Here is a 114,036-nt window from a genome sequence, read left to right as displayed (position 1 = left end):
CGATGGTGCGGGAATCCTGATCATCATGCGCAGCCCATGACTGCTGCCGCAGTCGGGCACTCTCTTGTCGGCGGACCGGCTTCGGCCAGGGGCCGCGGTCCAAAGAAAAACGGGGTGCACAGAGGCACCCCGAAACGCTTGCGTTGTGATGCGCCGTCTCGGGTGAACCGTTCCGACGGCGCAATCCCGGGGGCGCGCGACGCTATTCTTCCTGGAACGCCTCTTCGCGCTTGGCCTTGATCGACGGCAGGGCCACCACCGCCACCAGTGCGGCAGCCGCGATCAGCAGGCCGACCGACAGCGGACGTGTCACGAACACGGTGAAGTCGCCACGGGACAGCAGCAGCGAGCGGCGGAAGTTCTCTTCCATCATCGGCCCGAGCACGAAGCCGAGCAGCAGCGGCGCGGGCTCGCACTTCAACTTCAGGAACAGGTAGCCGATGATGCCGAAGCCGGCAGCCATGAACACGTCGAAGGTCTGGTTGTTGACCGAGTAGACGCCGATGCAGCAGAACGTCAGGATGGCCGGGTACAGGAAGCGATACGGCACGGTCAGCAGCTTCACCCAGATACCGATCATCGGCAGGTTCAGGATGATCAGCATCAGGTTGCCGATCCACATCGAGGCGATCAGGCCCCAGAACAGCGCCGGGTTGCTGGTCATCACCTGCGGGCCGGGCTGGATGTTGTGGATGGTCATCGCACCCACCATCAGCGCCATCACCGCGTTGGGCGGAATGCCCAGCGTCAGCAGCGGGATGAAGGAGGTCTGCGCCGCGGCGTTGTTGGCCGATTCCGGACCCGCCACGCCCTCGATCGCGCCCTTGCCGAACTCGTGCGCAAACTTGGAGGTCTTCTTCTCCAGCGAGTAGGCCGCGAACGATGCCAGTGCCGCCCCGCCGCCCGGCAGGATACCCAGCGCCGAACCCAGCGCCGTGCCGCGCAGCACCGCGGGGATCATGCGCTTGAAGTCTTCCCTGGTCGGGAACAGGTTGGTGACCTTGTTGGTAAAGGTCTCACGGGCTTCCTTCTGCTCCAGGTTGGCGATGATTTCCGCGAAGCCGAACATACCCATGGCCAGTGCCACGAAGTCGATACCGTCGGTCAGTTCCGGCACGTCGAACGAGAAACGCGCCGCGCCCGAATTCACGTCAGTACCGATCAGGCCCAGCAGCAGGCCCAGCACGATCATCGAGATCGCCTTCGGCAGCGAGCCGGAGGCCAGCACCACGGCACCGATCAGGCCCAGCACCATCAGCGAGAAGTACTCGGCCGGGCCGAACTTGAACGCGATCTCCGACAGCGGCGTGGCAAATGCGGCCAGGATCAGCGTGGCCACGCACCCGGCGAAGAACGAGCCCAGGCCGGCGGTGGCCAGCGCCACCCCCGCTCGCCCTCGCCTTGCCATCTGGTAGCCGTCGATGGTCGTCACCACCGACGACGATTCACCCGGCAGGTTCACCAGGATGGCGGTGGTCGAACCGCCGTACTGGGCGCCGTAGTAGATGCCGGCCAGCATGATCAGCGCGGCCACCGGCGGCAGCGTATAGGTGATCGGCAGCAGCATGGCGATGGTAGCCAGCGGCCCCAGGCCCGGCAGCACGCCGATCAGCGTACCCAGCACGCAGCCCAGGAAGGCATAGGCCAGGTTCTGCAGCGACAGGGCTGTGGAAAAGCCCAGCGCAAGATGGTCAAACAATTCCATGGTGTGCGACTCCTTAGCCGGTAATGAAGGCCGGCCACACCGGCATCTGCAGGTTGATGCCGTAGACGAAGGCGCCCAGGCTGATCAGCACCAGCACCACACCGTTGAGCAGCGCGCCCTTCCAGCTGAATTCATGGCTCGCCATCGACGACACCAGGACCAGCACGAACACGGACAGCACCATGCCGAGCGGCTTGAGCAGCAACCCGAACAGCACGACCGAACCCAGGATCCACAGAAGGGTCTTCAGGTCCCAGCGGGCGAGATGGTCTTCCTCACCCTTGGACGAGAGCGAGCCCAGCAGCACCACCGCGCCCAGCACGGCGAGCACCAGGCCCAACAGGAAGGGGAAATATCCGGGCCCCATCTTCGCCGCCGTTCCCATGGAATAGCCGCGTGCGACCCAGGAAAAGCCCAGACCGACCAGGATAAACATCAGGCCGGAGGCAAAGTCCTTTTGGCTGCGTATGCGCAAAACGATTCTCCTCGAAGTTCATGAAAAGCAAGGCCGGGACGTGCGCCGGCTCTGGCGCAACGCGGCATGCGAAAGGCATGGTTCCCGACGGTTGGATCGAACCTTAAAGAGGTGATCTTTCAGGTGCCTTTCATTTGTCTTGGTTTAGGGGTATTTACCGATACGCCTTGAAACAAGGGGTTTTTTGATAGCTGCGCGTGAGTTAATACATCACTCTGTGATGTATTTGTTCGCATTGCTTCTGCTGTGGAAGGGCTCGTCGGCGCAGGCAGAACTGAGGGGATTTTGGCCTGGCGAATAAGACGGCGCGCGCGCTTGCGTCAGGGCAAGGCGCGGCCGTTAAGACGCGCTTGCATGTACAGGCGCGTGTGCTGGGAGGGAGTACCAGCGGTGGCAGGATGACAGGTTGATCTTTCGAATGGCTTTCAGTTTTGGATGCCTGATTGTTCCTGGGGGCTTTGAGCAGATCTCAAGCGCAGCGAGAACAAATCAAACTCACCGAACCTGCTCCACCCCCACATCCTCACAAGGCGTCCCCATACTCGTATCAGGCGCCTGCCCCACCGCCTCCCCAGGATGCCCGCCAGCCGGCAGGATATGACTACGCCGCCAGTCCCCAAACTGGTAATACGCAGCGGCAAGCCCCAACGACACCACCGACCCCAGCGGAAAACTCCACCAGATCGCATCCGCCCCGATGCGCTCACCAAGCAGCCACGCAAAAGGCAACCTGATTACCCACATCGACAAGAACAAAATCACCAGCGGCGCCATCACCGCCCCAGTAGCGCGTACCGTACCAAAAATAACAATAGTGAAGCCAAACAAGATAAACGACCAAAGCACCACCACGTTGATATGCTGCGCGATGCCAATGGCAACGCTGTCGCCACCAAGAAAGATGCCGAGCGAATGCCGATTGAACAGGTAGATCAGGCCAACCAACGCCCCAGTCATGGCCACATTGAACACCAACCCCACACGCGTGATGCGCGAAACCCGCTGCCACAGCCCGGCCCCAACATTCTGCGCGACCATCGACGACACGCTGGCACCAACCGCCAGCGCCGGCATCTGCACATACGTCCACAGTTGCGACGCCACGCCATAAGCCGCCGTCGTCTGCGAGCCATAAGCGTTGACCAGCGCCATCATCACGATCGCCGACGACGAGATCACGACCATCTGCAACCCCATCGGCAACCCCTTCGGCACCAGCGCACGCAGGATCGCCGGGGCCGGGCGCAGTAGCGAAAGCTGGCCACGATGCAGCAGCAGGAAATGCCGGCGGCGATAAAGCAGCACCATCATCGCCGCCAGGCTGACCAGTTGCGCGATCAGCGTCGCCAGCGCCGAGCCTGCGATACCCATGGCAGGCAGCGGCCCGACGCCGAAGATCAGCACTGGGTTGAGCGCCACGTCCAGCACCACCGACAACAGCATGAACCAGAACGGCGTGCGTGAATCGCCCGCGCCGCGCAGCGTCATCATCACGAAGTTGTAGAAGTACATGAACGGCAGCGCCAGGAAGATGATGCGCAGGTAGCTCACCGCCAGCGGCGCGGCGTCTTCCGGCGTACGCATCGCCGCCAGGATGTCGGGCGTATAGACAAAGCCGAGCACCGACGCCAGCACCGACAGCGCGACAAAGAACGTGGTGCTGGTGCCGACCACACGCCGCGCCTCGTCCAGGTCGCGGGCACCCACTGCCTGCCCGATCATGATGGTGTTGGCCATGCTGATGCCGAACACCACGCCAAGCAGGAAGAACAGGATGATATTGGCGTTGGAGGTCGCCGTCAGCGCGGCTTCGCCAAGAAAGCGCCCGACCCAGACCGAATTGATCGAGGCGTTCAGCGATTGCAGGATGTTGCTGCCGAGCACCGGCAACGAGAACAGCAGCAGCGTGCGGCCGATCGGGCCGGTGGTCAGTCTGGCGTCTGGCTTCATCGGAGGCATGGCGCGGAGCTGCGGCGGCCGGCGCCGCGCCCCGGCGCCCAGGGTGCGTTGGATGGCATCGGGAAATCCGGCCAGTCTATCGCTGCGAAGCTGCCGTCACAAGCGTGGGCCGCGCGGCTTTGCCCCGCATTTTTTTACCTGAATGAGTTATTCCGGGCCAATGCTGCCCCACGCATACTCGGTGCGGGGCGGCGCCTGGCAGAGGCGGTGCGCCAAACCGGCACGCCACGGACCGGCCCGCAGAGGCCGCTTGCCGTTTCCACATCACGCATCACGCATTCCCACGAAGTTCCGGCAGCAAGCGCAGCGTATCGTACGCGCGCGCCCTTCAGTCGCGGTTCCTGTCGCGGTTCGTTCGAGGAGGTGGGGTCATGTTTGTCGGTTTCCAGCCTGTTCCCGGCACCGTGGTGCCGTACGCCTATGACTGGCCCATGGTGGCCCTGTCGTTCCTGATCTCGGTTTGCGGTGCCTACGTGGGGCTGCGCTGGTCGCGGCGCATACGGCTGCCAGACGGGCGGCTGGACGTTGACCGGCTGCTGTGCGCCAGCGTGGCACTGGGCGGCGGCGCGGTCTGGTCAATGCATTTCATCGGCATGGTGGCGTACCAGACGCCGACCCACCGCGAGTTCGGGCTGTTCATGACGCTGGCATCGCTGCTCGTCGTCATGGTGCTCGCCGGCACCGGACTGGCCATCGCCTCGCGTCCGCGCGGCAGCCGCTCCGACAACGTGGTGAAGGGCGGCGTGCTGACCGGGCTGGGCGTGGTGGCGATGCACTACACCGGCATGGAGGCAATCCGCTCCAATACCCGCTTTGACTGGGACCTGGGCGTGATCGCGCTGTCGGCGGTGATTGCCGTGGTGGTATCGGTGGTGGCGCTGTGGCTGGCCACCACGGTGACGACGCGCGGCAAGCAGCTGGCCGCGGCGGTGGTGATGGGCGTGGCGGTCTGCGGCATGCACTACACGGGCATGTCCGCCGGCACCATGGTCTGCACCACCCCCACCTATGCGCCGAGCCTGTTCGCCATCGAGGGCGACAGCATCGGCTATGCCGTGTTCGGCCTGACGCTGATCACGCTGCTGGTGATCCTGGTGGTGGAAGCCACCCGCACCGGCGCCGCCACCGCCGCCACCGCCGCCGCCCGGCCGCGCGACCTGGCCTGAGCGCCACGGGCCCGGGCCCGGCCAGGCGCGCATCCGCCCCGACCCGGCGGGACCGCTGCCGCACTTTCCACCTTGCCTGCGCCCGGCCGGGGAGCAGCGCCCACTGCATGATCGCCGCAGTCGGGGTAAGCTTGCGTTTTCGCTGATGGCCGCGGCCGCGGGGTTGCCCGCCGCCGCGGCCTTGCCCTTCGCCCATCGAACGCCACCAAGGAGAACACGCATGTACCAGGATCTCGCCCTCTATATCGACGGTGAATTCATCAAGGGAGGCGACAGGCGCGAGCAGGACGTCATCAATCCGGCCACCGAGGAAGTGCTCGGCAAGCTGCCGCACGCAACCCGCGCCGACCTGGACCGCGCGCTCGCCGCCGCGCAGCGCGCGTTCGAGAGCTGGAAGAAGTCCTCGCCGCTGGAGCGCGGCAAGATCCTGCGCCGCGTAGGCGAGCTGGCCCGCGAGCGCGCCAAGGACATCGGCCGCAATATCACGCTGGACCAGGGCAAGCCGCTGGCCGAAGCCATCGGCGAAATCATGGTCTGCGCCGAGCATGCCGACTGGCACGCCGAGGAATGCCGACGCATCTACGGCCGCGTGATCCCGCCGCGCCAGCCCAATGTGCGCCAGATCGTGGTGCGCGAGCCGATCGGCGTCTGCGCCGCGTTCACGCCGTGGAACTTCCCGTTCAACCAGGCGATCCGCAAGATCGTGGCCGCGGTGGGCGCGGGCTGCACGCTGATCCTGAAGGGGCCGGAGGACTCGCCCAGCGCGGTGGTGGCGCTGGCCCAGCTGTTCCATGACGCCGGCCTGCCCCCGGGCGTGCTGAACATCGTCTGGGGCGTGCCCGGCGAAGTCTCGACCTACCTGATCGAATCGCCGATCGTGCGCAAGATCTCGTTCACCGGCTCGGTGCCGGTAGGCAAGCAGCTGGCCGCGCTGGCCGGCGCGCACATGAAGCGCGTGACCATGGAGCTGGGTGGGCATTCGCCGGTGCTGGTGTTCGACGACGCCGACATCGAGCCCGCCGCCGAAATGCTGGCGCGCTTCAAGCTGCGCAATGCCGGCCAGGTGTGCGTGTCGCCGACGCGCTTCTACGTCCAGGAAAAGGCGTACGACAAGTTCCTGGCGCGCTTTACCGAGGTGATCGGCTCGATCAAGGTCGGCAATGGCCTGGACGACGGCACCCAGATGGGCCCGCTGGCGCATGAGCGCCGCGTGCTGTCGATGGAGCAGTTCCTGGACGACGCCAGCCAGCGCGGCGGCAAGGTGGTGGCCGGCGGCTCGCGCATCAGCGCGCTCGGCAACGACAAGGGCTATTTCTTCGCGCCGACCGTGGTGACCGACCTGCCCGACGATTCGCGCCTGATGACCGACGAGCCGTTCGGTCCCGTGGCACCGGTCACGCGCTTCAAGGACACCGCCGAAGTGCTGCGCCGCGCCAACAGCCTGCCCTTCGGCCTGGCCTCGTATGTGTTCACCAACTCGCTGAAGACCGCGACGGAAGTGTCCAACGGGCTGGAAGCGGGCATGGTCAACATCAACCACTTCGGCATGGCCCTGGCCGAGACACCGTTCGGCGGCATCAAGGATTCGGGCATTGGCAGCGAGGGTGGCCTGGAGACGTTCGATGGCTACCTGGTGACCAAGTTCATCACCCAGGTCTGAAGCCAACAGCCAGTCAGAGGCGGCCTGCCGCCGGCTTCCTCCCGGAGCCGGCGGCGCCCTCCCCGTCAGCGGAAGAAGATGCCGCGCGTCAGGAACGTATAGTTCGCTTCTTCCGCCATCAGCCAGACCAGCACCAGCAGGCACAACGGCGGGACCAGGATGGCGCAGATCAGCGCCATGCGTTCCCAGGCCATGTGCATGAACACCGCCACGATCAGCCCCGCCTTCAGCGCCATGAACACCAGGATCAGCGTCCAGCGCAGGTATCCGGTGACATGGAAATAGTCGACCATGTAGGACAGCGTCGACAGCACGAACAGCAACAGCCAGATCTTCAGGTACAGCCCGATGGGATGCTGCTGGCCGCTGTGCGCCCCGGCATGTTCGGGCTCGTGCGCGGCCGGCTGCGCAGGCGGCGGGGGGGATGCGGGGGATGTGGGAGTCGATGCCATGGCCGCCCTCACCAGAGATAGAACAACGCGAAGATGAATACCCAGACCAGGTCAACGAAGTGCCAGTACAGGCCGGCGATCTCGACGATCTGGTAGTTGCCGGTGGCTTCGTAGCGCCCGCGCAGCACGCGCGTGGCCACCACCAGCAGGTAGATCACGCCGCACGACACGTGCAGCCCGTGGAAGCCTGTGATCATGAAGAAGGTCGAGCCGAACTGCGCGGCGCCCATCGGATTGCTCCACGGGCGCACGCCCTCGTCGACGATCAGCTTGGTCCATTCGAACGCCTGCATGCCGACAAAGAGCATGCCGAACACTGCCGTCGCCAGCATCAGCATGGCGCACTGGCGGCGTTCGCGCCGGTAGGCGAAGTTGACCGCCATCGCCATGGTGCCGCTGCTGGTGATCAGCACGAAGGTCATGATGGCGATCAGCAGCAGCGGGATATCGGCGCCTCCCACGTGCAGCGCGAACACCTCGCTGGGATTCGGCCATGGCACCGTGGTCGCCATGCGCACCGACATATAGCCGGTCAGGAAGCAGCTGAAGACAAAGGTGTCGGACAGCAGGAAGATCCACATCATGGTCTTGCCCCACGACACCTTGAAGGCCTGCTGGTCCGACGACCAGTCGGCCAGCAGGCCGCGCACGCCACCCAGCGGCGCGCCCGCGGCGGGCGTGGCCGATGACGAAGACAGTTGCGTTGACATGCCGCTCTCCCTCAAAGCCGCTGCGCGCACCGGCTAGTCCGTGCCGCAGATAAAGCGCACCAGCTCGGGCGTGAGCCAGCCCAGCGCCGCCAGCAGCACCACCCATACCGCCAGCAGGAAATGCCAGTAGCGTGCGCACAGCCGCATGCGCAGCACGGCAACGTCGCCGCTGCCACGCGCGGCAACCGCGAAGCCCCAACCCGCCAGCCCGCCCAGCACGTGCAGGCCGTGCATGGCCGTCAGCAGGTAGAAGAAGCTGCCCGCGGGATTGCCGGCCGGCATGACCTGCATCGCACCCAGCGCGTGCCATGCCCACAGCTGCGAAGCCACGAACGCAGCCGCACCCAGCCCGCCCAGGCGCAGCGCCAGCCGCGCCACGCCCATGTGGCCGCGCCGCGCGGCCCGCGACGCCACCTCCATCGCTACGCTGCCCGCGGCCAGCAGCGCCGTCGACAGCCACACCTGCCACGGCAGCGCGATGCGGTGCCAGTCCGGGCTGTCCATGCGCAGCGCATACGCGGTCAGGAACAGCGCGAACAGCGAAGTGACCACGCCCATGAACACCCACAGGCCGATGCTGGCCGGCGCGCGCCGGTGCGGGCGCCTGTGTGCGGCATTTTCGCCGGAGGGATTGCCGCCGAAGTCGTCGCGGCTGACCTTGTAGACGGCGTCGGCGTTCATGCTACGGCTCCGCGGCTGGCATGCGGTTCAGGCTCGGCCCCGCCCGCTTCGGGCGGCGCGTTCTGCGCGATGAAGTCCTCGGGCGCGCCTGGCACGCTGTACGCATAGGCCCAGCGGTATGCCACCGGCAGGTGCGGGCCCCAGTTGCCGTGCACGGGCGGCGTCTGCGGCGTCTGCCATTCCAGCGATGCCGCGCGCCAGGGGTTGCCGTCGGCCTTGCGGCCATGGCGCAGGCTCCAGGCCAGGTTGAACACGAACAGCAGCTGCGCCGCGGCCACGACAAAGGCCGCCACCGAGATGTACATGTTCATCACATGCGCCGACTCCGGGATGAAGGCGTAGTTCTCCCACGCGTAATACCGGCGCGGCATGCCCAGCACGCCCAGGTAGTGCATCGGGAAGAAGATGGCGTAGGTGCCGATGAAGGTGATCCAGAAATGCACGCGCCCCATGGTGTCGTCGAGCATGCGCCCGGTGACCTTGGGATACCAGTGGTAAATGCCGCCAAACACCACCAGGATCGGCGACACGCCCATCACCATATGGAAGTGCGCCACCACGAAATACGTGTTCGACAGCGGGATATCCACGCTGACGTTGCCCAGGAACAGCCCGGTCAGCCCGCCGATGACAAAGGTGCTGATGAACGCGATCGCGAACAGCATCGGCACCGAGAAATGGATATCGCCGCGCCACAGCGTGATGACCCAGTTGTAGACCTTGATCGCCGTGGGCACGGCGATGATCAGCGTGGTGGTGGCAAAGAAGAAACCGAAATACGGGTTCATGCCGCTGACGAACATATGGTGCGCCCACACCACCACCGACAGCACGCCGATCGCCAGGATCGCCCACACCATGGTGCGATAGCCGAAGATGCTCTTGCGCGCATGCACGCTGACCAGGTCCGAGACGATGCCGAAGGCCGGCAGCGCCACGATATACACCTCGGGGTGGCCGAAGAACCAGAACAGGTGCTGGAACAAGAGCGGGCTGCCGCCCTTGTACTGCAGCTGCTGCCCCATCGACACCATCGCCGGCATGAAGAAGCTGGTGCCGAGCGTCTTGTCGAGCAGCATCATCACCGCGGAAACGAACAGCGCCGGGAACGCCAGCAGCGCCAGGATGGTCGCCATGAAGATGCCCCACACCGACAGCGGCATGCGCAGCAGCGTCATGCCCTCGGTGCGCGCCTGCAGCACGGTCGTGACGTAGTTGAGGCCGCCCATGGTCGCCGCGACGATGAAGATCCCCAGCGACACCAGCATCAGGATGATGCCCCAGTCATGGCCTGGCGTCCCGGGCAGGATCGCCTGCGGCGGATACAGGGTCCAGCCGGCACCGGTCGGCCCGCCCGGCACGAAGAAGCTTGCCAGCAGCACGATCACCGACAGCAGGTAGACCCAGAAGCTGAGCATGTTGAGGAAGGGGAACACCATGTCGCGCGCCCCCACCATCAGCGGGATCAGGTAATTGCCGAAGCCGCCGAGAAACAGCGCCGTCAGCAGGTAGATCACCATGATCATGCCGTGCATGGTGACGTACTGGTAATAGCGGTTGGCGTCGATGAACTCGAAGCGCCCGGGAAAACCGAGCTGCATCCGCATCAGGTTGGACAGCACCACGCCCACCAGGCCCACCACGATCGCCACGATGGTGTACTGCACCGCGATCACCTTGTGGTCCTGGCTCCAGACGTAGCGCGTCCAGAAGCTCTGTGGCGCGTGATGGGCGGCATCGTCGGCGTAAGCCATGCGGGTCTCCTCACTTCCGGGCCGGCGCGGGCGCCGCGGAAGGCGGCACGGCCACGGCGGTCGAAGTCGTATAGGTACCAGAGGCGGCGCCCGGCGTCGGCACGGGTGCGGCCGTGCCGGCGGCGGCGGTAGTGGCGGCGCTGGTGGCGGCAGCCGGTGCGCCCGGCGCCACGGCCTCCGGCGCGGCGGCGCCGGTGCCTGCCGACTTGATGTATGCGGTCAGCGCCGCGACCTCGTCCTCGCTCATCGGCAGCTTGGGCATCACCGGACCAAAGCCTTTCACCAGGCGCGCGTGCGGGTCCACGATCTCCTTGTGCAGGAAGGCGTCATCGACCGCCGCGCTGCTGCCGTCGGCGAAGGTCTCGGTCTTGCCGTACAGGCCCTTCCACGTCGGGCCTACGCTCGGGTTGCCGTCGATGCTGTGGCACGCGGTGCAGCCCTTGCCCTGCGCCAGCGCGCGGCCCTTTTCCACCATGCCGGCGTCGCCGGCGGCGCCCGGCGCTGCGGCGGCCATGGCCGCCGGCGGTGCCGCCGCCTTCGCCAGCGCCATGGCAAAGGTCTGCTGCTTCGCCAGCCAGGCCTCGTACACGGCGGGTTCGTCCACCACCACGATGCCTCGCATGTTGTAGTGCCCCACGCCGCACAGCTGCGCGCACAGGACTTCAAAGCGTCCCGTTTGCGTCGGCGTGAACCAGAACGACGTCACCATGCCCGGCACCATGTTCATGCGCGCGCGGAACTGCGGCACGTAGAAGTCATGCAGCACGTCCTTGGAGCGCAGCAGCACCTTCACCGGCTTGTTCAGCGGCAGGTGTACCTCGGGCCCCACGATGATGACGTTGTCCTGCCCGCGCGGATCCTCCGGGTCCAGGCCCAGCGGATTGGAACCGGTGATGAAGCGCGGGTCGGAGGCACCCAGCTGGCCGCTCTTGCCGGGAATGCGGAACGCCCACGACCACTGCTGGCCGACCACCTCCAGCACCATCGCTTCGCGCGGCGGGCGCACGTAATCGGCATAGACAAACAGGCCCGGCGCCAGCAAGGCCACCACGCCAAGCGTGGTGCCGCCGATCAGCCACCACTCGAGCTTGCGGTTCTCCGGCTGGTAGGCGGCGCGGTGACCGGTGCCGCCATTGGGGTGCGGCGCATTGTGCCGGTAGCGCCAGACGATATAGCCGACGAAGAGGTTGATGACGACGAAGAAGATGCCGGTGATGACGAGGGTAATCGTCAGCGTGTCGTCCATCTGTTTCCAGTTGGACGCCAGCGGGGTCGCCCACCACGGGCTCAGGAAATGGAAGAGCACCGAACCGACGACCATGACGACGAGTGCGATGGCCAACGCCATTACCACCCTCCTCCTCGCGCGCGGCGAGGGATGTGGAAGTCACGCAAAGTTGAGATAAGACTAGTGCATGCCGTCAGGTCACTGCAAGGCGACATGGCGGACCTATGCGTCCCGCAATGCACAAGCGTTTCGCGCAGAAAAAGCGGCGGCAGGAACCCCTGGCTCCATGCCGCCGCCGTGGTCGCGCGCGGGCCCGTGTAGTGTGGCCAAAGCGCGCTGTAAACGTGCAACACGTCTTGCCGTGCCCATCGGGCACGATCCCCGGGTTAAAAAAATCTCAGTCCAACGCTCAGTGTCGCCTCTCAGTGCGACACATCCTTGCTTTCCAGCTTCCAGTAGCATGCCGCCGCCGCCACGCCGAAGATCACATGGCCGATGAACGTATGCCAGCCACGCACCTCGATAAACCACGAGAACGCGCGCGTCATCACAAAGAAGTTGAAGAAGTAGACGACCAGCCCGAACACGGCGCCGGCCAGCATCGCCATGCCGAGGCTCGAGTCCAGCGTGAACGGCGCGATGATCGCCGCCAGGATCATGCCGAGCACCGCCCCCAGCACGAAGTGGATCACCAATGCCGCGGCCACGGTGCCGATGCTGAACAGCGACGTCTGCAACTCGTCCGGGCCCATCACGATCGCCGCGATCATGCGCGTGGCCACCCACGGATTGACGCCCGACACCATCGACGACCAGAACAATTCCAGCACCAGCAGCAGCGCGCCCGCAGCCAGCCCCGACACCGCTGCCGCGGTCCAGTCGGGCTGGCGTCGCACATAATGGTGCGATCGCATGTGAAGTTCCATAGCCACCTCCGTCTCTCTCGAATCGGCGGGGCGTTCGACATGGATGGGACCGGGCCCCGCGTCTCTGATCAGCATAGGACACGCGTTTCCGATAAGGCTGCCGGCACGGCGAAAAACTCGCCCGGTGCGTACGCCGCGCAACGCCTGGTGCGCGGGATGTGCCGGTGCCGATACCTGCGGCGCTCGCCCGCTGTGCACGCTACGGGACAATCCCGATGCACGCTGCCTTGCGCACGGCACACACTACCTATACTGGAATCACAAAAGAGAAAGACAGGAGACCACCATGCACTTCAACGCGCATGATCTTGTATTCCTGATTCCGATGGCGCTGGTGGGCGTGATCGTCATGGGGTCGATCCCGGTGACCGCCAAGTACCTGCGTATCAGTTGCCGGACCATGGGGGCGCTGATCGGCGCGCTGGTCGCGGTGCTGGTGCTGGAAGCGATACCGATGCTGATCTGATTCCGGCCCGGGAGGCCGGGCCGGCAGTTCCCGCACGATCCGCATGATCCGTGAAGGGGAGGGCCGCCATGTCGATCGGCCTGCTTGCCGCCATCATGGCGGCGTTGCTGTTTCTTACCGTGTTGCGGGCTCTCTGGCGCTGCAGCCACCCATACCGCACCCGCTACCGGCGCTGCGCCGCGCAACGGCAGCGCGCCGGGCTGAACCGGCCGCCATTGCGGCGGCATGGCTAGTCAGGCGCACTCTGGCTGCTGCTGCAAAGCGCCGCTTGCGTTACAGCTCGATCATCGCGAAATCGCCCTTGCCGACGTCGCATTCCGGGCAGCGCCAGTCGTCCGGGATGTCTTCCCAGCGCGTGCCGGGGGCGATGCCGTCTTCGGGCCAGCCTTGTTCTTCGTCGTACACCCAGCCACAGATCACACACACCCAGGTCTTGTAGGCGACGGCGGCTTCAAGTTGATCCTGCTGCAAAACACACTCCTGATTCGGTCATGACGGATAGTCCGGGCCGAATCATACCGTCTTTTGCCGGCGGCCCCATGGCGGGCGCCGCCGGCGGCCCGGCTACTGGCGGATCGCGAAGTCCACCCGGTTCGGCGCCCCCTTGTCCTTGATGCCCTCCGCCGTGAGCTTGGGCGCGGTCAGGAACAGCCGGCTCTCGGGCACCTTGCCTTCGCGCTCCAGCGACTGCTTGACCACCAGAGCGCGCTGGTCGGCAAGACGCGTGAGGTCGGCTTCGTTGACGGTGGCATTGGCCATCAGCAGCCTCTCCATTTCCTCGGGCGGCAGCGACTTGGCAAAGCCGACGAAGTTGCGTGGCTTCTTCATCGAGGTGCGCTTGTAGACCTCTTCCAGGTATTTCGGATATTCCTGCTTCGACACCTTGATCTCGGCGCCCTGCTCGCCCGACTCGTCATCGCCGGCCTCGGTGCCGGCCTGCGCGCTGTTGCGCTGGTCGCGTCGCTTTTGCTCGGCAACGCGCGCATCCAGCCACGCGCGGCGCGCGCCGGCCTCGTCGGTGGCCGGGTCGATGCGGCCGCTGATTTCCAGGCGCAGCGAAGGCCGGTCGTTGAGCGCCTGGCCGAGCTTGCCGATCTTCTCTTTCGCCGCCGGCGTCAGCGTCGACGTGCCGGGCGCGAATTCGACATACCCGAGTTCGTCGCCGCCGCCGCCGCCGAAAGCCGAGGCGATCAGCGAGAACGGCGAAGTGATCGCCTTGGTCAGCAGGTTGACGATCACGCGCACGATCACGCCGCCGATGCTGAATTCCGGGTCCGACAGCGAACCGGAAACCGGCAGGTTCACATCGATCACGCCATTGCGGTCCTTCAGCAAGGACACCGCCAGCAGCACCGGCAGCTTGGTCGCGTCCGGGCTGTCGACGCGCTCGCCAAAGGTGAGCTGGTCAAGGAACAGGTGGTTGCGCGCATCCAGCTTGCCGTTCTCGATCTTGTAGGCGACGTCGACGGTCAGCTTGCCCTTGGTGATCGGGTAACCGGCGTACTTGGCCGCGTATGGCGTCAGCCGCGTCAACTCCACCCCCGAAGCCTTGGCGGCGATGTCCAGGAACAGTTGCTCGCCCAGCGGGTTGATCTTGCCGTTGATGGTTACCGGCGCATCGTCGTCGATGCGGCCATCGAGCACCAGGTCGGCAGGCGCGGGATCGCCCGAGGACACCTTGGACACCGAGCCTTTCATCCCGGTCAGGTTGGCGGTGTAGTTCGGCCTGACGAAGAAGTCCGAGAAATTGATGTTGCCCTGGCTCACCGACACGCCGCCGATGCGGATCTGCGGCTTGGGCCCGCCCGGCTTCTGCTCGACCTGCGCGGTGCGCGTGTCGCCAGCCTGCACCGGCGGCGTTGCCGGCGCCGAGGCCGGGTTGGCCTGCGTCAGGCTGGTCGACGGCGCCGCCTCGCCCTTGGCCGCGCCACCGGCCATCACGTCCTGCAGGTTCAGGCGGCCGTTGGCGTTCAGGATCACGCGCGCGTAGAAGTCAGACAGCGCGACATTGCCCAGGCTGACGCGCATCGGCCCCTTGCTCTCGTCCATCGCGAAGTCGATGCCCGACACCGCGAGCGAGCGCCAGCGCAGGAAATCATCGCCGCTTACGCGGTCGACCGTGCGGACGTTGCCGGCCAGCACGTTGCCGGCAAAGTTCGCGGCGATCGGCTTGCCGGTCGGGGCGTCGACATTGAGCTTGCCCTTGACCGTCAGCGTGCCGCTGCGCAACGCCGCATTCAGGCGGTCAGCCAGATAGGGCTGCAGCGGGCCCATTTCGACCTGGCGCAGGTCGAGTTGCAGGCGGCTTGCCGGAATGGCGGGCAACAACGAGCCGTCGATTCCGATCACGCCGCGCTTGCCGGACTCGGCATGCAGCTTGACCGGCACCGCCGCCGGTGTCAGCGGCCAGGCAATGGCGCCGGTGCTGAGCGCGACATTGCGGAACTGGTGGACCACCGGGCGGCCGCGGTTGGCCTCGGCCGGCTGGTAGTCCGCTATGCGCGCGCTGCCGCCGTCGACGGCAACCTTGCCGATCCTGGCTTGCCAGCCACCTGGCGCGGCACTGGCGTTCTTGCCGTTGCCGCCATTGGTGGCATTGGTGGCATTCGGGGTGGGGGCCGGTGCCTTGCGCGGCGTGGCGCGAGCCTGCTGGGCCGATTCGCTGGCCCACAGCCGCGCCATTTCGAGCAACTCGCCATGGTGGTCGCGCGTGGCCGCGATCTGCGGCTGCGCCAGCGTCACCTGGCTGGTCTCGAACGTCTGGCGCGCGAGGTCGAGCTGGATATCGTCGAGCACCAGCTTCTCGGCGCGCAGCAGCGGCAGGTTGGCGCCTGCACGGTCGGCGTCGCCGCGCTCACGCGCACGGCGGCCGGCGCGCTGCGGGGCCTGCGCCGCCGCTTCCTTCGCGGTGTTGCCGGTGGCGGCAACAGGCGCGGCCGGCATCACCACCGGTTCGCGCGTGGCGACATAGAGCGGCGCCAGTTCCACCCGTGACTTTTCCAGCACGAACTGGAACTGCGGCGCGGCCCATGACATGCGGTAGTGCAGCTCGGCATTGACCGCGGTCTCGCCGAACTGGCTGCGCAGCTCGCGCGGCCACCAGGCGGCGAACCCCTGCGGCCGCAGCCCCTTGGTCTCGAGCGTGCCGGCCAGCGTGCTGTCGCGCAGCAGCAGGTCGCCGGCATGGTGCAGGGTCTGGCCGTCGGCCACGGTCAGGGTGGCGTCGATATGCGCCGGCTTGTCGCCTTCGGTGCCGGCAAAGCCCTTGACCTCGGCGTCGAGCGGGCCGATTGCCAGCTTGCCCGGGCCCGACGGCGCCAGCGCATCCTCAAACCCGAAGCTGGCCTGCTTGACCACAACGCGGTCGACCGCATAGCGCCACGGCTGGTCCTTGGGCGCGGGGCCGGCCGGCGTGGCTTGCCCGGAAGAAGCGGAAGAAGCGGAAGAAGGCGCGGCAGGCGCAGACGCCGCCGGGGCCGGGGCCGGGGCCACGCCGTCGGTCGACTTGCTTACCGTCTGCGGCAGGAAGGCCGTCGCCAAGTTCAGCGTGCCGTCGGCGCGCCGCACGGCCTGTACCCCCAGCCCTTCGATTTCCACGCTGCGCAGCTGGGCCCGATGCGCCAGCGGCTCGATCCGGGCGATGTCCAGCGCCAGCCGGCCGCTCTTCAGCAGCGGCTGGCCGGCCCGCGTGCGGATATCGGCATCGCGCAGCGCAGCGGTGCCCATCAGCAGCATTTCCTGCGTGTCCTTCTGCTGGCGGAACGCCACCGTCAGGCGTGTATCGAGCTTGCCGGACTTGACCTCGGCATCGCGCAGCGGCGGCGCGAACGCCATGAAGCGCGTCACGTCGAGCCCGTCGAGATTTACATTGAGCCGGGTCTGGCGCGAATCGGCGAACGGCAGCACCTCGCCGTCGAGCGCCAGCGGCGTGCCGTTGATTAGCGCGCTCAGCGTCGGCCGCGTAACGATCTCGACGTCATGCGGCAGGTTGGACAGGAATGGCAGCGTCAGCGTCAGGTGGTCGACGCGCAGGCTGGTGTCGAGCAGCTTGTCGTCATAGCTGAAGCTGCTGCCAGTCACGGCAATATTGTTGACGGAGAAGCGCGCCGGCTCGGCGTCGGCCGGCTTGGGTGGCATTGCCGCGAACTTTTCCTGGACATCGGCAAAGCTCATGCGGCCATCGGCGCCGCGCGCCACGCGCACGGCAAGGCGGTCGACGTGCAGGGTGTCCACAACCGGGGCAAGGTGCCACAGCGATGCCAGCGAGGTATTGGCCTCGGCCTCGCCCAGCGTCAGCGCAGGCGTCTTGCCGTCACGCTCGAAAATCGTCAGGTCAGACAGCGTGGCAGCCAGCTCGAATGGCCGCACATGCGCCTTGCCCAGCGTGACCTTGCGCCCCAGCGCTTCGGTCGCGTTCTTTTCGATCAGGTATTTGAGCAGCGGCGGTCCGCCGAAATAGCCCGCCAGCCCGAAAACCGCGAGCGCGGCGACCACGCCACCGACAACGCGGGTCGCCAGCCGGCCGCGCGGCGTAGCGGCCACTGCCTGAATGGATTGCTTGAATTCCATGTCGTCCCAGAAAAACTGACCCCGCATTCCGACGTTACACGCTTCTTTGTGCCCCGGATTTCACTTTTTTGTCGACATTATGGCAACGGTTTCGGACAAAGCAAAGAAAGTCATCAGAATTGCGTAGTCAACGCCAAAATCGCCGATCTGGTATCTTTACGGCCTTTGCGAAGCGTCTCGTCGCAAGCCTGCGGCTTACCCGCCACACCGTGCCTGCTTCTCCCGCGCTGTATCCTCCGGCCAAATTCTCCACGTACTCCGTGTTGTGCGCTTCGCATGCGATCTCTTCCATGCGAGTCCATTCATGTCCACCTCCAGCAGTACCGCAACGGGCGCCGGCGCAACACAGTTCCGTGCGCGCGCCCTGACCGGCCAGGATTACAAGACCCTCTCCCTTGCCGCCCTGGGCGGCGCGCTCGAGTTCTACGATTTCATCATCTTCGTCTTTTTCGCGACGGTGATTGGCCAATTGTTTTTCCCGCCTTCCGTGCCGGACTGGCTGCGCCAGTTGCAGACCTTCGGCATCTTCGCCGCCGGCTACCTGGCGCGGCCGCTGGGCGGGATCATCATGGCGCACTTTGGCGACCTGCTCGGCCGCAAGAAGATGTTCACGCTGTCGATCCTGCTGATGTCGGTGCCGACGCTGCTGATGGGCCTGCTGCCCACCTACGCGTCGATCGGCCTGGCCGCGCCGGTGCTGCTGCTGGTGCTGCGCATCCTGCAGGGCGCGGCAGTCGGCGGCGAAGTGCCGGGCGCCTGGGTATTCGTGTCCGAGCACGTGCCGGCGCGCCACGTCGGCTATGCCTGCGGCACGCTGACCGCGGGGCTGACCGCGGGCATCCTGCTGGGTTCGCTGGTGGCCACGGGGATCAACAGCGTCTTCACCCCGGCCGAGCTGGCTGACTACGGCTGGCGCGTGCCGTTCCTGATCGGCGGCGTGTTCGGCATTGCGTCGATGTACCTGCGCCGCTGGCTGCATGAGACACCGGTCTTTGCCGAGCTGCAGCAACGCAAGGCGCTGGCGGCGGAAATGCCGCTCAAGTCGGTGATGCGCGATCACGGCCGCAGCGTGGCGGTGTCGATGCTGCTGACGTGGATGCTGTCGGCCGGCATCGTCGTGGTGATCCTGATGACGCCTACCTTCCTGCAGAAGGTGTACGGGTTCGATGCGCGCACCGCGCTGGTGGCCAACAGCGTCGCCACGCTGTGCCTGACCATTGGCTGCGTGGTGTCGGGCGCGCTGGCTGACCGCATCGGCGCGCGCCGCACGCTGTTCTTCGGCGGGCTGCTGCTGGCGGTCGCCGCCTACGCGTTCTACACCACCATCTTCACCCGCCCGGACCTGCTGCTGCCGCTGTATGCGCTGGCGGGCTTCCTGGTCGGCACCATCGGCGCGGTGCCGTTCGTGCTGGTCAATGCGTTTCCGGCGCAAGTGCGATTCTCGGGCCTGTCGTTCTCGTATAACGTGGCGTACGCCGTCTTTGGCGGCCTGACGCCGATGATCGTCACGCTGATGCTCAAGCAGGACAAGCTCGCCCCCGCGCACTACGTGGTCGCGCTGTGCGTGCTGGGCATGGTGACGGCGCTGTTCGTCAAGGACCGCTCACGCGGCTGACGCGCGGCAGCGGTCGCCTGAAACGCAAGGGGAGGGCAGTTGCCCTCCCCTTTTTCATGCCTGCGGGGTCACGGCTCAGCGCCGGTGCTGCCGCAGGAAATCCCACATCATCGCGCTGGCATCGGGTCCGATGTCGCTGTGGAAGCCGTAGCTGGCGTCGCCACCGCTCCAGGCGTGGTCCAGGCCTTCCACCTCCACCAGCGTGACCAGGTCGCGCCTCCAGCGGCCGAAGCGGTATTCGCGGCAACGGCCGGGCTCTTCGGCCAACTTGTCGGCCAACTTGTCGGCCAACCCGTCGGCCAACCCCTCGGCCGGCGCTGCGTCCGGCGTGCCGGCAAGCCGGTCCTCCAGGCCGTTGTAGGCGAGGAACTGCCGCGCCAGCAGCCTGCCGTTGACCGGATGCACCGCATCATCGGCCAGGCCATGGATCACCAGCGCGGGCATCTCGGGGCCGCCTGGCGTCACGCCGGCAGCGTCCAGCAGCCACGCGGGCTCGGCCGTGGCGCCGTGCAGCATGGCGTGCAGGCCGGCGCGCGGGGTATCGGCGGCGCCGATCACGACACCGGAATGCAAGGCCACCGCCGCCACCTTGCCGGGGTAGCGCAGCGCCACCACAGCGGCCATGGCCGCACCGGCGGACATGCCGGCGAGATAGATCTCGCGCTCGCGCACATCCTGGCGCGCGGCCAGCGCGTCGAGCAGCGCCGCCAGGGCCTGCGCCTCGCGCCCGCCTTCGGCGGCGCTCAGGTCGAACCACTGCCAGCAGCGCTGCACCTGCCGCCGCAGCGGCTGTTGCGGGTAAGCGACGATAAAGCCCTCCTGCTCGGCCAGCGCATTCATGCGCGTGCCGGCACTGATTGCATCGGGCGTCTGCCGACAACCATGCAGCAGCACCACCACCGGCAACGGGCCGCGATGGCGCTTGGATGGGATATAGAGGTGATAGGACAGCTGGGGCACCAGTTCGCCGGGCATCGCAGCCAGGCGCAGCCGGTGTGCCTGCCAAATGCCGGGTAATTCATCCGGCGCGGCGGGCGTGACAACGGGACGGCGCGGCCGGGCCGGCACGTCTTGCGGACGTGATGGTGTCAGCGGGTTCAGTGAGTCGAAACGTTCCAGCCAGGACTTCACCTGTGTTTCAGTTCGGGCCTGCACCCGGCTCAGGCGCCGGAGTTGTGTGTGCCAGTCAGAGGCTAGGCTCTTGGTCATGAGGACTCCTGGTCGTATGACGGAATCTCCCCCTATGCCTTTGTTGTTGCGTTGCAGCATACCACACCCGGCGAGCGACGGAAGTGAGACAAATATGACGTTACAGATCGCCGCGGCCTCCCTCTCGGTTTTCTTCCTGGCCCAGCGAAAATATTGAACACCAGATTCGAAAGAATGAAGATCCCGGCAAGTTAGCTGGCGATGCCAGCGTTTTATACTGGCTTGTCGAATGCCCTCGCCCAAAGTTGCCATGCCGGATCACGGCGCCCCCGCCTGTTCGCTTTGCCTGTTCCATGCCGTCTGTGGCGTAGCCGAGATGGGCAGTATGCCGGCGCCCGCCGGCGCGCGCCTGCATCCTGAGCGCTTGACGGTGCGCATCGGCGACCCCGTCTTCCGTCAGGGTCGCCCGGCTCTGACGGTCTACCCGCTGCGCGCGGGCAGCGCCAAGCAAGTCTACGAATCGCCACTGGGGTGGCGCCAGGTCACCGGCTTCGCCATGCCGGGCGATGTGCTGGGACTGGAACCGCACGAAGCGCCGCAGTACAGCACCGCCGCGGTCGCGCTGCAGGACTCGGTGGTGTGCGCGGTTCCGGTCGAATCGCTGCGCGAGTTGATGGCGGCGCCGGCCTTCCGCGTTGCCGCGCTGGAGGTGATGCGGCGCAATGCCGAGCGCGAGCGTGTGCTGCTGGTTGCCGTGGGTTCGATGAAGGCCCCGCAGCGCCTGGCCATGCTGCTGCTGGACCTTGCCGGCGAGCAGGCCCGCCGCCATGGCCGGCAGGACGGCACGCTGACGCTGGCAATGCCGCGCACCGATATCGCCAGCCTGCTTGGCCTGACGCTGGAAACCGTATCACGGCTGCTGTCGCGCTTTGCCTCGGTCGGGCTGATCGCGGTGCGCCAGCGGCGGCTGCGCATCATCGATCCCGCCGGGCTGGCCTCGATCTATGCCGACCTCGAAGCCGGCGCGCAGCGACCCGCGCGCGAAGGCGATCAGGGCGCGGAATTCGCGTCCGGGATGAGAATGTGCCGGGAGGCGGCGACTTAGTGGTCGGCGACGCGCTGCCAGCCGTCCGGCGCGAAGCCGCGCAGTGAGCCGGCGCGCGCCGCCGTGCCCGCTCCCAGCAGGCAACGGCCTGCAGCCCGGGTTGCGCACTCAGCGACGTTGCTGCGCGCACTCCTGCCGATATGCTTCTTCCAGCCGCTTGCGATCCGGCTGGCGCTCCAGTGTCGGATATGTGCGCCCGTCGGCTGTGGTCACCGACGACTTGCCTTCGGACCACTGCGGGCCTTTCGACAGCGCATTGAGCTGGTCCAGCAAGCCCTGGCAGTGCTGGCGCTGCGATGCGGACAACGTGCCACCAGGGCCTTCGACGGCAGTGGCTTCGTCCAGCATCCGCGGCGGCGGCGGCGCCACCATCGGCGTGCCGGCGGCGGCGGATGCGGATGCGGCATTACCCGCCGCCCATGACGTAGCCTGCAGTGAAACTGCCACCATGGCGGCAGTCAGCAGGCCGCACTTGCAAACAAACTTCTTCAAAACCAGTACTCCAGGGGCCGGCGCAGCGCATGGCGGCAGCCATGGTGCGCGGCGTGCATTGCGGAAACCGGCCGTGCCTTCAGCGGTCCTTGCCGTTGCCCTGGCGGCGGCCGGTACGGTTGCGCAGCAGCTCGAGCTTGAGCAGCGCGTCCGCAAGCATACTCTTGAGCCGCGCATTCTCCTCTTGCAGCTCGCGCAGCTTGCGCCCGTCGCGGGCATCGTTCTGGCTCTGGTCTCCATAGCGTGCCCGCCATCCATAGAACGAGGCATCGCTGAAGCCATAGCGCGCGCACAGCTCGCGCACCGGCACGCCACTGGCCGCCTCGGCCAGGTAGCTGCGGATCTGTTCTTCCGAATACCGTCTGTTCACGAATCTCTCCGCTCCACAACGGCGCCGGCGCTGGCGCGGGCAACGCCGGCCGCGCCGCCAACCGTGCCGACTCTGGGCGTACGTTAGCCCACTGCCGCGCCAAAAGGCAATTCAGTGTCTTCGCAAGGCGAGTTAAGAAAATTATCTGGGCGGACCTGGCTTACAGCGTTGCCGCAACGGCCTGCGCAAGCCATCGGAGGCACTGCCGGTGGCGCGGGCGTGCGGGCATTTCCTGCATCTCATTTTTCCGAAAATCCACAAGCCTCGGCGTGGCCGCGCGGGCTAGCCAACCACGCCAGCAAGGCCGCTGCCACATGCGATATTTTGTTAGGCCAATTTGGAGTCCACTTTGTTTCAGCAATGTGGCAACGGCGGAAAAGGCCGTGGCAATCCGCACGCGCCCTTGCGCCGGCAAGGCTGGCCCTACGTAACGGCGCGTCGGATAAGGGCGAAGAAAGCAAAGTTAGAAGGCTGTCATCAAATCAAGTTTCTAGGACTTTTGCAGACCATGTATTAAGATTCCTCGGCACAACTAAATTTCGCACGTTTTCGCAATGCACCACGCGGTGCTCGCAGGAAGCGGCCCGGCAGCCCGAAGTCACCGTGAAGAGAACCGGTGGCCGGTTCCCACGCTGCCGGCAAATATCAGGCCTGAAGGATCGAGGAGTCACTGCGCCAATTTGTCGACGCAAGTCGGAAATTAGGAGTCGTGCATGCACATCCAAAGCGTCCTGCCCGGACGGCACGGGCCAATGCGGTCTGCCGCGCTGCCTGTTACGGGCAGCCCTGTGACAGGTGCCATTTTCCAAGCTGGCTTTGCGGTACGGGCAACAGATTGTCGCCCGGTCGGATAAGCACGTTTCATGCTTTGCTGCGCGCTCTCTTCGCGCCGCGCTGTACGCATCGGACAAACAAAAAACAGAAAAAGAATCATGGATCGGGAGAAGCCAGAATGCGTCACGTCAGCACCAAGCTATTACATGTCTTCGTCCTGGTGATGGAGTATCGCGACCTCAACGCGGTCGCTGCCTGTACCCAGGGACGCGTGCCCACCGTTGCCTACAGCCTGACGCGCTTGCGTGAAATCACGGGCGATCCGCTGTTCGTCAAGCGCAATGGCATGCTTGAACCGACGCCCCACGCCTTGCGCCTGGAGCAAACCGCGCGCCAGATCCTGGCCAAGTGGAACCAGCTGGTGCGCCCCGGTGAAGCGGGCCTGGGCCAGCGCCGCACGAGCGGCAGACGGATTTCCATCGGCTTCTCGTCCTCGATCGGCGATCCCGTCATTACGGAAATCCTGACCACGCTGTGCGAGCAGTTTCCGCAGGACAGCTTCATCACGCGTCCCGTGATCGCCGATGCGGCGCTGGCCAGCCATCTCGACAGCGGCGAACTGGACTGCGCGTTTGTCGTCGACGGCGGGCACGACCCCGAACGCGTGCTGCAGCAGAACATCATGGCCACGCCGCGCCGCCTGGTCAGCGCCACCCGCGAAGGCAGCTACGACGAAGGCGAAACGGACTGGATCCTGCTGCAGGAAGATTGCGAAGCCGGCAGCCCGCTGCGCACCTTCCTGAGCCGTCAGGCCGGCACACCCGGACACCGCGAGACCGTTGTGCCTTCCTGGCACACGCAGATCACGCTGCTGCACGCCGCCGGTGGCATCTGCCCGGTGCTGGACTTCAACGTGCCGCTGATCACGCGCGAGCGGAAGACGCGGCTGCTGGCACCACCCAGCAGCTTCCCGGAATGGGCCGCCCTCCATTTCTGGGGACCGGAACGCAGCCACGACAAGACGGTGCTGCGCGACATCATGGAAGTCGGCAGCGCGGTGTTGCGCGATCCGCTCAAGTCTATCGACGGCCGCCGCAACGTGCGCCACGCTGCCACGACCGCAGCTGCACTCGCCTGACCCGGACACTGACGCCCGCCGCCATGTAACCGATACTGACACGCATTCGATGCGCCACCAGGCGCTGGCCACCCGCAGGTGCCAGCGCCTTTTTCATTGGCGACACGTCGGTCGGCTGCGCTTTGCGAATTCTCCTAGTTTCGCGCCAGGGCTCTGACAGTATCCTGCGCATGCATCGCAGCGCGCCGGCCGTCTCCCGTTTGGCCCGGTTCGCGGCGATGCATGCAGTTGTCTGGCGACTATTTGTCTGGCGTCGCCATTTCGCCGCACGTCGGCTGACGTGCGGCGTTTTCTTGAGCGCCGGCGCGGCATGACGCGCAGCACGATTAAGGACCGAGGAGACCCGATGGCATTGAGGATCCTGCTTGCCGATGACCATCCGGTAGTCAGCGCGGCCGTTGCCGACCGCCTGCAAACCCAGACCGGATGGGAAATCTGCGGCACCGTGACCAGCGCAACGGCATTGCTGAACAGCGTCGAGACCCTGCGGCCCGATGTCGTCGTCACCGACTACCACATGCCCTCGCAGCAGGAAGGCAGCGGCGACGGGCTGCGCATGCTGGCCGCGCTGCGCCGGCGCCATCCGTCGCTGGCCGTCACCGTGCTGACGATGATCACCAACCCGCTGGTGCTGCGCTCCATCCTCGATACGCAGGTGCATGGCCTGCTGTTGAAAGACGCGCCGCTGTCGGAACTGGTCACGATGGTCAGCCGCATCCAGCGTGGCTTCCGCTACATCGGCAAGTCGGCCATGGAGATCCTGTCCCATGCCGATCCCGGCAACCCGGCGGCAAGCCACGGTGGCGCCGAGCGGCTGTCAGCGCGTGAAATGGAAGTGCTGCGGATGTACCTGGCCGGGCGATCCGTCAGCGAGATCGCGATCCTGCTGTGCCGCAGCGTCAAGACCATCAGCCGCCAGAAGAACTGTGCCATGCAAAAGCTGGGGGTCACCAACGACCGCGAGCTGTTCGAATTCGCGGCCCTCAACGGCATGCTGCTGTCCGGCTGCTGAGGCCCGCCAATAAATGCCCGGCGCCAGCATGAGCCCGGCGCTCAGGCCACGACGTCCGGCTGCTCCAGCCGCGCCAGCGCATGCGCGATGCCGGTCTCCAGCTGCGCCAGCCCGCGCGACAGGTCCTGCATGGTCGATGCCGAGACCTCGGTCAGCACATCCTGCAGGAAGGCGGAGCGCAGCGGCATCAGGCGCGCCACCAGTTGCTGCCCCGCGTGCGACAGCGTGACATGGGTCACGCGGTTGTCGCGCTCCGACGTGGTGCGCTCGACCCAGCCCAGTTCCTGCATGGCCTTGAGCTGGCGCGTCAATGCGCCCGGATCCATGCCAACGCGGTCGGCCAGCGCCCGCTGCGCGATGGCGTCTTCCTGCAGGTGCAGTGCATGCAGGATCCGCCAGCGCGCCAGCGGCAGGCCGATGCACTGCTCGAATGCGCCCGCATACGCGCGGTAAGTGCGTCCGAACTGCTGCAGTACGGCCACGCTTTGTCGCTCCAGTTCCATCCATTCTCCTCAGGGATACACAGGCGCCATCTTAAGCGCAAGCGCCGCCTCTGGCATGCGCGCTTACTCCGCGGCCATCGCCGGCTCGACGGAGCGCACCAGCCTGACCGGCGGCACCCGGTGCGCACACCAGACCCCCACCGCCGCGGCGATCCCGGCCGCCAGCAGGCCAAGGTGGATCGCGCTGACCAGCGACATGCGCGCCTGCTCCAGCAGCAAGGCGCCATTGTGCCCGGCCTGGCCCAGCTCGCCGAGCAGTGCCAGTTGCGAGCCCTTGTCGATCAGCACCTGCGGATCGCCCATGCGCGCTGCCCACTGGCTTGCGCCGGCGGCGGCCATGGCGTGGTCGACGCCGCCGGTATAGCTGCGCGTGACCAGCGTACCCACGATCGCCGTACCGACCATGCCACCCACCATCCGCAACGATTGCAGCATCGCCGTGGCAATGCCAAGGTGCTCGCGCCCGGCGGTCTGCTGCGCGAACACCGTCAGGTTAGGCATGATGAAGCCCAGCCCGAATCCGCCCACCAGCATGATGGCGAGCAGCATCCCATGCGGCATGGCACGCGTGGCCTGTGACAACGCCAGCGTAGCCAGCGCCAGCATGCCGAAGCCGGCATACAGCATCGCATTGGGCCGGCGGATGCGGGTGATGACGCGGCCGTTGACGATGCTGCCGACCGTGATGCAGACCACCAGCGGCGTGATCAGCAACCCCGCTTCCTTCGGCGACAGGCCAAAGCCGCCCTGGAACAGCAATGGCGCGTACAGCAGCAGCGCGAACATGGTGACGCCGGCGAACACCGACAGCTGGAACAGCGGCGCCAGGGCCGGGTTGCGGAACATCTCCACCGGCAGGATCGGGTTGGCGCAGCGCTGCTCCCAGTGCCACAGCGCCACCATCGCGAGGGCCGACAGCACCAGCAGGCCAGAGGTATAGGCATCGAAGCCGCGCCCCGGCAGCAGTTCGACGCTCATCTGCATGGCGCCCAGGCCGACGGCGATCAGCAAGGCCCCGAGCCAGTCCACGCGCACCGGCCCGCTGTGCGCCTGCTGGCGCAGGTGCGGCAGGTAGCGCCAGGCAAACCACAAGCCCAGCACGCCGACCGGCAGGTTGACGTAGAACACCGCGCGCCAGCCGTACCACTCGGTCAGGATGCCGCCAAGCGACGGGCCGATGGCATTGGCGATGCCGAATGCCGCACTCAGCATCACCTGCCAGCGCAGCCGCACATGCGAATCGGGAAACAGGTCGGCAATGCACGCGAAGGCGGTGCCCACCAGCATGCCGCCACCGATGCCCTGCAGCGCCCGCGCCAGCACCAGGAACGGCATGCTGGTCGCAATCCCGCACAGCGCCGACGCGACGGTGAACACCACGATCGACGCCAGCACAAAGGGCTTGCGGCCGTAATAGTCACCCAGCCGGCCGAAGATCGGCACGGTGATGACCGAGGTCAGCAGGTACGCCGTGACCACCCAGGCGTAGTACTCGAATCCTTGCAGTTCCGCCACGACGGTCGGCAGCGCGGTACCGACCACGGTCTGGTCCAGCGCCACCAGCATCACCACGAATGACACGCCCAGCATGGCCAGCAAGGACTTGCGGAATGGCAGGATCTGGCCGGGGGCCTCACCGCTCTGTGGCTGGGGCGTCATGTGATTGCTCGATCAATCGTTGTGATGTCAATGATTATAGGACACACATCGAAGACCGCCAGCCCTCAATGCGCTTATTCCGCGCCGAGATACCAGTGGCGGAACATCTCACGCGCCGGCGCCAGGTAGCTGCCGATGGCCTCCTGCCGGCCATTGGCATACCAGTGGCAATAGCAGCCATGGAATACCGCCAGCAGTGCGCGCGCCGCCTCGGGGGGCAGCGGGCGCTCGGGCGTGCCAAGCGCCTCCACCAGCACCCGTACATGGCCATTCCACCCCTCGCGGATGTGCTCGCGCACGCTCTGCGGCGCATTGCCTGAAAACAGCAGCGCCAGCACGATCCCCTTGGTCTCCGGGTTGCGCGTGAAGTAGTCGGCCACGCGCTCGAACAGTTCATCAATGCGCTGCGACACGGTCAGGCCTTGCAGGTCGGCCGGGTCGAACTGCACCTCGATCTCCTGGAACAGGCTGATCGCGGCTTCTGCGAGCAGCATCTCCTTGCTGCCGAAATGCCACAGCAGGCTGCTCTTGGCCACGCCCGCGTGCGTCGAGACCTGGTCCAGCGTGACTTCGCCATAGCCGTGCTCGGCGATCAGGGCCTTGGTCAGGTCGATGACGCGCTGCCGCGTTTCGAGGCCGCGCCGGTATTTGGTCGTCCCGCCGCGCGACGGCGGTGTTTCCGGTGCGCTGCCGCTGGGGCGTTCGGCGCCCGTGGCACCTTTTTCTGATGAATGCATAGCTGCGTCGGCGCGGGGCCTGGGAAATGTTGAGCGTCGGCCATTTTCCTCTCGGTATTTGCCCTAAAGGCGGCATGCCGTCCTTGACAGCCTACCATCGCCCTACCCAAACTTGAAATTGTACCGACCGTTCAGCACAAATTAAAGGGAATAACCGTCGTGGCGAATACAGGACAATTCGATAGCCCGCTGGCCCTGCTTACAAGGCAGCGGGCAGCCTTCATGGCATCGCCCTTTCCGTCGCTGGCCCAACGCCGAAGCGCATTGCAGCGGCTGCGCCAGGCGATCCGGGGCCACGCCCACCGGCTCGCCGCCGCCGCGGCCCGTGACTTCAGCGCGCGCGCCGATGCCGAGACCCTGATGGTCGACGTGCTGCCGTCGGTGCTGCATATCAACCACCTGCTGCGCGGCCTGCGGCGCTGGATGAAGCCGTCGCGCCGGCACACCGAACTGCTGTTCCTCGGCAACGGCGCGCGCGTGATGTTCCAGCCCAAGGGTGTGGTCGGCATCGTGGTGCCGTGGAATTTCCCGGTCTACCTCGCGCTCGGTCCGCTGGCGACGGCGCTGGCTGCCGGCAACCGCTGCATGGTGAAGACCTCCGAATACGCGCCGCACACCTCGGCCGCGCTGCGCGCCCTGCTGGCCGAAGCCTTCGATGAAGACGAAGTGGCCGTGGTCGAGGGCGATGCCACCGTGGCCCGCACCTTCACCAGCCTGCCGTTCGACCATATCGTCTTCACCGGTTCGCCTGAGGTGGGCCGCCATGTGATGCGGGCCGCCGCCGACAACCTGACGCCCGTGACGCTGGAACTGGGCGGCAAGTCGCCGGCGATCGTGTCGCGCAGCGCGGCGCTGGAAACGGCGGCCACGCGCATTGCCCACGGCAAGACCCTGAACGGCGGCCAGATCTGCGTCGCGCCGGACTACGCGCTGGTGCCGGAGGAACTGGCCACGGATTTCGCCAACGCCGTGATCGCTGCTGCCGCCCGCATGCATCCACAGGGCAGCGACGACTACACCGCGGTCATCCACGACGCCGCGCTGGCACGCCAGCGTGCGCTGCTCGACGATGCCCGTGCGCTGGGCGCGCGGGTCCTCGCGGCCGCGATGCCGGCGGACGGACGGCGCCTGCCCCTGCACGTCGTGCTCGGCGTCACGCCGCAGATGCGCCTGGCGCGCGAGGAAATCTTCGGGCCGATCCTGCCAGTGGTGACCTACCGCACCTTCGACGAGGCCATCGCCTGCGTACAGCGCGGCACGCGGCCGCTGGCGCTTTACTACTTCGGCCATGACAAGGCCGAGACCGGCCCGCTGCTGGAACGCACCCACGCCGGCGGCGTCACGCTAAACGACTGGGGCTGGCACGTAGTCAACCACGACCTGCCCTTTGGCGGCATCGGCACCTCCGGCATGGGCAATTACCACGGCGCCGAAGGTTTTCGCGAGCTGTCGCATGCCAAGGCGGTGTTCACCGAGCGCCGCTGGTTCCCGATCGGGCTGTTCCACCCACCCTATGGCGGCCTGATCCAGCGGCTCGCGCTGCGCCTGTTCCTGGGCACGCCGCATCCGACCGAGGCACCCACGCGCACCGCCGTCGGCACGCAAGCGGCATCGACCGCATCGACCGCATCGACCGCTTCCGCCGCTTCCACCAGCCGCGACTGACCCACCTTCCCTACCCCTGACTGCCATGGAATTCGACTACGTGATCGTAGGCGCCGGATCGGCTGGCTGCGTGCTGGCGAACCGCCTCAGCGCCGACCCCGCCGTGCGCGTCTGCCTGATCGAGGCTGGCCCCACCGACCGCTCCCCGCTGATCCACACGCCGGCCGGCATCATCGGCATCCTGCCCACCCGCCACGTCAACTGGGCCTTCAAGACCGTGCCGCAGCCCGGCCTGGGCGGCCGCCCGGGCTACCAGCCGCGCGGCAAGACGCTGGGCGGCAGCAGCGCCATCAACGCGATGATCTACATCCGCGGCCATCGCACCGACTTTGACGACTGGGCGGCACTGGGCAACGACGGCTGGTCCTACGACGAGGTGCTGCCGTGGTTCCGCCGCTCGGAAGACCACTTCGGGGGCGCCAGCGCCTACCACGGCGCCGGCGGCGAGCTGAGCGTCAGCGCGCTCGACGCGCACCCGGCCACGCACGCCTTCATCGAAGCCGGCCGCGCCGCCGGCCATGCCGTCAACACCGACTTCAACGGCGCCGACCAGGAAGGCGTGGGCCACTACCACGTCACCATCCGCAACGGACGCCGCTGCAGCGCGTCGGTGGCCTTCCTCCACCCGTTGCGCGGCACGCGCGCCAACCTGACCGTGGTGACCGGCGCGCATGCCACCGGGCTGATCCTGCACGGCAATGAGGCCCGGGGCGTGAAGGTACGGATGAAGGGGCGCGAAGTCGAGCTGCTGGCACGCCGCGAGACCATCGTGTCGGCGGGCGCGTTCGGCTCGCCCCAGTTGCTGCTGCTGTCCGGCATCGGCGACGAGCCGGCGCTGCGCCCGCATGGCATTGCCGTGCACCATGCCCTGCCGGGCGTGGGCCAGGGACTGGTTGACCATCCGGACTACATCCTGCCGTACAAGACCCACGACACGTCGCTGATGGGACTGTCGCTGCGTGGCGCGGCCACCATGACCCGCGCCTTCTTCGAATACCGCCGCGGGCGCACCGGCGTGCTGGCCAGCAACTTCGGCGAGGCCGGCGCCTTCCTGCGCACCGACCGCGCGCTGGCCCGTCCCGATGTGCAGCTGCACTGGGTCACCGGCATCGTCGACGACCACAACCGCAAGCAGCATCTTGGCCACGGCATGAGCTGCCACGTCTGCGTGCTGCGCCCGAAGAGCCGCGGCTCGGTGGGGCTGGCCTCCGCCGACCCCATGGCGGCGCCGCGCATCGACCCAAATTTCCTCGGCCACGACGACGACGTCGACACGCTGCTCAAGGGCTACAAGCTGTCGCGTGAAATCATGGCGGCGGCGCCGCTGTCGCGCTACGCCCCGCGCGAGTTGTACGTGAAGAACGTGCGCAGCGACGACGAGCTGATTGCCCTGCTGCGCCGGCGCACCGACAGCATCTACCACCCCGTCAGCACCTGCCGCATGGGCAATGACGAGATGGCCGTGGTCGACCAGCGCCTGCGCGTGCGCGGCATGGAGCGGCTGCGCGTGGTCGATGCCTCGATCATGCCGACGCTGGTCGGCGGCAACACCAATGCCCCGTCGATCATGATCGGCGAGAAGGGCGCGCACATGATCGCGCAAGACTGGCAGTGACGCCTGCCCTGCTGAACCACATAAAGAGCACCACTGGAGTCCCCATGTTTCGCAAGTTCGCCGTGCCCGCCATCTCGATGGCCTGCGCCCTGTTGCTGCTGCCGCCCGCCGTTGCCGCCGAGCCGGCCACCCCGGCCGCCCCGGGCGATGCCACCGCCACCACGCGCCAGGCCAATGCCGAGGTGCTGAAGCGCCTGCCCTTCTCCAATCGCCAGGACTTCGAGGACGCCCGCCGCGGCTTCATCGGCACCCTGGACACCGGCGAGATCCGCGATGCCAGCGGCCGCGTGATCTGGAACCTCGACGCCTACGCCTTCCTGAAGGACGACACCGCCCCGGCATCGGTCAACCCGAGCCTGTGGCGCCAGGCGCAGCTCAACCTGCACCACGGCCTGTTCCGCGTGACCGAGCGCATCTACCAGGTGCGCGGCTTCGACCTGTCCAACATGACGGTGGTGGAAGGCGACACCGGTCTCATCATCATCGACCCGTTGCTCACCGCCGAAACCGCGCGCGCCGCGCTCGACCTGTACTACAAGCACCGTCCGAAGAAACCGGTCGTCGCGGTGATCTACACCCATAGCCATGTCGACCACTTCGGCGGCGTCAAGGGCGTGGTCAGCGAAGACGACGTCAAGGCCGGCCGCGTCAGGATCGTCGCGCCCGAAGGCTTCATGGAAGAGGCCGTCAGCGAAAACATCTACGCCGGCAATGCCATGAGCCGGCGCGCACAGTACATGTACGGCCCGCTATTGCCGAAGGGCCCGCGCGGGCAGGTCGATGCGGGGCTGGGCAAGACGGTGTCGCTCGGCACCGTCACGCTGATCCCGCCCACGGACCTGGTCGGCAAGACCGGCGAGACCCGCACCATCGACGGCGTGCAGATCGAGTTCCAGATGGCGCCCGGCAGCGAGGCGCCGGCCGAAATGCTGATGTACTTCCCGCAGTGGAAGGCCCTGTGCGCGGCCGAGGACGCCACCCACACGCTGCACAACCTCTACACCATCCGCGGCGCGCAGGTGCGCGACGCCAACCAGTGGTGGCGCGCCCTCGACGAGACCGCCGACCGCTACGGCCACCGCACCGAGGTCGTCTTTGCCCAGCACCACTGGCCGATGTGGGGCCAGCAAAACATCCTGGCGTACCTGGGCAAGCAGCGCGACGGCTACAAGTACATCCACGACCAGTCGCTGCGGCTGGCCAACCAGGGGTACACCATGACCGAGATCGCGGAAATGGTGAAGCTGCCGCCGTCGCTGGCCAACCAGTGGGACCTGCGCGACTACTACGGCACCGTCAACCACAATGCCAAGGCGATCTACCAGCGCTATCTCGGCTGGTACAGCGGCAACCCCGCGGACCTGCACCCGCTGCCGCCCGAGCAGTCCGCGCAGCGCTATGTCCGCTTCATGGGCGGCGCGGACAGGGTGCTGGAGCAGGCGCGCGCCTCGTACGCGCAGGGCGACTACCGCTGGGTGGCCGAGGTGGTCAAGCACGTGGTGTTCGCCGATCCGTCGAACCACCCCGCGCGCAAGCTGCTGGCCGACGCGCTCGAGCAGATGGGCTACCAGGCCGAATCCGCCGCCTGGCGCAGTGCCTACCTGGTGGGCGCGTACGAACTGCGCAACGGCGTACCGAAGACACAATCCACGCAGACCGCCAGTCCCGACATGGTCCGCGCGATGACCGACACCATGTTCCTGGACTTCCTCGCCGTGCGCCTGAACAGCGAACGCGCGGCCGGCAAGCAGGTGAAGATCAACTGGGTCCAGCCCGACACCGGCAAGCGCTATGCGCTGTCCGTCGACAACTCGGTCTTCATGTACCGCGCCGAGCGCCAGCACCCCGACGCGCAGGTCACGCTGACCGCGCCGCGGGCCGTGCTGGTCGGCGCGCTGCTAGGCCAGACCACGCTGCAGGCGGCAACGGGCGCCGGACAAGCCAGGATCGACGGCGACCCCGCCGCGTTGCAGACGCTGTTCGGCATGCTCGACAAGTTCGATCCGCAATTCGAGATCGTGGCGCCGTGACGCCCGCCGGCGGCGCTGCAACTTTCCCGCGGCAGGCACTTGTTTTCCTCCGCCGCTGATCAAGGTCCAGTAGCGCTGCGGCCGGACCTCCAGCGCTAGACGTTCAGGCACGTCGCCGGCAAATCCCCGTACAGCGCCATCAGCGCGCTGGCAACGCCGTTGGTCCAGCCGAACCCGTCCTGCAGCGGATACTCGCCGCCTCCGCCACCCCTGGCCCGCGCACCGGTAGCCTCGATGCGGTATTTCTCCACCAGCTTGCATTCCTTGGCATAGACGCCGGCAACGGTGGCTAGCCAGCGCTGCGCGATGTCGCGTGCCAGGCCGTCGTGGCCGTAGCGAGACAGGCCGCGCACGGCGAGCCATTGCAGCGGGGCCCAGCCGTTGGGGTGGTCCCACTGCTGGCCGGAGGTGAGTTCGGTGGTGGCCAGGCCGCCGGAATCCATCAGGCGTGCTGCCACCGCGCGGGCCACGTCGGCGGCCTCTTCCGCGCGGGCAAGACCGAGGTATAGCGGCATCATCGTGGCCGCGGTCAGGCATGGCCGCTGCGATCCGCGGCACCAGTCGTAGTCGACGAAGATGCCGGCGGCGTCATCCCAGAGGTATTGCCGGATGGCGGCTTCGCGCCGGCGCGCGGCAGCGAGGAAGCGATCGGCATCGGCATCGCCGGCCTGGTCGCACAATGCGGCGAGACGCGTTTCCAGGTGCCACAGCAAGGCGTTGAGGTCGACCGGCAGGACCGCGGTGGTGCGGATGGTCGCCAGATCCGCCAGTTGCCCCGCCAGCGGCAGGTCGAGCCAGCGGGAACTGAAGTCCCAGCCCGATTCGGCGGCGGCGCGCAGGTCGCGGAACACCAGGTGGTGCGGGCGGCCGCTGCGCCCGGCGGTCTGCACGTCTTCCAGGAAGGCTTCCTCGCGCGGGCACGGCCGGTCGTCCCAGTAGCGGTTGAGCACTGCGCCGTCGGGCATGCGGAGCGCGCGCCGGTGCGCGCAGCCCGGCCGCAGGGCCTGGGCGCCATCCATCCAGAAGTCGTACTCGCGCCGCAGCTGCGGCAGGAAGTCGCGCGCGCTGGCGACCTGTTCGTGCTCGAGCAGGTCGACCATCAGCGCGAACACCGGCGGCTGCGAGCGGCTCAGGTAGTAGTTGCGCGTGCCGTTGGGCACCAGCCCGTAGGTGTCGATCAGGTAGGCGAAGTTGCGCGCCATTTCCAGCAGCAGGTCGCCGCGCCCGCTCGCGGCCAGCCCGACCATGGTGAAGTAGGAATCCCAGTAGTACAGCTCGCCGAAGCGCCCGCCCGGCACCACGTAGCGATGCGGCAGCGGCAGCAGCGACGACATCGGCGGATGCGCGACCGGCTCGCGCGTCAGCACCGGCCACAGGCCGTCGATGTGTTCGCGCAGCGTGTTGGCCGGGTCGGAGACATAGTGGCTGTCCGGCACCACCGCGCGCGTGAAGTGCGCCTGCACGAAGTCGGCCAGGCAGAAGCCAGGCGCGGCGCGTGTTTCGCGATAGTGCGTGACGATCCATTCGGGGTCGCAGCCGGGAATGCAGTCCGGGAAGGTCTTGCTGTCGGCAAACAGGCCGCTGTGCTGGACGTCGACGAACAGCTCGCCGTAGCGCACGGCCGGCGACAGCGTATCGGCCTGCGGACAGCTCGACAGTGCATGCGGCTGCGGGCATTCGCGATGCGCGGCCAGCGGCGGATGGGCCACCGCGTGGACCTTGGCCGGCGCGGTGACGGCGCCAGGGACTGCGCCGGCGCCATCGGGCGTGGCCGGGTCCGTGCGCGGCACCGTGTAGGCGCCCGCGCTGCCGGCGCGGCGGTCGTCACTGCTGCGCATGGTTCTGCGCAAGCCGCAGCGCGACGGTACGGCCGATGCCGCTGGCGCTACCGGTGACAAACACAAACGCGGCCTTGCCGGACAGTTTCATGGCGCCTCCCTGCGTCGGTGCCGGCAGCCTGGCGCCGCCGGTCCATGACGATAGGAGCCGCCAGGCGCCGCGAAGTTCTCCCGCAGGCGTAGCGGACTTCAGTGCAGTGCAGCGAGGTCGACCACGGTGTCTTCGGCTGCCTGGGCTGCATGGCGCGGCAGGCAGATCCGCACCGCCAGGCCGTGCGGTGCAGCATTGTGCGCCGTGACGGTGCCGCCATGCGCGGCGATCGCAGCCTGTGCGATGCTCAGCCCCAGTCCCGCGCCGGCCGGATGCCCGGCGCCGTTGCGCACGCGGAAAAAGGGCTCGAACAGGCTCGGCAACGCGGCCTCAGGCACGCCCGGGCCGCCGTCGACGATGTCGAGCCGGACCGCGTCCGCATCGGCGGCAAGGGTGACCGTGACCGGCGCCGCCGGATCGGTGTACCGGACGGCGTTGCGCAGGATGTTCTCGATGGCGCTACCCAGCGCCGCGCCATCGGCATCGAACGGCAGCGCCGCCGGCGCCGCCCAATCGATCGCCGCACCGCGTCCCGCCGCCTCGAAGCGTGCATCGGCAACAATCACGTCGACCAGTTCGGTCAGGTCGATGGCGCTGCGCACCGGCTCGACCGCATGCAGGCGTGCCAGCTGCAGCGTGCGTTCGACCAGCGCGTCGAGCCGTTCGGTCTCGCGCTCGATGCGGTCGAACTGCAGCGCCAGCGTAGCGTCGCGGCGCCGCGCCAGTTCCAGCGACAGGCGCAGGCGCCCCAGCGGCGAGCGCAGCTCGTGCGCGATATTGCGCAGCAGTTGCTCGCGCCAGTCCATCAGGCGCTGCAGGCGGCCGGCCATGGCATCGAAGTCGCGCGCGAGCTGGCCCAGTTCGTCGGCGCGGCGGGCCAGTGATGGCGGCGTGCGCGTGGCGAGGTTGCCGGCGGCAAGCGCCTGCGTGGCCTCGCGCAGGCGTCGCGTCGGGCCGGTCACGTGGCGCGTCAGCGCCCAGCACAGCGGCGCCGACACCGCCAGCGCAAACAGGCCGAACGCCAGCGCCACTGGCGACAAGTGCAAGACTTCCCAGCGCGACGAATCGAACGGCAGGAACAGCATCAGCAGCTCGGTGCCCTGCGGGCCGCCCGGCAGCGCGATCGGCTGCGGGTCCCACCACGAGACACGCGCGCCCGGGCGCGGCACATGGCCGTGGTCGGGATGGCCGAGCTGGCCAGCGTGCCACATCGGCACCAGCCGCTCCGACAGGTGGTTGCGCAGCCGAGCCGGCAGCGGCCGGCCCAGCAGCTCGTTGAGGTGGTCGTCGACGATATAGATATTGAGCGCCGACGCATGCGAGTCCATGGCCCTGAGCCAGCGCACGAGGCCCGGCCGGCCGTGCGTGGCGGCGGCCTCTCTTGCGTCTTCGGTCAGTGCGGCGGGGCTCAGGCCATCGAGCGCGTCGAAGCGGTACCACGCCACCGCGGCGGTCAGCGCCATGCCGATGCCGACGATGGCCGCCGCGCCCAGCCAGAACGTCAGGAAGTTGCGCCAGAACAGCGGCAGCGGGAACAGCGCGCGCACGCGGCGCCACGGCGTCATGGCGACTGCACCAGCATGTAGCCGCGGCCGCGCAGGTTGCGGATCAGCAGCGGCGAGGTGGTGCCGTCGATCGCCAGCTTGCGCCGTACCGCGCTGATATGGGTGTCGATGCTGCGGTCGAAGCGCTCGGGCGCGCGGCCCAGCGCGAACTGGCCGATCTCGGCGCGCTCGACCACGCGGCCGGCGGCGCGCAGCAGGATCTCCAGCACGCGCTGCTCGGCACCGGTCAGCATCGCCTGCATCTTGCCGTGCATGGCCACGCCCGTGGCCAGGTTCAGCCGCAGCGTGCCGGCCTGCAGCCAGGTGTCCTGCTCCGGCTGCGCAGCCTCCGCGCCGGTGCGAAAGCGGCGCAGCACCGCGTGCATGCGCGCCTTCAGCTCGCGCGGGCTGAACGGCTTGCTCAGGTAGTCGTCGGCGCCGAGTTCCAGGCCTAGCACGCGGTCGGTTTCGTCACCGTGCGCGGTGAACATGATCACCGGCCGCTGCGAGCGGCTGCGGTGCTGCCTGAGCAGGTCCAGCCCGTTGCCGTCGGGCAGCATCAGGTCGAGCAGCGCCACGTCGTAGTCGTTGCGCGCCAGCAGGACTTCGCCCTGCCCGCGGGTGTGCGCCAGCGTAACCGTGCAGTGATCGGGTTCGAGGTATTCGCGCAGCATCTGCGCGAGCTCGATGTCGTCGTCGATCAGCAGCACGCGCGCGGCGGCGGTGTTGAAGCACATCTGCATCCAGCCTTCCCGGTGCGGCACCGGCTGGTGTTGCTGCCGCGCGCCCCGGGTTCCGTCAAGAAACGTCAAGAAAACAAAAGCTATCCAAAGTGACTGGTAAGCACTTTGGATCCGGAATTCTAATATGAGAATGATTGTTATTTACATGGTACGGGGAAAATAATGAAGGACAGGCAAGCCACCGGGCACAGCGTGGCGGCAAATTCGGCGGCAGGTTCGGCGGCAAATCCGGCGGCAAGTTCGGCGGCAAATCCGGCGGCAACGAGCGCCGGATCGTGGGGCCGGGTCGTGGCGGCGCTTTGCGCGGCTTCCGGCATGACGGGTGCGTGGGCGCAGGCCGAGCAGCCGGGCGCAGACGCCAGGAACCTGCCCACGGTGGTGGTCACCGCCGCCGGCAGTGCGCAGGACATCCGCGACGCGCCCGCGTCGATCAGTGTGGTCACGCGCGATGAACTGGAAAACAAGGCCTACCGCGACCTCAACGACGCGCTGGTGGAAGTGCCCGGCGTCATCATCAGCGGCGGCGGCGATACCACCGACATCAGCCTGCGCGGCATGGGCCCCAAGTACACCCAGATCCTGATCGACGGCAAGCGCCAGAGTTCGCGCGAGACGCGCACCAACTCCGACTCTTCTGGTGTCGAAAGCAGCTGGACCCCACCGCTGTCGGCGATCGAGCGTGTCGAAGTCGTGCGCGGGCCGATGTCGTCGCTGTATGGCTCGGATGCCATGGGCGGCGTGATCAACATCATCACCCGCAAGGTGCCCAGGCAATGGACCGGCGAGCTGCGCGGCGACGCCACGCTGCAGCAGCACAGCGACTCCGGCAACATCTACCAGGGCAACTTCTACCTGGCCGGCCCGCTCAAGAACGACCTGCTTGGCCTGCAGCTGTACGGCCAGAGCTACCACCGCCAGGAAGACGACATCGACTACGGCTTCCGTGGCCGCCGCGCCGAGAGCCTGACCGCCAGGCTGGCGCTCACGCCCACGCGCAACCACGACATCGTGCTGGAAGCCACCACCATGCGCCAGCTGCGCAGCGAGACCGTGGGCAAGACCGTGCCTGCGCTCGCGCCCGGCGTCAGCTGTCCGCGTACCGGCTGCCCGGCCTCGTCCGAAACCGACTACCGCAGCGAGAAGTTCGCGCTGTCGCATACCGGCCGCTGGGGCTTCGGCGTCTCCAACAGCTATATCCAGCAGGAGGAGTTCGATAACCGCAGCCGCCAGATGAAGATCAAGAACCTGGACCTGCGCACCAGCTGGGCCATGCCGCTGGGCAATCACATGCTGTCGGTCGGCGCCGAGTACCTGAGCCAGCGCCTGCATGACCAGACCGGCAACCAGATCGCCAACGGCCCGGACAAGGTCGAGCGCTACCAGTGGGCGCTCTTCGCCGAGGACGAATGGCGCCTGGCGCAGAGCTTCGCGCTGACCGGCGGCGTGCGCATGGACTATGACGAGAACTTCGGCCAGCACTACAGCCCGCGCCTGTACGGCGTATGGCAGCCGGCCGAGCGCTGGACCGTCAAGGGCGGCGTCTCCACCGGCTTCCGCGCGCCGGACCTGCGCCAGACCGTGGCCGGCTGGGGCCAGACCAGCCGCGGCGGCAACATGTACGGCAATCCGGACCTGAAGCCCGAGACCATGCTGTCGCAGGAACTCGGCCTGCTGTATGACCAGGGCAATGGCCTGCAGGCCGGCGTGACGCTGTTCAACAACGACTTCAAGGACAAGATCACGCGCGTCGCCTGCCCGATCACGCAGTGCACCGATGGTGCCAACCAGTTCGGCGCCAGCCCGACCACGTACATGAACGTGGACAGCGCCTACTCGCGCGGCGTTGAAGCCAGCCTGCGCTGGCCGCTCGCGCGCACCTTGTCGCTGACCGGCAGCTATACGTACACCAAGTCGGAACAGAAGAGCGGCCAGTACGCGGGCCAGCCGCTGAACCAGTTGCCGATGCACCTGTTCGTCGCCACGCTGAACTGGCGCCCGACCGAGAAGCTAAACGGCTGGGCCCGCGTCAACTATCGCGGCAAGGAAAGCCAGCCTATCACCGGCCCGTCGTCCAGCACCGTGGTGGCGCCCTCGTACGCGTTCGTCGACCTTGGCGCGACTTACGCGGTTACCAGGAACGTGTCGGTGTTTGCCGGCATCTACAACCTCTTCGACAAGCAGGTGAACTACACCGACTACGGCTATGTCGAGGACGGCCGGCGCTACTGGATGAGCGTGTCGGTCAAGTTCTGATCCTTTCGGCTTGCCAACCCGCCCGGTGGTCCTTGCAGGCAGGCCATCGGGCGCTATCCATTCAACGAGGAGCTCTCATGACCCCATTCCAACCCGGCAGGCGCCGACTGGTCGCCGCCGGCGCCGCGGTCCTGCTCTCAACGGCGCTGCCCGCCCTGCCCGCGCGGGCGCTGCCGGTGAAGCATGCCAAGGGCACCACCGAAGTGCCCGACCATCCCTCGCGCATCGCCGTCTTCGACCTGGCCACGCTCGACACGCTGCGCGTGCTGCAGGTCCCGGTCGCCGGCGTGCCCGAAGGCAAGTTCCCCGGCAAGCTGGCGATGTACCAGGATGCACGCTACGCCCGGCTGGGCCCGGCAAGCGAGCCAGACCTGGCGGCGATCCGCGCGCTGGCACCGCAGCTGATCGTGGTCGGCGGCCGCTCCGCCGCCAGGTACGACACGCTGGCGCAGCTGGCACCGACGCTCGACCTGTCGCCCGGCCGCGACGACCTTGTCGGCAGCGTGGCCGCGCACGCGGAACTGCTGGGCCGACTGACGGGGCGTGCAGCGCAGGCCGCGCAGCAGGCCTTGGCCTTGCGCGCCGCGGTGACTCAACTGCAAGCCCTTGCGGCAAATGCTGGCACCGGACTGGTGCTCCTGACCACCGGGGGCAAGCTCAGCGCGCAACCGCCCGGCACGCGCTTCGGCGTCATCCATCAGGCCTTTGGTATCCGCCCCGCCATCGCCACCTTGACGGAGGAAGGCGCGCGCGGGCTGCCCGTGACGCCGGAAGACATCCGCAAGGTCGACCCCGACTGGCTCCTCGTCATCGACCGCGACGCCGCCATCGGCCGCGAGGGGCCGGGCGCGCGTGAATTGCTTGACGTTGCGCCGATGCATGGCGCCAAGGCCTGGCAGCGTGGGCAGGTGGTTTATCTCGATCCGGCGAACTGGTATTTGCTGGGCGGTGCGGGGTTGGGGGCGATGCAGGATAACGTCAGGCAGCTGGCAAGAGCGTTTGGAAAGGCGAGCTGAGGACGATAGCGGGGCATGTCATTCCCCGCGTTACGACGCCCTAGCACAAGCCGCCCTTCACACCTCCTTCTCCCCATGCCTGACCGGCAACGCCGGCGCCGCCTCCTGCACCCCGAGCTGCATGAAGATCCACGCCGACGCGCAGGTAATCAGCCCCATGCAGGCAAAGGTGGCATGAAACGCCGGCAACACCGCGGCCGTATCCCCGCCAAACCGGTGCTGGAACGTCGCCAGCAACGCCCCCGCCGATGTCACCGCCAGACTCATCGACAGCATCTGCACCATCGACAGCATGCTGTTGCCGCTGCTGGCGCCGGCGCCGCTCAGGTCCTTGAGCGTCACGGTATTCATCGCCGTGAACTGGATCGAATTGACCATGCCGAACACAGCCAGCAGCGGGATCAGCAGCCACAACGGCAGCTGCGGCGTGATCAGCGCGAAGGCGGCCATCACCAGCCCGACCACGAAGGTATTGGAGACCAGCACGCGGCGGTAGCCGTGGCGCTGGATCAGGCGGGTGGCGAGCCGCTTGGAGGCCATGCCGGCGGCGGTGACCGGCAGCATCATCAGGCCGGCGTCGAATGGTGAGTAACCCAGGCTGACCTGCAGCGTCAGCGGGATCAGGAACGGCATCGAGCCATTGCCGATGCGTGCGAACAGATTGCCCAGCAGGCCGACGCTGAAGCTGTGGATGCGGAACAGGCGCAGCGGGAACAGCGGCTGCTTGCGGCGGTTGGCGTGCAGGCCGTAGGCCGTCAGCGCGGCCATGCTGGCGATCAGCAGCATCAGCACCGTGGCGTGCTGGAAGCCCAGGCCTGCCAGGCCGTCGAGCGAGAAGGACAGCGCCAGCATGGCGGTGGCCAGCAGCAGGTAGCCAGCGATGTCAAAGCGGCCCATGCCGGACAGCCTGGCGTTGGGCATATAGCGGATCGTGGCAAGCGCGCCCAGCAGGCCGACCGGCACGTTGATCAGGAAGATCCAGTGCCACGACAGCGCCTGCGTCAGCCAGCCGCCCAGCGTGGGGCCGATCAGCGGGCCAATCATGCCGGGGATGGCGACGAAGCTTAGCGCCTGCAGGTACTGTTCGCGCGGGAAGGTGCGCAGCACCGAGAGCCGTCCGACCGGCAGCAGCATGGCGCCCCCCACGCCCTGCACCACCCGCGCGCCGACCAGGAAATTGAGTGTCGGCGCATAGGCGCACAGCAGCGAGCCGGCCACGAACAGGCCGATCGCGGCCTGGAAGATGGTGCGCGTGCCGAAACGGTCGGCGAGCCAGCCCGAGGCCGGGATGATCACCGCCATGGTCAGCGAGTAGGCGATCACCACGGACTGCATCCGCAGCGGACTCTCGCCCAGGCTGCGCGCCATCGACGGCAAGGCGGTGTTGACGATGGTCGAGTCCAGCGTCTGCATGAAGAAGCCGACCGCCACGACCCACAGCATGATGCGGCGGGTGCGGTCATCCGGCGGCGGCACGACGGGAAGGTCCGGCAGGGGCGCGGTCATGTTCGCAAGCTCCGGTCTGGCCGGCTGCCGGCCTGTATCGACCGGAAGGAAGGCACAGGCGGCGCGGCCAAAGCCAACACCTTAAAGGGCAATGGCGCAACAGGCAATCAGCGAGATTGGGCGCAACCGCCGCCGCACACCGCGGCTACAAGGCCGCGCGCAGGCCGACGAAGAAGCGCCGGCCCGGTGCCGGCTCGAAGTAACGCCCGTTGGCCTCGTTGACGATCACCGAGCCGATGTAGCGCCGGTCGGTCACGTTGTCGATGCGGCCGAACAGGTAGACGCGGGTCGGGCCGACGCGGAACTCGTAACCGGCGCGCAGGTTGAAGACCGCGTAGCCTGGCGCGGCCTGGGTGTTGAGGTCGTCGGCATAGACGCGGCTGTCGACGCGCATCTCCGCGCCGAGCGTAAGCGGCGCCAGCGGCCGCCAGGCCAGGTCGGCGCCGACGCTGTGGCGCGCGGTGCCGGGCAGCCGGTTGCCCGCGGCCACGGTCTGGCCTTGCGCGTTGACGAAGGCCTCGCCGAAATAGGCATCGAGCCAGGTATAGGCCAGCCCGGCCTCGATGCGGCTGCCGCCGCCCTGCCCCTGCGCGCCCACCTGCCCCAGGAAGCCGCCGCGCCAGCCCAGCTCGAAGCCGCGCCGGCGCACCCCGTTGACGTTCTGGTAGACGGTGCGGCCGGCGTTGTTCGATTGCGGCACCACTTCGTCGTGGCTGTCGGCGTCGAACAGCGCCGCTTCCAGCCGCTGCCCGTCGGCCTGCCACTTGATGCCGATCTCGCCCTGGCGGCTGGTCGAGGCGCGCAGGCCGAGGTTGCTGCCGACCCCGCCGGGGCCGTAGGCGACCTCGGTCAGCGTCGGCGTCTCGAAGCCGCGGCCGAGGTTGGCATAGACGTTCAGGCTATCGAGCGCATGCCACACCAGCCCGAGCACCGGGCTCACGTTGCTGTAGGTGGCGGTGCCGCTGTCGTCCGGGCTGGCCGCGGTGATGAAATGGTCATCGATGCCCAGCCGCACGCGGCTGGCGCGCACGCCGCCGACCACTTGCCAGGCGGGATGGAACGTCCAGTCGACCTGCGCGAAGGCGCCGAGGTCGGTCGCGGTATTGGTCTCGTCGCGCCGCAGCGCGCCCTGGGTGCCGTCCTGGTTAACGTAGCCGTTGCGCCCGTCGCGCATGCCGTTGGCCTCTACCCCGGCGGTCCACAGCAAAGGCAGGCCGTTGGCGGTGGTGCGCCGGCTCCAGGACAGCGCGCCGCCGCCAAAGGTGCGATCCAGGTCGACGATGCCGCCGGCTGACGTCGGCGCGGCGCCGCTGAACCCGAGCCGCTGGTACAGGTTGCGGGTCCCGCCGTAGAGACGCCCGGAGACGCTGTCGATGTCGGTCAGCTGGTGCTCGATCACCACGCCCGCCTGCGCCTGCTCGACATTCTTGCCAGTATCGAACTGGGTCGCCGCCGGCACCGCCTGGCGCGGGTTGGCGTCGGCCTGCGCACGCGTCAGCCCGAGCGGGTCCTGCGCCAGCGGCTGGTTGAAGTAGTTGAACTGGCCGCTCACGCGCGTGCCGCTTGCCGGCTGTGCCACCACGCGCGCATTGAGCTGGTAGCGGCGCGCCGCCGAGTGGTCGCGGTAGCCGTCGGTCTGGTAAGTCCAGGCATCGAGCGAGCCGCCCAGGCGCTCGTTGCCACCGGCCAGCGCCACGCCAGCCTGCCACTGGCCGTCCGAGCCGAAACCGGTCGACGCGCGCGCAGTGAAGCCGTCCCTGGGTGGATCGGGCGTGAACACCTGCACCACACCGCCGGAGGCATTTCCGTACATCTGTGCAAACGGGCCGCGCAGCACCTCGACGCGGCCGGCGTTGGCCAGGTCGGCGGTGGAAGCCTGCCCCTGCCCGTCAGGCATGGTCGCGGGGATGCCGTCGACGTAGAGCCGCACGCCGCGCACGCCAAACGTCGAGCGCGTGCCGAAGCCGCGCACCGCCAGCTGCAGGTCCTGCGAATAGTTCTGCCGGTCGCGCACGGCCACGCCCGGGACCCCGGCCAGCACTTCCGACAGGTTCACCAGCGGCGTGGCGCTGCGCAGCGGATCGACCGGCACGCTGTCCACCGCGGCGGGCGCATCGAAGCGGCGCTGCTCGCTGCGGGTGGCGCTGACCACGACGTCGGGGAGGGTTTCGCCAGTGGCGGCGGCTACCGCACTGTCCGGCGCATCGGCGGCGCGTACCCCGGCGCATGTGAGCAGCAAGGCGGCCAACGCCAGCGCCCTGGGCACCGGCACAGCGGCGCAAGGACGGCGCTGAAGCCTGGCCGACAAAGGTTGCGTGCCGCCTGGTCTCATGGTTGTCGGGGGGCGCAGGGCACGGGTGTAGGTGCCGCAACTTTATCGCGTCCCGGGGTGCATTTCCATGGCAGCCACTGCGGGGAAAACCCGGTGTACCGGTGCCCGGGCGATCGCGCGGCAGGAGCGCGAACGCTTGTTCATAAATTTTCAACGACTTGTTTCACGAACGGCCCCTCGAGGGTCCGGCGGCCTGCCTAAACTCTCTTCACCGGCCGATGCAAGCCAACGCACAAAGCAAAACCCGCTACAGCGCAACGCAGCAAACGGTCATTCAGATTTTTAAAATCAAGGGACTAGACACCATGCATACCCAATCCACCCGCGTCGCCATCGTCTACCACAGCGGCTACGGCCACACCGCCAGGCAGGCCCAGGCCGTCGCCCGCGGCGCCGGCAGCGTGGCGGGCGCCGAAAGCCTGCTGATTCCGGTGGAAGACATCGACCAGCATTGGGACACGCTGGAGCAGGTCGATGCCATCATCTTCGGCGCGCCGACCTACATGGGCAGCGCCTCGGCGCAGTTCAAGGGCTTCATGGACGCCACCTCGCGCAATGTCTTCGCCAAGGGCGGCAAGTGGGCCAACAAGGTCGCGGCCGGTTTCACCAACGCCGCTTCGCGTTCGGGCGACAAGCTGGCCACGCTGCAGCAGATGGCGATCTTCGCGGCGCAGCACGGCATGCATTGGGTCAACCTGGGCCTGCCGCCGGGACACAACAACTCCAAGTCGACCGAAGACTCGCTGAACCGCCACGGCTTCTTCCTGGGCGCCGCCGCGCAGTCCAACGCCGATGAAAGCGCCGACGTGGTGCCGCCGCTGGCAGACCTGCGCACCGCCGAGCACCTTGGTGCGCGCGTGGCCGAAGTGGCGCAGCAACTGGTCGCAGGCCGGCGCGCGCTGGCGGAGCTGAAGCAGGCCGCCTGAGCTTTCTCCACGCCCTGCGCGTGAACTGCCTGCCGGCCCTTCGGGGCCGGTTTGCATTTCTGGAAGCCGTGCGCTGCGCCAGCCGGAATGCCCCGACCACCAACATGGCTTTGCGCCCGCGCAAGCGCCGTCCCCCGCCGGCCAGGTGCCGGTCATGCCGGTTGACAGCCATCAACCCGGGCGCAGAACACCCGACTTCGGCAACTCATGACCACTATATGTAGTGCTAATCTGCGCAGCACACACTACATAAAGGGGTAAGCATGCGCGACGCAGTGCAAACCGGCACGCCGACGGCACCGCCTGGCGGGCAGGTCGACGTGGCCAGCGCCATTGAGGAATACCTGGCCCAGCGCGACTGGCGCGTGCGCGCCAACGCCAACCAGGGCTACAGCCTGGGCGGGCTGATCCTGAACGTCGCCGGCAAGGTCACGGCCAACTACTGGCTATCGCATATCTTCAGCCCGGAAGCCGGGCAGGCGCATCGCGACGGCGACCTGCATATCCATGACCTCGACATGCTTTCCGGCTACTGCGCCGGCTGGTCGCTGCGGCAGTTGCTGGCGGAAGGCTTCAACGGGGTGCCGGGCAAGGTCGAGGCGAATCCGCCGAAGCATATGTCGGCCGCTGTCGGCCAGATCGTCAATTTCCTCGGCACGCTGCAGAACGAGTGGGCCGGCGCGCAAGCGTTTTCCAGCTTCGATACCTACATGGCGCCGTTCGTCCGGCACGACCGCATGGACTACCGCGCGGTGCGCCAGGCGATGCAGGAGCTGGTGTTCAACCTGAACGTGCCGAGCCGCTGGGGCACGCAGACGCCGTTCACCAACCTCACCTTCGACTGGACCTGCCCGCAAGACCTGGCCGGCCAGGTGCCGTATATCGCCGGCGTGGAACTGCCGTTCACCTACGGCGAGCTGCAGCCGGAGATGGACATGATCAACCGCGCCTACATCGAGGTGATGATGCAGGGCGATGCGCGCGGGCGCGCCTTTACCTTCCCGATCCCCACCTACAACATCACGCCGGACTTCGACTGGGACCATCCCAACGCCGAGCCGCTGTTCGAAATGACGGCGCGCTACGGGCTGCCCTACTTCCAGAACTTCATCAATTCCGACCTGGAGCCGCACATGGTCCGCTCCATGTGCTGCCGCCTGCAGCTGGACCTGCGCGAACTGCTCAAGCGCGGCAACGGCCTGTTCGGCTCGGCCGAGCAGACCGGCTCGGTCGGCGTGGTCACGGTCAACTGCGCGCGCCTGGGCTACCTGCACCGGGGCGACGAGGCCGGGCTGATGGCGGCACTGGACCGCCTGCTGGCGCTGGGCCGCGACGTGCTGGAAGACAAGCGCCGCGTGGTGCAGCACTACATCGACGCGGGGCTGTATCCCTATACGCGCCGCTATCTCGGCACGCTGCGCAACCACTTCAGCACGCTCGGCGTCAACGGCGTCAACGAGATGATCCGGAATTTTTCCGGTGATGCCGATGACATCACGACGCCGGGCGGTCACGCCATGGCATTGCGGCTGCTCGACCATGTGCGCGCGCGCATCGGCGAATTCCAGGAAGCGACCGGCCATCTCTATAACCTGGAGGCAACCCCGGCCGAAGGCACCACCTACCGCTTCGCGCGCGAGGACCGCAAGCGCTGGCCGGACATCCTGCAGGCCGGCACGGCCGAGCAGCCTTACTACACCAACTCCAGCCAGCTCCCGGCCGGCTACACCGACGACCCGTTCACCGCGCTGTCGATGCAGGAAGCGCTGCAAGGAAAGTACACCGGCGGCACCGTGCTGCACCTGTACATGAACGAAGCCCTCTCCAGCGCGCAGGCTTGCAAGGCGCTGGTCCGGCGCGCGCTGTCACGCTTTCGCGTGCCGTATATCACCGTCACACCCACCTTCTCGATCTGCCCGAAGCACGGTTACCTGAGCGGGCGCCACGAGTTCTGTCCCCGGTGCGATGCCGAACTGCTGGCACGCATCCCAGCCGCGGCCAGCGCGCCGCAAACCCAACCTGAAGAGGAGCTCTCATGAATACCGAATCGCGCCAGCCAGCCACGCCGGCCCTCGATCCCGCCCTGCGTACCCGCTGCGAGGTCTGGACCCGGGTGATGGGCTACCACCGGCCCGTTACGTCCTTCAACACCGGCAAGCAGGGAGAGTTCAATGAGCGGCGTTTCTTCACTGAAAGCGCCTGTCGCTGACGGCCCCTGCCTCCCGGCCCGCGCCACGGTGGCCGTACCCGTGCCCGCGCCGGCGGCCGCCGCGTCATTGCGCGGCGGGCCGGCGCTGGCCGGGCTGGTGCCGTTCTCCAGCGTGGACTGGCCCGGACAGCTGGCGGCGGTGCTGTTTATCGCCGGCTGCCCGTGGCGCTGCGGCTATTGCCACAACGCCCACCTGCAGCGGCGCCATGCGGCCTATGCCTGGCCGTCGGTGCTGGACTGGCTGGCGACCCGCGCCGGGCTGCTCGACGGCGTGGTGTTTTCCGGCGGCGAGCCGCTCAGCGAAGCGCGCCTGCCGGAGCTGGCCAGGGCGGTGCGCGCACTCGGTTTCAGGGTGGGGCTGCATACCGCCGGCATCTATCCGCGCCGGCTCGCCGCGCTGTTGCCGCAACTGGACTGGGTCGGGCTGGACATCAAGGCGGATTCCGCCGGCCACGATGCGCTGGTCGGACGGCCCGGCGGCCTGGCGCGCGTGCAGGCCAGCCTGGCGCTGCTGCTCGGCGCCGGCCTTCCATTCGAATGCCGGACCACGTGGGATCCCGCCTGCCTCAGCGAGCCGCGCTTGCTGGCGCTGGCACGCTCGCTGGCCGCGCAAGGCGTGCGCCGCTATGCCGTGCAGGCCTGCCGGACCGGCACGGCCACGGTGCCTGGCGCATCGTTGAGTGCGCCGGCGCGCGAGGCGCTGGCGTCATGGTTCGAGACGTTCTGCTACCGCGAAGGGTGAGCCGGGCCGCCTGAGCGTGCCGTTGGCGCCAGCCTGCAAATAATTCCCTAAAGCCCCGCCTTCCGGCGTCGATAACCGTAGGTTGAGGCGTCAAGCGTGCGGGCCGGCAAACCGGCACCGCCCCGGCGCCGAAACGGCCGACTTGGAAAGCTGGGGAACGGAGGAGACATGCAGAACCTGGGGATACGGATAAGAATTGGCGCGGCGTTTGGCGCCATGTGGGCATTGGCTGCGGTCGGCATCGCGATCGCACTGCCGCGCATGCAGGGCGCCGGCGACGGCAACGCACGCAACCTGCTGGTGGCGCTTGGCGTGGCTGGATTGGGCGTGGCGGTGGCGGCTACCTGGGCGCTGGCGCGCAGCATCGAGGCGCCGCTGGCCGAAGCGGTCTATATCGCCGAAACGGTGGCCGCCGGCGACCTGAGCCAGGACTTCGAAACCGAGCGCGGCGGCGAGTTCGGCCGGCTGCTGGGCGGGCTGGGCGAGATGGAAGACATGCTCACCGACCTGGTGACGCGCATCAAGGCCGCTACCGATTCCATCGGCGCGGCCTCGCACCAGATCGCCGCCGGCAATACCGACCTGTCGCAGCGCACCGAGGAACAGGCCGCCTCGCTGCAGCAGACCGCTGCCAGCATGGGCGAGCTGACCGCGATGGTGCGCCAGAATACCGAACGCGCACGCGCGGCCAATGGCCTCGCGGAAGCCGCATCCGGCATCGCCGAGCGCGGCGGCGAGGTGGTCGGCAACGTGGTCCAGACCATGTCAGCGATCAGCGCCAGCTCGCGCAAGGTCACCGACATCATCGAAGTGATCGAAGGCATTGCCTTCCAGACCAACATCCTGGCACTGAATGCCGCGGTGGAAGCGGCGCGCGCCGGCGAGCAGGGCCGCGGTTTCGCGGTGGTGGCGGGCGAGGTGCGCACGCTGGCGCAGCGCAGCGCCGCGGCGGCCAAGGAGATCAAGCAGCTGATCGATGCCTCGGTGCAGCAGGTGGACAGCGGCTCGGCGCTGGTGGGACAGGCCGGCGAGACCATGCATGAGATCGTGCAATCGGTCAGCCGCGTCACGGCGCTGCTGGGCGAGATCACCGTGGCGTCGGAGCAGCAGAGCGCGGGGATCGCGCAGGTGAATGAAGCGGTCGCGCAGATGGACAGCGTGACGCAGCAGAACGCGACGCTGGTGGAGCAGGCGGCCAGTGCGTCGAGTGCATTGGCGGGGCAGGCAACGGAACTGCAGCAGGTGGTGGGGGAGTTCAAGCTGGACGCTTGAGCAGGAATTGAGGCGAGTATTCCGGCCCGACGGCACTGCGAATGTTGTCGCCCCTCTCCCGCAAGCGGGAGAGGGGAGCAAGCCGATGGCATGGGATCTGTCTTAAGCTTTCCCACGCAGCCTTTGCCGCGCTACTGCCTTACACCGCCGCGGCCACCCCCGCCGGCAGCACCGTCTGCACCGCCTCGGCAAAGCGCCCCACGATATCGTCGATATCCTGCGCGGTGCAGATAAACGGCGGCGCAAACAACACGTGGTCGCCGCGCACGCCGTCCACCGTGCCACCCATCGGATAGACCAGCAACCCATTCTGCATCGCAGCCGATTTCAGCCGCGCATGCGTCTTCAGCGCGGGATCCAGCGTTGCCTTGCTGTCGCGGTCCGCGACAAACTCCACGCCGACGAACAGCCCCCGCCCGCGCACGTCGCCCAGGTTGGGATGCTCGCCCAGCGCCTCGCGCAGCCGCGCGCGCAGTTGCTCGCCGCGGGCCAGCACATTGGCCAGCAGCTTGTCTTCGGCAATCGTGCGCTGCACCGCCAGCGCCGCCGCGCATGCGGTGGCGTGGCCGATGTAGGTATGGCCGTGCTGGAAGAAGCCGCTGCCGCCGACGATGGCGTCATAGATGCGGCGCGTCGACAGCATTGCCCCGATCGGCTGGTAGCCGGCACCAAGGCCCTTGGCGATGGTGACGATATCCGGCACCACGCCATCCTCTTCGCACGCGAACAGGTAGCCGGTGCGGCCCATGCCGGACATGACTTCGTCCAGGATCAGCAGCACGCCGTACTTGTCGCAAACGGCGCGGATGCGCTTGAGGTAGTCGCCCACCGGCGGCACCGCGCCGGCGGTGGCACCGACCACCGTCTCGGCGACGAACGCGGCGACGGTGTCCGGCCCCAGTTCCAGGATCCTGGCTTCCAGCTCATCCGCCAGCCGCTGTGCGTACTGCGCATCGGTCTCGCCCGCCTGCTGGTCGCGGTAGGCGTAGCACGGTGACACGTGGTGCGCCGGCACCAGCAGCGGCAGGAACGGCTCACGCCGCCAGGCATTGCCGCCGATCGCCAGCGCGCCGAGCGTATTGCCGTGATAGCTCTGGCGACGCGCGATGAAATGGCGGCGGCTCGGCTGGCCCACCTCGACAAAATACTGTCGCGCCAGCTTCAGCGCCGATTCCACGGCCTCGGAGCCGCCGGAGACGAAATACACGTGGTCGAGATCACCCGGCGCGGCTTGCGCCAGCGTTTCGGCAAGCGTCTCCGACACCTCGGTGGTGAAGAACGAGGTATGCGCGTAGGCGATGGTATCGAGCTGCGACTTGATGGCCTCGATCACGCGCGGGTGCGCATGCCCAAGGCACGATACGGCGGCGCCGCCGGAGGCATCGAGGTAGCGCCTGCCTTCGCTGTCGATCAGTTCGATCCCCTCCCCAGCAACGGCGACGGGCAGTTTCTGGCGCGGATTGCGATGGAATACGTGGGTCATGATGGTGTTGAGGTGGCAGTGCCTTGCCGCGCGTCTGGGGGCGCGCGGCGGATGAAGGCGTTTGCCGGACTGGTGGCCAGCATCAAGGCCAACCCCGGCAGGGCGCCTCCGGCACCTGAGCGGCCAGAAGGAATGCCTTCGGCGGGCAGGCATCCGCAGTATGGGCCAGCCCCGGAGCAAATGCAACATTTGCTTCTCAATTGCATAGATAGAAACGGTCGTTTCCCCACGCCCTTGCGACCTCGACCGCTGGAAACGCCGCTGGCCCCGGCAACCAGCAACCATCTGGTTGCCTTTTCCGCCCCGGTCTCCTAACATGCAACCACAACGTTGCATATCAACCCCCTGAAACAGGAGACCGGACATGCCCTCAGAAACCGACCGCATCGAACGCAGCATCCTGATAGAAGCCCCCGTGGCGCGCGTCTGGCACGCGCTGGCCGATGCCGACACCTTCGGCAGCTGGTTCGGTGTCAAGTTTGACGGCGCCACCTTCACACCCGGCCGGCGCGCCGTCGGCAGCATCACCTACCCCGGCTACGAATACCTGAAATTCGACGTTCAGGTGGAACGCGTGGAGCCGGAAAAGCTGCTGTCCTGGCGCTGGCACCCCGCCCCGCTGGAACGCGGGCGCGACTACTCCGACGAACCGAGCACGCTGGTGGAATTCACGCTGCGTGAAGTCGATGGCGGCACCATGCTGACCGTGGTCGAGTCGGGCTTCGACCAGATCCCGCCAGAGCGCCGCATGGAAGCGTTCCGCATCAACGGCGGCGGCTGGGATCAACAGGTGAAGAATGTCCACAAGCACGTCACCGGCACCGCCTGAAGCGCTGGACCTGCAACAGTCCGCCGCGGTCTTTGCCGCGCTGGGCGACGAGACCCGGCTGCGGCTGGTCGCGGCGCTGTGCGCGGGCGGCGCCATGTCGATCGCGCAACTGACCGCCGGCAGCGCCATGACGCGGCAGGCGGTGACCAAGCACCTGCAGGTGCTGTCGCAGGCCGGTCTGGTGCGCGACAGCAAGGCCGGGCGCGAGCGGCTGTGGATGTTCGAGCCGGCGCAGGTCGAGGCGGCGCGGCGCTCGCTGGAGGCGATCGGAAGGCAGTGGGAGTTTGCACTGGGCAAGCTGAAGCTTGCGGTGGAGACGAATCACTAGCTGACAACGCACCGCACCCGCCGGGTTTGCTTCCTCTCCCGCTTCGGGGAGAGGGACCAAACAACGACAGCCCCCACCGCAGCCCGGCTGCCTCACCACAAGCAAGTAATCCCCCGCGCACCCCGCTATACTGGGAAGCCCCCCGCCCCCACCACGGCAACACGCAGGCCGCGATCGCCCAGGCCTGCCGGAGGAAGCGCGCAATTGGCTGACCACGACCTGTCCAGGCTGAAAATCGACCGCAGCGCCACCGCCGCGCCCGGCGCCCACATCCGTCCCCGGCGCAGATGGCTGCGCTATGCGGTCATTGCGCTGATCCTGCTGGCCGTGCTCGGCATTGCCCTCAGGCTCGCCGGCCCGCAGTCGGTGCAGACCACCACCGTCGCCTCGGCCTATCCCACGCAGAATTTCACGCTGCTCAACGCCACCGGCTATGTCGTGCCGCAGCGCAAGGCGGCGGTCGCGTCCAAGGCGCAGGGCCGGCTCGAATGGCTGGGCGTGCTGGAAGGCTCGCACGTGAAGAAGGACGAGGTCATCGCCAGGCTCGAGAGCAAGGACGTGTCCGCTTCCTTCGCCCAGGCGCAGGCCCAGGTGAAAGTGGCACAAGCCAACCTGGCGCTGCAGCAGGCGGAACTGAAGGACGCCGAGGTCAACCTGCGCCGCTCCGAGATCCTGATCGTGCCGAACGCGATTTCGCGCAACCAGTACGATGCCGACGTCGCGCGCTTTAACAAGGCCAGGGCTTCGGTCAGCAGTTCGCAGGCATCGATCGCGTCGGCGCAGGCCAACGCGCGCGCGGCCGAAGTCGCGGTGGAGCAGACAGTCGTGCGCGCGCCGTTCGACGGCGTGGTGCTGGTCAAGCATGCCAACGTCGGCGACAACATCACGCCGTTCTCTGCCGCCGCCGACACCAAGGGCGCGATCGTTACCATTGCCGACATGGAGACGCTGGAAGTGGAAGCCGACGTCGCCGAATCCAATATCGCCAGGATCCGCGCCGGCCAGCCGTGCGAATTGCTGCTCGACGCCCTGCCCGGCGTGCGCCTGGCCGGCCAGGTATCGCGCATCGTGCCGACGGTGGACCGCTCCAAGGCCACGGTGCTGGTCAAGGTGCGCTTCGTCGACCGCGACGCGCGCGTGCTGCCGGACATGAGCGCCAAGATCGCCTTCCTGTCGCGCGCCGCCACGGCGCGCGACCGCCAGCCGATGGTCGCGGTGCAGCCCGCCACCGTGGTCACGCGCGACGGCCGCCAGGTGGTCTATGTGGTCCGTGACGGCAAGGCGCACGAAACCCAGGTCAAGACCGGCGACAAGCTCGGCGAGCTGGTCGCGGTGCAGGGCGTCAAGCCGGGCGACGTGCTGGTGCTGTCGCCCGGCGACAAGCTCGGCGACGGCGACCGCGTCACGCCGGCCAAGCCTTGAAATGACAACATGAAGGTGACCACATGAGGGTGACCACATGAACGCCGCGCCGCTGGTCCGCATCAGCCATGTCGCCAAGTCTTACCGGCGCGGCATGCAGACCGTGCCCGTGCTGACCGATATCTCGCTCGATATCGGCGAAGGCGACTTCGTGGCGCTGATGGGCCCGTCCGGCTCCGGCAAGAGCACGCTGCTGAACCTGATCGCGGGCATCGACCGGCCCGACAGCGGCACGCTGCAGGTGGCCGGGCTCGATATCACGCAGCTGCCCGAAGCCGCGCTGGCGGACTGGCGCGCCGCCAACGTCGGCTTTATCTTCCAGTTCTACAACCTGATGCCGGTACTGACCGCGTTCGAGAACGTGGAACTGCCGCTGATGCTGACCAGCCTGCCGCGCGCGGAACGGCGCGCGCGCGTGGAACTGGTGCTCGACATGGTCAACCTCGCCGACCGCATGAGCCACTACCCGTCCGAGCTGTCGGGCGGGCAGCAGCAGCGCGTGGCGATCGCGCGGGCACTGATCACCGACCCATCGCTGATCGTCGCGGACGAACCCACCGGCGACCTCGACCGCACCTCCGCCGCGGAAATCCTGGCGATGATGCAGCGCCTGAACGCGGAACTCGGCAAGACCATCATCATGGTCACGCACGATGCCCATGCCGCTGCGGCGGCGGGCTCGCTGGTGCACCTGGAGAAGGGCGAGCTGATCCGCGGCGAGGTGGCCTGACCCATCATGTACGCGCTCAAGCTGATCACCCGCAACGCGCTGCGGCACAAGCTGCGCACCGCACTGACCGTGCTGGGGCTGGTGATCGCGGTGCTGGCGTTCGGCCTGCTGCAGACCGTGATCGACGCGTGGTACGCGGGCGCCTCGGCGGCGTCCAGCGCGCGGCTGGTGACGCGCAATGCGATCTCGCTGGTGTTCCCGCTGCCGCTCAGCTATGAGGGACGCATCCGCGGCGTGGACGGCGTGACCATGGTGGCGCGTTCCAACTGGTTCGGCGGCATCTATCGCGACCCCAAGAATTTCTTTGCGCAGTTCGCGGTGTCGGACAACTACCTCGATCTCTATCCGGAATTCATCATCCCCGAGCAACAGCGCGCCGAATACCAGCGCGACCGCAAGGGTGCGCTGGTCGGCCGCCAGCTTGCCGACCAGTTCGGCTTCAAGATCGGCGACGTGATCCCGATCAAGGGCACCATCTACCCCGGCACCTGGGAGTTCGTGGTGCGCGGCATCATGGACGGCCGCGACGAAAGCATCATCACGCGGCAGATGGTGTTCCACTGGGAATACCTGAACGAGACTATCCGCAAGAAGACGCCGCGCCAGGCCGACCAGGTCGGGGTCTACGTGCTGGGCGTGGACAACCCCGACAACACCGCGGCGATCTCGCGCAATGTCGACGCGGTGTTCCGCAACTCGCTGGCGGAGACGCTGACCGAGACCGAGCAGGCCTTCCAGCTCGGCTTCGTCGCCATGTCGAACCAGATCATCGCGGCGATCCGCGTGGTGTCCTACGTGGTGATCGTGATCATCATGGCGGTGATGGCCAATGCCATGGCGATGAGCGCGCGCGAGCGCACCGTCGAGTACGCCACGCTGAAGGCGCTGGGCTTCGGGCCGGGCTTCCTGGCGCTGCTGGTGTTCGGCGAGTCGCTGGCGATCTGCGTGGCCGGCGGCGCGCTCGGCATGCTGGCCACGCCGCCGATGGCTGCGGCCTTCAAGCAGGCGGTGGGCGGCGTGTTCCCGGTGTTCACGGTATCACCGGAAACGATGCGCGCGCAGGCCGCGTGCGCGCTGGCGGTCGGCATCGCCGCCGGCATCGTGCCCGCGGTGCAGGCCGCGCGCGTGCGCATCGTCGAAGGCCTGCGGGCGATCGGCTGACGCGCCCGGCAACCATGGCGATCCCGCTCACCTATATCGCGCGCAACCTGTGGGCCCGGCGCCTGACCACCGCGCTGACCGCGGGCGGGCTGGCGCTGGTGGTCTTTGTCTTCGCCACCATGCTGATGCTGGATGCAGGCCTGAAGAAGACACTGGTCACCACCGGCGAGCACGACAACGTGGTGGTGATCCGCAAGGGCGCCGAAACCGAGATCCAGAGCGCCGTCGACCGCGGCCAGGCCGGCATCCTGGAAATGCACCCGGCGGTGGCCATGACCGGCGCCGGCCAGCCGATGGCTTCGCGCGAGGCCGTGGTGCTGATCTCGCTGACCAAGTCGAGCACCGGCCAGCCCTCCAACGTGGTGATCCGCGGCATCTCGCCGCTGGGCATGGAACTGCGCCCGCAGGTCAGGCTCGTGGCGGGACGCATGTTCCGCCCGGGATCGGCCGAGATCATCGTCGGCAGCAGCATTGCCGGCGGCTTTGCCGGCGTGCAGATCGGCCAGCAGTTGCGCTTTGCCCAGCGCGAATGGACCGTGGTGGGCCACTTTGACGCCGGCGGCAGCGGCTTCGACTCGGAGACCTGGGGCGACGTCGACCAGCTGATGCAGTCGTTCCGGCGCAATGCGTATTCGTCGATGGTGGTACGGCTGGCCAACCCCACGCTGTTCGAGCGCTTCCGCGCCGATATCGACGTAGACCCGCGCCTGGCCGACGAGGCCAAGCGCGAGCAGGTCTTCTACAGCGACCAGTCCAAGGCGCTGTCGAGCTTTATCAATATCCTGGGCTTTACGCTGTCCACCATCTTTTCGGTCGCGGCGATGATCGGCGCCATGATCACCATGTACGCCTCGGTGGCGAATCGCGTGTCGGAGATCGGCACGCTGCGCGCACTGGGGTTCAAGCGCGCCAATGTGCTGGTGGCCTTCCTGATCGAGGCGGCACTGCTGGGCCTGGTGGGCGGCCTGGCCGGACTGGCCTTTGCGGCGCTGATGCAGTTCGCGTCATTCTCGACCACCAATTTCCAGACGTTTGCCGACTTGTCGTTCCGCTTCATCCTGACGCCCGGGATCGCGCTGCAGACGCTGGCGTTCGCAATGGCGATGGGACTGGTGGGCGGCTTCCTGCCAGCGGTGCGCGCGGCAAGGATGAATATCGTGGACGCGTTGCGGGCGCATTGAACGCGTGCGTTGCCGGCTGTTTGTTCCAATCTCCCGCTTGCGGGAGAGGGGCCGGGGGAGAGGGCCGGTGCCTCCACGAAAGTCATGCTTATAAAAGCCATAGAGCCCGCCTGTCGTGGCCCGACACCGTCGCGTTCGCTGCCGGCTTCCGATCCTTTCCTTGCCTTCTCCCCACTGTCCGTCTACAACCCGTAGTGATGCATGCTACGCGCCAGGCCTCGCTGGCGGCCAGTGCACAACCGGCACGGCCAGCGGCGCCCCACCGCAGGACTTACCGCCAGGACGCCCCCGATGAATCTCGACCTGCTGGCTTCATTGCTGACTGCCGTGGTGGTGCTGCTGATCGGCACCCTGGTCAACCGGAGCGTGGGCATCCTGTCGCGCTACAACATCCCCGACCCCGTCACCGGCGGCCTGCTGTTCGCCATCGTCGCGTCGGTGGCCGCGGCGGGCGCGAATTTCCGCGTGGTCATCGATCCCGGCATGAAGCCGGTACTGCTGCTGATGTTCTTCGGCGGCGTGGGGCTTGGCGCCGACCTGCGCATGCTCAAGCGCGGCGGCAAGGCGCTGGTGATCTTTATCATCATCCTGCTGCCCTATATCCTGGTGCAGAACGTGGTCGGGGTGGCCATGGCCAGGACGCTCGACCTGCACCCGATCTTCGGGCTGGTGAGCGGCTCCATCACGCTGGTGGGCGGCCACGGCACGGGGGCCGCGTACGCCGAGCGCTTCGCCGAGGTCAACAACCTGCAGGCGGTCATGGACCTGTCGATGACGGTGGCGACCATCGGCCTGGTCGTCGGCGGCATCATCGGCGGCCCGGTGGCGCAGTACCTGATCTCGCGCTACAAGCTGCGCTCGACCTCGCGCGAGGCCGGCGACACCGAGGAAGAAGCCGCCGCCGCATCGCCGATCACCACGGTCGGCGCGCTCGCGGCGCTGGCCGGCATGCTGGCCGCGGTGATCGGCGGCCGCTGGATCGCGGCGCAGATGCCGGCCGGTCCGATCACCATCCCCGGGTTCCTGTGGTGCATGATGCTCGGCATCGCAATCCGCAACCTGCTGCCGTTCATCGGCCTGCGCTTCGACGACCGCGCCACCGACCTGATCACCAACGTCTGCCTGTCGCTGTTCCTGGTGATGACCATGATGGCGCTGGACCTCGCCGAGGTGGCGCTGTCGGCCGGCCCGTTCCTGCTGATCATCGCCATGCAGGTGGTATTCATCATCCTGTACGTGGTGTTCGTCTGCTTCCGCTTCATGGGCCGCGACTACGAGGCGGCGGTCACCTCGGCCGCGTTCATCGGCTTCAACATGGGTTCCACGGCGACCGCCATGGCCAATATGCGCGCGATCACGGCGCGCTACGGGCCGGCACCCACCAGCTACCTGATCACGCCGCTGGCCGGCGCGTTCTTTGTCGATCTGATGAACGCGTTCGTGCTGACCCTGCTGCTGGCCTTGCCGTTGATCGGAGGCTGACATGCGCCGCGCCTGCCTTGCCCTCTTCTTCGCGCTGCTGGCCAGCCTCTGGCTGGCCGGTTGCGGTGGCGGCCCGAACGCCGACGGCATCCGCGCCAACCTCAACGAGCGCCTGGCGCAGGCGCTGCCGCCGGGCACCGTGCAGCTGGCCGGCATCGACCGTCGCGGCTCGCAGTCCGATACCAAGGCACCCACCGGCGAGACCCGGCGCGTGGTGTACTTCGACGCGGAACTGAAGCTGCTGCGCGACTATGACTTCGGCGCGTGGGATTCTCCCGGCGTGGCCGGGCTGATCTCGGCGCTGGGCGCCGGACCGCGTGGCATCACCGGCATCACCAGCGGCGGCAACAAGGCCGGCGACATCCTGCGCGCGCACGGCACCGCGCTGTACCGGCGCGACGGCGAGCGCTGGGTCAGCGTGCAGTCCGCCGGCTATCGGCCGGCGGAGGCGCCCGCCGTGGCCACCAACGCGCCCACCGGCCCCGCGGCCATCCTGGACGCCATGCGCAAGGTGGTCGAGGCGGTCCAGAAGGACGCCTCGCCGGCGCAGCGTGCCGTGATCGAGCAGGAACTGACCACCGCGCACGCCAATATCCGCGCCCGGCTGGCCCGCATCGACGAGGGCTACGCCATTGCCGCCGGCGCCGAGCACGGCCAGTACCTGCGTTTCGTGCGCGCACTGGTGGACGGCGCGCGCGTGCGCGCCATCCCGCTGGTGACGCGCGGCGGCGACGAGAACCTGCGCCTGCTGCGCAGCGGCAAGGTCTCGGCGGCGATGGCGCAGGGCGATGCCGCGCTGGAAGCGTACGAGGGCAAGGGCGCCTTTGCCGAGGATGGGCCGCACGCGTCACTGCGCGCCATCGGCAGCCTGTACCCGGAACCGGTGCATGTGCTGGTGCGCGACGGCGACCCGGCGCGCTCGGTGTCCGACCTGCGCGGCAAGCGCATCGCGGTGGGCGAACGCGGCGCGGCGTCGCGCGGCACGGTGCTGCGCGTGCTGGCCGCGCACGGGCTGACCGAGAAGGATTTCAAGGCCGAGGAAGTGGGCCTGGGCGCGGCGCTGGTGGCGTTGCGCCAGAACCAGGTGGATGCCGTGATGCAGGTGATCGGCGTGCCGTCCGACAGCATCCGCGATGCGTTGAGCGAACTGCCGTTGCGGCTGCTGCCGCTGGACGAGCGCGCGATCGTGGCGATGGTCGGGCAGAAGGCGGGGTATTTCCGCGCCAGTATTGCGCCCGGCACCTATCCGGGCCTGCGAGAGCCGGTGCGCACCATCGCCACCGCGGCGATTCTGGTGACCGGCCCTGACCTGTCGGATACCGAGGTGGCAGACCTGACGCGGCTGGTGTACCGGCATGGCCGCGACTTTGTCGCGCGCGGCAGCGCCCAGGGCGGACAGATCAACGTGGCGACTGCGCGCGAAGGGCTGATGATCCCGCAGCACCTGGCGGCGGCCAAGGTGCTGGACGGGCTGGCGGCGGGCACGGCGGCCAAGCCGGGGCAGCGCCCCGCCGCGCCATCCACACCGGCGCCGGCGTCGGCAGCCGCCACCGCCTCCGCGCCCGCCGCCCGCTAGCCGGGAAGATGGCTGGCCGCTTCGCGCCGCCACATCGGCCCTACCCCGCCGCCGGCAACTCCGCCGCCAGCCGGCAACGCCGGTCCAGGAAATCACTCGCATGGCCGTTGCTGCCGGCCGCGGCATGGACTGGCTGGTCCACCAGGAAGAAACCGGCGCGGCCCTGCCGGTCTTGCCCGTAGGTGAGGAAGATGCCGCGGTCGGGCGGCGGCGCCGCGCTGCCACTGGCAGCCGGATCGTCGGCCTTGCCCCCGACCAGGGCAAACGGGTCGGCCGACAGCACCGGCGCGGCGGCCGGGATAAACCTGGCCCGCACCGGCTTGCCGTCGAATCGCAGCGAAGTCCACTCCGTGCCGATCGGCCCGTTCGCGCCATTGACGAAGGCGCGCGCCGCGGCGCTGATGCAGTCGAGATGGATATGGAGCTGGTCCTGGCTGCGCGAGGCAAGGGAATTGACCGCCAGCCCCAGCATGTCGTCAGGCACCGGCTTGCCCAGCGACTGTCCCACGATGCCGCGCTCGGCCCAGCCGTAGGCCCAGGCGTTGGCACCGCTGCCATCCCACGCCCTGCGGTCCTCCACCCCCTTCACCGGCCGAGCCGGGATCACCAGGTAGTGCGACGCGCCGATCGCGTCCTTGTACAGCACCAGCCCGCGCGTGCGGTCGACGCTGGCGCAATCGGCATGTTGCGGCTGCGGCGGCGCCAGGCAGCGTTGCTGCACGTTGCGCCACAGGCCGTCGCGCCCGCCGGACAAGACGCCGACCACGTTTTCGGCGGTGCAGCCCGCCAGCATCAATGCCGCCGCCAGCGGCAGCGCGCCGCGCCGGCGTGCCGGGCGTGCCGTTATCGCCGGCAACAGCGCCTGCATCAACGCCGGCATGGAATGCCGTAGTACGTCCCCACCCGCGGGTTGGACACGATGTAGGCGTGGCGCTGGGCCCAGAACTGGGCGTCGCGAAAGACCTCGGCCTCGCGTTCGCTCCAGGGCGTGGCCAGCAGGGGCAGGGCTTCGCCGTCGGTGGTCGGGTAGACCTGGGCCTGGTAGCGGGCCGTCTGCAGCGCGCCCGTACGGATGGTACGGATCGTGACGTGGAGTGTCATAGGCAGCTTCTCGTCATGAGGACGTCAAATCATAACCACATTCCTGTGTTGCTTTGATGACTGTGTCTGAAACCTGCTGTCAGGAGGCTGCCGCAGCCACGACCAACCCATGTCCCCCCGCCAGAAACCGGAGCCAGACATGACGGCCACGTCTCCCCGCAAGATCGCCATCCTCGTGCTGACCCACCTCGCCATGCTGGCGACCGGCTTTGCCGCCGGGATCTATGTGCTGCCGATCCTGACCGAGCAGGCTGGCGCAAGCACCGGGCAAGTGCAGGCGGTATCGCAACAGGCGGCCTTTTCCGGCACGTTCCGCAAGGAGCTGGCCGGCAGCGACGCGTTCCACTGGGCCAGCGGGCAGCTGCATGTGTCGGCCAGGGCCATCGCCTTCGAGGGAAGCGTGGCGCCGGGCCCGGACTACCGGATCTATCTGGTACCCGAGTTCGTCGACACCAAGGCGGATTTTCTCAAACTCAAGGACCGCGCGGTGCAGGTTGCGCCGTTGAAGACGTTCGGCAACTTCGCCGTGGCGCTGCCGGATGGCGTCGATCCCGGCCAGCACCGGGCGGTGGTGATCTGGTGCGAGCGGTTCGGGCAGTTCATCAGTGCCGCGGCCTACCGGTAGGCCGCGCAAGAAAAAAGGGCCGATCGAGGAACCGGCCCAACGAACCCCGCAAAGGCAAGGTGTCGATATGAACATCACGCGTCCGCCCGTGCGCGCCGCCGGTGCGCCATCGCCGGGCGGGTATCAGGCGGCTGGGATCAGAAGCGGTGGCGCATGCCGATGGTGGCGCCGGTCTGGTTCTCGCCCGCGACCACGGTGCCCACGCCGTTCAGGCCCAGCGCCGAGCCGCTCTTGTTCTTGGCGTAGCCCACGTTCAGGTACACGTCGGTGCGCTTGGACAGCGAATAGTCGGCGGACAGCACGAACATCCACGGATCGGCATCGCTGTTGCGGGTGTCGTTGTAATAGGCGGCACCAGTCACCAGGAAGGCGGGCGTAAAGCGGTACTGCGCGCCGGCCCAGTAGACGTTGGTGCGGGTCGCGGCCGCGGTGGCGCTGGACACGCCGTCGTCCTTCAGCCAGCGGGAGCCGGCGAAGACCTTGGCATCGCCGAAAGCGTAGGCAGTGCCCACCGCGGCGCGCTTGGCGCTGCGGTCCTGCAGCGCCACGGTGGCGCCCTGGTACTGGTCGTAGGCGGCGCCGACCGAGAAGCCGCCCGTGGCATACGACAGTCCACCGCCGAAGTTGCGCGCGACCTTGGGTTCGCCCGGCACTTCGCCGTTGTTGTCGCGGCCGAAGCTGTAGAAGCCGGTGGCGGTCAGGCCGCCGAACTTGCCGGTGTACTTGATGGCGTTGTCGGCGCGGCCGTTGAAGGCCGAGTCGACGCTGTTGAGCGAGTAGCGCGGACCCACGCCCATCGGGTCGAAGGCGCCGAACAGGTCGTACAGCGCGTTCTGCTGGCGGCCCAGCGTGACGGCGCCAAAGCCGCCCTGCAGGCCCACGTACGCCTGGCGGCCGAACAGGCGGTTGCCCTGGCCCGAGATGCCGGTATCGATATCGAAACCGCTTTCCAGCACGAAGATGCCCTTCAGGCCGCCGCCCAGGTCTTCGGTGCCGCGCACGCCCCAGCGCGAGCCGGACAGGTTGCCCGAGTTCAGGCGGGTGGTCGTGCCCTGGGCACCGTTGGTGCCGGGCACGTGGCTGATGACTTCGAGGCCGGCATCGGCGATGCCGTACAGCGTTACGTTCGATGCGGACTGGGCCGAGGCCACCCCGGATACCGCCGTAGCGGCCACTGCTGCCGTCATTGCAAGGAGAGCTTTCTTCACTGTGATTTCTCTGTTTTATGGTGATCCATGACACCGCGCCGGTCCGACCGGGGCCGGCGGCCACCCGCGCCTGAGCCGGCTGGCCGCGCCATAGCCCTGGCGGCGGCGCACGTCCGCACATGTGCGGCCGGCGCATTGTGCTGGCGCAATATGAAAGCCTTGTGACGAATAGTACGCAGCACAATGTGCCGAATAGCACCCGCATGGGGGTTTTCCCTGTAAGCAACGGGATCGTTTTGGTAGGATGCATGCTTTTCCGACGACGGTAATGCCAGTGCCCCGTGCCGCCATGCGCCTTTGCCTCGGCAGCTTCGCCTCATGAAGCTGGCAGAGATCAAGACCCGGCTTGCCTCGCTGCAGGCTCCGCTCCCCGCCTCGATCCAGCAACGCCTGTCGGGCCTGCGCGCGCGCAGCGCGCGCCTCGGCCTGACCCGCCCCGGCTCGCTGCGGCCCACGCGCCGCGGCGTGCTCGTGGGCATGGCCGCCGTGCCGACGGCCTTGCTGCTGTACGTGCTGGTGCTGGTGCCGTTTACGCCGGGCATCAGCGACATCCGCAAGGCCAAGTCCGAGCAGCCGGCGCAGGTGCTCTCGGCCGACGGCAAGGAACTGGCGGTCTTCAAGTGGGCCAACCGCGACTGGGTGCCGCTGAAGCAGATCTCGCCCAACGTGGTGGCGGCGCTGATCTCGACCGAAGACCACCGCTTCTATGAGCACCACGGGCTGGACTGGCGCCGCCTCGCCTCGGCCGCGGTGCATACCTTCACGGGTGACCGCCAGGGCGGCTCGACCATCACCCAGCAGCTGGCGCGCAACCTCTATCCGGACGAGATCGGCCGCGCGCCCACGCTGACGCGCAAGCTCAAGGAAGCGATCACCGCGTTCAAGATCGAGGCGCTGTACACCAAGGACGAGATCCTCGAGACCTACCTGAACACGGTGCCGTTCCTGTACAACGCGTTCGGCATCGAAATGGCCGCGCGCACGTACTTCGACAAGCCGGCGCGCTCGCTCGACGTGCTGCAGAGCGCGACGCTGATCGGCATGCTCAAGGGCAACAGCTACTACAACCCGGTGCTGAACCCCGAGCGCGCGCTGGACCGGCGCAATATCGTGCTGGGGCAGATGGTCAAGCGCGGCAAGCTCGACGCGGCCCGCTACGAGCAGCTCAAACGCCGTCCGCTGCGCATCGACTTCGAGCGCCAGACCGAGCCGCCAGGCCCCGCGCCGCATTTCGCGCAGCAGCTGCGCAAGTGGCTGATCGGCTGGGCCGACCGCAACGGCTACGACATCTACGCCGACGGCCTGGTGGTGCGCACCACCATCGACGCGCGCCTGCAGGCCATGGCCACGCAGGCGGTGGCGCAGCAGGGCAACCGCCTGCAGGCGATCGCCAATGCCGCCTGGGCGCCGCGCGCGGGCTGGGCCGCGGACCGCGCGCTGGTGCAGGCCTTCGTGCGCGAGTCGCCGGAATACCGTGCCGCCACCGCAGCCGGCACGCCGCCGGAAGACGCAATGAAGCAGCTGCTGGCAAACGGCACCTTCATGCGCGCGCTGCACCAGCAGAAGACGCGCATCCAGGCCGGCTTCCTCGCCATCGATCCGCGCAGCGGCGAGATCCGCGCCTGGGTCGGCAGCCGCGACTACACGCAGGACGCCTTCGACCACGTGCAGCAGGCGCGCCGCCAGCCGGGCTCGACCTTCAAGCCCTTCGTCTACGGCGCGGCGTTCGAGGAAGGCAAGTCGCCCGACGACACGCTGATGGACCAGCCGGTCGAGATCGAGCTGGCCGGCGGCGAGATCTGGCGCCCGACCGACGAAGGCCGCCCCACCGGTCGCGCGATGAGCCTGCGCGACGGCCTGGTCTACTCGCGCAACACCATCACCGCGCAGCTGATGCAGCAGGTAGGCCCGGCGCGCGTGGCGCGGCTGGCGCGCGAGATGGGCGTGCGCGAAAGCCGGCTCGACGAGGTGCCGTCGCTGGCGCTGGGCACCAGCCCGGTCACGCTCAAGGAAATGGTGGCCGCCTATGGCACCATCGCCAACGCCGGCAACTACATCGCGCCCACCATGGTCACGCGCATCGAAGACCGCAACGGCAATGTGCTGCAGGTGTTCCGCCCGGCGCGCGCCGAACACGCCCTGCCCCATGCCACCACGCAGACCCTGCTCGACGTGATGCGCGACGTGATCGACCGCGGCACCGGTGCCGGCATCCGCTCGCGCTTCGGCATCCGCGCCGACGTGGCCGGCAAGACCGGCACCACGCAGGACAACGCCGACGGCTGGTTCATCATGATGCACCCGGAGCTGGTTGCCGGCGCCTGGGTCGGCTTCAACGACAGCCGCGTCACGCTGCGCAGCGACTACTGGGGCCAGGGCGCGCACAGCGCGCTGCCGATGGTCGGCGACTTCTACCAGCGCGCGCTGCGCGGCCGCGTCATCGACGGCCGCGCTCGCTTTGCCGAGTATGAGGAAACCAACGTGTTCGCCTCGCTCGGCAATCAGGTGCGCGGCTGGTGGACCCAGCTGTTCAGCCGCGACAAGGCCAACGACGCCACCGCGCCGCGCCCGGCGCCGCGCCGTCCGGCCCTGCCGGCGCCTGAGGCGGATATGACGCCGCCGGCGAGCGCGCCGATGGCGTCGGCGTCCGCGCCGGTGAGCGGTGGTGGCAGTGGCGGAGAGGAGTCCAGCCTGGCGCTGGATCAGGGGGAAACGGTGATGGCGGTGCCGCCGCAGGACCCGGCGACGGCGAGCGCACCCACCGCGCCGGCAGCGCCGTCTGGCCAACCCGCGCCCGCGGCACCGGCCAGCCCCGCCGCTGCTGGCCTCCCACCACCGCCGCCCACAACGGCTCCTGCCGCGCCCATCTATCCGGTCGCGCCGACCACGATCTCGCCGGGTAGTGGCAATAACTGAAGCCAGTAACTGAGGACTGCAACCGAGCGCTGCGGCTCGCCTGCCGCGGCGGCTTGCTAGACCAGCCCCAGATCGCGCCCGGGCACCCCCGGAAACACCTGCGCCAGCCGCGCCGTATCCAGCCCATACAGCCGCTGGAACAGCCCGCCCAGCACCGCACGATACTCATTGCGCACCGGCCAGTCCCGATCCTGGTTCAGCGCCGCGCGCTCCACCGCGACCTGCTCGCCCGCGATGCGGCCACCGCGCACCGCTCCGCCAGCCACCCAGTAGGCCGTGCCGTGGCCATGGTCGGTGCCGCGGGTGCCGTTCTCGCGGAAGGTGCGGCCGAATTCCGACAGCACCAACACGGTAGTCTGGCGCCATGCCGGACCCATGCCGTCGGCGAAAGCGGACAGGCCGCGGCCGAGGTTGTCGAGCAGGCCGGCGAGCTGCCCCTGCGCCGCGCCCTGGTTGACATGGGTATCCCAGCCGCCGACGTCGATAAAGCCAAGGTTGAAGCGGTCTCGCATCAGCCCCGCCATGCGCCGCGCCTCGACCTCGAAGCCGCGCGCGCTGAGCGAGCGGCGGTTGGCGGCCTGCATCTCCTGCGGGCGCTCGGCCATGTTGCCGCCGGCCATGTCACCTGCGGTGGCTTCTGCCTGGCGCGCCACCGCCTGGCGCAGTTCGAAGCCTTCGTCGATCAGCGACTCGAAACGCGTGCCGCGGTACATCTGCGCCAGCAGTTGTTCCTGGCGCGCGTCGAACGGGGTGCGGCCGCTGCCCCTGAGCGAGACGTTGGGCACGTCGCGCGGCCCCGACAGCACCATCGGCAGGCCGTCGGTGAAGGCCACCGGCGCGGCCTGGCCGCCCATGGCCTGCGCCAGGCGGTTGAGGAAGCCGCTGCCGCGCAGCGCGGCGAGCTGGCTGCGGTTGTGTGGATCAACGCCAGCGCCCGGCAGGCCTGACTCGATGGTGTCCTGGGTCTCGAAATGGCTGCGCGACAGGTCATGGGTGCCGGCAAACGGCACGAAGGCCAACTGCCCGCGCTGCCACAGCGGCAGCATGGTCGGCGCCAGTGCGGGGTGCAGCGCCCATTCGCCGATGCCGCGCGCGGCGCTGTCTGCGGCGAAGGCCGGCGCCAGCGCGACGGCGGCGCCCGGGTCGGTGTCCGCGCCGGCGGCGGGCGGTCGCCGGATCGCGATACTGGGGCGTGCCGCATAGTAGAAGTCGCTGCCGCTCGGCACCAGCACGCTGGCAGCGTCATAGCCGCCGCGCAGGAACACCAGCAGGAAGCGGGCGTCGGCCTGGCCCGGCAGCGCGTAGACGCGCGAAACCGTGGCGGGCAGCGCCCACGCCAGTGCGGCGCCGCCCATCGTCTTCAGCCATTGTCTGCGTTGCATACCGGACCCCGTCCCGCGCGCGTCAGCGCTGCATCCATTCGGGCGAACTGAGCAGCACGGTATTCCACTCCGCCTGCGAGGCCGCCTGCGCCAGCGCGGCGCGCGTGGCCGGACCGAGCGTGGCTTCGATGCTGTTGTAGTAAAGCTTGTTGCCGATCACCGGGAAGCGCGCGCCGCGCGGCATGCCCCCATCCCCGGCGAACAACCCCGCCGGCCCCGAGCCGATCACGCGCGCGATCTCGAAGCGCCGCACCATCTGCCCGGAACTGGCCCACGCGCTTTCCGCCGCGGGATAGCCGTCGGGTGTTACGTGGCCGTACAGCGGCTCGCCCAGCTGGTTCAGCCAGGTCAGCACCGGGCGCAGGTTGGTAACGGGCCGGCCTTCGTAGGCCAGCCGCAGCGACGACACCACGTAGACCATCGGATCCTTGAACTTGCGCGGGGATGACGCCGGCAGCCGGTCCAGCTCGGGTGCCAGCAACATGGTGCGCAGTACGGCAGCAATGTCGCCGTCGGTGCGGGTGAAGGCCTGGGCCATGCGCTCGACCAGCGCGGGCGGCGGGTTGTCGGCGATGAAGTACGCAGCCAGCCTGGCGCTGATAAAGCGCGCCGTGGCCGGCTCGCGCGACAGGATCGTCACGGCGCGCTCGACTTCATCAAACCCGGCCGGCTCGATGCGCTGCCCCAGCAGCGTCTTGGCGCCGAAGTCATGCCGCACCGGATTGAACTCGAACGCACCGTCGCTGCGGTACAGCGCCGCACGCGCGGGCGGCAGCCGCGGCGGCGTGCCGCGCAGGTTGACGCCGACACCGGTCAGCACGCGCGCCAGCTCCTGCACATCCTGCTGGGTGTAGCGCGAGCCGCTGGGGCCGCCCGCCACGCCCAGCGTATGCAGCTCCATCAGCTCGCGCGCGTAGTTCTCGTTGATGCGGTTGGCGCTGCTCTGCGCGTTGTCCAGGTAGAGCAGCATCGCCGGCGCGGTGACGGTGGCCATCAGCAGGTCGCGGAAACGCCCCAGCGAATGGGGGCGGATCGCGCGTTCCTCATAGTCGGGCAGCAGCCAGCGCACCTGCCCCTTGCCCGAATAAACACTGAAGTGATTCATCCAGAACCACGTCATCTGTTCGCGCAGCTGCGCCGGCGAGTACAGCGCCCGCAGCAGGTGGCGCCGCGCGGTGTCGGCCACCAGCTCGCGGCCCTGTGCGTTCAGGGCCTGGCGGGCCTGCTGCTTGCTGTCTTCGTCGGGCAGCGCCTCGATGCGCTCGCGCGACTGCCGTGCGGCCTGCAGCGGTGCGCCGGGATCGCCTTGCAGCGCTGGCAGCGCGGCGATGGCGGCGGCCAGTTCCGGCGGGTCGGCAAGCGGCATGGCCAGCTGGCGCTCCAGGTAGGCCGCGCGCCCCAGGCGGCGCAGCTCGGCCAGGCTGGCCTGGTCGGCGCCAAAGCTGACGGTGTTGAGCCAGTGCAGGTCGGCCGCGCTGTCGCTGCCGGCGGCTGGTAGCTGGGCACAGGCGCCAACACACGCGGCCAGCGCCAGCGCCGGGGCGGCGCGCCACGCCAGCCGCGGCCGCCGCACCGTGCCATGTCTTGCCTGTTGCGCGTGTTGCGCGTGTTGCGCCTGTTGCGCCGCATCCATGCCCACCTCCTTGTCATGGCCGACCTGTCGATGTTACGTGCCAAGCGCGGTTCCGTTGACACCCCTGCACCGCGGGAGTGTTATCAGCGCTTTCAGGGCCGGAACCGGCGGCATTGCCGGAATTGCCAAGACAGCCCCGGCGCGCCTGGCTAGCCTTGCGCTTTGTCTTTTCCGTTTGCTGTCATGTCGCGCCCCGCCTTCCCCGCTCCCGCCTTCCCCGCCCCAGCCAGGCTGCCCAGCCTCGCCTTCGTGCTGGTCTGGTCCACCGGTTTTATCGTCGGCAAGGCCATCGTACCGCTGGCCGATACCAGCCTCTTCCTGCTCGCGCGCTTTGCCGTGGCCGGGCTGATGTTCGTGGCGTGGACGCTGGCCGCCGGCGCTGCCTGGCCACCGCTGCGCGAGGCGCCGCGCCACCTGCTGGCCGGCGCGCTGATGCAGGGCGTCTACCTGTGTGCCGGCTACGGCGCCGTGGCGCAAGGCCTGCCGCCGGCGATCATGGCGCTGCTGGGCGCGCTGCAGCCGCTGCTGACCGCGCTGCTTGCCATTCCACTGCTGAAAGAGCTACCTTCCAGGCGGACCTGGCAGGGCCTGGCGCTGGGTGCGCTGGGCGTCGCGCTGGTCGTGGCCCCGGCGATGCAGGCCGGCGTGCAGCCGGTCTCGCCGTGGATCGTGCTGCTGGGCGTGCTGGCCATTGTTTCGATCACCATGGGAACCCTGTTGCAGAAATCCGCGATCGCCGCCTGCGACCTGCGCGCCAGCTCGGCGTGGCAGAACCTGGGCGCCATGCTGGTAGCCGGCGTCATGGTCGCGACCGAAAGCGCCGGCGGCCCGCTGCACTGGCAAGGCGGCGCGGTGCTCTGGGCCGCGCTGGCGTGGGCCGGGCTTGGGCTTTCCGGCGCCGGCACGTGGCTGCTGGTCAGCCTGGTACGGCACGGGCAGGCGGCCAACGCCGCGGCGCTGATGTTCCTGGCACCGCCGCTGGCGGCAGTGCAGGCGTGGCTGCTGTTCGGCCAGGGACTGAATGCGCTGCAGGCGCTCGGCATGGCGGTGGCCGGCGCGGGCGTGTGGCTGTGCCAGACACAGGGCAGGCCGCGGCATGCCGAAGCGCGCTGAAGCCCCCGCGCCGCTGGTCGAGCACCGCCGCTACCGCGACCAGCCCGACGGCCACCAGCACCGCCACCACCAGTTGCTGTTCGGGCTGGCGGGCGCGACCGAGCTGGAGATCGATGGCCATGCGTACCGCGTCGACGCGCACACCGGGCTGATCGTGCCGGCCGGCAGCCACCATGAATTTCTGGGTTTCGACGGCAACCTGCAGCTGGTCGCGGACTTCCCGGCGCAGTCGGTGGCGCTGCCGGCAAGGCTGATGGCACGCCCCCGCACCTTTGCGCTGGACGGCGCCTTCGGCAGCCGCGTGCGCGCGCTGGCGGCGTGGCGCGCCGCCGCGGCCGCGCGCGGCCCGCATACCGACTGGCAGCTCGCCGCGACGCTGGCAGCGGCGCTGGCCGAGAGCCTGGGCATGCCAGCCGACCAGCATGTCTTCCCGCTGATGGCCGTCGATGCCTACCTGCGCGCCAACCTGTCCGAGCCATTGCGGGTGGCCGAGGTGGCCGGGCATTTCGGCTGGAGCGTGCGCCGCTTCCAGACCCTCTTCGCCGAGGCCTTCGGCGATACGCCGCACCGGTACCAGACCCGGCTGCGGCTTGACCGCGCGGTGCAGCTGCTGTCGCAGACCACGCTGCCGCTGGCTGAGATTGCGCTGGCGTCGGGCTATCCGGACCAGACCACCTTTACGCGCAGCTTTACGCGGCGCTTCGGGCAACCGCCCGGCGCATGGCGCGCGGCGGCCTTGCACGATCGACGGCGCTGAACGGCACGCGCGACTCGGCGCTACTGCCCGCTCATCTTCCTGCGGAATTCTTCGGCAGTACCGATCTGCCGGAACAATGGCCCACCCGGCGCAAACTTGTCCGCGCTGGCCAGCGGCCCTACCACCACCGGCTCAAACCCGGCATCGCGCACCAACTGCGCCGCCACCTGCAGCGCCGCCTGATCGTCACCGGCGATCGGCACGGCGATCAGGCCGCCGGGCCGGTGATGTTCATTGGCGAAGTTGGTCGCGCCCATGAAGTTGAACGCCCTCACCACGCGTGCCCCGCGCAGGTATTTCGCCGTGGTGATGCCAATGCCGTTGCGCTGCGCTTCATCGGCAATCGCGCCGTCGCGCTGGGCAATGGCATTGGTGGCATCCAGCACGATCTTGCCCGACCATGCCCCGGCATTCTCCTGGCTGAGTTGCGGCAAGGCGCTGTAAGGGGTGGCGAGGAACAGCACGTCGGCAAAGGCGATTGCCTCGGCGACCGTCCCCGCCCGCGCCAGCGGGCCGAGGCCATCGACCAGCGGCTTGAGTGATTCTGGATGCCGCGACGAGAACAGGACCGGATGCCCCGCCTTGACCCAGAGCCCGCCGACGGTGCCGCCAATGCGCCCGGAGCCGATCACGCCGATGCGCGCCGGGCCCGTGTTCGGGGCGGCGGCCGGCTTCTGGGCACAGGCGCTCAACGGCGGGACGCTCAACCCCAGCATTGCCAGTGCCCCCGCTCGCAGCATGCGGCGCCGTTCGGGATCGAAGACATTGGCCGGCTCTTGCATCGCGCGCTCCCAGGATGACTGCTTGCCAGCGCGACCACCATGCACACTACGCAGCATCTCCTGCCGCACACCAGCCGCCCAAGGAACTCTAGGCGAAAAAATGGCCTGCCGGGCAATCGCCCTTGGCACTGCCCGCGCGCTGGACTAGTTTAGGTTGCGCCACGCCAAGAAGTCCCCAAAGACGCGCCTTGCCTATGCCGCCAACCTGCATCAGCCAATGACGTATCAGGGGGAAGACGTGCCCTATCCGGGCGGCAAGCTGTGGCTGGGCGGCGCCTTCAAGGTCATCCCGGGCGAGCAGCAGTGGGGCAAGCTGTCGGCGGTCAATATCGATAGCGGCAAGGTGGCGTGGGACTACAAGACCGAGCAGCCGCTGATCGGCGGCGTGCTGGCCACGGCCGGCGGGCTCGTCTTTACCGGCGAAGGCAACGGCCTGTTCAAGGCGTTCGACGCGGCCAACGGCAAGCTGCTGTGGCAGTTCCAGTGCGGCGCTGGCGTCAATTCGCCGCCGGTGTCCTATACCGTCGGCGGCAAGCAGTACATTGCCGTGGCAGCCGGCGGCAACACGCAACTGGACTTCAAGCGCGGCAACAGCATCTTGTCTTCGCGGTGCAATAGGTCCACAGACAGGCGATCGGAGAATGCCAGGCACACCGATCAAATCCCCCGGGTAGCCGGGCAGCACTACGCGTATATCGTCAAGCAGCTGGAGGATTTCCGGGCCAGGCGCCGTACGAACGACGCGGGGAATATGACCAGCGTGTCGCGCAACCTGAGCGACGACGACATCAGGAACATCGCCAACCACATTACCGGCCTGAATTAGGCTGCATGTCCTACCGGCCACCGGAATGCCTCCCGGCCAGAGGCCACGCAGCGCCCGGCACGGCGTTGCGCAATAAGCGACTATCCCGGCACGCCGAGCAATGTTTTCTGGATTTCCCCGGGAATTCAGCAACAAATGCCCCCGCGATCTCATTAACCTGCCCGCTATTTTCCGTTTGCGACCCCTCAGTGCCGCGCATCCCCTGAAGGTCGATGCTTCACCGGCGCACGCGGACTGCGCGGCGTGACGTGCTGCCGCCCCGGCGAAAGCCCCGTCGCGAACGCGAGAATTTGCTTCGCCCGCCAGCCCCACAAGGGCCGGCGCGGCCATTCTGACCATACGGAGACAACGAGAGATGAGTGCAAGCGCAGAGCATCTGCAACGCGGCCTGGGCGAACGCCATATCCGGCTGATGGCGCTGGGTTCGGCCATCGGCGTGGGCCTGTTCCTGGGCGCCGGCAATGCCATCAAGATGGCCGGCCCCGCCATCATGCTGGCCTACCTGATTGGCGGCGCGATGATCTTCCTGATCATGCGCGCGCTGGGCGAGATGGCCGTGCACAACCCCGTGGCAGGCTCCTTCTGCCGCTACGCGCAAGACCACATGGGCCCGCTGGCGGGCTACCTGACCGGCTGGAACTACTGGTTCCTGTGGCTGGTGACCTGCGTCGCGGAGATCACCGCCGTCGCCATCTACATGGGCATGTGGTTCCCCGACGTGCCGCGCTGGATCTGGGCGCTGGCCGCGCTGGCCGCGATGGGCTCGGTCAACCTGATGGCGGTCAAGGCCTATGGCGAGTTCGAGTTCTGGTTCGCCATGATCAAGATCGTAACCATCGTGCTGATGCTGTTCGGCGGCGGCGCGATGATCGTGTTCGGCTTCGGCAATGGCGGCGTCGCCACCGGCATCTCCAACCTGTGGGCGCACGGCGGCTTCATGCCCAACGGCGCCTCGGGCGTGCTGATGTCGCTGCAGATGGTGATGTTCGCCTACCTGGGCGTGGAGATGATCGGCCTGACCGCCGGCGAGGCGCGCAACCCGAAGAAGTCGATCCCGGACGCGATCAACTCGGTGTTCTGGCGCATCCTGATCTTCTACGTGGGCGCGCTGTTCGTGATCCTGGCGCTGTACCCGTGGAACGAGATCGGCGCGCAAGGCAGCCCCTTCGTGCTGACCTTCGAGCGCCTGGGCATCAAGACTGCCGCCGGCATCATCAACTTCGTGGTGCTGACCGCGGCGCTGTCGTCATGCAACGGCGGCATTTTCAGCACCGGGCGCATGCTGTACAACCTCGCGCAGCAGGGCCAGGCGCCGGCGGCTTTCGCCAGGGTCGACCGCAACGGCGTGCCGCGCCGCGCGCTGCTGGTGTCGATCGCCGCGCTGCTGTGCGGCGTGCTGCTCAACTACCTGGTGCCGGAAAAAGTGTTCGTCTGGGTGACCGCCATCTCCACCTTCGGCGCGGTCTGGACCTGGGCCATCATCCTGGTCACGCAGATCAACTTCCGCCGCAGCCTGTCGGCGGCCGAGCGCAAGGCGCTGGCCTTCCGCATGCCGTTCTGGCCGTATGGCTCTTACATCGCGCTGGCGTTCCTGGCGCTGGTGGTAGCCCTGATGGCGTACTTCCCGGAAACCCGTGTGGCGCTGTACGTGGGCCCGGGCTGGCTGGTGCTGCTGACGGTCTGCTACTACGCGCTGGACATGCGCTCGCGCGGACCGGTCAGCTACCGCGCCTGACGCTGCCGCAACCGCGGGCGGGGTGCGCGTGACGGCGCGCCTCGCTACAATGCCCCCCGGGCAATCCATCGCCAGGGGGCCGAATGTCCGGGACGTTTGAGACCTTTACCGCACCGCCACCCGCGCCGCCACGCAATAGCGCGGCTGACGCCGACGCGCGCCCGCTGCGCCCGGAAACCGTGCCGCGGCTGGCCCGGCTGGCGCGCCGCTTCGTGAAGTAGCCATGGCTATCATGCTGGCGCTGTCACTGCTGACGCTGGCGGTCTGGAGCGGGCTGCTGTGCCTGCGCGCCGGCTTCTGGCGCGTGCACAGGCCGGCCGCCGCACCGGCGCCGGCGCAATGGCCGGAGGTGGTCGCCATCATCCCGGCCCGCAACGAGTCCGAGGTGATCGCGCCCGCGGTGGCGGGCGTGCTCGGCCAGCGCTACCCGGGGCGGCTCACGCTGGTGGTGGTCGACGACCACAGCCAGGACGGCACCGCCGACCTCGCCCGCGCCGCCGCCGCGACTACCACGCGCCCGCAGGCGCTGTCGGTGATCAACGCGCGCGAGCTGCCCCCCGGCTGGAGCGGCAAGGTCTGGGCCCAGGCCGAGGGGCTGGCCGAAGCCGACCGCATCGCCCCGCAGGCCCGCTTCGCCTGGCTGACCGATGCCGACATCTGGCACGGCCCTGGCGTGCTGGCCGCGCTGGTGGCGCGCGCGGAGCACGAACGGCGCGACCTGGTCTCGCTGATGGTGCGGCTGCGCTGCGAATCGGCGTGGGAGCGGCTGGTCGTGCCCGCGTTCGTGTTTTTCTTCGCCAAGCTCTACCCGTTTGCCCGCGTGCGCGACCCGCGCTCGCGCGTGGCTGCCGCGGCGGGCGGCTGCATGCTGGCCCGGCGCTCGGCGCTGGCGCGCATCGGCGGCTTTGCCGCGATCCGCGGCGAACTGATCGACGACTGCAGCCTGGCGGCGCGCATCAAGCCCGGCGGCGCGATCCGGCTGGACCTGGCCGACGACAGCCTGTCGCTGCGCCCCTATGACGACTGGCGCAGCCTGTGGGACATGATCGCGCGCAGCGCCTATACGCAGCTGCGCTATTCACCGCTGTTGCTGGCGGGCGCGGTGGCAGGCATGACGCTGGCCTACCTGGCGCCGCCGGTGCTGGCGCTGGCCGGCGGCTGGCGGCTGTGGCCGGCGTGGCTGGCGTGGGGCGCGATGGCCTTTGCCTACCTCCCGATGCTGCGCGAGTACCGCCAGCCGGCATGGCTGGCACCGCTGCTGCCGCTGACGGCCTTGTTCTACCTGGGCGCGACCATCGATTCGGCGCGGCGCTACTGGCTGCGGCGCGGCGGGCAGTGGAAGGGACGGGCGCAGGCGCCGGTGCGGTCCTGAGCCGTGCCGCTCATTTGCCGCTCATTTGCCGCTCACTTGCAACTCACTTGCCGAGATACCCCTGCGTGCGAAACCACGCCAGCGCATCGCGCAGCCCTTCGCGGTAGGCGCGCGGCGCGTAACCCAGCTGCTGGCTCGCCTTCGCCGACGTAAAGAACATCCGGTACCGGGACATATTGAGTCCGTCGACCGTGATGAACGGCTCCTTCCCGGTCACCCGCGCCGCGGCCTCCGCCGCATGCGCCAGCGGATACAGCGGCCAGCGCGGCAGTTGCATGGTGGGCGGGCGCCGCCCGCACAGCTCGGCGATATCGCGCAGCATCTGCTGCAGCATTACGTCGTCGCCGCCCAGGATGTAGCGCTCGCCGGTGCGCCCGTGCTCCAGCGCCAGGAAATGCCCCTCGGCGACATCGTCCACATGCGCCAGGTTTAGTCCGGTATCGACAAAGGCCGGGATCTTGCCGGTCGCCGCCTCGACGATGATGCGGCCGGTCGGCGTGGGCCGCACGTCGCGCGGGCCGATCGGCGTCGACGGGTTGACGATCACCGCCGGCAGGCCGCGCTCGGCCACCAGCCGTTCGACCACGCGCTCGGCCAGCACCTTGCTGCGCTTGTAGGCGCCGATGGCCTCGTGCGGCTGCATCGCCGCAGTCTCGTCCACCGGCGCCTGCGCGCCGGCGACGCGCAGCGTGGCAACGCTGCTGGTATAGACCACGCGCTCGACTCCGGCGCGCTGCGCGGCCTCCATCACCGCCAGCGTGCCATCGACGTTGGTGCGTACGATCTCCTCCGGATCGGGCGCCCACAGCCGGTAATCGGCGGCAACGTGGAACAGGTAGCGCACGCCCTGCAGCGCGGCGGCCACGGCGGCGGCGTCGCGCATGTCGCCTTCGGCCAGCGTCACCGGCAGGTCCGCCAGGTTGGTGCGCGGACTCTGCGGGCGTACCAGCACGCGCACGCTGAAACCCCGCGCCAGCGCTTGCCGCGCTACCGCCGACCCGAGGAAACCCGAGGCTCCTGTCACCAGCACGTCATCGTTTCTCGTCATAACGCCGTTTTCCCGGTGTGGCACAAGCGCCGCGAAGGCGGCGCGCCCGCGCTCGCCGTCCGGCCCGCCCGGGCGCGGCGCTGCCAGACAAAGCGCGCGTGTCGGGTATATAGTAACCATCGTGCGACGGAAATGTGATCCTGATGAATCTCCGGTGCGGCGCCGGCCCCGGAATCACAAATTCTGCCATCCTAATTGCTGAAACCCGTTGCAAAGGGTCAGGGGGTCTACTCTATGCAGGTGATTCTGGCTCAGCCCCGCGGCTTCTGTGCCGGCGTGGTGCGCGCGATCGAGATCGTCGACCGCGCCCTCGTCAAGCACGGCGCGCCGGTGTTCGTGCGGCATGAGATTGTGCATAACAAGCACGTAGTAGAGGGACTGAAGGAAAAAGGCGCGCGTTTCGTCGAAGACCTCGACGAAGTCCCTACCGGCGCCGTGACCATCTTCAGCGCGCACGGCGTGTCCCGCGCGGTCGTCGCCGATGCCAGCCAGCGCCAGCTGCATGCCATCGACGCCACCTGTCCGCTGGTGATCAAGGTCCACACCCAGGGCCGCCAGTACGCTGCCAGCGGCCGCACCGTGATCCTGATCGGCCACGCCGGCCACCCCGAGGTGGAAGGCACCATGGGCCAGATCCCGGGCAAGGTGATCCTGGTGCAGAACGAGGCCGAGGTGGAGCAGCTCGACCTGCCGGCCGACACGCCGGTTGCCTACGTCACGCAGACCACGCTCAGCGTGGACGACACCCGCAATATCATCGCCGCGCTCGCCGCCCGCTTCAGCAACCTGGTGGGCCCCGACACGCGCGATATCTGCTACGCCACGCAGAACCGCCAGAGCGCGGTGCGCGACCTGTGCAAGCTGGCCGACGTCATCCTGGTGATTGGCGCGACCAACAGCTCAAACTCCAACCGCCTGCGCGAGATCGGCACTGAAAGCGGCGTGCCCAGTTACCTGATCGCCGACGGCAGCGAACTGGACCCGGCCTGGGTCCGCGATGCCAGCGTGGTCGGTATCACCGCCGGCGCCTCGGCGCCCGAGGAAATGGTCGAGGACGTGATCGGCGCGTTGCGCAAGCTGGGCCCGGTCGAGGTCAACACCATGGCGGGGCGCGAAGAGCATGCCGAATTCCGCCTGCCCGCCGAACTGGCCGACGTCAGGCAGTCCGCCGCGCCGCGCAAGGCTGCCAAAGCCGCCGCCCGCACCGACTCCGCCACCGCGCCCGCCGCTGCCGGCACCAACGAGAATATCGCCGGCTGAACTTAACCGGAGGAAGCCTTGGCCATTCCGCTCCTGCAGGTCGCCCGCGTGGGCGCCTACATTGTCGGCAAGCATCTGTCGCGGCAGAAACGGTATCCGCTCGCGCTGATGCTGGAGCCGCTGTTCCGCTGCAACCTGGCCTGCTCGGGCTGCGGCAAGATCGACTATCCCGATCCCATCCTGAACCAGCGCCTGTCGGTGCAGGAATGCCTGGACGCGGTCGACGAATGCGGCGCGCCGGTGGTCTCGATCGCCGGTGGCGAGCCGCTGCTGCACAAGGACATGCCGGAGATCGTTCAGGGCATCATCGCCCGGCGCCGCTTTGTCTACCTGTGCACCAACGCGCTGCTGATGGAGAAGAAGCTGGACCAGTACCAGCCCAGCCCGTACTTCATCTGGTCGGTGCACCTGGACGGCGACCGCGAGATGCACGACCGCTCGGTATGCCAGGAAGGCGTCTATGACCGTGCCGTGGCGGCGATCCGGCAGGCCAAGGAACGCGGCTTCCGCGTCAATATCAACTGCACACTGTTCAATGACGCCGAGCCCGAGCGCGTGGCCAGCTTCTTCGACTCCGTCAAGGCGCTGGGCGTGGACGGCATCACCGTGTCGCCGGGCTATGCCTATGAGCGCGCGCCCGACCAGCAGCATTTCCTGAACCGCGGCAAGACCCGGCAGCTGTTCCGCGACATCCTCGGCCGCGGCCGTGCCGGCAAGAACTGGGCCTTCAGCCAGTCGGCGCTGTTCCTGGACTTCCTGGCCGGCAACCAGACCTACCACTGCACGCCGTGGGGCAACCCGGCGCGCACGGTATTCGGCTGGCAGCGGCCGTGCTACCTGGTCGGCGAGGGTTATGCCAAGACCTTCCGAGAGCTGATGGACGAGACCGACTGGGACGCCTACGGCACCGGCAACTACGAGAAGTGCGCCGACTGCATGGTGCACAGCGGCTATGAGGCCACCGCGGTGGCGGACACCTTCGCCCATCCGCTCAAGGCGCTGGGCGTCAGCCTGCGCGGCGTGCGCACCAGCGGGCCGATGGCGCCGGACATCGCGCTGGACAAGCAGCGGCCGGCCGAATACGTGTTCTCGCGCCATGTCGAGATCAAGCTTGAGGAGATCCAGCGCGCGAAGCCGCCCGCCAATCAGGCCCGTACGGCCCGGCAGGCAGCCGAGGCCAACGGCGCCGGCACGCACTGATCCCGGGGCCTCGCCACGCTCGCCGCCATCCTGACCGGCGCTGTGCTGACCTGCGTGTCGGCCGCCTATGCGCTGGCCGCGGCGGTCTTCGAAAAGCTGGAAGGCGCGGCACGCCGCCTGTTCGGCGCAGACAACCGCGTGGTGGCCATGATCGACGGCGCACTGCCCGACGCCCATATCCGCGCGCTCAACCACCGCCGCAGCAAGCTGGTGCGCGCCGTGTTGTGGCAGCTCGCCGGGCTGGTCACGGGCACGCTTGAAGTCTGGCTGGCGCTGATGCTGCTGGGCCATCCGGTGCCGCTCTGGCACGCACTGGCGATCGAATCCCTGACGCAGGCCGCACGCAACGTGGCGTTGTTCGTGCCGGCGGGACTGGGCGTGCAGGAAGCGGTAGTGATGCTGCTGGGGCAGGCGCTGGGGATGGATGCGCAGGTCTCGCTGGCGCTGGCGCTGGTCAAGCGCGCGCGCGAGATCCTGTTCGGCGTGCCGGCGTTGCTGTCATGGCAGTGGGTGGAGTTGCGGCGCTGGCGCCGCGGCTGTGCACGCGAGGCGGAGAACGCCTAGCTGGCTGCGTTCTGCCGGGCGTTATGCGTGGTCAGGTAGTTCACCAGCCCGTCCACGCCGCCGCGCGCGACGATATCGGCGAACTGCTTGCGGTACACCTCGATCAGCCACGCGCCCATCATGTTGATGTCATAGATGCGCCAGCCGGCGGCGGTGCGCTGCAGCCGGTAGTCGATCTGCATCTCGTCGGCGTTGCTGATCACGCGCGTCTGCACCACCACGTCGGTGGCGCCGCTGCCGGCCTTGGACGGCTGGTAGCGGAACCTGACGTTCTGCTCGCGCAACTGCGCCAGCGATACCGCGTAGCTGCGCACCAGCAGCGTCTCGAACTGCTCGTAGAGCTGCTTCTGCTGCTCGGGCGTCGCGCTGCGCCAGGCGCTGCCGACCGCCAGCCGCGTGGTGCGCTGGAAATCGGCATAAGGCAGGAACTCCTTGCGCACGACCGCGGTGATCTTGCCGAGGTCGCCGGCGCGCGTGTCGGGGTTGGACTGGATCGTGCCGACCACGCCTTCGACCGCCGCCTGCACCAGCTTCTCGGGGCTGGCGCCGGGCTGGACCGCCTGGGCATGCGCCGTCGCAACCATGACCACCGCCGCAATCGGCACCAGGGGAAGCAAACCGTAGCTCTTCATGGATCTCGTGCAGTAAGGACAGTGTGGCCGCGCCTGTGGCGCATGGCTGTCAGGCGCAGTTGGCAGGTGCAGTTGGCAGGTGCGCGGCCAGTATAGCGGAACGCTGCGGGCCCACGCCGCCCCGCACGCCGCATGCCGCATACACCACGCCGCCAGCCGATATACTCGCGGTTCGTGCTCCTTCCGGATACGCCCATGCTGACTTCGCTGCTGACACGCATCGTCCGGCTCGCCACGACCTGGCCCTGGCGGGTCATCATGCTGGCGGCAGTACTGAGTGCGGCCAGCGGCGTCTACGTGGCGCGCAACTTTGCGATCAACACAGACATCGGCCGCCTGCTTGATCTAGACGCGCCGTGGGCGCAACGCAATGCGGCCATCGATGCCGCCTTCCCGCAGCGCAGCCAACTGAGCCTGGCGGTGGTCCAGGCGCCCGCGGCGGAGCTGGCCGATGCCGCCGCCGATGCGCTGGCCGAGGCGCTGCGCCGCCAGCCGGCGCGCTTCACCGCGGTCAGCCAGCCTGGCGGGGGGGCGTTCTTCGCGCGCAACGGGCTGCTGTTCGCCAGTCCCGACGAAGTCCGCCAGCTGTCGCAGCAACTCGTGCAGGCGCGCCCGCTGGTCAGTGCGCTGGCGCACGACCCCACGCTGCGCGGCCTCTCCGATACCCTCACCACCACGCTGACGCTGCCGCTGCAGATGGGCCAGGTCAAGCTTGGCGACATGGCGAAGCTGCTCGGCAGCAGCGCGCGAACACTGGACCAGGTTCTGGCCGGCAAGCCCGCGGCGCTGTCGTGGGCCGGACTGGTCGACGACAGCTTCAGGCCCGGCCCGGACGGCCATGCCTACAGTTACGTCGCCGTCAGCCCGGTGCTCGACTACAGCGACCTCCAGGCCGGCGCCGCGGCCTCGCGCGCGATCCGGCAGGCGGCCGCCGACCTGCAGCTGGCACAGCGCTACCAGGCCACGGTACGGCTGACCGGTCCGCAGGCGCTGGCCGACGATGAATTTGCCTCGGTCAGCGAAGGCGCCGTGCTCAACGGCGTGCTGACCGTGCTGGTGGTGGTGCTGATCCTGTGGCTGGCGCTGCGTTCGGCGCGGCTGATCGTGGCCGTGCTGGCAAGCCTGTTCGCCGGGCTGCTGATCACCGCGGCGCTGGGGCTGGCCATGGTGGGCGCGCTGAACATGATCTCGGTGGCGTTCGCCGTGCTGTTCGTCGGCCTCGGCGTGGACTTCGGCATCCAGTTCGGCGTGCGCTACCGCGCCGAGCGCCATGACCGCGACCACGTGGTCGAGGCGCTGGGAATGGCCGCTGACGCGGTCGGCGCGCCGCTGGCGCTGGCCGCGGCCGCGACCGCGGCGGCGTTCTTCTGCTTCCTGCCGACCGATTACCGCGGCGTGGCCGAACTGGGCCTGATCGCCGGCGTCGGCATGATGGTCGCGTTCGCCACCACCTTCACGCTGCTGCCGGCGCTGATCTGCGTGCTGCGGCCCGGCGGCGAAGCCGAGGCGCCCGGCTTTGCCTGGCTGGCGCCGGCGGACCTGTTCTTCGAGCGCTACCGCAAGCCGGTGCTGCTGGTGACGCTGCTGGCCATCCTCGCCGGCGCACCGCTGCTGCCGCAATTGCGCTTCGATTTCGACCCGCTGCACCTGAAAGACCCGCAATCCGAATCGATGGCGACGCTGCTGGCGCTGCAGGACGCGCCGCAGGCCGGCACCGAGGACGTGAGCGTGCTGGCGCCGTCGCTGCAGGCGGCGCGCGACAGCGCCGCCCGGCTCGTGGCCTTGCCGGAGGTGGCGCGCGCGGTCACGCTGCAGAGCTTCGTCCCCGACGACCAGCCGCCCAAGCTGCAGGCAATCGCGCAGGCGTCGGCCGCGCTGATGCCCGCGCTCACGCAACCCACCGCCACCCCCGCGAACGACACCGCCCGCGTCAATGCGCTGCGCTATGCGGCGCGCCAGCTCGCCATCGCCGCCGACGAGCATCCCGGCCCCGGCGCGGCCGAAGCCGCGCACCTGTCGGCCACGCTGAAGAAACTCGCCGGCGCCAACGCGGCCACGCGCGACCGCGCCGAACGCGCCATCGCGCTGCCGCTGCAGCTGGCGCTGGCCCGGCTCAGGCTCGCGCTCGGCCCGCAGCCGGTCAGCCGCGAAACGCTGCCGCCGGAACTGGTGCGCGACTGGGTCACACCCGATGGCCGCGCGCTGGTCAGGGTCAGCCCGAAGCTGCCGCCGGCCGGCAGCGCGCAGCGCGAGGTCGCGCTGGACCGCTTTATCGCCGCGGTGCAGCATGTGGAGCCTGCCGCCACCGGCGGGCCCATCGCCGTGCGCGGTTCGGCCGACACCATCATGACGGCGTTCGGGCAGGCCGGCGCCTGGGCGGTGCTGTCGATCACGCTGCTGCTGTGGATCACGCTGCGCCGCTTCGGCGACGTGCTGCGCACGCTGGTGCCGCTGCTGGTGTCGGCCATCGTCACGCTGGAGCTGTGCGTGGTGTTCGGCATTGCGCTGAACTTTGCCAACGTGATCGCGCTGCCGCTGCTGCTGGGCATCGGCGTGGCCTTCAAGATCTACTACGTGATCGCCTGGCGGCATGGCAAGACCAAGCTGCTGCAATCGAGCCTGACCCATGCGGTGCTGTACAGCGCCGCCACCACCGCCACCGCGTTCGGCAGCCTGTGGCTGTCGCACCATCCCGGCACTGCCAGCATGGGCAAGCTGCTGGCGCTGGCGCTGGCGTGCACGCTGGTGGGCGCGGTGTTCTTCCAGCCGATCCTGATGGGCCGCCCGCGCGAAGAGGCGCATCCCGGCCACGACAAATCCGCCGCGCCTTCCCCCTGAGCCTTCACGACTTGCCGCGCCTTCCCCTGACGATGCGTTCACACACCCGCCCGCGTTCGCCTGCCTTGTCGCTTGCCACCGCTGCCGCTGCCGCGACACTGCTCGCCGGCTGCGCCACCGGCCCGCAGGCCAACCCCGACGATCCGCTCGAACCGATGAACCGCGCCGTGTTCACGGTCAACGACAAGCTCGACCAGTACGTGGCCAAGCCGGTCGCGCAGGGCTACAAGGCGGTCACGCCGGAGCCGGTACGCACCGCCGTCACCAACTTCTTTTCGAATCTCGCCGACGTGGGCAACTTCGCCAACAACCTGCTGCAGGGCAAGGGCGTGGCCGCGGCCGAAAGCTTCATGCGGGTCGCGGTCAATTCCGTGCTCGGGCTGGGCGGGCTGATCGATATCGCCACGCCGGCCGGGCTGGAAAAGCGTTCGCAGGATTTCGGGCTGACGCTGGGCACGTGGGGCGTGCCGTCGGGGCCGTACCTGGTGCTGCCGCTGTTCGGGCCCAGCTCGTTTCGCGACGGCGTGGGCCTGTATGTGAATTTCCAGTTCGATCCCATCACCTATGCCGAACCCGCGGTACGGAATTCGCTGTTTGGCGCCAACGTGGTCGACGTGCGCACCAACCTGCTGGGCGCGACCGACCTGCTGGCACTGGCGGCGCTGGACAAGTACTCATTCGTGCGCGACGCGTACCTGCAGCGCAGGCGCTACCTGCTGGGCGAAAACACCGCGCTGCCCGACTACGGCGACGAGGACGAGGACAGCGAGCCGGCCGTGCCGTCAGCACCTGCCGCAACACCGGTCCCCACGCAGCCGGAGGCGCCGCGCTGAAGCGGCGCCCCTGCTCCGGTCAGCTGCCGATACCCAGCAGCACCACCTCGAACGTCAGCGTCGCGTTCGGCGGGATCGTGCCCGGCACGCCGCGCGCGCCGTAGGCGGTCGAGGCCGGGCAGGTCAGCTTGGCCTTGCCGCCCACCTGCATCGCCTGCACGCCTTCGGTCCAGCACGGGATCACGCGGTTGAGCGGGAACGAGATCGGCTGGCCGCGCTTGTACGAGCTGTCGAACTCGGTGCCGTCGGCGAGCGTGCCGCGGTAGTGGACCTGCACCGTATCGGTGGCCTTGGGCGAGGCGCCGGTGCCCTTGACCAGGTGCTGGATGGTCATGCCCGAGGCCAGCGTCTGCGGCGCCGCCGCAACGGCGGGCGCGGAAGCCGCCGGACCCGCCGCCATGGCAGAGGCAGCGGCGCAGGCGAGGGTCAGGGAACCGACAAAAAGCGCGAGAGTTTTCATGGGAAAGGCCGTCGTGTTGTCGTGATTGGGATGCGGCAGTGTAACTTAGGCCGGCGTCCCGCTTTGCCCGCCAGCGCCCGATGGCGCACAGGCGGCCCGCGCCATGCGGCGTATGCGGCGTATGCGGCGGATTGCGACACGGGTCCCGTTGCATGCACCGTTTTGCGGTCTACGATGATTCCAGAGAGTCCCGGCGTCGGCCGGGCCGCATGGAGAATGCCATGGCATTGACGGACTCAAGGGATCTCGCGGTCTCCACCCAAAACGCCCGCTCGGTCGAGTTGTACGAGACGGCCCTGCGCTTGCTGAACGGCTACTACGGCGACCCGCTCGGCGTCATCGACGTCGCGCTCGAAGCCGACCCTGGCTTCGGCATGGGCCATGCCTTGCGCGCCGGCCTGATGCTGACCGCCGGCGACGGCACCGCCGAGCCCATGCTGCGCGACAGCGTGGAAGCCGGCGAGGCGCTGGCCGGGCTGAACGACCGCGAGCAGCGTCACCTCGCCGCCGCGCGTGCCTGGCTGGACGGCGAGTTCGACCGCTCGCTGCGCATGTACGGCGACATCGTGATCGACTATCCACGCGACCTGCTGGCAATCCAGGTGGCACACCTGGGCGACTTCCTGCTGGGGCAATCGTCAATGCTGCGCGACCGGGTCTCGCAGGCGCTGCCGCACTGGGACGACGGCATGCCGGGCTACGGCTACCTGCTTGGCATGCATGCCTTCGGGCTGGAGGAAACCCAGCTCTACGGCCGCGCCGAGGAAAGCGGCCGGCGCGCGCTCGAACTGAACCCGCGCGATCCATGGGCCGTGCATGCCGTGGCGCACGTGATGGAGATGCAGGGCCGGCTGGACGAGGGCATCGCCTGGCTGGATGGGCGCCGCGACGACTGGTCCGAGGACAACATGCTGGCCGTGCACAACTGGTGGCACCTGGCGTTGTTCCAGCTCGAAGCCGGCCGCACCGACGACGTGCTGGCGCTGTACGACCGCGAGATCAGCCGCCCGGCGCCGGCGATCGCGCTGGACCTGGTGGATGCCTCCGCGCTGCTGTGGCGGCTGCACCTGCGCGGCATCGACGTAGGCACGCGCTGGCAGCCCGTGGCGGATGACTGGCTCGGCCGCGGCGCGGCCGGCTACTACGCCTTCAACGACGTCCACGCCGTGATGGCGAGCCTGGGCGCGCACCGGCCAGCGGCCGTGGACCAGCTCCGCGCCGCGCTGGAGCGTGCGGCGCTGGGCAACGGCACCAACGCCATGATGTCGCGCGACGTGGGCCTGCCGGTCGCCGATGCGCTGATCGCGTTCGAACAGCGCGACTACGCCAGCGCAATCGACCTGCTGCTGCCGGTGCGGCTGATCGCCCATCGCTTCGGCGGCAGCCATGCGCAGCGCGACGTGATCGGCCTGACCCTGATCGAGTCAGCGCTGCGTGCCGGCCGCCGCAACCTGGCCATCGCGCTGACCGCCGAGCGTGGCGCGCTCAAGCCCATGAGCCCGAGCCTGCACCGGCTGGTGCAGCGCGCGGACAGCTGCCGGCCGTAGTGTGCGCCATGACGCGGGTCTGCGAGGCAGGCCCGCGCCGCCTATACTGCACCTGATCACGCACCCGACCCAGCACCTGACCGGAGACCGCCCCATGCCGACCCGCTTCCGCTCGCTGATCCTTGCCGCCAGCGCCACGCTGGCGCTGGCCGCCGTGCCCGCCCTGGCCCACCACGGCTGGTCGACCTACGACGAGACCAAACCCCTGACGCTGACCGGCAAGATCGTCGAGAGCCACTACGAGAACCCGCACGCGCATATCCGCATCGATGCGGGCGGCAAGCGCTGGCTGGCCATCCTCGCGCCGGTGTCGCGCATGGAAGCGCGCGGCGCCACCGCTGACAAGGTCGCCGTGGGCCGCGAGGTCACGCTGGTCGGCTACGCCAGCAAGGAAAAGGCCGACGAGTTGCGCGCCGAGCGCATCACCGTGGACGGCAAGACCGTCGAGCTGCGCTGAGCCACCGCGCGCGCCATGGCGGCACTGCTGGCGCAATGGAGCGAATGGGCCGCCGGCCTGGCGCGGCTGCCGTTCGCTGCCGCGCTGCGCTCCTCCGCGTGGGCCTACCCGGCAGTGGAGATCGTCCACCTCGCCGGCATGGCGCTGCTGTTCGGCTCCATCGTCGTGGTCGACATGCGCCTGGCCGGGCTCGGGCGCCGGCTGCCGGTCAGCCTGCTGCTGCGCCATGCACTGCCGTTCACGGTAGCGGCCTTCGTCGCCGTCGCCGCCAGCGGCGTGCTGCTGTTCCTGGCGCATGCGGACGAACTGGCCACCAATCCCGCTTTCCTCGCCAAGCTGTGCCTGGTCGCGCTGGCGCTGCTCAACGTCGCGTGGTTCCATACCGTGCCATACCGGCGGCTGCATGACAGCCGGCTCGGCTGGGACGTGGAGCGCGCGCCGCCGGCCGGCGCGCGCATCAGTGCGATCGTGTCGGTGGTGATGTGGGCGCTGGTGATCTGTGCCGGGCGGCTGATCGCCTATGTGTGAGGGGTGGCCCCGCGCGCCGGCTGGCGCGGTAACGGCACCACCGTTGTCTCCGGTGGCGCCCTGGCCACGGTCTGCAACCGGACGAAAAAGCGTCCGCCGGTCAGCCCGCTTGTCCCGGTACGGGCGACAGCATGCCCAGCATCGCGACCAGCGCCAGCACCGCGGTCCCCGCCGCCGCCTCCAGCGCCACGCTGCGCCGCAGCGCGCGCGCCGCCATGGCTGGCTGCCCTCCTGTGCGCAAGGCCTGCTCCAGCCTTGGCGCATGGCGGAAGCGGTTGGCAGCGGCCAGCGCCAGCATCCCCAGGAACAACGCGAGCTTGGCCGCCAGCAAGCCGCCGTACGCAGTTGCCGACATGTCCGGCAGCGCCGGACCGATGACGAAGCCGTAGTTCACCGCGCCGGTCAGCACCAGCGTGAGGACAATGCCGGTGCCGATACGGGCAAAGCCCTTGGCCGTGCGACTGAGCAGCGCCAGCACCGCGGGATCGGATCCCGGCCGTGTCCGCGACATCAGCACGAAGGCGGCCAGCGCGCCGGCCCAGGCGCCCGCCGCAAGCAAGTGCGCCGCGTCGGCGGCCAGGTGCACGTAATGTCCAATGCCCTCGCTCATCGCGCCGTGGCCGCCCCAGGGCAGCGATGCCAGCGCCACCGCCGACAGCGCCGCCAGCAATACTGCCTGCGCCGCGGGCCGCGCGCGCAACGCCAGCACCCCTGGCAGGCACAGCACCAGCGCGGCGACCCGCACCGACCACGCCACGCCGTACGCCGTGCCGGTCACGATCATGCCGAAGACCTCGCGCTCCAGCGCGGCGTATGTCTGCGCGCCGCTCATCGATCTGGCCATCACGGCCAGCGCAGCAAGCGACAGCACGATGCCGGCCAGCGCGCAACCCAGCGCCATGGCACGGCATTGCGCGGCGAACCGCGCAGCGTGTTCATCGCGCCGCAGCGCGCTCAGGCAGAACAGCGGCAGCCCGAACGCCAGGCCCAGGTCGACGTAGAGCGCCAGGCGCAGCGCAACGGCTAGCCAGTCCATGGCCCGCCATCACTTGACGGTGAAGGAGAAATTGCCGGTAACGGGATGCGTGTCGGCCGACACGGCGCGCCAGTCGACGCGATAGCTGCCCGCAGGCAGCGGCTGCGACGGCGTGATCACCATGGCCTTGGGGTCGCTGCTGGCGGACACACGGGCTGCCATTTTCATCGGTGCGTGGCTGGCCATGCCGGGCATGCCGGTCATCACCAGGTTGGCGGCGGAAAACTGCGTGACGAGGTCTTCCGAGAAGGTCAGCTCGATCTTCTGCGGCGCGGCCACTTCGGCCTTGTCGGCGGGCGAGGACGTGACCAGCTTCGGATGGGCGAGGGCTGCACTGCTGGCCAGCGCGGCGGCCACGGCGGCAAGGCAGGCGATCAGGGGGCGCTTGGTGGACATGGGTCTGCTCCGAGTTGGAAAGGGAAAGTAGGCGTGGCCGCTCAGAACCACAGGCGCACGCCGGCCACGAAACGCGTCTCGCCGGCACGGCCGCCGGCCGTGCGGATCATGTCCGCCGTGTTGCCAAAGGCCTGGTAGCGCTCGACGCCGATATACGGCGCGAACTGTCGGCTGAACTCATAGCGCAGGCGCACGCCCACGGTGCCGCTGGACAGGCCGCTGCCGATGCCGGTCTCGGGATCGTTCTTGCCATACAGGTTGGCTTCGATGCGCGGCTGCAGGATCAGGCGCTGCGTCAGCAGCAGTTCGTACTCGGCGGCAAGCCGCAGCGCGGTGCGGCCGCTGGTGCCGACATAGGCCGTGGCATCGACCTCGAACCAGTACGGCGCCAGCCCCTGGATGCCGAACGCCAGCCAGTTGCGCGCGGGGCGGCCGCTGCCGGCATCGTTGCGCAGGCCCAGCTGGGTGTCCCAGTAGCTGGCCACGGCGTGGCCCCACAGCAGTTCGGTGCGGGCGTCATGCATCCTGCCCTTTGCCGCCTCGCCTTCGGCCTTCAGCACCAGCTTGTCGTAGCTGTTGCCGAACCACGCCTGGACCTCGTAGGCCGCGGCATTTTCACCGCTGGCATGGGCCCACTCCAGGCGGTCGACCAGCACCGATGCGAACAGGTGCTCGTCGGCCATCACCAGCTGGCGCTTGTCGGCCAGCGCGTACTGGCCGACGCCGAGCTGGTAGCCACCGGAATACGCGTGCGGATCGCGCGCATCGGCCGGAGCGCTGCCGCCCTGCATCTTCATGTCGCCGTGATCCATTGCGCCGGAGGGTTGCATGGGTTCCATCGGCTCCATCGGCTGCATCGGCTGCATCCGTTCCATCGGCTGCATTGGCTCCATGCCTTGCATCGCGGAAGCATCCTGCGCCGGCACACCATGCCCCTGTTGGCCGTGCACGTGCGGATCCTGCTGCGCCGACGCGGCGCCCATCGCGGCCAATGCCAGCACGGCGGCAGCGATGCGGCCGGCCGGCCTGGCCAGCGAGCGGGGGGTCTTCATTGCCGTCATCACGCCACCACCACTTCGCGGAACATGCCCGCATCCATATGCATCATCAGGTGGCAATGCCAGGCCCAGCGTCCCAGCGCATCGGCGGTAACCAGGAAGCTGATGCGCTGCGCCGGCTGCACGGGGATAGTGTGGCGCCGCGCCTGGAAGCTGCCGTCCGGCGCTTCCAGTTCGCTCCACATGCCGTGCAGGTGCATGGGGTGGGTCATCATGGTGTCGTTGTGCAGGATCACGCGCAGCCGTTCTCCGTACTTGAAATAGATTGGCGTCGACTTGCCGAACTCCACGCCGTCGAACGACCACGAGTAGCGCTCCATGTTGCCGGTCAGGTGCAGTTCGACTTCGCGGCCCGCGCCGCGCGGATCCATCGGCCCGCCGACGGTGTGCTGGTCGGCCAGCGTCAGCACGCGCCTGCCGTTGTTGCGCAGGCCGATGCCGGGATCGTCGAGGTTGGTGCGCGCCATGTCGACGCGCATGTCGGTGCTGGCGCCGTACTCGGTGCGGGCATGGCGCGCGACCTTGCCCGGCATGTTGAGCGAAGGCTCGGCGGCCATCGCCGCCATGCCGTGCTTGCTGTGGTCCATGCCGTGCTGGCTGTGGTCCATGCCGTGCTGGCTGTGGTCCATGCCGGGCATGGCGCCATGGTCCATCGCCGCCATGCCATGCATGCCGCCGTGGCCCATGCCACCCATGTCGCCCATCATGTCGGTCATGCTCAGCCATTCCGGCTTGTCCGGCGCGGGCACTGGCGCGGACAGTCCTTCGCGCACTGCCAGCGTGCCGCGCGCAAAGCCGGTGCGGTCCATTGCCTGCGCGAAGAGGGTGTAGGCGTCCTCCTGCGGCGCGACCACGACGTCGCAGGTCTCGCCGGGACCGAAGCGGAACTCGTCGACGGTGACCGGCTCCAGGTCCTGCCCGTCGGCCTGCACCACGCGCAGCTTCAGGCCGGGGATGCGCACGTCATAGAAGGTATTGCCCGAGCCGTTGATAAAGCGCAGCCGCACGGTCTCGCCACGGCGGAACAGCCCGGTCCAGTTGCCGGCCGGCGTGACGCCGTTGGTCAGGTAGGTCAGCGTGGCGCCCGACAGGTCCGCCAGATCGGTCGGGCTCATCCGCATCTGGTTCCACATGCGGCGCTTGTCTAGCGCCGGCTTCAGCCCGTCGCGCGCCGCGTCGCGGAAGAAATCGACGGCGGTGGGCTGGTTGTAGTTGTAGTAGTCGCTTTGCACCTTGAGCTTGGTCAGCACCCTCATCGGGTCTTCGTCGGTCCAGTCGGACAGCAGCACGGTGTAGTCGCGGTCAGCGTGCCCGTGCGCGCGGCCCTCGGCCGGATCGATGACGATGCCGCCGTAGACGCCGGTCATCTCCTGGAAGCCCGAGTGCGAGTGGTACCAGTAGCTGCCCTGCTGCGCGACCTCGAAGCGATAGGTAAAGGTCTCGCCCGGGGCGATGCCGGCAAAGCTGATGCCGGGCACGCCATCCATCCCGAACGGCAGGATGATGCCGTGCCAGTGGATCGAGGTCGGCTCGCGCAGCCGGTTGGTGACGCGGATGGTGACGGTATCGCCCTCGCGCCAGCGCAGCGTCGGGCCCGGCAGCATGCCATTGATGGTGGTGGCCACCATCGGCTTGCCGGTGAAATTGACCAGCGACTCGCCGATCACGAGGTCGAATTCAGTGCCGCGCAGCACCGGCGCGGTCCCGGCAGCGGCGGTGGCGGGGCCGGGTGCGCTGGCCAGGGCGCTGGCGCCGCCAAACCCCGACAGCCCGGCGACCACGCCGCCGGCCACCAATCCCTGCACGAAGCGCCGACGTGGCAGGTCGGGGGGCGTGGGCAGCAGGAGGCCCGTAGAGCGGTGGCGTCGCATGGCAGTCAGTCTGTTGTGCATGGTTGGAAAGGCATGCCAAGCGTAGCCAGCGCCACCCTACCCTCGCCTGACTGGAACATGACAATCCGGTAATCTTCCGGTCATGTTGGCGCGCACCGCGCGCGCGTACAGTTGCCGGACTGATCGATCACAAGGAAGCCAAGGCCGATGAAACTGCTGGTAGTGGAGGACGAGACCAAGACCGGGGAATACCTGCGCCAGGGCCTGACGGAAGCGGGCTTTGTCGTCGACCTGGTGCACAACGGGCTGGACGGCCAGCACCTGGCCATGACCGAGCCCTACGACCTCGTCATCCTCGACGTGATGCTGCCAGACATGGACGGCTGGCGCATCGTGCAGGCGCTGCGGGCCGCCGAAAACGCCGTGCCGGTGCTGTTCCTGACCGCGCGCGACAGCGTGGCGGACCGCGTCAAGGGCCTGGAGCTGGGCGCCGACGACTACCTGGTCAAGCCCTTCGCCTTCTCCGAACTGCTGGCGCGCGTACGCACCCTGCTGCGGCGCGGCGCGGCGCAGATGGCGCTCGACCGGATCCAGGTGGCCGACCTCGTGCTCGACCTCGGGCGCCGGCGCGCGACCCGCGCCGGGCGCCGCATCACGCTGACCAGCAAGGAATTCGCGCTGCTCGAACTGCTGGCACGGCGCCGCGGCGAAGTGCTGCCGCGCTCGCTGATCGCCTCGCAGGTGTGGGACATGAACTTCGACAGCGACAGCAACGTGATCGACGTAGCCATCCGCCGCCTGCGCGCCAAGATCGACGACGGCTTCGAACCCCGGCTGATCCAGACCGTGCGCGGCATGGGCTATGTGCTGGAGGAGCCGGACCCGGAGGATGCGGCATGAAAGGCCGGCTGTCGCTGACGGCGCGGCTCACGATCCTGTTTTCGCTGTCGTCGGCGGCGGTGCTGCTGGGCCTGGGCGTGCTGATCTGGCTGGCGATGGACAGCCATTTCGCCGACGAGGACTACGCGGTGCTGGACGACAACGTGCGCCTGGTCCGCCAGATCGCGGCCGAAGGCCCGATGGCGTCGCTGCCGCAGCGGCTCGGCCAGGCGCTGGAGCACCACCCCGGCTTTGTCGCCGAGGTGCGCAACGCCGAGGGCCAGCCCGTGTACGCCACGCACGGCTTCGACTTCGGCCCCGCGCTGGGCGTGGCCGCGGCGCTGCCGGCGCAGCGCGATACCTTCGCCTGGGAACAGCGCGGGCAGGCTTACCGCGGCTTGCGCGCCGTGGCGCAGGTGCCGGGCGCCGGCGCGCTGCGCATCGTGGTCGGCATGGACACCGCGCTGCATGCGCATTTCATGCACGCGTTCCGCCGCTCGCTCGCCTTCTACACCGCGCTGGCCGCGCTGGCCAGCGGGTTGCTGGGCTGGTGGGCGGCGCGCCGCGGGCTGGCGCCGCTGCGCACCATGGCCTCGCGCGCGCGCACGGTCACCGCGCACAAGCTCGACGAGCGCATGCCGGTGGCAGCGGTGCCGGTGGAAATGGCCGACCTGGCCGCCACGCTCAACGCCATGCTCGCGCGGCTGCAGGACGACTTCAGGCGCCTGTCGGAATTTTCGTCCGACCTGGCGCACGAGTTGCGCACGCCGATCACCAACCTGATGACGCAGACCGACGTGGTGCTGTCGCAGCCGCGCGATGCGGCCAAGTACCGCGAGGTGCTGGCGTCAAACGCCGAGGAGCTGCAGCGGCTCTCGCGCATGGTGTCCGACATGCTGTTCCTGGCCAAGATGGAACATGGCATCACGCTGCCCAGCGCCGAGCGCATCGCGGTCGAGCAGGAAGTCGCGGCGCTGTTCGACTTCTACGATGCGCTGGCCGAGGACAAGGGCGTGCAACTGCGGCAGCACGGCAGCGGCCGCATCACCGGCGACCGGCTGATGGTGCGGCGCGCGCTCAGCAACGTGCTGTCCAACGCGCTGCGGCACGCCGCCGCGGGCAAGCCCATCGTGGTGACGATCGTGCCGCGCCCCGGCGCGGCGGAGGGTGCGGAGGGGGCGGAAGCCGTGGATATCGTGGTCGAGAACCAAGGCGAAACCATTCCGCCCGAATTCCTGCCGTCGCTGTTCGACCGCTTTTCGCGCGCCGACAAGTCGCGCGCGCGGCCGGATTCGGATGGCACCGGGCTGGGCCTGGCGATCACGCAGGCGATCATGGCCGCGCACGGCGGCGCCATCGCCGCCGAGTCGGCCGCGGGCAGGACGCGCTTCGTGCTCACGTTCCGCGCGCGGCGCGAACCGGACACCGTGCACGCATGATGGCCTGCGGGCTGCACGGCGCGCGAAAAAGCCGCCCGAGCCAGTAAGGCCGTTGGGGGAGCTGGCAAGGGCGCAAAAAAACCGCCGGATGCGGCTCCAGCGGCGGTTCGATGCTACGCAATTCCGCCTTGTTTGAATGGCAACAATTGTGTCGGCGAACACATTGCTGACATGGCCTGCGCTGCCATGGCTCGCGCTGCCATGGCTCGCGCTGTCAGGCGCGCTGACCGGCCGGCAATTCGATCCGGAAGGTGGCGCCGGCACCTGCCGCGCTCTGCACCGTGACTTTGCCACCATGCCGCTCGGCCACCGCGCGCACCAGCACCAGGCCCAGCCCGGTGCCGTCCGGCGCGCCCTGCTGGCCCTCGTGCAGGCGCACGAAGGGCTCGAACAGCCGCGCCTGGTCGGCCTCCTCGATGCCGGGGCCATGGTCCTGCACCGCGATCACGAAATGCTCCCGGTCGCGCGTCAGCGTCACCGCCACCTCGGCACCTTGCGGGCTGAACTTGATCGCGTTGCTGACCACGTTGGCGATGGCCCGCACCAGCAGCGCGGGCTCGCCGCGCAGCACGGCGGGCTCGTCGGGCAGGTCGACCTGCAGCGGCACGCTGCGGGCATTGGCCAGCGCCCACAGCTGGTCGGTGGCATCCAGCACCAGGCCGCCGAGCTCGACCTCGGTAAAGCTCAGCGACTGCGACTCGGCGCGCGCCACGCTGATGAAATCGTCGGCCAGCGTCATGGTGCGGCGCGCGTGGGCGGCGATGCGGTCCAGCACGGCGCTATTGCTGTTGCCATCGCCGGCGCTGCCGGGCTGCGCGGCGCCATGGTGGCCGTGGGCGGCGGCGGCGGCGTCGGCGGCGGCAGCGGCGGCGTCGCGGCGCACGCGGCGCTCGTGCAGCTCGATCAGCGCCAGGATCGATGCCTGCGGCGAGCGCATGTCGTGCGACAGGAAGCGCAGCATCTGTTCGCGCTGGCGCTCGGCCACGCGGATCGCCGTGATGTCGGTGACGCTGACGATCAGCCCCGCCACCGCTCCGGCCTCGCCGTGCAGCGGCGCGCCGTGCAGCAGGTAGCGGCGGTCGCCGCGCCCGGCCACCTCGATGCCGCCTTCGGGCATGGGCTCCTGCCCCGGCCCGACCCCGGCGTGGCGGGCATGCAGCGCGTGCCAGTACGCCAGCGCGGGCGCGGGCGCCGGGAACAGCGCCTCGATCACGTCGCGGATGGGCGGCCGCGGCTGGCCGGTATCGCGTGCCGTGGCCACGCTGCCGAGTACCGCCGGCGCCAGCGCCGCGCAGCGCCGGTTGGCCAGCATCACGCCGCCCGCCAGGTCGCAGATGGCGGTGGCATCGGGCAGGCTTTCGAGCCCGTCCGAAAGGAACCGGCGCATGCCGCGCAGCCTGGCGCTCATGCCGTACACGGCGCGCATGCGGCTGTCCAGCGTGACGCCGGTGTAGTGCGGGGCGGGCATCAGGCCCGGCTCGCGCTCCAGCCGCGCCAGTTCGTCGGTCAGGAAGCGCAGCGCCGCTTCCTGGCGGCGCCATGCCCAGAGCGGGTAGAACAGCACGCAGCCCAGCGCCGCCGCGGCCGGGGCGAACCAGAGCCGTGCCAGCGCCAGCAGCACCAGCGAGCCGCCCAGCAAGGCCGCCAGCAGCAGCCCGGTGGCGACCAGCGCGCCGCGCGGCGGCAGGCGCAGCGGGGCCAGCGCCGCCAGCAGCACCGCCAGCAGCGTTCCCGCCAGCTGCCACGCGTGCGGCACGGCCAGGATCGCATCGCCGTCCGTCAGCGTCTGCAGGGTATTGGCCAGGATTTCGACGCCGCTCATGCCGCGGCCGTCGCGCGACACCGGCGTGGGCAGCACGTCGCCCATGCCGGTGGCCATGGCGCCCACCAGGACCGCCTTGCCGGCAAAGCGCGCGGGATCGATGCGGCCTTCCAGCACGTCGCGCGCCGATACGCGCGCAAAGGTGCCGGGCGGGCCGGCGTAGGGAATGCGCACGCGCCCGCTGCGCTCCCAGCCGTTGCTTTCCGTGAAGCGCACGGCTTCCTGGCGGTAGCTGCCGAGCGAGCGCGGTGCGTGCCCAAACTGGGCCATCACCGTGGCCAGGTGCGGCACGCCGGCGGCCTCGACCGGGTGCGGTCCCTCGCGCAGCCAGACCTGGCGTGCCACGCCATCGGTATCGACCACCATGTTGATATGGCCGACCGCGGCGCCCAGCCCGGCCAGCGGGTAGCGCACCAGCATGCCGTCAGCGCCGGGCTCGGCCACTACCGGCAGCACCACGTTGCCGGCCTGCGCCAGGCTGCGCGCCAGCAGCGCGTCGTCTTGCGGATAGCGCGTGTCGCGTTCGGACAGGATCACGTCGACGCCGATCACGCGCGGGGCGCCGGCGGCAATGCGCTCGACCAGTTGCCCCAGCACCGCGCGGCGCCAGGGCCAGCGGCCGACCGCAGTAATGCTGGCGTCGTCGATGGCGACGATGACGATGTCGTCGCGGGCGGGATGGTGCTGGGCGGCAATGGCGATGTCGTAGGCGGCCAGGTCGGCGCGCTCGGTCCAGCCCTGGCGCGCGGCCAGCACCACCAGGGCCAGCACCGCCGCGACCAGCACGCACCATTCGGCCAGCGTGCGGCGGCCGAAGGCGCGCCCGGGCGCGGCCGGTTCAGTGGAGGCGGATGCCACCACCGTCCGTCCCGCCACCGGTGCCGATGGCCGCGCCGGCGCCGTCGAGCAGGTACGTCAGGATCTCGATGCGCTGCGGCGCCGAGAATGCCGCCGGGTCAAGCACCGTGCGAGGCGCCGCGCGGGCGACCCGCACGTAGTAGACGCCGGGCGCCGGGCGCGGCAACTCGAAGGTGTTGGTTTCGCTGTGCTGGTCCACCAGCGGCGTGGCGAAGCCGGCATCAGCCGACAGCTGGACCCGGAAGCCGGTGCCGCCGCCCGCGTCGGCGGGCCAGCCGAGGTGCAGCGTCTTGCCGTCGTCCTGCATCGACGGCACGGGGCCTGCCGGCTCGACTCGGTAAGCGACCGGCGCCGACCACGGGCCCGGCCGGCCCACGCCGTCAACGCTGCGCACGCGCCACCAGTACTGGCCCGGCGCCTGCGGCTGCGCGCTGGCCGGCTCGGCAGCGGGGTGCTGTGCCACCTCGCTGCTGAAGCCGGCATCGCCGGCCACGGCCAGTTCATAGCTGGCGGCACTAGGTACCGCCGCCCAGGCGAACGCCACCGTCTCGCCATAGCGCACCGCATCGGCGGCGGGCTGCAGCGTGAACGGCGCCGGCGGGTTCAGCCGCACGGCCACCGGCGCCTGCGCGGCAAGGCCGGTCAGCCGGTTGGCGTCGATGGCGCTGACGGCGAGATAGAGCGTGCCTTCCGGCAGGTCCTGCGGACGCGCGCGCGTGTCGGTGGTGGTGCCGCTCCAGGCCAGTTCGGTCAGCGCCGCGTCGCGCGCCACCGTGACGCGGTACGCGCTGGCGCCGGGCACTGGCTGCCAGGCGGCGTCGAAGGCCGGGCCCAGCACGGTATCGGCAGGGGGCAGCAGCATCGGCGCCGGCAGCAGCGCCACCGGTTGCGACAGCTGGCCACGGTCGGACACGCCGACACCGTAGCCTGCACTCACTTGCGCCGCGGCGGTCATGGCGCGCCCCTCAGGCGCGCGCCTGGCCTGGCGCGCCGCGCTGACGCCGACGCGGCCTTCCAGCACCTCGCTGCGGCTGCCTGCGGCGTCGGCCGAAACCCGGTAGCTGGTGCCGCGCACGCCGGTGACCATCATCGGCGTATGCAACTCGAAACGGCCCACGCCGCTGCCCTCGGGTGCCACGCGGGTATCGGCGCCGCCCTTGTCGATGCGGATCACGGTATCGGTCAGGCCGCTGCGCGCGAATGTACGCAGCCGGCGCACCGCCACCGTGGTATTTGGCGGCAGGGTGATGCGGCTGCGATCGGGCAGTTCCAGCGTGACCGAGCCGGCCGCCGGCGTTTCGATCCGTGCCGATTCGTCCAGCGACATGCCGGCCTGCACCGGGCGGCCGTTGGCGCGCACTTCGCCGGTGACATAGACCACGCGCGCCGACGCTGCCTGCTCCGGGATCTGGCTCAGCGGAATGCGCAGGCGCGAGCCGGGCACGAGCCGGTAGGGGTCCGCCACGCCGTTGAGCCGCTGCAGCGTGCGCCAGCCATCGGTCGACGCCATGTAGCGCCCGGCCAGGCCGATCAGGGTATCGCCTGGCTCCACCAGGTAAAGGAAATCGGCGCCCTCGGCGCCCGCCGGCCCGGCCAGGGCCGGACCCGCCACGCCAGCCACCCAGGCCAGCGCGGCCGTGCCAATCCACTTACGCATCCGCCCCGGCCTCGTTCGCTTCCACTTCGGCAGCGGAAATTTCCTCAAAGCGATAGCCGTGCGAGTACACCGAGGTGAGCCGCACGCCGTTCTCGGGGCGCAGCGCCAGCTTCAGCCGCAGCCGCGAGATATGGGTATCGAGCGTGCGCGAGCCGGCGCCCATGGCGCGGCCCCAGACCGCCTGCTCCACCACCTCGCGCGCCAGCAGGCGCCCGGCATTGCGGAACAGGAACAGGGCCAGCTCATACTCGCGCGGCGACAGCTGCACGGGCTGGCCGCCGAGGTTGATGGCGCGGGTATGGGGATCGACCGTGTAGTTGCCGCGCCGGATCTGCTCGACTTCCTGCGCGGCCTCGGGATAGGCCCGGCGCAGCAGCGAGCGCACGCGCGCGATCAGCTCGCCGGCGCGGATGGGCTTGAGCATGTAGTCGTCCGCGCCGACGCTCAGGCCGGCGACGATGTCGGCCTCGCCGGTACGGCTGGTGACAAACAGGATGGGCGGCATGTTGCCGGACTTCTGCCGCACCCAGCTGACCAGTTCGTAGCCGCTGGTGCCGGGCAGCTGCCAGTCGACCATCAGCAGGTCAAACGCCCGTTCGCGCAGCGCTCGCAGGAAATCGGCGCCATTGGCGAACGATTCGCACTCGAAACCGGCCTCGCCCAAAATCTGCCGGATCAGTTCGGCCTGATCCGGATCGTCCTCTACCGAGGCAATTCTCATCCACTACCCCCCTGCCTACTGCGACTCTGCCTACTGCGACTGCCACTGCGACTGCGCCGGGCACTATTGACGGCTGCTCTGGTATCCACCCTGGCGGGCGCGGCCCATGGTCAATCGCAATCGCACGGCAAGCGGGGCCGAAGCAAGCCGGAAGCCGCAATGTTACCTAACCACGACACCCGCCGTCGAGGCTCCCGAGGAGGGGCATGGCGTCGCATGCCAGGACGGGCCATGGATCCGCGGGGCAATATCGGCCGAGCTGCCACGATCGCGGGAGCGAGGCAACGGGAATTCCGGACAACACGAAGCAGGAGGGGAATTCCATTGCTCGCGCATTCGGCAAGTCCGGGCTTCCCCCTATATACGCTGCGCGAGGATCATTCTTAGAAATACGCCCCATGCGGATTTTCTGCCTGCGGGATTTGCACCAGATCGATTCCGGCGGCACCGGAACAGAAAAAACATCCCCCGAATGTGGTAATCCAGGTTTGAAACAAAAAGAAACAATGCACCGAAACCCGCCCCTTCTGCACCAGGAACCGGCAGGCGACGCGCATTCAAGGGGCACACGCCTGAAATTCAGTCGAAACCGCGCAGACAGGCGGACTCAGGGAATTCACTGAATCGAATGCGAAGTAGAAGACGTTAATATCTCCTATCGGAACCTCTCATCATGATTAGGCGCTTCGCCTGATTGACACATCGGGAAAATTCGGCAGAATGATTCCCACTTGTGCAGCGCCCTTTGGGGTGTGTCATTTGGTGTGTTGTTCCGTGACGCTTTCGGTTGTCACGACAGCGACATATCGAGGTCATACGGATGCAGCAGCGGGAACCCAAAAACCGTTGCCTGCGTTGCACACGGTGTATAACGAGCGTTTTCGCTCATTTTGAAATCCAAGGTTGAGATAGATATGGAAACCGGTACCGTTAAGTGGTTCAACGACGCCAAGGGCTTCGGCTTCATCACGCCGGACGCAGGCGGCAACGATCTGTTCGCGCACTTCTCCGCGATCGAAGGCTCGGGCTTCAAGTCGTTGAAGGAAGGCCAGAAGGTGCGCTACGTCAAGGCCATGGGCCAGAAGGGCGAGCAAGCCACCAAGATCCAGGCCGTCTGATACCGGTTTTTTTGAAGACCGGCCCGGTCCCGCGGCGTCTCGCGACGCCGCGCCGGCCAGCAAGCCCCGCAGCTCCGGCGCGGGGCTTTTCTTTTGGGCGTTGGCAGCGCGGCGCCTTCCGCCCGCCGCCCTTCCCGCCGCCCTTCCCGCCGCCCTTCCCGCCGCCCTTCCCGCCGCCCTGCATGCCGCCGCGAGGTCCGGGGGTGATATTGCTATAATCGGCCGACCCACAACCACCGCCCGCGCGTGGGCGCGCACACCGTTGCGTGCGTCGCGCGGGAAGGTATGCAGCGTGTCGAGGAGTTACGTGGCCGGTACTCAAATCGCAACGCAAGACGCCCCCGCCGCCGTGGCCGGCCCCAGCGCAGGTGCTGCCGCCTCTGCCGGCAGCTCCTTCCATGCCGCGCTGCGCATCCTGCCGGCGCACCAGCGCCAGGCCATGTTCGAGATCTACGGGTTTTGCCGCGCGGTCGACGATATCGCCGACGGCAACGCCCCGCATGCCGAGCGCCTGGCCGGGCTCGATGCCTGGCGGCGCGACATCGCTGCCTGCTACGCCGGCGGCCCGCCCGCGGCAATGCAGGCGCTGGCGGCGCAGATCCGCGCCTTCGACCTGCAGCAGCAGGATTTCCTCGCCGTCATCGACGGCATGACCATGGACGTGGTGCAGGACATCCGCGCCCCCGACGCCGCCACCCTCGATCTGTATTGCGACCGCGTGGCCAGCGCGGTGGGCCGGCTGGCAGTGCGCGTGTTCGGCCTGGAAACGTCGTGCGGCATCGTGCTGGCTCACCATCTGGGACGCGCGCTGCAGCTGACCAACATCCTGCGCGACATCGACGAGGACGCAGCCATCGGCCGCCTGTACCTGCCGGCCGAGGCACTGGCCGCAGCCGGCATCGATGCCGCCCACGCCACGCCGCAGGCGGTGGTCGCGCATCCGGCCATCGGCCAGGCCTGCGCAGCGCTGGCCCAGGAAGCGCAGGCGCACTACGACCAGGCCGACGCCATCATGGCGCGCTGCCCGGCACGGCTGGTGCGCTCGCCGCGCATCATGGCCGACGTCTACCACCGCATCCTCGCGCGCCTGCGCATGCAAGGCTGGCAGGCGCCGCGCCAGCGCGTGCGCCTGCCGCGCGCGCAGTTGCTCTGGATCATGCTGCGCCACGCCATTGGTTGAGCGCCGCATGCCGATGTCAGCGATGTAAGCCGATGCAAGCCGCTGCCGGACGCGGATCATCCCGCCCGCGCCGGCACAAGGAGTCCGCATGTCGATGAAGGAGACCGACTTCGCCACGACAGCCACACCAATCCAGTTCGCCGCTGATCCCGCTTTCGGTCCGGCGGCTGGTCCCGCCGCGCCACAATCGGCCGCACAGGCACTCGACCACGGCATCGGTCTCGCGGTCGATGCGCTGCTGCACCAGCAGCGCCCCGATGGCCACTGGGTCTACGAACTGGAAGCCGACGCCACCATCCCGGCCGAATACGTGCTGATGGTGCACTACCTGGGCGAGGCGCCCGACCTGGCGCTGGAAGCGCGCATCGCTCGCTACCTGCGCCGCATCCAGAACCCCGACGGCGGCTGGCCGCTGTTCCATGAAGGCCGGCCGGATCTCAGCGCCAGCGTGAAGGCGTACTTCGCGCTGAAAATGGCCGGCGACGATCCGCAGGCGCCGCATATGGCGCGCGCGCGCCAGGCCATCCATGCCATGGGCGGCGCCGAGGCCAGCAACGTGTTTACGCGCACGCTGCTGGCACTGTACGGCGTGATGTCGTGGTCGGCGGTGCCGATGATGCCGGTGGAAATCATGCTGCTGCCGCGCTGGTTCCCCTTCCACCTGTCCAAGGTTTCTTACTGGGCGCGCACGGTGATCGTGCCGCTGCTGGTGCTGAACAGCCTGCGCCCGCGCGCGCGCAACCCGCGCCACGTCGGCATCGACGAACTCTTCGCCAACCAGCACCACGGCGCGGGCCTGGCGCCGCGCGCGCCGCACCAGCATGCCGGCTGGTACAACGTATTCCGCGGGCTCGACGCGCTGCTGCGCGTGGCCGAGCCGGTGTTCCCGCGTCTGCTGCGCCGGCGCGCCATCGCCGCGGCGCAAACCTTCGTGCGCGAGCGGCTGAACGGCGAGGACGGCCTCGGCGCGATCTTCCCGGCGATGGCCAACAGCGTGATGATGTTCGACGTGCTCGGCGTGCCGGCCGATGATCCCGCGCGCGCGGTGGCGCGGCGCTCGGTCGAGCGGCTGCTGGTGGAGCACGGGGACGAGGCCTACTGCCAGCCCTGCCTGTCGCCGGTGTGGGACACCGCGCTGGCCGCGCACGCGCTGCTCGAGACCGGCGAGGCGCGCGCGGCTGAAGCCGTGGGGCGCGGACTGGAATGGCTCAAGCCGCTGCAGGTGCTGGATGTGCGCGGCGACTGGACCGTGCGCCGCCCGCGGGTGCGCCCGGGCGGCTGGGCTTTCCAGTACGCCAACCCGCATTACCCGGATGTCGACGACACCGCCGTGGTGGTGGCGGCGATGGACCGCTACATGCGCGAACACGCCGCGCCGGGCCGCTACGACGAAGCGGCGGCGCGCGCGGCCGAATGGATCGTCGGCATGCAGAGCGGCAACGGCGGCTGGGGCGCGTTCGAGCCCGAGAACACGCACCTCTACCTGAACAACATCCCCTTCGCCGATCACGGCGCGCTGCTCGACCCGCCCACCGCGGACGTCTCGGCGCGCTGCCTGTCGATGCTGTGCCAGATTGGCGCCACGCCGGCCCGCAGCGAGCCCGCAGCACGCGCCCTGCGCTACCTGCTGGCCGAGCAGATGGCGGATGGCAGCTGGTTCGGCCGCTGGGGCACCAACTACATCTACGGCACCTGGAGCGCACTGTGCGCGCTGAACGCCGCCGGCATGGGATCCGACGCGCCCGCCGTGCGGCGCGCCACCGAGTGGCTGGCCGGGATCCAGAACGAAGACGGCGGCTGGGGCGAAGACGGCAGCAGCTACCGGCTCGACTACCGCGGCTATGAAACGGCGCCCAGCGTGGCATCGCAGACTGCCTGGGCCTTGCTGGCGCTGATGGCGGCCGGCGCCGTGCAGCATCCCGCCGTCGCGCGCGGCATTGGCTACCTGCTGCGCACGCAGCGTCCGCCGCAGGAGGGCGGACTCTGGCAGGAGCCGCGCTTCACTGCGGTCGGCTTCCCGCGCGTGTTCTACCTGCGCTATCACGGCTATGCGCGCTATTTTCCGCTGTGGGCGCTGGCGCGCTACCGCAACCTGCAGCGCGGTGGTGGCGGCCGCGTGACATGGGGCCTGTGAACGCGCCCTTCGTCATGGTCGTCACCGGCATGGATTTCGAGGCCGGCATCGCCGCCGGCCCGCACTGCCGCGTGGTGCACGGGCTGCGCGGCATTGCGCTGGAGCAAGGCGTGTCGGCCATGGCCAGCCGGGAGTGCCGGGGCATCGTCAGCTTCGGTGTCGCCGGCGGCCTGGATCCCGCGCTGGCACCGGGCGACCTGGTCATCGCCGATGAAATCCGCGCGCCCGGCGAACGCTACGACACCGATCCGGACTGGACCCATGCGCTGCACGCTGCGCTGCCGCACGCCCGGGTCGGCCCGATCGCCGGCGCCGACGCGCCGGTGCTCGACGTCGCCGCAAAACTGGCGCTGCGGCAGGCCAGCGGCGCGCTGTGCGTCGACATGGAATCGCACCTGGCGGCGCGCATGGCCGCGGCCTGCCGGCTGCCGTTCGCGGCTTGCCGCGTGGTCATCGACCCGGCGAGCCGCGCCGTGCCGGCCGCCGCGGCGGCGGGGATGGGAGAAGGCGGCAAGACCGATGTGGCAGCGGTGCTGGGCGCGCTGCTGCGCGCGCCGTCGCAATTGCCGGCGCTGCTAAGGCTGGCTGGCGATGCCGCCACGGCGCGTGGCGCCCTGCGGGCGGCCAGGCTGGCCGTGGGCGACGCCTTCGCGTTGCGCGGATTGCCGGACCGGTAAAGCCGCCCTGCTTCCTCAGCCGAACTTCCTCATCGCATCCAGCGCCAGCCCGCTGCCGATGCTGCCGAAAATGTCGCCTTCGACGCAGCGCGCCTGCGGCAGCAGCGCCGCCAGCCGCTGGCGCAGCAACGGCACGCTGCTGGAGCCGCCAGTGAAGAAGATGGTGTCGACGCCGTCGCCGTCCACGCCCGCATCGGCCAGCAGTTGCTGCACGGTCTTTTCGGTCCTGGCCACCAGCTTGTCGATCGACGCATCGAATTCTTCGCGCGTGATCGTCAGTGTCAGTCCCTGCTCCAGCCGGTGCAGGTCGACTTCGGTACTGGCCGCGTCCGACAGCGCGATCTTGGCGCCTTCCACCTGGATCGCCAGCCAGTGGCCAGCGCGCTCGCGGATCAGCCGCACCATGCGGTCGAGGCTGACGGTGTCGGCGGCGTCGCGGTAGTTGTCCATCACCACGGACCAGGCCTTGCGCGTGTAGACGTAGTTGATGGTGTGCCAGCTGGCCAGGTCGAAATACTGGCTTGACGGCATTGCCTTGCCGTTGCGCAGCTGGCTGCCCAGCCCGAGCAGCGGCATGGCGCGCGCCAGGCTGAGCGCGCGGTCGAAGTCGGTGCCGCCGATATGCACGCCGCCATTGGCCAGGATGTCCTCCCGGCGATCGGTCTTGCGGGCGCGCTCGGGCGAGAGGCGCACCAGCGAGAAGTCCGAGGTGCCGCCGCCGATATCGGCCACCAGCACCAGTTCCTCGCGCGCGATGCCGGCTTCGTAGTCGAATGCGGCGGCGATCGGCTCGTACTGGAACGCAATTTCGGCAAAGCCGGCGTCGCGCGCGATCTCGGCCAGCGTCTCTTCGGCGAGCCGGTCCGCGGCCGGGTCTTCGTCGATGAAGAACACCGGGCGCCCCAGCACCGCGTGCGAGAAGGAGGTGCCGGCGGCCTGCTCGGCGCGTGTTTTCAGTTCGCGGATGAAATGCGCCAGCAGCTTGCGGAACGGCATGGCCTGCCCCATCACCTCGGTGCTGTCGTCCATCATCGAGGTGCCGAGCAGGCTCTTGAGCGAGCGCATCAACCGCCCTTCATAGCCGGCCAGGTAGTCGCCGAGCGCGGCACGGCCGTAGCTCACCAGAGGATCCTCGGCATGGAAGAAGATCACCGACGGCAGCGTCACCTTGCCGTCTTCCAGCGGCAGCAGCGCCTCGGGGCGGTCAGGACGGCTCCAGCCGAGGGTTGAGTTGGACGTGCCGAAGTCCAGGCCGCATGCGTTTGACATCATTGTTTCCAGGTTTCCTGCAAGACACCACAATCAGTTGCCCGCTGGCCGGGGGTAGCGCTGGTGCAGCGCGAGCGCGGGCGGGGCGACATTGTAGGCCAGGCGCGCGGCGGCCCCCGATTTCAGGCGACGGAGTCGGCAGCAGGTTCCAGCATCGCCGTGGCGTGGCCGGGCACCGGCGCCGGCGCGGCCATCGACGACGCCAGCACATAGCGGTCGCGCCCGTGCTCCTTGGCGTGGTACAGCGCGCGGTCGGCATTGGCGAACAGCGCACGCCACAGGCCTTCCTTGCTGCCGGGGCCGCCGCGCAGCTGCGCCACGCCGATGCTGACGCTGGCAAAGCCCTGCGCACCGGGCAGCCCGATCGCGCGCACCTTGCGCAGGATGCGATTGGCCAGCGCGGTCGCCTGCTGCTCGTCGGTGTGCGGACACAGGATGCAGAACTCCTCGCCGCCATAGCGCCCGGCCACGTCGGAGGCGCGGCGCGAGTTGTCCAGCGCGTGCGCCACTTCGCGCAGCACGGCATCGCCGGCATGGTGGCCGAAGGTATCGTTGACCTGCTTGAAGTAGTCGATGTCGATGACCAGGCAGGACAGCGGCAGCCCGTCGCGCTGCCAGCGCGCCACCAGCTGCAGCGCCGACATCTCCAGCGCGCCGCGGTTGAGCAGGCCGGTCAGCGCATCGACACGGGCGCCGCTCTCGTTGTGCGCGACGATCTGCTCCATCGCCATCACGGTGAAGCCGAACAGGCCCAGCAGCGTCGCGATCAGCGGTGCCAGCATCCAGGCCGAGCCCGCCGGGCCGGCAAAGAACAGGATCAACGGCGGGGCATCCACACCGGCAGGCTGCATGGCATGGCTGAAGCCGGCCAGCTGCGTGGCCAGCTGCACCAGGCTGGCGACCAGCACCAGCGGGGCGCCGATGCTGCGCCGCCCGCGCCCGGCGCGCGCCAGCGTGGCAAAGGTGGCCAGCGACACCAGCGCCAGCACGCCGTAGGCCACGCGCAGCACCAGCTGCGGCCCGTCGGGCAGGCCGCCCGCGGTCACCAGGATGCCCAGCACGATGGCGGCGGCACCGGCCAGCGCGCCGGGGTGCGCCGGCACGCCGTAGTAGACGCGCACGCCACGGTAGATCATCAGCCAGCCGATGACGAAGGCGCCCGCGCCCGGCGTGCCCAGGTGGACCGTGCCGCTGGCCGCGCTCAGCGCCAGCACCAGACCCGCGCCGGATGCCAGCACATGCCCTGACGCCCACAGGCGCCCCGCCTCGCTGGCACGCAGCGCGAACACCAGCCCCGCCGCGATCACCAGCGTGCTGCTGAAAAACACCATCATCACGACCGCAATGGTCTGCGGGTCCAGGTGCACGGAGATCCTCAAGGAAGCCGTCGCCTTGCCGTCAATCCGAGGGGCGGGACTGGGCCAAGGGACGGTCAGGGCACGCCGCGGCCAGCCATCGGCGCACGGCAAACGCGCATGGTAGCCCGCGCGCGCCGGCCGGTGGCACCCCCGTCAAGCCGGGGTCCCTCATCGCGGCGCGGTTGTGGTTTCGCCGCCGCTTGCGCTATGTCCTGCGGCTATGTCGCACTGGCGTTTTTATGCAACACCCTGGCCCGCCCTGAAGGATGCCTCTAACGACAACAGGCGCGTGCAAGCGGCTTGCGCGCCCCACCAGCCTCAGCATGCGCCACATTGCCACCACGCAATCGCCACTCGCCCGCATGCAAGCGGAATTGAGGCCAAAGTTGCTCGCATTTGGTTAAGCAGGCACTGCACCGGCTGGATAAAATCATGCGTTGCCTACCGCGCCGACCGCGCAAGAATCTCGCGTCAATACTGCATCAATGACCCGCCCTGCTATCCCCGACCCTGGTATGACCGTTCCCGCCCTCTCGCTTGGCGCCATCCTGGATGACCTGCGCAGCGCACCGCGCCCGCTGACATCCGCGGAGTACGCATATCTGGCGCACCTGCGGCAACGCATCGTCACCGGCGATGCCGACGTGTGGACCACGCTGGAGACCGCCGGCGTGCCATGCCGCGAACGCCGCCTGTCGCCCGAGGTGATGCAGGCGCTGACCGCGATCGGCCACCTGCCGATGCACTGAGCCCCCGCCGGCATCGCCATCTGATCGAGACCATTCCCCAGCTTATCTCGGAAGCTTCCTCGCCCTGCCCCCGTGCGCGCGCCGCTACGATCGGTTCACTTCGATCCACCGGCAACAGGCCGCGCACCCGGGGGCGAACATCCCCCCACCGCGCAACGGTGTCCCGCGCACCGCCAGTGCCCGTCCCGGCAATGGCACACGCATGGCATCCCTCGTTCAGAACAGGCGCGTCAGCTTCCTCTCATTGCGCACCTTCGTCGCACTGATGCAGCACCGCGACACCGCCCGCGCCGCGCAAGCGCTGGGCATCCAGACCCAAAGACTCCATTACCAGATCCGCGCGCTCGAGGCCGCGCTCGGTGCGCCGCTGTTCAGCGCGGGCAGCCCCAACTGGCTGCCGACGCCCACCGGCGTCAGGGCCTTGCCCAAGATCATGGCCATGCTGCACATCTGGGACCAGATCGAGCCGAACCCCTGCGCCAGGCGCAACAGCCGGCCGCCTCCGCCCGAGCCCAGTGACGCCGCGCGCCGCGGCCCGGCGTTCTGGGTCCGGCACGCGACGATGTAGCGCGGCGCGACTCAGTCCAGCCGTTCGCAGCTGTAGGCTTCGGTGCAATAGGGAAAGGCGACCTCCTGCCGCCCGGCGAGCGCCGGGTGGCCATCGACGACAACCTGCAGCGCGGCGCGCACGCGCTCCTGTTCGGCGCCAGGCAGCGAGGCAATGAAGCTCACCGACATCACCCGATCGACGATCACCTGCTGCGGCGGGCCCGCGTGCGTGTACGGCAAGCTGTGCAGCGCCAGCGGGCCGAAGCCCTCGGCCGGAAAGACCCGCTTCCAGTCGCCCTTGTAGAAGCGCGGCGCGTCGCCTTCGTACGGCGTCATGATCGCGGTCAGCTGGGCGACCCAATCCACGCTCTCATCGCGTACGTTCCAGACCAGTCCAAGCCGGCCGCCCGGCCGCAGCACGCGCCGGATCTCGGCCAGGGCACGGTCGTTGGCAAACCAGTGGAACGCCTGCGCGCAGACCACGGCATCGACGCTGGCATCGGGCAAGGGGATGGATTCGGCGCTGCCTGCCAGCGCCTGCACGGCTGGCAGCGCAGTGGCCAGCTGCGCGCGCATCTGGGCCACCGGCTCCACCGCGATCACGGCGGCGCCGGTTTCGGCCAGCCGGCGCGTGAACTTGCCGGTGCCGGCGCCTAGGTCCAGCGCCGTGCGGCCCGGGCCGAGGCCCAGCGAGGCACGGAGCCAGTCAGCGATGGCTGCGGGATATTCGGGGCGTCCGCGCGCGTAGGTATCGGCCTGGCTGGCGAATCCCTGCGCGGCGGCCTGGTGGATGGCGGTCATGGCGGCTCCGGTTGGCTTACCGGTGCCGTAGGCTACGCCTGAAGCCCGCGCGGGGCTAGTGCTGCATGCCCCAGCGGCGCACCGTGAGGCGCTCCAGCGTGGTGAAGACCAGCCCCTCGACCAGCAGCCCGATCAGGATCACCGCCGCCAGCCCCGCGAACACGCGGTCGGTGTAGAGCTCGTTGCGGTTCTGGAAGATAAACCAGCCCAGCCCGCCCTTGCCCGACGACGCGCCGAACACCAGCTCGGCCGCGATCAGCGTGCGCCAGGCAAAGGCCCAGCCGATCTTCAGGCCCGACAGGATTGCAGGCAGCGCGGCGGGCACCAGTACCAGCGCGACAAAGCGCGGCCCGCGCAGGCCATAGTTGCGCCCGGCCATGCGCAGCGTCTGCGGCACCGCCTGGAAACCGGCATACATGTTCAGCGCCAGCGGCCACAGCACCGAGTGGACCAGCACGAACACCAGGCTCTTGGTGCCCAGCCCGAACCACAGCAGCGCCAGCGGCAGCAGCGCGATCGCCGGGAGCGGGTTGAACATGGCGGTGAGCGTGTCCAGCACATCGCGGCCGAAGCGCGTCGATACCGCCAGCGACGTCAGCACGAACGCCAGCACGATGCCAGCGGCATAGCCGCGCAGCAGCACCGACAACGACACCGCCGCCTTACCCGGCAGTTCGCCGCTGGCCACGTCCTGCACGAAGGCGCGCAGGGTCGCCAGGAAGGTCGGCATCAGCAGGTCGTTGTCCTGCACGCGCGCCACGATCTCCCACACCAGGGCCAGCGCCAGCAGGATCACGGCCTTGCGCAGCCAGCCGTGCTGCCACAGCCGTTGCTGCCACGGCAGCGCGCGCGCCAGCGGCGCTTCGGTGAAGGGTTCGATGTCGCGCTCGTATTCCGGGCGCACCGGCGGCCGGAAGTCGGGGCGAAGCTCGGGCGCCTCGGGGAGCGCCAGGGTGGATTGGGTCATGATTTGTCTATTGCGGCAGTCGGCTTGCTAGCGACCAGCGGCGCTGCGCGCGCGCGGCGGCTGCGCCTCGGCGGCCGGCTCGCCGAACAGCATGGTGTGGATGCGTTGCGCGGCGGCCTGGAACTCCGCGCCGCCCTGGCTGGCCAGGCTGAACTGGTGGCTGTTGAGTTCGGCGCGCACGCGGCCCGGGTGCGGCGACAGCAGCAGGATGCGGCTGCCCACCACCAGCGCTTCTTCGATCGAATGCGTGACGAACAGCAGCGTAAAGCCCGCGTCGTCCCACAGCGCCAGCAGCTCTTCCTGCATGCGCCGGCGCGTCAGCGCGTCGAGCGCGGCGAAGGGCTCATCCATCAGCAGCACCTTGGGCCGCATCGCCAACGCCCGTGCGATCGCCACGCGCTGCTTCATGCCGCCAGACAGCGTATGCGGGTAGGCATCGGCAAAATCGGCCAGCCCCACCTTCTCCAGGCTGTCGAGCGCGCGCTCGCGCGCTTCGGCGCGCGACAGGCCGCGCGCCTGCCGCAGCGGGAACATCACGTTCTGCACCACGGTCTTCCACGGCGGCAGCTGGTCGAACTCCTGGAACACCACGATGCGGTCCGGACCGGGCTGCTGCACGCGCTGCCCCTCCAGCCGGATCTCGCCCTCGGCGGGCGCGACGAAGCCGGCCACCGCCTTGAGCAGCGTCGATTTGCCGCAGCCCGACGGCCCCAGCAGCACGAAGCGGTCGCCCGCATGCACGTCAAAGCTGACCTGGTGCGTGGCGCGCACGATGCGCTCGGGCGTGCGGTACTCAAGCGACACGCCGTCAATCTGAAGCAACGGCGGGAGAAGCGGCGTGGCCCGGTCGGGCACCACGCGCAGGCTGTGCGTGGCCATGGTCAGCTCCCCTGCGCGGTGACCGGATCCTGGAAGAAATAATCCTGCCAGGACTTCGGCTGGTTGCGGATCGCGCCGACGCGGTGCATGAACGACGCCAACGCAAAGGTGTTCTGCGGCGCCACCTTGAACTGCACCTGCGGGTTCTTCAGCACGCGCACCAGCAATGCGCGGTCAGTCTTGGCCTTGGTCTGGCGCAGGTAGATGTCGGCGGCGGCCTCAGGATTGGCGGTGGCGTACGCAGCCGCTTCGGCGAGCGCATCGACGAAGGCGCGGTACGTCTTGGGGTTCTCGTTGCGGAACTTCTCGGTCGCGTACAGCACGGTGGACGAACTCGGGCCACCCAGCACGTCATACGAATTCAGCACGATGCGCGCGTTCGGATTGCCGGCCAGTTCCTGCTCCTGGAACGGCGGGTTGCCGAAATGCCCGGTGATTTCCGTGCCGCCCGAGATGATCGCGGCAGCGGCATCGGGATGCGGCACCGCCACGGTCCACTTGTCGAGCCGGTTGTACTCCTTGTCGCCCCACTGCCTGGCCGCAGCAAGTTGCAACACGCGCGACTGCACCGACACGCCCACCGCCGGCAAGGCGATGCGGTCCTTCTCGGTGAAGTCGGCAATGGTCTTCACCCTGGGGTTGTTGCTGACCAGGTAGTACGGGAAGTTGCCCAGCGAGGCCACGCCGCGCACATTCTGCTTGCCATGGGTGCGGTCCCACAGCGTCAGCAGCGGGCCGACACCGGCGCCGGCGATATCGATCGCGCCGGACAGCAGCGCGTCATTGACCGCGGCGCCACCGGACAGCTGGGTCCATTCGACCTTGACGTCGACGCCCTGCTGCTTGCCGTGCTTCTCGATCAGTTGCTGGTCGCGCGCCACATTGAGCAGCAGGTAGACCACGCCGAACTGCTCGGCGATGCGCAGCTTGCCTTCGGCGTGCGCGCCACCGGAAATCGCCAGGCCGGCGCTCAGCGCGAGCAGGCCCAGCTTGCGGGAAAAACGTTGGAACATGAATGAACTCCGGAGAATCGTGGAAGGGACGCACGCGGCTTGCGCGCGCCCGGGATGCATGGCGAAGCGATTGCCGCGTCAGCGCGGCACGTCGCCCTCGATGGTGGTGCGGTACATCACGCGGCGCAGGTGGTCCGGACAGCCCGCGGCCAGGTGCAGCAGCGAGCGGTTGTCCCAGAACACCAGGTCATGCGGCTGCCACTGGTGGCGATAGACGTGTTCGGGCCTGACGCTGTGCGCGAACAGCTGGTCGAGCAGGTCGCGGCTTTCGTCTTCGGGCAGGCCGGTGATGCGCGTGGTGAAGTGCTCGCTGACGAAGAGCGCCTTGCGGCCGGTTTCAGGATGGGTGCGCACCACCGGCTGCAGTTCCGGCTTGACCTGCGCGATCTGCTCGGGCGTCAGGTTGGGGCGCCACGGGCTGCGCTGCTGCAGCTCGGCATAGCGCGCCAGGTAGGTGTGCTCGGCCTGCCGGCCGTCGACGGCCCGCTGCAGTTCGGCGGGCAAGGTGTCCCACGCCAGGTGCATGTTGGCGAACAGCGTATCGCCGCCTTCGGCGGGCAGTTCGCGCGCATGCAGCAGCGAGCCGAGGCTCGGCTTGTCCTTGTACGACAGGTCTGAATGCCAGAAGTGGCCGGCGTCGCCGAGCCCGATCGGCTTGCCGTCCTCGACCACATTGGACACCACCAGCACTTCGGGATGGCCAGCCAGCTGGAACTGGTGCAGCACGTGGATCTGCAAAGGACCGAAGCGGCGGCTGAAGTCGATCTGCTGCGCCGGGGTGATCTGCTGGTCGCGGAACACCACCACGTGGTAGTCGAGGTGGGCACGATGGATGCGCGCGAAATCGCTGCCGGACAGCGGGCGGGACAAATCGAGGCCGAGCACCTCGGCGCCCAGCGGCGCGTCCAGCGCGCGGATCTCGAAATCCTGGCCGGCATCGATGACGGCGGAAGGCGGTGCGCTATGCTGGCGCGAAACTGTGGCGTGGGCGGTGGCGGTCGTCATGGCGAGCTCTGGCAATTCGGGGAGAAGCCTGCGCGGCAGCGGATGCCGCGTACAAGCCCGCACTGTAGAGAGCCGCCCCAAGCACGGTCAACGAATCAAATCGCTGGCGCTTATCCGCTTATCGCATATCCATGTCTGCACATTTGATTCGGGCGCACATTCACGGCTTGCCGGGGCAGCCGCTGCGGCATGGCACGTTGGCGGTGTCCGGCCGCGCGTCGGCGACGAAGCCGTCGCGGTTGGGCATCTTCACCTGTGGCAGCGTGCGCGCGTCCAGCACCGCGTCGGCGGGCACGATGCCGTTCTTGTGCAGCAGCCACGCGGTGACCGCATAGACGTCATCGGCGGCGAGGCTCTGCGGCGCGTTGTAGGGCATGGCGCGCTGGATAAAGTCGAACACCGTTGCCGCATAGGGCCAGAAGCTGCCGATGGTCTTGACCGGCTCCTTGCCCTGCGCGGCGTCCTTGAGCGTGCCCTGCCCGCCCACCAGCCTGTCGGCGGGCTTGCCTTCGCCATTGGCGCCGTGGCATGCGGCACAGTGCTGCGCATAGACCTGCGCGCCCTGCACGACCGTGCCGCGGCCAGGCGGCAGGCCCGCGCCGTCTGGCGTCACATCGATATTCCACGCGGCGAGATCGCGGCCGGTGGCGGCACGGCCCACGCCATAGGTCTGCGCGCCCACCGGCATCGTCGCTGTGGCAAGCGCAACTGCCACGGCCATGCAGAAGACGCTAGGCGCGCGCATTGGCAATACTCCCGTCAGCGGCCACGCGCCAGCGCTGGATCGCGTTGTAGTGGTAGGTAGAAGATACGCCGCGCGCCGCCACCAGTTGGTCAGGCGTCGGTTGCACGTTGCCCGCTTCGTCAATGGCGCGGCTTTCCAGCGAAGCCGCCCCCCCATCCCAGCGCCATGGCAGCCGGAAGCGCACCAGCGCGCGGTCCAGCACCGGCTCCTGCAACTGTGCTTCGCGCCAGCTGCGGCCGCCGTCGACCGATACCTCGACGCGCCGGATGCGTCCGTGGCCGGACCATGCGATGCCGGAGATCTCGTAGAAGCCACGCTCGCGCAGCTTGTGGTCAGGCGCGGGAAAGGTGATCACGGACTTCACGTCCATCAGGAACGTGAACTGCCGCGCGCTGCCGTCGGGCAGCGAATCGGTGTACTTGGAGGTTTCTTCGCGCGACATGAACGGGGCGCGGCCCAGCTTCAGCCGGCGCAGCCACTTGATGCTCATGTTGCCCTCGTAGCCCGGCAGGAACAGCCGCAGCGGATAACCGTGCTCGGGCCGCAGCCGTTCGCCGTTCTGCGCGTACACCAGCAGCGCGTCTTCCATCGCCTTGGCCAGCGGCACGCTGCGCGTCATGGCCGCGCTGTCGGCGCCTTCGGCGAGCACCCATGCGGCATCGGGCGATACGCCTACTTCGTCCAGCACCACCGACAACGGCACGCCGGTCCATTCGCAACACGACAGCAGGCCGTGGCTGATCTGCACGGATCTGGCGGCCGGCGCTTTCCACTCGCGCCCGGTATTGCCCGAGCACT

General features: G+C 68.6%; 96 protein-coding genes and 3 pseudogenes (1 of these 99 running past the window's edge). 50 read left to right on the top strand and 49 right to left on the bottom strand.

Features of this window, described 5'->3' with window-relative positions:
* Positions 1-202: 202 nt before the first annotated feature.
* The 3 genes from LPA45_RS28825 to LPA45_RS28815 form a co-directional block, all read right to left on the bottom strand.
* Positions 203-1,705: a tripartite tricarboxylate transporter permease gene (locus LPA45_RS28825; RefSeq protein ID WP_063237226.1), complete on the bottom strand. Its 1,503-nt coding sequence runs from the start codon at positions 1,703-1,705 to the stop codon at positions 203-205.
* 13 nt (positions 1,706-1,718) lie between these two features.
* On the bottom strand, positions 1,719-2,180 hold the full coding sequence (locus LPA45_RS28820; protein WP_116319468.1) for a tripartite tricarboxylate transporter TctB family protein: 462 nt from the start codon (positions 2,178-2,180) through the stop codon (positions 1,719-1,721).
* A gap of 495 nt (positions 2,181-2,675) precedes the next feature.
* Positions 2,676-4,130 (bottom strand): MATE family efflux transporter, encoded by a 1,455-nt coding sequence (locus LPA45_RS28815; RefSeq protein ID WP_317922742.1) that lies wholly within the window; start codon positions 4,128-4,130, stop codon positions 2,676-2,678.
* A 380-nt stretch (positions 4,131-4,510) separates the two neighbouring features.
* On the opposite strand from LPA45_RS28815, the gene LPA45_RS28810 reads away from it, so the two are divergent.
* Both LPA45_RS28810 and LPA45_RS28805 read left to right on the top strand, forming a co-directional pair.
* Positions 4,511-5,305, top strand: coding sequence for an MHYT domain-containing protein (locus LPA45_RS28810; protein ID WP_116319466.1), 795 nt, complete (start codon positions 4,511-4,513; stop codon positions 5,303-5,305).
* Positions 5,306-5,525: 220 nt separating this feature from the next.
* Positions 5,526-6,965, top strand: a complete 1,440-nt coding sequence (locus tag LPA45_RS28805; protein WP_029047530.1) for an NAD-dependent succinate-semialdehyde dehydrogenase — start codon at positions 5,526-5,528, stop codon at positions 6,963-6,965.
* A gap of 65 nt (positions 6,966-7,030) precedes the next feature.
* Here LPA45_RS28805 and LPA45_RS28800 read toward each other — a convergent pair whose 3' ends face one another.
* From LPA45_RS28800 to LPA45_RS28775, 6 genes are all read right to left on the bottom strand, one after another.
* A complete protein-coding gene (locus LPA45_RS28800) occupies positions 7,031-7,417 on the bottom strand; it encodes a cytochrome C oxidase subunit IV family protein (RefSeq protein WP_116319465.1) in 387 nt (128 codons plus the stop codon).
* 8 nt (positions 7,418-7,425) lie between these two features.
* The gene (locus tag LPA45_RS28795; protein ID WP_116319464.1) at positions 7,426-8,127 is read right to left on the bottom strand and encodes a heme-copper oxidase subunit III family protein; all 702 of its coding nucleotides are present in this window, start codon (positions 8,125-8,127) and stop codon (positions 7,426-7,428) included.
* Between the two features lie 33 nt (positions 8,128-8,160).
* Positions 8,161-8,808, bottom strand: coding sequence for a bb3-type cytochrome oxidase subunit III (locus tag LPA45_RS28790; RefSeq protein WP_317922716.1), 648 nt, complete (start codon positions 8,806-8,808; stop codon positions 8,161-8,163).
* Entirely contained in the window at positions 8,805-10,562 is a 1,758-nt protein-coding gene (gene ctaD, locus LPA45_RS28785) for a cytochrome c oxidase subunit I (protein ID WP_116319462.1), read from the bottom strand. Before ctaD ends, LPA45_RS28790 begins: the two co-directional genes overlap by 4 nt.
* Before the next feature lie 10 nt (positions 10,563-10,572).
* Positions 10,573-11,910: a cytochrome c oxidase subunit II gene (locus tag LPA45_RS28780; protein ID WP_116319461.1), complete on the bottom strand. Its 1,338-nt coding sequence runs from the start codon at positions 11,908-11,910 to the stop codon at positions 10,573-10,575.
* A 302-nt stretch (positions 11,911-12,212) separates the two neighbouring features.
* Positions 12,213-12,716, bottom strand: coding sequence for a hypothetical protein (locus LPA45_RS28775; RefSeq protein ID WP_116319460.1), 504 nt, complete (start codon positions 12,714-12,716; stop codon positions 12,213-12,215).
* Positions 12,717-13,002: 286 nt separating this feature from the next.
* Between LPA45_RS28775 and LPA45_RS28770 the strand changes: the two genes are divergently transcribed.
* Together LPA45_RS28770 and LPA45_RS28765 are read left to right on the top strand one after the other, a co-directional pair.
* On the top strand, positions 13,003-13,182 hold the full coding sequence (locus tag LPA45_RS28770; RefSeq protein WP_116319459.1) for a hypothetical protein: 180 nt from the start codon (positions 13,003-13,005) through the stop codon (positions 13,180-13,182).
* A gap of 68 nt (positions 13,183-13,250) precedes the next feature.
* Entirely contained in the window at positions 13,251-13,415 is a 165-nt protein-coding gene (locus LPA45_RS28765) for a hypothetical protein (RefSeq protein ID WP_199414578.1), read from the top strand.
* A gap of 40 nt (positions 13,416-13,455) precedes the next feature.
* On the opposite strand, the gene LPA45_RS28760 is transcribed toward LPA45_RS28765, so the two are convergent.
* Positions 13,456-13,653, bottom strand: coding sequence for a rubredoxin (locus tag LPA45_RS28760; RefSeq protein ID WP_116319458.1), 198 nt, complete (start codon positions 13,651-13,653; stop codon positions 13,456-13,458).
* 93 nt (positions 13,654-13,746) lie between these two features.
* Entirely contained in the window at positions 13,747-17,778 is a 4,032-nt protein-coding gene (locus tag LPA45_RS28755) for a DUF748 domain-containing protein (protein WP_317922718.1), read from the bottom strand.
* A 277-nt stretch (positions 17,779-18,055) separates the two neighbouring features.
* Here LPA45_RS28755 and LPA45_RS28750 point away from each other — a divergent pair, with 277 nt between their 5' ends.
* Positions 18,056-19,366 carry an MFS transporter gene (locus LPA45_RS28750; RefSeq protein ID WP_116319456.1) on the top strand — a complete coding sequence of 437 codons (1,311 nt, stop codon included), beginning with the start codon at positions 18,056-18,058 and terminating at the stop codon, positions 19,364-19,366.
* Between the two features lie 75 nt (positions 19,367-19,441).
* On the opposite strand, the gene LPA45_RS28745 is transcribed toward LPA45_RS28750, so the two are convergent.
* The gene (locus LPA45_RS28745; protein WP_317922721.1) at positions 19,442-20,575 is read right to left on the bottom strand and encodes a PHB depolymerase family esterase; all 1,134 of its coding nucleotides are present in this window, start codon (positions 20,573-20,575) and stop codon (positions 19,442-19,444) included.
* A gap of 325 nt (positions 20,576-20,900) precedes the next feature.
* Between LPA45_RS28745 and LPA45_RS28740 the strand changes: the two genes are divergently transcribed.
* The gene (locus LPA45_RS28740) at positions 20,901-21,620 is read left to right on the top strand and encodes a Crp/Fnr family transcriptional regulator (RefSeq protein ID WP_376790662.1); all 720 of its coding nucleotides are present in this window, start codon (positions 20,901-20,903) and stop codon (positions 21,618-21,620) included.
* 108 nt (positions 21,621-21,728) lie between these two features.
* On the opposite strand, the gene LPA45_RS28735 is transcribed toward LPA45_RS28740, so the two are convergent.
* Together LPA45_RS28735 and LPA45_RS28730 are read right to left on the bottom strand one after the other, a co-directional pair.
* The gene (locus tag LPA45_RS28735) at positions 21,729-22,112 is read right to left on the bottom strand and encodes a hypothetical protein (RefSeq protein WP_116319454.1); all 384 of its coding nucleotides are present in this window, start codon (positions 22,110-22,112) and stop codon (positions 21,729-21,731) included.
* A 79-nt stretch (positions 22,113-22,191) separates the two neighbouring features.
* Positions 22,192-22,482 carry a transposase gene (locus LPA45_RS28730; protein ID WP_158577668.1) on the bottom strand — a complete coding sequence of 97 codons (291 nt, stop codon included), beginning with the start codon at positions 22,480-22,482 and terminating at the stop codon, positions 22,192-22,194.
* A 952-nt stretch (positions 22,483-23,434) separates the two neighbouring features.
* Between LPA45_RS28730 and LPA45_RS28725 the strand changes: the two genes are divergently transcribed.
* On the top strand, positions 23,435-24,394 hold the full coding sequence (locus LPA45_RS28725) for a LysR family transcriptional regulator (RefSeq protein ID WP_116319452.1): 960 nt from the start codon (positions 23,435-23,437) through the stop codon (positions 24,392-24,394).
* Positions 24,395-24,740: 346 nt separating this feature from the next.
* Positions 24,741-25,406, top strand: coding sequence for a response regulator (locus LPA45_RS28720; protein ID WP_116319451.1), 666 nt, complete (start codon positions 24,741-24,743; stop codon positions 25,404-25,406).
* 41 nt (positions 25,407-25,447) lie between these two features.
* On the opposite strand, the gene LPA45_RS28715 is transcribed toward LPA45_RS28720, so the two are convergent.
* From LPA45_RS28715 to LPA45_RS28705, 3 genes are all read right to left on the bottom strand, one after another.
* Positions 25,448-25,909, bottom strand: coding sequence for a MarR family winged helix-turn-helix transcriptional regulator (locus LPA45_RS28715; RefSeq protein ID WP_116319450.1), 462 nt, complete (start codon positions 25,907-25,909; stop codon positions 25,448-25,450).
* A 63-nt stretch (positions 25,910-25,972) separates the two neighbouring features.
* Positions 25,973-27,568, bottom strand: a complete 1,596-nt coding sequence (locus LPA45_RS28710) for an MFS transporter (protein WP_116319449.1) — start codon at positions 27,566-27,568, stop codon at positions 25,973-25,975.
* A gap of 74 nt (positions 27,569-27,642) precedes the next feature.
* On the bottom strand, positions 27,643-28,305 hold the full coding sequence (locus LPA45_RS28705) for a TetR/AcrR family transcriptional regulator (RefSeq protein ID WP_116319448.1): 663 nt from the start codon (positions 28,303-28,305) through the stop codon (positions 27,643-27,645).
* A gap of 222 nt (positions 28,306-28,527) precedes the next feature.
* On the opposite strand from LPA45_RS28705, the gene LPA45_RS28700 reads away from it, so the two are divergent.
* From LPA45_RS28700 to LPA45_RS28690, 3 genes are read left to right on the top strand one after another with little or no spacing between them, the layout of a single operon-like run.
* Entirely contained in the window at positions 28,528-29,970 is a 1,443-nt protein-coding gene (locus tag LPA45_RS28700) for a coniferyl aldehyde dehydrogenase (RefSeq protein WP_116319447.1), read from the top strand.
* 25 nt (positions 29,971-29,995) lie between these two features.
* Positions 29,996-31,585 carry a GMC family oxidoreductase gene (locus LPA45_RS28695; RefSeq protein ID WP_116319446.1) on the top strand — a complete coding sequence of 530 codons (1,590 nt, stop codon included), beginning with the start codon at positions 29,996-29,998 and terminating at the stop codon, positions 31,583-31,585.
* 44 nt (positions 31,586-31,629) lie between these two features.
* Entirely contained in the window at positions 31,630-33,615 is a 1,986-nt protein-coding gene (locus tag LPA45_RS28690; protein ID WP_116319445.1) for an alkyl/aryl-sulfatase, read from the top strand.
* Between the two features lie 95 nt (positions 33,616-33,710).
* Here LPA45_RS28690 and treF read toward each other — a convergent pair whose 3' ends face one another.
* The 4 genes from treF to LPA45_RS28670 all read right to left on the bottom strand — a co-directional run bounded on the left by treF (position 33,711) and on the right by LPA45_RS28670 (position 38,148).
* Positions 33,711-35,453: an alpha,alpha-trehalase TreF gene (treF, locus tag LPA45_RS28685; RefSeq protein ID WP_116319444.1), complete on the bottom strand. Its 1,743-nt coding sequence runs from the start codon at positions 35,451-35,453 to the stop codon at positions 33,711-33,713.
* 189 nt (positions 35,454-35,642) lie between these two features.
* Positions 35,643-37,109, bottom strand: coding sequence for an ATP-binding protein (locus LPA45_RS28680; protein WP_317922728.1), 1,467 nt, complete (start codon positions 37,107-37,109; stop codon positions 35,643-35,645).
* Positions 37,106-37,831, bottom strand: a complete 726-nt coding sequence (locus tag LPA45_RS28675) for a response regulator transcription factor (protein WP_116319442.1) — start codon at positions 37,829-37,831, stop codon at positions 37,106-37,108. Before LPA45_RS28675 ends, LPA45_RS28680 begins: the two co-directional genes overlap by 4 nt.
* Before the next feature lie 137 nt (positions 37,832-37,968).
* Positions 37,969-38,148, bottom strand: coding sequence for a hypothetical protein (locus tag LPA45_RS28670; RefSeq protein WP_233528119.1), 180 nt, complete (start codon positions 38,146-38,148; stop codon positions 37,969-37,971).
* On the opposite strand from LPA45_RS28670, the gene LPA45_RS28665 reads away from it, so the two are divergent.
* Both LPA45_RS28665 and LPA45_RS28660 read left to right on the top strand, forming a co-directional pair.
* On the top strand, positions 38,147-40,084 hold the full coding sequence (locus LPA45_RS28665) for a ligand-gated channel protein (protein ID WP_233528118.1): 1,938 nt from the start codon (positions 38,147-38,149) through the stop codon (positions 40,082-40,084). The genes LPA45_RS28670 and LPA45_RS28665 overlap by 2 nt on opposite strands.
* Before the next feature lie 77 nt (positions 40,085-40,161).
* A complete protein-coding gene (locus tag LPA45_RS28660) occupies positions 40,162-41,100 on the top strand; it encodes a siderophore ABC transporter substrate-binding protein (RefSeq protein ID WP_116319440.1) in 939 nt (312 codons plus the stop codon).
* Between the two features lie 57 nt (positions 41,101-41,157).
* Here the strand turns inward: LPA45_RS28660 and mdtD are convergent, their stop codons facing one another.
* Both mdtD and LPA45_RS28650 read right to left on the bottom strand, forming a co-directional pair.
* The gene (gene mdtD, locus LPA45_RS28655; protein WP_233528117.1) at positions 41,158-42,606 is read right to left on the bottom strand and encodes a multidrug transporter subunit MdtD; all 1,449 of its coding nucleotides are present in this window, start codon (positions 42,604-42,606) and stop codon (positions 41,158-41,160) included.
* 145 nt (positions 42,607-42,751) lie between these two features.
* Complete coding sequence (locus LPA45_RS28650; protein WP_116319439.1) at positions 42,752-44,938, bottom strand: TonB-dependent receptor; 2,187 nt, start codon at positions 44,936-44,938, stop codon at positions 42,752-42,754.
* A 305-nt stretch (positions 44,939-45,243) separates the two neighbouring features.
* Here LPA45_RS28650 and LPA45_RS28645 point away from each other — a divergent pair, with 305 nt between their 5' ends.
* The 5 genes and pseudogenes from LPA45_RS28645 to LPA45_RS28625 all read left to right on the top strand — a co-directional run bounded on the left by LPA45_RS28645 (position 45,244) and on the right by LPA45_RS28625 (position 50,087).
* Positions 45,244-45,864, top strand: a complete 621-nt coding sequence (locus tag LPA45_RS28645) for a flavodoxin family protein (RefSeq protein WP_116319438.1) — start codon at positions 45,244-45,246, stop codon at positions 45,862-45,864.
* A gap of 314 nt (positions 45,865-46,178) precedes the next feature.
* Positions 46,179-47,903 (top strand): annotated as a pseudogene (locus LPA45_RS28640) (ribonucleoside triphosphate reductase); the annotation flags it as partial.
* Positions 47,900-48,073 (top strand): anaerobic ribonucleoside-triphosphate reductase, encoded by a 174-nt coding sequence (nrdD, locus tag LPA45_RS28635; RefSeq protein ID WP_116319437.1) that lies wholly within the window; start codon positions 47,900-47,902, stop codon positions 48,071-48,073. The pseudogene LPA45_RS28640 and the gene nrdD, both read left to right, overlap by 4 nt.
* Positions 48,036-48,815, top strand: a complete 780-nt coding sequence (locus LPA45_RS28630; protein WP_116319436.1) for an anaerobic ribonucleoside-triphosphate reductase activating protein — start codon at positions 48,036-48,038, stop codon at positions 48,813-48,815. The genes nrdD and LPA45_RS28630 overlap by 38 nt, the downstream gene beginning before the upstream one ends.
* Positions 48,816-48,983: 168 nt before the next feature.
* Complete coding sequence (locus tag LPA45_RS28625) at positions 48,984-50,087, top strand: methyl-accepting chemotaxis protein (protein WP_116319435.1); 1,104 nt, start codon at positions 48,984-48,986, stop codon at positions 50,085-50,087.
* Positions 50,088-50,226: 139 nt separating this feature from the next.
* On the opposite strand, the gene LPA45_RS28620 is transcribed toward LPA45_RS28625, so the two are convergent.
* The gene (locus tag LPA45_RS28620) at positions 50,227-51,570 is read right to left on the bottom strand and encodes an aspartate aminotransferase family protein (protein WP_116319434.1); all 1,344 of its coding nucleotides are present in this window, start codon (positions 51,568-51,570) and stop codon (positions 50,227-50,229) included.
* Between the two features lie 364 nt (positions 51,571-51,934).
* Between LPA45_RS28620 and LPA45_RS28615 the strand changes: the two genes are divergently transcribed.
* From LPA45_RS28615 to LPA45_RS28580, 8 genes are all read left to right on the top strand, one after another.
* Positions 51,935-52,399, top strand: a complete 465-nt coding sequence (locus LPA45_RS28615; protein ID WP_116319433.1) for an SRPBCC family protein — start codon at positions 51,935-51,937, stop codon at positions 52,397-52,399.
* Entirely contained in the window at positions 52,368-52,727 is a 360-nt protein-coding gene (locus LPA45_RS28610; RefSeq protein ID WP_116319432.1) for a helix-turn-helix transcriptional regulator, read from the top strand. Before LPA45_RS28615 ends, LPA45_RS28610 begins: the two co-directional genes overlap by 32 nt.
* 204 nt (positions 52,728-52,931) lie before the next feature.
* On the top strand, positions 52,932-54,149 hold the full coding sequence (locus LPA45_RS28605) for an efflux RND transporter periplasmic adaptor subunit (RefSeq protein WP_116319431.1): 1,218 nt from the start codon (positions 52,932-52,934) through the stop codon (positions 54,147-54,149).
* A 37-nt stretch (positions 54,150-54,186) separates the two neighbouring features.
* Entirely contained in the window at positions 54,187-54,879 is a 693-nt protein-coding gene (locus LPA45_RS28600; RefSeq protein ID WP_116319430.1) for an ABC transporter ATP-binding protein, read from the top strand.
* A gap of 6 nt (positions 54,880-54,885) precedes the next feature.
* Positions 54,886-56,040 carry an ABC transporter permease gene (locus tag LPA45_RS28595; RefSeq protein WP_116319429.1) on the top strand — a complete coding sequence of 385 codons (1,155 nt, stop codon included), beginning with the start codon at positions 54,886-54,888 and terminating at the stop codon, positions 56,038-56,040.
* 14 nt (positions 56,041-56,054) lie between these two features.
* Entirely contained in the window at positions 56,055-57,221 is a 1,167-nt protein-coding gene (locus LPA45_RS28590) for an ABC transporter permease (protein WP_317922737.1), read from the top strand.
* Positions 57,222-57,512: 291 nt separating this feature from the next.
* On the top strand, positions 57,513-58,703 hold the full coding sequence (gene gltS / locus LPA45_RS28585) for a sodium/glutamate symporter (protein ID WP_116319427.1): 1,191 nt from the start codon (positions 57,513-57,515) through the stop codon (positions 58,701-58,703).
* 1 nt (position 58,704) lies between these two features.
* The gene (locus tag LPA45_RS28580) at positions 58,705-60,279 is read left to right on the top strand and encodes a TAXI family TRAP transporter solute-binding subunit (RefSeq protein ID WP_116319426.1); all 1,575 of its coding nucleotides are present in this window, start codon (positions 58,705-58,707) and stop codon (positions 60,277-60,279) included.
* Positions 60,280-60,319: 40 nt separating this feature from the next.
* Here LPA45_RS28580 and LPA45_RS28575 read toward each other — a convergent pair whose 3' ends face one another.
* Complete coding sequence (locus LPA45_RS28575; protein ID WP_233528116.1) at positions 60,320-61,159, bottom strand: CDP-diacylglycerol diphosphatase; 840 nt, start codon at positions 61,157-61,159, stop codon at positions 60,320-60,322.
* A complete protein-coding gene (locus LPA45_RS28570) occupies positions 61,147-61,380 on the bottom strand; it encodes a CDP-diacylglycerol pyrophosphatase (RefSeq protein WP_116319425.1) in 234 nt (77 codons plus the stop codon). Before LPA45_RS28570 ends, LPA45_RS28575 begins: the two co-directional genes overlap by 13 nt.
* Before the next feature lie 139 nt (positions 61,381-61,519).
* On the opposite strand from LPA45_RS28570, the gene LPA45_RS28565 reads away from it, so the two are divergent.
* A complete protein-coding gene (locus LPA45_RS28565; protein WP_116319424.1) occupies positions 61,520-62,005 on the top strand; it encodes a DM13 domain-containing protein in 486 nt (161 codons plus the stop codon).
* A 137-nt stretch (positions 62,006-62,142) separates the two neighbouring features.
* Here the strand turns inward: LPA45_RS28565 and LPA45_RS28560 are convergent, their stop codons facing one another.
* Positions 62,143-63,213, bottom strand: a complete 1,071-nt coding sequence (locus tag LPA45_RS28560; RefSeq protein WP_317922738.1) for a porin — start codon at positions 63,211-63,213, stop codon at positions 62,143-62,145.
* 318 nt (positions 63,214-63,531) lie between these two features.
* Between LPA45_RS28560 and LPA45_RS28555 the strand changes: the two genes are divergently transcribed.
* Complete coding sequence (locus LPA45_RS28555) at positions 63,532-66,129, top strand: penicillin-binding protein 1A (RefSeq protein ID WP_317922739.1); 2,598 nt, start codon at positions 63,532-63,534, stop codon at positions 66,127-66,129.
* 56 nt (positions 66,130-66,185) lie between these two features.
* On the opposite strand, the gene LPA45_RS28550 is transcribed toward LPA45_RS28555, so the two are convergent.
* A complete protein-coding gene (locus LPA45_RS28550; RefSeq protein WP_116319421.1) occupies positions 66,186-67,511 on the bottom strand; it encodes a DUF1501 domain-containing protein in 1,326 nt (441 codons plus the stop codon).
* 22 nt (positions 67,512-67,533) lie between these two features.
* On the bottom strand, positions 67,534-69,144 hold the full coding sequence (locus LPA45_RS28545; RefSeq protein ID WP_317922740.1) for a DUF1800 domain-containing protein: 1,611 nt from the start codon (positions 69,142-69,144) through the stop codon (positions 67,534-67,536).
* Between the two features lie 183 nt (positions 69,145-69,327).
* Here LPA45_RS28545 and LPA45_RS28540 point away from each other — a divergent pair, with 183 nt between their 5' ends.
* Both LPA45_RS28540 and LPA45_RS28535 read left to right on the top strand, forming a co-directional pair.
* Positions 69,328-70,257: a DMT family transporter gene (locus LPA45_RS28540; RefSeq protein ID WP_116319419.1), complete on the top strand. Its 930-nt coding sequence runs from the start codon at positions 69,328-69,330 to the stop codon at positions 70,255-70,257.
* Positions 70,241-71,014, top strand: coding sequence for an AraC family transcriptional regulator (locus LPA45_RS28535; RefSeq protein WP_116319418.1), 774 nt, complete (start codon positions 70,241-70,243; stop codon positions 71,012-71,014). Before LPA45_RS28540 ends, LPA45_RS28535 begins: the two co-directional genes overlap by 17 nt.
* A gap of 20 nt (positions 71,015-71,034) precedes the next feature.
* Here the strand turns inward: LPA45_RS28535 and LPA45_RS28530 are convergent, their stop codons facing one another.
* Complete coding sequence (locus tag LPA45_RS28530) at positions 71,035-71,796, bottom strand: NADPH-dependent F420 reductase (protein ID WP_116319417.1); 762 nt, start codon at positions 71,794-71,796, stop codon at positions 71,035-71,037.
* Between the two features lie 175 nt (positions 71,797-71,971).
* Between LPA45_RS28530 and LPA45_RS28525 the strand changes: the two are divergent.
* The 4 genes and pseudogenes from LPA45_RS28525 to LPA45_RS28510 all read left to right on the top strand — a co-directional run.
* Positions 71,972-72,397, top strand: a pseudogene (locus LPA45_RS28525) (PQQ-binding-like beta-propeller repeat protein); the annotation flags it as partial.
* A 580-nt stretch (positions 72,398-72,977) separates the two neighbouring features.
* Positions 72,978-74,357 carry an amino acid permease gene (locus LPA45_RS28520; protein ID WP_116319416.1) on the top strand — a complete coding sequence of 460 codons (1,380 nt, stop codon included), beginning with the start codon at positions 72,978-72,980 and terminating at the stop codon, positions 74,355-74,357.
* An 83-nt stretch (positions 74,358-74,440) separates the two neighbouring features.
* The gene (locus LPA45_RS28515) at positions 74,441-74,578 is read left to right on the top strand and encodes a hypothetical protein (protein ID WP_158577667.1); all 138 of its coding nucleotides are present in this window, start codon (positions 74,441-74,443) and stop codon (positions 74,576-74,578) included.
* A gap of 2 nt (positions 74,579-74,580) precedes the next feature.
* A complete protein-coding gene (locus tag LPA45_RS28510) occupies positions 74,581-75,729 on the top strand; it encodes a glycosyltransferase (protein WP_116319415.1) in 1,149 nt (382 codons plus the stop codon).
* Positions 75,730-75,772: 43 nt separating this feature from the next.
* Here the strand turns inward: LPA45_RS28510 and hpnA are convergent, their stop codons facing one another.
* Positions 75,773-76,777 (bottom strand): hopanoid-associated sugar epimerase, encoded by a 1,005-nt coding sequence (gene hpnA / locus LPA45_RS28505; RefSeq protein WP_116319414.1) that lies wholly within the window; start codon positions 76,775-76,777, stop codon positions 75,773-75,775.
* A gap of 234 nt (positions 76,778-77,011) precedes the next feature.
* Here hpnA and ispH point away from each other — a divergent pair, with 234 nt between their 5' ends.
* The 3 genes and pseudogenes from ispH to LPA45_RS28490 form a co-directional block, all read left to right on the top strand.
* Positions 77,012-78,037 (top strand): 4-hydroxy-3-methylbut-2-enyl diphosphate reductase, encoded by a 1,026-nt coding sequence (ispH, locus tag LPA45_RS28500; RefSeq protein ID WP_116319413.1) that lies wholly within the window; start codon positions 77,012-77,014, stop codon positions 78,035-78,037.
* An 18-nt stretch (positions 78,038-78,055) separates the two neighbouring features.
* Entirely contained in the window at positions 78,056-79,237 is a 1,182-nt protein-coding gene (gene hpnH / locus LPA45_RS28495; RefSeq protein ID WP_116319412.1) for an adenosyl-hopene transferase HpnH, read from the top strand.
* A 63-nt stretch (positions 79,238-79,300) separates the two neighbouring features.
* Positions 79,301-79,801 (top strand): annotated as a pseudogene (locus LPA45_RS28490) (lysylphosphatidylglycerol synthase domain-containing protein); the annotation flags it as partial.
* On the opposite strand, the gene LPA45_RS28485 reads toward LPA45_RS28490, so the two are convergent.
* Positions 79,798-80,433, bottom strand: a complete 636-nt coding sequence (locus LPA45_RS28485) for a phospholipid-binding protein MlaC (protein WP_116319411.1) — start codon at positions 80,431-80,433, stop codon at positions 79,798-79,800. The pseudogene LPA45_RS28490 and the gene LPA45_RS28485 sit on opposite strands and share 4 nt — an antisense overlap.
* Positions 80,434-80,628: 195 nt before the next feature.
* On the opposite strand from LPA45_RS28485, the gene LPA45_RS28480 reads away from it, so the two are divergent.
* Complete coding sequence (locus LPA45_RS28480) at positions 80,629-83,271, top strand: MMPL family transporter (RefSeq protein WP_317925179.1); 2,643 nt, start codon at positions 80,629-80,631, stop codon at positions 83,269-83,271.
* A 32-nt stretch (positions 83,272-83,303) separates the two neighbouring features.
* On the top strand, positions 83,304-84,104 hold the full coding sequence (locus tag LPA45_RS28475; protein WP_116319409.1) for a VacJ family lipoprotein: 801 nt from the start codon (positions 83,304-83,306) through the stop codon (positions 84,102-84,104).
* 19 nt (positions 84,105-84,123) lie between these two features.
* Here LPA45_RS28475 and LPA45_RS28470 read toward each other — a convergent pair whose 3' ends face one another.
* Positions 84,124-84,564: an FKBP-type peptidyl-prolyl cis-trans isomerase gene (locus LPA45_RS28470; protein WP_116319408.1), complete on the bottom strand. Its 441-nt coding sequence runs from the start codon at positions 84,562-84,564 to the stop codon at positions 84,124-84,126.
* A 221-nt stretch (positions 84,565-84,785) separates the two neighbouring features.
* Here LPA45_RS28470 and LPA45_RS28465 point away from each other — a divergent pair, with 221 nt between their 5' ends.
* The 3 genes from LPA45_RS28465 (at position 84,786) to LPA45_RS28455 (ending at position 87,096) form a co-directional block, all read left to right on the top strand.
* Entirely contained in the window at positions 84,786-86,111 is a 1,326-nt protein-coding gene (locus LPA45_RS28465; RefSeq protein WP_116319407.1) for a tetratricopeptide repeat protein, read from the top strand.
* A 94-nt stretch (positions 86,112-86,205) separates the two neighbouring features.
* Entirely contained in the window at positions 86,206-86,568 is a 363-nt protein-coding gene (locus LPA45_RS28460; protein ID WP_116319406.1) for a DUF6152 family protein, read from the top strand.
* Positions 86,569-86,583: 15 nt separating this feature from the next.
* The gene (locus LPA45_RS28455; protein ID WP_116319405.1) at positions 86,584-87,096 is read left to right on the top strand and encodes a DUF6644 family protein; all 513 of its coding nucleotides are present in this window, start codon (positions 86,584-86,586) and stop codon (positions 87,094-87,096) included.
* A gap of 100 nt (positions 87,097-87,196) precedes the next feature.
* Here LPA45_RS28455 and copD read toward each other — a convergent pair whose 3' ends face one another.
* Genes copD through LPA45_RS28435 form a run of 4 tightly spaced genes read right to left on the bottom strand, consistent with a single transcriptional unit; the run spans position 87,197 to position 91,457 of the window.
* Positions 87,197-88,132 carry a copper homeostasis membrane protein CopD gene (gene copD, locus LPA45_RS28450; protein WP_116319404.1) on the bottom strand — a complete coding sequence of 312 codons (936 nt, stop codon included), beginning with the start codon at positions 88,130-88,132 and terminating at the stop codon, positions 87,197-87,199.
* Positions 88,133-88,141: 9 nt separating this feature from the next.
* Positions 88,142-88,528: a copper homeostasis periplasmic binding protein CopC gene (gene copC, locus LPA45_RS28445; RefSeq protein WP_116319403.1), complete on the bottom strand. Its 387-nt coding sequence runs from the start codon at positions 88,526-88,528 to the stop codon at positions 88,142-88,144.
* A gap of 41 nt (positions 88,529-88,569) precedes the next feature.
* Positions 88,570-89,589, bottom strand: a complete 1,020-nt coding sequence (locus tag LPA45_RS28440) for a copper resistance protein B (RefSeq protein WP_376790661.1) — start codon at positions 89,587-89,589, stop codon at positions 88,570-88,572.
* On the bottom strand, positions 89,589-91,457 hold the full coding sequence (locus LPA45_RS28435) for a copper resistance system multicopper oxidase (RefSeq protein ID WP_317922747.1): 1,869 nt from the start codon (positions 91,455-91,457) through the stop codon (positions 89,589-89,591). Before LPA45_RS28435 ends, LPA45_RS28440 begins: the two co-directional genes overlap by 1 nt.
* A 168-nt stretch (positions 91,458-91,625) precedes the next feature.
* On the opposite strand from LPA45_RS28435, the gene LPA45_RS28430 reads away from it, so the two are divergent.
* Positions 91,626-92,318, top strand: a complete 693-nt coding sequence (locus LPA45_RS28430; protein ID WP_116319400.1) for a heavy metal response regulator transcription factor — start codon at positions 91,626-91,628, stop codon at positions 92,316-92,318.
* The gene (locus tag LPA45_RS28425; RefSeq protein WP_116319399.1) at positions 92,315-93,736 is read left to right on the top strand and encodes a heavy metal sensor histidine kinase; all 1,422 of its coding nucleotides are present in this window, start codon (positions 92,315-92,317) and stop codon (positions 93,734-93,736) included. Before LPA45_RS28430 ends, LPA45_RS28425 begins: the two co-directional genes overlap by 4 nt.
* Positions 93,737-93,950: 214 nt before the next feature.
* Here the strand turns inward: LPA45_RS28425 and LPA45_RS28420 are convergent, their stop codons facing one another.
* From LPA45_RS28420 to LPA45_RS28410, 3 genes are read right to left on the bottom strand one after another with little or no spacing between them, the layout of a single operon-like run.
* A complete protein-coding gene (locus LPA45_RS28420; protein ID WP_317922745.1) occupies positions 93,951-96,419 on the bottom strand; it encodes a CHASE2 domain-containing protein in 2,469 nt (822 codons plus the stop codon).
* Entirely contained in the window at positions 96,397-98,073 is a 1,677-nt protein-coding gene (locus tag LPA45_RS28415) for a FecR domain-containing protein (protein ID WP_116319397.1), read from the bottom strand. The genes LPA45_RS28420 and LPA45_RS28415 overlap by 23 nt, the downstream gene beginning before the upstream one ends.
* Complete coding sequence (locus LPA45_RS28410) at positions 98,066-98,794, bottom strand: response regulator transcription factor (RefSeq protein ID WP_116319396.1); 729 nt, start codon at positions 98,792-98,794, stop codon at positions 98,066-98,068. The genes LPA45_RS28415 and LPA45_RS28410 overlap by 8 nt, the downstream gene beginning before the upstream one ends.
* A gap of 914 nt (positions 98,795-99,708) precedes the next feature.
* Between LPA45_RS28410 and LPA45_RS28405 the strand changes: the two genes are divergently transcribed.
* From LPA45_RS28405 to LPA45_RS28390, 4 genes are all read left to right on the top strand, one after another.
* Positions 99,709-99,912 carry a cold-shock protein gene (locus tag LPA45_RS28405; RefSeq protein WP_029045406.1) on the top strand — a complete coding sequence of 68 codons (204 nt, stop codon included), beginning with the start codon at positions 99,709-99,711 and terminating at the stop codon, positions 99,910-99,912.
* A 307-nt stretch (positions 99,913-100,219) separates the two neighbouring features.
* On the top strand, positions 100,220-101,092 hold the full coding sequence (gene hpnD, locus LPA45_RS28400) for a presqualene diphosphate synthase HpnD (RefSeq protein ID WP_116319395.1): 873 nt from the start codon (positions 100,220-100,222) through the stop codon (positions 101,090-101,092).
* Between the two features lie 88 nt (positions 101,093-101,180).
* Positions 101,181-103,226 carry a squalene--hopene cyclase gene (gene shc / locus LPA45_RS28395; RefSeq protein ID WP_233528115.1) on the top strand — a complete coding sequence of 682 codons (2,046 nt, stop codon included), beginning with the start codon at positions 101,181-101,183 and terminating at the stop codon, positions 103,224-103,226.
* Positions 103,223-103,903 carry a phosphorylase gene (locus tag LPA45_RS28390; protein WP_116319609.1) on the top strand — a complete coding sequence of 227 codons (681 nt, stop codon included), beginning with the start codon at positions 103,223-103,225 and terminating at the stop codon, positions 103,901-103,903. Before shc ends, LPA45_RS28390 begins: the two co-directional genes overlap by 4 nt.
* A gap of 15 nt (positions 103,904-103,918) precedes the next feature.
* On the opposite strand, the gene LPA45_RS28385 is transcribed toward LPA45_RS28390, so the two are convergent.
* A complete protein-coding gene (locus LPA45_RS28385) occupies positions 103,919-105,175 on the bottom strand; it encodes an Hsp70 family protein (RefSeq protein ID WP_367395061.1) in 1,257 nt (418 codons plus the stop codon).
* Between the two features lie 119 nt (positions 105,176-105,294).
* Complete coding sequence (locus tag LPA45_RS28380; protein WP_116319608.1) at positions 105,295-106,539, bottom strand: diguanylate cyclase; 1,245 nt, start codon at positions 106,537-106,539, stop codon at positions 105,295-105,297.
* 506 nt (positions 106,540-107,045) lie between these two features.
* Between LPA45_RS28380 and LPA45_RS28375 the strand changes: the two genes are divergently transcribed.
* Both LPA45_RS28375 and LPA45_RS28370 read left to right on the top strand, forming a co-directional pair.
* Entirely contained in the window at positions 107,046-107,279 is a 234-nt protein-coding gene (locus tag LPA45_RS28375) for an IclR family transcriptional regulator (RefSeq protein ID WP_199414577.1), read from the top strand.
* A gap of 202 nt (positions 107,280-107,481) precedes the next feature.
* Complete coding sequence (locus tag LPA45_RS28370) at positions 107,482-107,847, top strand: LysR family transcriptional regulator (RefSeq protein WP_116319392.1); 366 nt, start codon at positions 107,482-107,484, stop codon at positions 107,845-107,847.
* An 11-nt stretch (positions 107,848-107,858) separates the two neighbouring features.
* Here LPA45_RS28370 and LPA45_RS28365 read toward each other — a convergent pair whose 3' ends face one another.
* The 7 genes from LPA45_RS28365 to soxC all read right to left on the bottom strand — a co-directional run.
* Positions 107,859-108,629 carry a class I SAM-dependent methyltransferase gene (locus LPA45_RS28365; RefSeq protein ID WP_116319391.1) on the bottom strand — a complete coding sequence of 257 codons (771 nt, stop codon included), beginning with the start codon at positions 108,627-108,629 and terminating at the stop codon, positions 107,859-107,861.
* Between the two features lie 55 nt (positions 108,630-108,684).
* A complete protein-coding gene (locus tag LPA45_RS28360; protein ID WP_116319390.1) occupies positions 108,685-109,596 on the bottom strand; it encodes an ABC transporter permease in 912 nt (303 codons plus the stop codon).
* Between the two features lie 27 nt (positions 109,597-109,623).
* Positions 109,624-110,475, bottom strand: a complete 852-nt coding sequence (locus LPA45_RS28355; RefSeq protein ID WP_116319389.1) for an ABC transporter ATP-binding protein — start codon at positions 110,473-110,475, stop codon at positions 109,624-109,626.
* 2 nt (positions 110,476-110,477) lie between these two features.
* Entirely contained in the window at positions 110,478-111,488 is a 1,011-nt protein-coding gene (locus LPA45_RS28350; RefSeq protein ID WP_116319388.1) for an ABC transporter substrate-binding protein, read from the bottom strand.
* A 78-nt stretch (positions 111,489-111,566) separates the two neighbouring features.
* Entirely contained in the window at positions 111,567-112,493 is a 927-nt protein-coding gene (locus LPA45_RS28345) for a TauD/TfdA family dioxygenase (RefSeq protein WP_116319387.1), read from the bottom strand.
* Between the two features lie 160 nt (positions 112,494-112,653).
* Positions 112,654-113,238 carry a c-type cytochrome gene (locus tag LPA45_RS28340; RefSeq protein ID WP_116319386.1) on the bottom strand — a complete coding sequence of 195 codons (585 nt, stop codon included), beginning with the start codon at positions 113,236-113,238 and terminating at the stop codon, positions 112,654-112,656.
* A protein-coding gene (gene soxC / locus LPA45_RS28335; protein WP_116319385.1) for a sulfite dehydrogenase crosses the window boundary here: on the bottom strand, positions 113,225-114,036 show its 3' portion. Its footprint extends 430 nt past the window's final position; only the last 812 of its 1,242 coding nucleotides appear in the window; its start codon lies beyond the right edge, outside the window; the stop codon is at positions 113,225-113,227. The genes LPA45_RS28340 and soxC overlap by 14 nt, the downstream gene beginning before the upstream one ends.

The organism is Cupriavidus sp. Agwp_2 (assembly GCF_040784895.1).
In the GTDB taxonomy this organism is placed as follows: domain Bacteria; phylum Pseudomonadota; class Gammaproteobacteria; order Burkholderiales; family Burkholderiaceae; genus Cupriavidus.
The sequence above is the reverse complement of the archived record's forward strand: the minus strand, read 5'-3'. Positions and strand labels throughout refer to the sequence as shown.

Bases quoted from the DNA above. Each gene is read 5' to 3' on its own strand.
- LPA45_RS28650 (WP_116319439.1), bottom strand. From the start codon at position 44,938: ATGAGACCAGGCGGCACGCAACCTTTGTCGGCCAGGCTTCAGCGCCGT.
- LPA45_RS28510 (WP_116319415.1), top strand. From the start codon at position 74,581: ATGGCTATCATGCTGGCGCTGTCACTGCTGACGCTGGCGGTCTGGAGC.
- LPA45_RS28780 (WP_116319461.1), bottom strand. From the start codon at position 11,910: ATGGCGTTGGCCATCGCACTCGTCGTCATGGTCGTCGGTTCGGTGCTC.
- LPA45_RS28530 (WP_116319417.1), bottom strand. From the start codon at position 71,796: ATGCAAGAGCCGGCCAATGTCTTCGATCCCGAACGGCGCCGCATGCTG.
- LPA45_RS28550 (WP_116319421.1), bottom strand. From the start codon at position 67,511: ATGCAACGCAGACAATGGCTGAAGACGATGGGCGGCGCCGCACTGGCG.
- LPA45_RS28705 (WP_116319448.1), bottom strand. From the start codon at position 28,305: ATGCATTCATCAGAAAAAGGTGCCACGGGCGCCGAACGCCCCAGCGGC.
- LPA45_RS28670 (WP_233528119.1), bottom strand. From the start codon at position 38,148: ATGCCGGAAGCCGCGCAAAGCGCCGCCACGACCCGGCCCCACGATCCG.
- LPA45_RS28755 (WP_317922718.1), bottom strand. From the start codon at position 17,778: ATGCGGGGTCAGTTTTTCTGGGACGACATGGAATTCAAGCAATCCATT.
- LPA45_RS28520 (WP_116319416.1), top strand. From the start codon at position 72,978: ATGAGTGCAAGCGCAGAGCATCTGCAACGCGGCCTGGGCGAACGCCAT.
- LPA45_RS28740 (WP_376790662.1), top strand. From the start codon at position 20,901: ATGCCGGCGCCCGCCGGCGCGCGCCTGCATCCTGAGCGCTTGACGGTG.
- LPA45_RS28745 (WP_317922721.1), bottom strand. From the start codon at position 20,575: ATGACCAAGAGCCTAGCCTCTGACTGGCACACACAACTCCGGCGCCTG.
- LPA45_RS28370 (WP_116319392.1), top strand. From the start codon at position 107,482: ATGGCATCCCTCGTTCAGAACAGGCGCGTCAGCTTCCTCTCATTGCGC.
- LPA45_RS28610 (WP_116319432.1), top strand. From the start codon at position 52,368: ATGTCCACAAGCACGTCACCGGCACCGCCTGAAGCGCTGGACCTGCAA.
- LPA45_RS28415 (WP_116319397.1), bottom strand. From the start codon at position 98,073: ATGCGTAAGTGGATTGGCACGGCCGCGCTGGCCTGGGTGGCTGGCGTG.
- LPA45_RS28350 (WP_116319388.1), bottom strand. From the start codon at position 111,488: ATGTTCCAACGTTTTTCCCGCAAGCTGGGCCTGCTCGCGCTGAGCGCC.
- LPA45_RS28815 (WP_317922742.1), bottom strand. From the start codon at position 4,130: ATGAAGCCAGACGCCAGACTGACCACCGGCCCGATCGGCCGCACGCTG.
- LPA45_RS28595 (WP_116319429.1), top strand. From the start codon at position 54,886: ATGTACGCGCTCAAGCTGATCACCCGCAACGCGCTGCGGCACAAGCTG.
- LPA45_RS28805 (WP_029047530.1), top strand. From the start codon at position 5,526: ATGTACCAGGATCTCGCCCTCTATATCGACGGTGAATTCATCAAGGGA.
- LPA45_RS28675 (WP_116319442.1), bottom strand. From the start codon at position 37,831: ATGCAGATGTGCTTCAACACCGCCGCCGCGCGCGTGCTGCTGATCGAC.
- nrdD (WP_116319437.1), top strand. From the start codon at position 47,900: ATGAATACCGAATCGCGCCAGCCAGCCACGCCGGCCCTCGATCCCGCC.
- LPA45_RS28710 (WP_116319449.1), bottom strand. From the start codon at position 27,568: ATGACGCCCCAGCCACAGAGCGGTGAGGCCCCCGGCCAGATCCTGCCA.
- gltS (WP_116319427.1), top strand. From the start codon at position 57,513: ATGAATCTCGACCTGCTGGCTTCATTGCTGACTGCCGTGGTGGTGCTG.
- shc (WP_233528115.1), top strand. From the start codon at position 101,181: ATGTCGATGAAGGAGACCGACTTCGCCACGACAGCCACACCAATCCAG.
- ctaD (WP_116319462.1), bottom strand. From the start codon at position 10,562: ATGGCTTACGCCGACGATGCCGCCCATCACGCGCCACAGAGCTTCTGG.
- LPA45_RS28765 (WP_199414578.1), top strand. From the start codon at position 13,251: ATGTCGATCGGCCTGCTTGCCGCCATCATGGCGGCGTTGCTGTTTCTT.
- LPA45_RS28460 (WP_116319406.1), top strand. From the start codon at position 86,206: ATGCCGACCCGCTTCCGCTCGCTGATCCTTGCCGCCAGCGCCACGCTG.
- treF (WP_116319444.1), bottom strand. From the start codon at position 35,453: ATGCGCAGCAGTGACGACCGCCGCGCCGGCAGCGCGGGCGCCTACACG.
- LPA45_RS28535 (WP_116319418.1), top strand. From the start codon at position 70,241: ATGCCGAAGCGCGCTGAAGCCCCCGCGCCGCTGGTCGAGCACCGCCGC.
- LPA45_RS28425 (WP_116319399.1), top strand. From the start codon at position 92,315: ATGAAAGGCCGGCTGTCGCTGACGGCGCGGCTCACGATCCTGTTTTCG.
- LPA45_RS28625 (WP_116319435.1), top strand. From the start codon at position 48,984: ATGCAGAACCTGGGGATACGGATAAGAATTGGCGCGGCGTTTGGCGCC.
- LPA45_RS28695 (WP_116319446.1), top strand. From the start codon at position 29,996: ATGGAATTCGACTACGTGATCGTAGGCGCCGGATCGGCTGGCTGCGTG.
- LPA45_RS28465 (WP_116319407.1), top strand. From the start codon at position 84,786: ATGGCATTGACGGACTCAAGGGATCTCGCGGTCTCCACCCAAAACGCC.
- LPA45_RS28355 (WP_116319389.1), bottom strand. From the start codon at position 110,475: ATGGCCACGCACAGCCTGCGCGTGGTGCCCGACCGGGCCACGCCGCTT.
- LPA45_RS28470 (WP_116319408.1), bottom strand. From the start codon at position 84,564: ATGAAAACTCTCGCGCTTTTTGTCGGTTCCCTGACCCTCGCCTGCGCC.
- LPA45_RS28540 (WP_116319419.1), top strand. From the start codon at position 69,328: ATGTCGCGCCCCGCCTTCCCCGCTCCCGCCTTCCCCGCCCCAGCCAGG.
- LPA45_RS28340 (WP_116319386.1), bottom strand. From the start codon at position 113,238: ATGCGCGCGCCTAGCGTCTTCTGCATGGCCGTGGCAGTTGCGCTTGCC.
- LPA45_RS28620 (WP_116319434.1), bottom strand. From the start codon at position 51,570: ATGACCCACGTATTCCATCGCAATCCGCGCCAGAAACTGCCCGTCGCC.
- LPA45_RS28570 (WP_116319425.1), bottom strand. From the start codon at position 61,380: ATGACACTCCACGTCACGATCCGTACCATCCGTACGGGCGCGCTGCAG.
- LPA45_RS28800 (WP_116319465.1), bottom strand. From the start codon at position 7,417: ATGGCATCGACTCCCACATCCCCCGCATCCCCCCCGCCGCCTGCGCAG.
- LPA45_RS28665 (WP_233528118.1), top strand. From the start codon at position 38,147: ATGACGGGTGCGTGGGCGCAGGCCGAGCAGCCGGGCGCAGACGCCAGG.
- LPA45_RS28360 (WP_116319390.1), bottom strand. From the start codon at position 109,596: ATGACCCAATCCACCCTGGCGCTCCCCGAGGCGCCCGAGCTTCGCCCC.
- LPA45_RS28720 (WP_116319451.1), top strand. From the start codon at position 24,741: ATGGCATTGAGGATCCTGCTTGCCGATGACCATCCGGTAGTCAGCGCG.
- copC (WP_116319403.1), bottom strand. From the start codon at position 88,528: ATGTCCACCAAGCGCCCCCTGATCGCCTGCCTTGCCGCCGTGGCCGCC.
- LPA45_RS28405 (WP_029045406.1), top strand. From the start codon at position 99,709: ATGGAAACCGGTACCGTTAAGTGGTTCAACGACGCCAAGGGCTTCGGC.
- LPA45_RS28430 (WP_116319400.1), top strand. From the start codon at position 91,626: ATGAAACTGCTGGTAGTGGAGGACGAGACCAAGACCGGGGAATACCTG.
- LPA45_RS28565 (WP_116319424.1), top strand. From the start codon at position 61,520: ATGACGGCCACGTCTCCCCGCAAGATCGCCATCCTCGTGCTGACCCAC.
- LPA45_RS28600 (WP_116319430.1), top strand. From the start codon at position 54,187: ATGAACGCCGCGCCGCTGGTCCGCATCAGCCATGTCGCCAAGTCTTAC.
- LPA45_RS28680 (WP_317922728.1), bottom strand. From the start codon at position 37,109: ATGACGCCGTGGCGCCGCGTGCGCGCGCTGTTCCCGCTGCCGCTGTTC.
- LPA45_RS28345 (WP_116319387.1), bottom strand. From the start codon at position 112,493: ATGACGACCGCCACCGCCCACGCCACAGTTTCGCGCCAGCATAGCGCA.
- LPA45_RS28440 (WP_376790661.1), bottom strand. From the start codon at position 89,589: ATGACGGCAATGAAGACCCCCCGCTCGCTGGCCAGGCCGGCCGGCCGC.
- hpnA (WP_116319414.1), bottom strand. From the start codon at position 76,777: ATGACGAGAAACGATGACGTGCTGGTGACAGGAGCCTCGGGTTTCCTC.
- LPA45_RS28515 (WP_158577667.1), top strand. From the start codon at position 74,441: ATGTCCGGGACGTTTGAGACCTTTACCGCACCGCCACCCGCGCCGCCA.
- LPA45_RS28790 (WP_317922716.1), bottom strand. From the start codon at position 8,808: ATGAACGCCGACGCCGTCTACAAGGTCAGCCGCGACGACTTCGGCGGC.
- LPA45_RS28645 (WP_116319438.1), top strand. From the start codon at position 45,244: ATGCATACCCAATCCACCCGCGTCGCCATCGTCTACCACAGCGGCTAC.
- LPA45_RS28615 (WP_116319433.1), top strand. From the start codon at position 51,935: ATGCCCTCAGAAACCGACCGCATCGAACGCAGCATCCTGATAGAAGCC.
- LPA45_RS28825 (WP_063237226.1), bottom strand. From the start codon at position 1,705: ATGGAATTGTTTGACCATCTTGCGCTGGGCTTTTCCACAGCCCTGTCG.
- ispH (WP_116319413.1), top strand. From the start codon at position 77,012: ATGCAGGTGATTCTGGCTCAGCCCCGCGGCTTCTGTGCCGGCGTGGTG.
- LPA45_RS28700 (WP_116319447.1), top strand. From the start codon at position 28,528: ATGGCATCGCCCTTTCCGTCGCTGGCCCAACGCCGAAGCGCATTGCAG.
- LPA45_RS28715 (WP_116319450.1), bottom strand. From the start codon at position 25,909: ATGGAACTGGAGCGACAAAGCGTGGCCGTACTGCAGCAGTTCGGACGC.
- LPA45_RS28575 (WP_233528116.1), bottom strand. From the start codon at position 61,159: ATGCCGGCGTTGATGCAGGCGCTGTTGCCGGCGATAACGGCACGCCCG.
- LPA45_RS28435 (WP_317922747.1), bottom strand. From the start codon at position 91,457: ATGCGACGCCACCGCTCTACGGGCCTCCTGCTGCCCACGCCCCCCGAC.
- LPA45_RS28660 (WP_116319440.1), top strand. From the start codon at position 40,162: ATGACCCCATTCCAACCCGGCAGGCGCCGACTGGTCGCCGCCGGCGCC.
- LPA45_RS28455 (WP_116319405.1), top strand. From the start codon at position 86,584: ATGGCGGCACTGCTGGCGCAATGGAGCGAATGGGCCGCCGGCCTGGCG.
- LPA45_RS28480 (WP_317925179.1), top strand. From the start codon at position 80,629: ATGCTGACTTCGCTGCTGACACGCATCGTCCGGCTCGCCACGACCTGG.
- LPA45_RS28775 (WP_116319460.1), bottom strand. From the start codon at position 12,716: ATGGAACTTCACATGCGATCGCACCATTATGTGCGACGCCAGCCCGAC.
- LPA45_RS28385 (WP_367395061.1), bottom strand. From the start codon at position 105,175: ATGATGTCAAACGCATGCGGCCTGGACTTCGGCACGTCCAACTCAACC.
- copD (WP_116319404.1), bottom strand. From the start codon at position 88,132: ATGGACTGGCTAGCCGTTGCGCTGCGCCTGGCGCTCTACGTCGACCTG.
- LPA45_RS28485 (WP_116319411.1), bottom strand. From the start codon at position 80,433: ATGAAGAGCTACGGTTTGCTTCCCCTGGTGCCGATTGCGGCGGTGGTC.
- LPA45_RS28410 (WP_116319396.1), bottom strand. From the start codon at position 98,794: ATGAGAATTGCCTCGGTAGAGGACGATCCGGATCAGGCCGAACTGATC.
- mdtD (WP_233528117.1), bottom strand. From the start codon at position 42,606: ATGACCGCGCCCCTGCCGGACCTTCCCGTCGTGCCGCCGCCGGATGAC.
- LPA45_RS28375 (WP_199414577.1), top strand. From the start codon at position 107,046: ATGACCGTTCCCGCCCTCTCGCTTGGCGCCATCCTGGATGACCTGCGC.
- LPA45_RS28725 (WP_116319452.1), top strand. From the start codon at position 23,435: ATGCGTCACGTCAGCACCAAGCTATTACATGTCTTCGTCCTGGTGATG.
- LPA45_RS28555 (WP_317922739.1), top strand. From the start codon at position 63,532: ATGAAGCTGGCAGAGATCAAGACCCGGCTTGCCTCGCTGCAGGCTCCG.
- LPA45_RS28590 (WP_317922737.1), top strand. From the start codon at position 56,055: ATGGCGATCCCGCTCACCTATATCGCGCGCAACCTGTGGGCCCGGCGC.
- LPA45_RS28690 (WP_116319445.1), top strand. From the start codon at position 31,630: ATGTTTCGCAAGTTCGCCGTGCCCGCCATCTCGATGGCCTGCGCCCTG.
- LPA45_RS28750 (WP_116319456.1), top strand. From the start codon at position 18,056: ATGTCCACCTCCAGCAGTACCGCAACGGGCGCCGGCGCAACACAGTTC.
- LPA45_RS28580 (WP_116319426.1), top strand. From the start codon at position 58,705: ATGCGCCGCGCCTGCCTTGCCCTCTTCTTCGCGCTGCTGGCCAGCCTC.
- LPA45_RS28475 (WP_116319409.1), top strand. From the start codon at position 83,304: ATGCGTTCACACACCCGCCCGCGTTCGCCTGCCTTGTCGCTTGCCACC.
- LPA45_RS28770 (WP_116319459.1), top strand. From the start codon at position 13,003: ATGCACTTCAACGCGCATGATCTTGTATTCCTGATTCCGATGGCGCTG.
- LPA45_RS28810 (WP_116319466.1), top strand. From the start codon at position 4,511: ATGTTTGTCGGTTTCCAGCCTGTTCCCGGCACCGTGGTGCCGTACGCC.
- LPA45_RS28365 (WP_116319391.1), bottom strand. From the start codon at position 108,629: ATGACCGCCATCCACCAGGCCGCCGCGCAGGGATTCGCCAGCCAGGCC.
- LPA45_RS28630 (WP_116319436.1), top strand. From the start codon at position 48,036: ATGAGCGGCGTTTCTTCACTGAAAGCGCCTGTCGCTGACGGCCCCTGC.
- LPA45_RS28545 (WP_317922740.1), bottom strand. From the start codon at position 69,144: ATGGATGCGGCGCAACAGGCGCAACACGCGCAACACGCGCAACAGGCA.
- LPA45_RS28795 (WP_116319464.1), bottom strand. From the start codon at position 8,127: ATGTCAACGCAACTGTCTTCGTCATCGGCCACGCCCGCCGCGGGCGCG.